This window comes from Mycobacterium sp. Root265 (genome assembly GCF_001428895.1).
Lineage (GTDB): Bacteria > Actinomycetota > Actinomycetes > Mycobacteriales > Mycobacteriaceae > Mycobacterium.
The window spans coordinates 57,038-161,528 of record NZ_LMJA01000005.1 but is presented as its reverse complement, the minus strand read 5'-3'; the positions used below and the strand labels follow the sequence as shown (position 1 = coordinate 161,528).

The following is a 104,491-nucleotide window of genomic DNA, read 5'->3' as shown; positions in this document are numbered from 1 at the left end:
GATCGAGGCCGGCATGGTCTTCGTCAACGCCGTCGGCGCCGAAGGCGCCGAGCTGCCCTTCGGCGGAGTCAAACGCTCCGGGTTCGGCCGCGAACTCGGACGCTTCGGCATCGACGAATTCGTCAACAAAAAACTCATCCGCATCGCCAAATAATCACCGCACCAGGGCGGCGGCGCCGACCAGTCCGGCGTCGCCTCCCAGGTCGGCGGGCACCACCCGCAGATCGCGGATGAAGGTCAACCCGGTGTAGCGGGTCAACGTCTCGCGCAGCGGGCCGAACAGCACCTCACCGGCCTTGGCCACCCCACCACCGATCACCACCAGATCCAGGTCGCAGACCGCGGCGGTCGACGCGACCATCGAGGCCAACGCCGCGGTCCCCCGCCGGAACGCGGCCAGCGCGACCGCGTCGCCCGCTTCGGCCGCGGCCGCCAGTTCCTTGGCGTCCGCACCCACCCAGCCCTGCTGCTGCGCCCACCGTGTCATCCGCGGACCGGAGGCGATCGTCTCCACACAGCCATGACCGCCGCACACGCAGAGCTCCCCGTCGATATCGGCGACCATGTGGCCGACGTGCCCGGCGTTCCCGGTGCGCCCGTCGTAGGGAGCGCCGTCGAGCACCAGGCCGCCGCCGATTCCGGTGGACACCACCATCCCGAGCAGGAACTGCGCGCCCCGCCCGGCCCCGCGCCAATGCTCGCCGAGCGCCATGCACAGTCCGTCACCGCCGAGCCGCACCGGCAGCCCGGTCAGCTCCTCGACCCGCGCGACGATCGGAAATTCCTGCCACACAGCAATATTCACCGGGCTGATGGTGCCCGCGCCGAGCGCCACCGGTCCGGCGGATGCGATACCCACCGCCTGCACCGGTGTCATCGAGGTTGCCTGCCGGATCAGATCCGCGGTCACCTGCCAGGCGGCGTCGGCGGAGTCGCGGGGGGTGGGCTGCTGGAAGCGCTGCAGCACGGTGCCCTCATCGTCGACGATGCCTGCGGCGATCTTGGTGCCCCCGATGTCGAGAGCCAGCGTGACAGCCATCAGTGCTTGTGGGTGTTGTCGGGTTGGCGCGGATCGCCGGGATGTTCATAGCCCGGTGACAGGGCGACGAGTTCGGCGCACTGCGCGTCGAGCCACAGCCGGAAGGCCCGGCGCCGCGCCGCGGCCCCCAGGTGCGCGGCGATCAGCGGCCGGGCCCGGGCGAAGTCCACGACGTCGGTGCGGCGGGCGGCGAACCTGCCGGGGTTGCGCCGGTGGTAGGCCACGATCTCGATATCGGAGACGCCGACCTGCGCGGTGACGCGGGCGAACGCGGCCCGGCCGCTCTCGGTGGTCAGCACCGCGGCCGCGATGCTGCCGATCTCCAGTCGCGCGGCCATGTCCGGCAACACGTCCTCCAGGTCCGGAATCTGTTCGGCCCCGGTATTTTCCAGTGCCACCACTCGTTCGGCCGTCACCAGCTGGGTCAGCCAGCGCCGCAATTGACGTCCCTCGCTGGTGCCCGGGCGCGGCAGTGCGGCGGCCATGTTGCCCGCCCGCAGCGCTCTTTCCCGTTCGTCGATCTCGGCGATGGTGACGATGTGGCCGGCGACCCGCGCCGCGGTCATGTGACCACCACCGCCACCGCAGGCGAGTAGACCAGCTTGCCTGCGCACGCCACCCGGATCAGCACCCACCAGGTTCCCGGCCGCACCCACGGCGGCGGTGCGACATCGAACTCGATCCGAGCGGTACCGCCGGCGGGCAGTTCGGCCCCGGTTGCCGCCGGGCCCAACCATTCCCAGGTCCCCCACGGGCTGATCAGATGGGCCTCGGCCGACAGGTCGGCACGGGCATCGGTACCGACGGTGACACCAAGCCGGGCGGTCTGGCCGGCGCGCACCCGCACCTCGGACGGACCGGCCACCAGGCGCAGCAGTTCGGCATCGTCCACTCCCCCGGTGGCTGCGCCCACTCGGACCACGCAGACGTCCTCGACGACCTGACGCCAGGACGGCGGCAGACCGCCGCGCCCATTGAGCGCCAGTTCGACGCGGATCGGATACAGCCCGGGCGGTTGCCCGGCCGGTATCGTGACGGTGGCGTCGGTGTCCAGGTAGTCCCCGGGTGGCAGCACGAATGGCAGCTCCGGGGTCTCGGCGTTCCAGCCGGCCGGGCAGATCAGCTTGACCCGCCCGTGGACCGCCGCGTCGGTGCAGTCGCTGGCCACGGTCAGCCGCAGACGCACCTGCTCACCGGTTTCTGCCTGCAGCTGGTGCGGGTGCAGGTGGGCGACGGCGGGCAGCCCGCCCAGCGGCGCGGGGCCCCGGTTGTGCAACCAGTACCGGGCGTAGAGCGGCTGTGCCGCTTCGGCTTCCGGCGCGAGCTGCTCGTTGTCGGCGTTGAGGATCTTCACCGCGTCCAGGTGGGTCAGCATGGTGGCGATCTGATAGCCGTGCAAGGTGAATCCGGCGCTGCGGTCCAGGCGGCGTTCCAGCAGATCGGCCGGAACCAGCGGAGACACCGCGCTCAGACCCGAGCGGACCACGAATTGTGTGGTGCGGCCGTGCGTTTCGACGATACGTAGGGCCACTGAGGCAGGGTCGACGGTGTCGACACTGCCCGCCGCGATGGGATTGCCCGCGGCTTTGAGCGCACCCAGTTGCACTCCCCCACCGGCGGCGTCGACGTCGAGCAGCGCGCCGTGCGAGGGCAACCCGTCGGTTCCCGCCCGCCGGTTGGGCACCGCGAGCAGCGGATGGGAGAACGCAGCACTGCGGCTGGGGATTTCGCTGTCGCGCCAGTCGCCCTCGTCGGCGACGATGGCGTAGTCGAAGGTGTGCGTCCAGTGCTGGAGCTGAAAGTTGGAGCCGTCGGGTGCGGTACGCCGCGGCGGGTCGATCCAGGTGCCCGACGGCCAGCCGGTACAGGACCGCATCAGCGACGTGTGCAGCGTGCCGTCGGGTTCGACCGCGAAGCCGGGCACGCCCCGGTTCAGCAGCGCCACGGTGGCCGGCTCGAACGGTTCCACGCCGCCGTCGGGATGCTGACGCACCGAGATCTCCGCGTCGCCGATCTCGTCGATGAGTGCCTCGACACCGCCGACGACGATGAGCACCGGCAGCGCCCGGGCCCCCTTGAGGTCGGCGCCCGGCGCCCATTCCTGGGCCAGTGCGGCCTGCGCGGGCACCCATACCCGCGCGGCCCCGGTGACGCCGACCTGGCGGTCCAGCTCGGCACGGTAGTCGGGCGCGCTGTCCAACACCGCTGCGGCGAAAGCGTTCTCGTCCGGGTGGCCGATGACGATGCGCGCATCGGGCAGGTTCGAATCCACCGCGAGGTCGCCGTAGCGCGGGCGCCCGGCGACGCTGCAGGTGGCGGTGACCCCGGCGCGCACCAGCGCCACCATCAGCGCGCGCTCGTCGAATGACGCGTCGGGGGTGACCACCTCGGCGACCGAGACCGCGCGCACCCCGGCACCGATCCGTATCCGCAGCATCGAGGACAGCCCGAACCAGCCGTAGGCCGGGTTGTCCAGGGTGTACGGGTGCTCCGCAGAGTCCACCGCGTCCGGGGCCCCGTGGTGGTGCAGCAGCCCGAAACCGCGGCCGATGACGGCGTCACCGACCTCGCTGACCGGCATGGCACCGGGGACCGGACACGGCCAGCGCAGCCGCAGCAGTTTGTCGGTACCGGTGAATTCGTCGATGGTGGTGCGGCATTCGACGCGGTCGATACCGTCCCACAGGGTCACGGTCTGGGTGTAGCGCAGCTCGCCGGCGATCTGACCGGAGATGACCAGCCGCTCCCCCAGCGCGCTGCGATAGGCCTGCACCGTCGCGGGGAATTCCGACGAGCCGATCACCGGGCCCTTGGGCAGCAGATGCCATGGCCCCTCGCCGGCCTGCGGGTGCGCCGGATACTCGTCGTAGACGGCCAGTTCGTTGCCGACCCGCCCGTCGGCGATCAGTTCGCGGCCATCGGCGACCAGTGAGCTCACCCCACCGCCGCGGGCCGAGTCGACGGTCAGCGTGTAGTGCGCGTTGGCGACGGTGGCACCGTCCATCTGCTGCCAGCGTGACCCGTCGATATCGTCGTCCCACTGGTAGCCCTGCCAGCCCAGCGAGCCGATGTCGTCGACCCGCCAGGTGACGGTGTGGTCCTCGATCAGCGTGGGCAGGGCCCGCCCGTTCATGTCGCGGACCACCCCCGAGAACGGTTCGTCCAGATGCGCGGTCACCAGGTCGGTGCGGCCGTGCGCCAACGGATTCCACACCACGACAGCGGAATCGACGGCTCCGGTGAGCAGTCGCAGCGCATTGTCGCGGGCGGTGCGGCCGATCTCCCAGGCGTCCCGCCAGCCGGTGAGCAGGTCGAGGTACACCTGATCGGATTCCGAGCCGGTGATGGCGTCGTGGTGGGCGCCGTAGGCCAGCTGCACCCAGGCCTTGGCCAGCGCCGCCTGCGGATAGGTTGCGCCGCCCAGCAATCCGGCGAACACGGCGAACCGTTCGGCTTCCAGCACCGCGTTCTCGGCGGCCCGGTTGGCCTGCTTGGTGTCGATGTAGGAGACGTCCTTGCCGGTGTAGATCGGGTTCATGTCCCGGGTCTGTACCGACGCCCGCGCGCCGCGGGTGTCCAGTTCGGTGCGCACCGCGGCGAAGAACTCCTTGGGCAGCGCGCAGACGAACCGGGGCCAGGTGTAGCGGCTGTTCCAGTCGCGGTGAATGTCGGTGACCCACTTGTTGGGTGGGGTGTAGTCGGTACCGACGGGCAGCAGCACGTTGCGGGTCAGCGCCACCTGCTTCAGCCCGGCGAACAGCTTGTAGGTCTGGGCTTCCGCGTCGGCCAGCGAGGCCGCCGAATCCATCCACCAGCCACCCGCGTAGTGCGCGGGCATGTAGTGCGTCAGCAGTCCGCGCCCCGACGGTGCCGTCCACTCGAACTCGCTGGCGAACTGCATCCGGGTGGGGTCACCGTCACCGGCCATCGGGCCCCACTGGTGGTGCGGCCCGCGCGCCCACGAGCTGGAGGTCAGCCCGGCGTCCGCGGCCATCCCCGGGAACTGTGGGTCGTGCCCGAACACGTCGAGCTGCCAGGCGGTGGCCGGGTCACCGCCCAGCACATCACGCTGAAAACCGATGCCGTGCACGAAGTTCCGGATCGCAGTCTCGGGACTGGTGAGGTTGGTGTTGGGCTCGTTGTAGGTGCCGCCCATGATCTCGACGCGGCCCTCGCCGATCAGCCGGCGCAGGTCGGTGCGTTCCTCGGGGTGGGTGTCCCAGAACGGTTTGAGGTAGTCGACCTCGGCGAGCACGAACTTGTAGTCGGGGTCGCGGCGCGCCATTTCCAGGTGGGCGGTGACGAGTTCGAACGCGTTGGTCTGGCGGCAGGCGCCGGGCGGGTCCTCGGTCCAGACGCTGGTGTAGGCGGCCTGGGTGTTCCACCACACGGGGTCGTAGTGGAAGTGGCTGATCATGTACATCGTCCAGCCGGGTTCGGCGTCGGTGAACGTGAAGGCCGTATTGCCGATGCTGGCCTCGCGCCGGCGGCCGGGCTCGGGATCGGTGACGCTCATCGGCACTTCGACCGTGGTCGCGTCCGGCTGCGCGACGGCCTCGCCCTCGATGCCGGTGCCCGTCACCCGCACCGGGGTGGGCGCCGCGCAATCGGCGTAGCTGATACGGACCAGTTGCACCGGTGCGTCCGGTGGCCCGACGAACAGGTCCGTCGACTCCGCTCCCGTGACGCGCATCCTGGCACCCTACGTTCGGGCGCCCGCAGTTCTCGGCGAAACTCGCGTACCCGCCGTCCGCGGGTGCTCTACAGCGACGGGTACGCGAGTTTCGCCAGTCATCGGGCGCCCGCCCTCCGGAGCCGTTCGGCGGCGGTTCGCACCGCGTCGGCCACCTCGACCGGTTCGAGCACCTCGAACTCGCAGCCCGGCATGGCCAGGTAGAGCGCCATCACATCGGGGTCGTCGGCGCCGGTGGTGAGGATGCAGGTGTCTGGCCCGTCCGCCTCGATCTGCACCGAGGCCGACGAGAAAGTCTGCGCCACAACATCGTGGGCGGCGTAGTAGCGCACCTTCGCCACATACCGGTACGGCGAGCTGGTGATGGCGCGCTGCACGTACTGCGCCGCGTCCGGAGCCTCCCGGGGTGTGAAGATGCTGCCCAGCGCCCTGACGTCGGCCATCCGGTCCAGGCGCAGGCTGCGCCAATCCTGCTTGTCGCGGTCATAGGACAGCAGGTACCAGCGACGGCCGGTGGTCACCAGCTGATAGGGCTCCAGCCGGCGCGCGGTGACGTTGCCGCGGATGTCGGTGTAGCCGGTGTTGACGTGCTCATGGTCGCGGCAGGCCCGCGCCAGCGTCATCAGCACCTCGGGGTCCACCGGCACGTCCCTGCTGGTCGGGGTCAGCGTCACCGTGGTCTCGTGCACGGCGGCGACCTGGGATCGCAACCGCGCCGGCATCACCTGGTCCAGCTTCGACAGTGCACGCAACGCCGACTCGCCCACCCCGGCGACGCTGCCGCCGGCGGCCAGCCGCAGACAGACCGCCATCGCGACGGCCTCCTCCGGGTCCAGTAGCAGCGGGGGCAGCGCCGCGCCGGCGCCCAGCTGGTAGCCGCCGCCGTGCCCCGTGCTGGCGTGCACCGGATACCCGAGGTCACGCAGGCGTTCGACATCGCGGCGGACGCTGCGGGTGGTGACCGCCAGGCGCTCGGCCAGTTCCTCGGAGGTCCATACCCGCCGGGATTGCAGCAGTCCGAGGAGTTGCAGCACCCGGGCGGTCGTTTCTGACATATCTCGATACTGCCGCACTTATAGGACAGAACCTGTCCGCTATAGCTGTCAGAGTGAAGCCATGAACACCGACCTACTCGCCGACCAACTGGAATTCCACTGGTCCCACCAGCTGCGGCCCCGGCTGGACGGCCTCACCGATGACGAGTACTTCTGGCAGCCGGTGCCGGACTGCTGGACCGTGCACCCCGACGGTGGCGTCGACTTCGTCTACCCCGAGCCGGAGCCCACGCCGTTCACCACCATCGCCTGGCGACTGGCCCACGTGATCATCGGCGTCTTCGCAATGCGCAACCACTCGCATTTCGGCGGCCCGGCCGCGGACTACGAGAGCTGGCCCTATGCCACCGACGCCGCGACCGCACTGGCACAGCTGGACACCGAATACCGGCGGTGGACGGCAGGGGTGCGTGCGCTGTCCGACGACGATCTGAACCGCCCGTGCGGACCGGCCGAGGGCCCGTACGCCGACGAACCGATGTCCGTGCTGGTGCTCCACATCAACCGTGAGGTCATCCACCACGGCGCCGAAATCGCTTTGCTCCGAGATCTCTACACCCACATGAAGGAGAACTGATATGTCCGCAATGCCCCCTCCGATCGCTGATGAGCGCGCCGGCCTCAAGGAATACGTCGCCGCCCAGCAGTACGCCTTTCACGCGATCGCGTTCGGGCTCACCGATGAGCAGGCGCGCTCGGCGCCGTCGGTCAGCTCGTTATCGATCGGCGGTCTGATCAAGCACGTCACCAATTGTCAGGCCGGCTGGATGGAGCGGGTCGCGGCTGCGCCGGACATGACCGAGGGCGACAAGCGTCCTATGGAGGAGCAGGCCGCCGACTATCAGGACGAGTTCGTGATGCGTAAGGACGAGACGCTGGCGCAGATCCTGGAGAAGTTCGAGGCGCAGAACGCCGAGACCATCCGGCTCATCGAGACCTCGGATCTGTCTGCGGCCGTGCCGATTCCGCAGCATGTGCCGTGGTTCCCGAAGGACGTGGCGGCGTGGTCGGTGCGCTGGGTGATCTTCCACATGATCGAGGAGCTGGCCCGGCACGCCGGTCAGGGCGACATCATCCGGGAGAGCATCGACGGCGCGACGCTGTACGAACTGCTGGCCGGTATCGAGGACTGGCCGGCGACGGAGTGGCTGACGCCGTGGGGCAAGGAGGCCGTTTCCTAGACTTTTTGGGGCGAAACTCGCGTACCTGTCGCTGTCGCGGCATGCGGAGCAACGGGTACGCGAGTTTCGCCGCTACGGACGGCCATCCCATCCGCGGGCGAGCAACACCGCGCGGGCGTGCGCGACGAGATCGTCGCCGCGGTCTTCCTTGACCGCTCTCATGAGGTGCCATCGCATCCTCTGCAGTTCCCGACCGACCCACACATCGCGGGCATACACCGTGCGGTCGGTCAGATGCTGTTCCCCGTCGTACTCGGCGCCGACTTTGTATTCCTCCCAGACCATGTCGAGCCGCTTGATGTACCGCCCGTCGGCCGCGCACACGACGAACTGCGTTGTCGGCCTGGGCAATCCGGCGTCGACGAAAAGCATGCGCAGCCAGCTCTCCTGGGGAGACTCAGCGCCTCCATCGACATGAGGCAGAGCTTCTCGAAGGTTGACCAGACCGCGCGCACGCGGGTGCACCTTGGTCAACAGCAGGACGTCTTCGACCGCAAACGGTGACGCATTCATCAGCGCGTCCATCCGCTTGATGGCCGGGATCCGGGTGAGTCGCCGGCCGAGATCGAATGCTGTGCGGGCGGGGGTAGTCACCGGGATTCCGCGCACAGTCATCGCCTCACCCACGCGCAGTGTTTCCTCCCGCCCCTTCAGCCCGGGCTGCGGCCGGCAACGTCCGATCAGGTCGATGGTCACGTCGTCATCCACCCACTTCGCCCCGTGCAGCGCCGATGCCGCGGTGCCCGCGATCACGGCGTGCGGCACGGCCAGCCTGGCAGCAACAATCCTGTCGAGCAGGGTCGGCCGGTGGCCCTTCGGAAGGTAGATCCCGCGGAACACCGGGGCGAAGCGGTGACGCAGTTGCCCCACAGTCAGCGATCCGTCTGCCAGCGCATCGGCGCCGCGGATGGGAATGGCCATGTCTTGTTGGACGCAACAGCGTCGTCTGCGGATCCCCTCAAGTTGGCGAAACTCGCGTACCCGTAGTTCGAAGGGTCAGTTGACGACGGGTACGCGAGTTTCGCCGCAGCAAAGAGGGGGTCAGCGGAAGAAGGCCAGCGCGGAATCCACCACGACGTCGAGGTCGTCGCCGAGAGTGCCGGAGAGCCATTGCTGGGCCAGCTCCGCCATCGCCCCGGTGTACATCGCGGCGCCGATGCGGGTCGCGACCGGATTCGAGCCGGGGTGCAGTCGTGAACCCTCTTCCAGCACCGCGGCGAGCAGCTGATCCTGCATTGCCGCCCGGCGGGCGGTCAGCACCGGGTTCGCGCGGGCATCGGTGAACAGCACGCGCCCGCGTCGCGGGTCGGCGGAGCTGAAGCCGAGCACCGCGGCCATCCCGGCGCGGGTGCGTTCGGCCGGTGACTCCCCCACCGCCGCGATCGCCACGTCCACCGCGGCTGCGAGTTCCGCGGACACCTTGTCGAACATCGCACCCAGCAGCTCGTCGGTGTCGGCGAAGCTCTCGTAGAAATACCGGGTGTTCAGTCCGCAGGCGCGGCAGACCGAACGCACCGTCAGCGCGGCCTCACCGCCGTCGCCGAACAATGCATATGCGGCGTCGATCAGCAGCCCACGACGCTCGGCGCGACGGTCATCCAGCGGCACGCCCGCCCAGCGGGTCGGAGTGGACATCCAGGCAGCCTACGTCTGGTCACACCCGTATCCAAAAGGTAGTCTGGCTACAGACGTGACCAGAAAGGGGTTTCGGCGTGGACATGCCGCACCAGGTTCTTGAGCAGATGCTGCAGCGCAAGTTCGACAAGGACATTCGCAAGCACTACTTCCGCGGCATGGAGTTCGCCGAACCGACGGGCGATCCGGGCTGGTTCGGGCCCGGCAGCGCCGTCTGGCACGTCCATTCCCATACCGAGGCGCTGATCTTCGGGCTGCAGTGCGCCGCCTACATCGAGCGCCTCGACCCGTCGATCTACTGGATGGGCATGCACCACTCACGCCTGGTCAAACGCGATGACCAGGGCAATGCAGTCCCGGTCATCGACCCGAAGGGCGCCGCGGTGCGACTCGGGCATTCCATCGCGTTCTTCATCGGTACCGCCTACGGCAACACCGAGACCGCCGAGCGGATGGCCAAGATCGTGCGCTCCATGCACCACACCATCAAGGGCACCCGCCCCGACGGCGCGGTGTATGACGCCGACGATCCCGATTGGCTGCGCTGGAACTACGCCACCGTGGTCTGGGGGCTGGCGACGGCGCACGAGATCTATCACCCGAACCCGCTGCGCGGCAAGAAGCTCGACCGCTACTACGGCGAGTTCATCCGCGTCGGGCACGCCCTGGGCGGGACCGATCTGCCCACCACCAAGGCCGAGACGCTGGAGTGCCTGCACTCCTATCTGCCGCGCCTGGCACTGACCCACGGCGCGGCGATGGCCACCGGCTCCAACCTGCCGATGCCGCAGGCCGCGGTGGACTGGGCCATCCGCGACACCATGCCCAAATGGGCCAAACAGCTGATCGGCCATACCGACCCCAATCCCGTCGAGCGGGCGGCCCGGCGGGCGACGGTCTGGTCGATCATCAACGGCCTGCACACCGCCGCGGGACCCACGCCCGAGTTCCGCCAGGCCCAGGCCCGGGTGGCCGACGGCACCACCTGCGACCACACCGAACCGGAATACGTGCTGGGTAGCGACCCGCAACTGAGCCGCGACGCGGTCGAGCACAGCTTCGCATGAGTGTGACCCCTGACACATTCTTGGGTGCTACCGCGGGTTTTGAGACACTGCAGGGATGAGTTCTTCGCCGAAAACCAAGCACCGCGAGCCCGCCAGGCTGGATCGGGTGCCGTTGCCGGTCGAGGCCGCCCGCGTCGGCGCGACGGGCTGGCAGATCACCCGCACCGGTGCCCGAGTGGCCGCAAATCTCATGGGCAAGGGTTCACTGCAGCAGAAGATCGCCAAGCAGATCCCGCAGACCTTCGCCGATCTGGGCCCCACCTACGTCAAGTTCGGGCAGATCATCGCGTCCAGTCCGGGCGCCTTCGGTGAGCCGCTGAGCCGGGAGTTCCGCAGCTTGCTGGACCGGGTACCGCCGGCCGACCTGCAGGAGGTGCACAAACTCTTCAAAGAGGACCTCGGCGACACACCGCAGAACCTGTTCAAGTCGTTCGACGAGAAGCCTTTCGCATCGGCCTCGATCGCCCAGGTGCACTACGCGACACTGCATTCGGGCGAGGAGGTCGTGGTCAAGATCCAGCGGCCGGGCATCCGTCGACGGGTGGCCGCGGATCTGCAGATCCTCAAGCGCGGCGCGCGTCTGGTCGAGTTCGCGAAGCTCGGACAGCGCCTCTCCGCCCAGGATGTGGTCGCCGACTTCGCCGATAACTTGGCCGAGGAACTGGACTTCCGGCTGGAGGCCCAGTCCATGGACGCCTGGGTGGCCCATATGCACGCCTCTCCTCTCGGCGCCGATATCCGTGTGCCCCAGGTGTATTGGGACCTCACCAGCGAGCGCGTACTGACGATGGAGCGCATCCAGGGGGTGCGGGTCGACGATGTCGCCGCCATCCGCAAGAAGGGCTTCGACGGCGAGCAACTGGTGAAGGCCTTGCTGTTCAGTGTGTTCGAGGGCGGGCTGCGCCACGGCCTGTTCCACGGCGACCTGCACGCCGGCAACCTGTACGTCGACGACGACGGCAAGATCGTGTTCTTCGACTTCGGCATCATGGGCCGCATCGATCCGCGGACCCGTTGGCTGCTGCGTGAACTCGTGCACGCGCTGCTGGTCAAGAAGGACCATGCGGCGGCCGGGAAGATCGTGGTGATGATGGGCGCGGTGGGGACGGTGAAGCCCGAGGCCCAGGCCGCCAAGGATCTGGAGAAGTTCACCACCCCGCTGACCGTGTCGTCGCTGGGCGAGATGAGCTATGCCGACATCGGCAAGCAGCTCTCCACGCTGGCCGATGCCTACGACGTCAAACTGCCCCGCGAGCTGGTGCTGATCGGCAAGCAGTTCCTCTACGTCGAGCGGTACATGAAGCTGCTGGCCCCGCGCTGGCAGATGATGAGCGACCCACAACTCACCGGGTACTTCGCCAACTTCATGGTGGAAGTCAGCCGGGAACACAAGGCGGGCCAGGAGTGAAGGTCCGCACCGGCACCGCCAAGTCCGGCGATCTGGACATCGTCTACGAGGATTTCGGCGACGAGGATGATCCGGCCGTCCTGCTGATCATGGGCCTGGGCGCGCAACTCCTGTTGTGGCGCAAGGAGTTCTGCGAGAAACTGGTCAACCAGGGCCTGCGCGTCATCCGCTATGACAACCGCGACGTCGGATTGTCCTCGAAGCTGCCCGGCGCGCGCAGCGGCGCTCCGCTGGTCCCGCGGATGGCGCGCTCGCTGGTCGGTGTCAAGAGCCCGGCCGCCTACACGTTAGAAGACATGGCCGATGACGCCGCCGCGCTGCTCGATCATCTGGGCATCGACCGCGCCCATGTGGTCGGGGGCTCGATGGGCGGCATGATCGCCCAGGTGTTCGCCGCCCGCCATGCCGTCCGCACCCGTTCTCTCGGGGTGATCTTCTCCAGCAACAATCGCGCGTTGTTGCCACCGCCGGGGCCCAAGCAGCTGCTGACGCTGTTGCAGAAGCCCGCCGACACCACCCGCGAGGGGGTGATCGCGAACTCGATCCGGGTGACACGGACCATCGGCAGCCCGGGGTTCCCGGTCGCCGAGGACAAGGCGTACGCCGACGCGTTGGAGAGCTACGAGCGGTCCTACTACCCGGCCGGGGTCGGCCGGCAGTTCGCCGCCATCCTGGGCAGCGGCAGCCTGCTGCACTACAACCGTCAGACCACCGCGCCGACCGTGGTCATCCACGGCAAGGCAGACAAGCTCATGCGCCCTTCCGGCGGCCGCTCGATCGCCCGGGCCATCCCCGGAGCGAGGCTGGTGCTGTTCGACGGAATGGGCCATGAGCTGCCCGAACCGCTCTGGGACGACATCGTCGGCGAGCTGAAGTCGAACTTCTCGGCCTGACCCCGGCCGCGTACGGCTCGACGGCTTCACCATTACGCGGCGCCAGTCCCTGCGGTTCCCCTATGCGCGCACGCTGGACCTTAGGGCGCAGGCCCTGGAATCCCACAAGGACGAGGCGATCGCCGTGCAATCCGAAGAGGTGTACGAGCGCTACATGCACTATCTGACCGGTTGCGCCAACGGCTTCCGGGTGGGCTACATCGACGTCAACCAGTTCACGATGACGAAAGAGTCGATCCCCCTGCCCGACAACCGAACTGACATAGGGCATCCTAAGACCGCACCTTCTGGTTAACTCAGGCATCAGTCGAATCGTGCACCCAGCCAGCGAACTTCTGACGACCGGTTGATATCGGCTACGAATGAGCCGTTTCTGGCTTCCCTCGTGATTCGCCCCTGCCCCGCGCCTGCCGAAGGACGCGGTGCGGGCATTGTCGACGCGACCAACTCCAACCACTACGCGGTGAGGCCGTGCCCGCTACCGTTGCAGGCACATCGTTTTCGCTCAGGGGAGACAGCCGATGGCAGCCATGACGCATCTGCGAAAAAAGGCCATCTGGCACGTCAAGGATCTGCTGGCACTGGGGCTGCCCTACCAGACGCGTCACCTCCACCGGCGAGCCAAGTCCGAGTTTCAGGTACACATCAAGGATGTCGGCGCGCTGACGCTGCGACCGCGGTCCACCGACGCCGCCGTGGTCAGCCAGGTGTTCAGTTGGCAGCAATACGATCTGAGCCGCTTCCCGCAGCAGACGCAGATCGACGACGCCTATCGGGACATCATCCGGCGCGGCCGTCGTCCACTGATTCTCGACCTGGGTGCCAACAACGGTGCCTCGGCCCGATGGTTCGCTCGCGAGTATTCGCAGGCCGATATCGTTGCGGTGGAACCAGATCCCGACAACGCCCGGATCTGCCGGTTGAACAACGAGGGTTATCCCGTGCACGTCGTCAATGCGGCGATCGGCAGCACACCTGGCAGCGTGTCATTGGACAAGCCCGCCGGCACCATCGCCTGCACCACCACGCGAGCCCCCGACGGCGGTGTGCCCGTCGTGACGGTCAATCAGATCCTCGCGGTGCGGCCCGGCCACGAGCTGTTCATCGCCAAGATCGACATCGAGGGTTTCGAGAACGACTTGTTCGCGTCCCACACCGAATGGGCGGAACAAGCGAGCGTCATCATCGTCGAACCGCACGACTGGAAGTTCCCGGACCGCAATACCAGCCGTAATCTCCAACAGACGATGGGCCGGCTGCCGTTCCAGCTGCTGCTGTCAGGCAAGAATCTGGTCTACGTCCGCATTCCCGGTCGCCGATGGGGCTGAACCGCCCCGGGTGATGGTGCAGGCTCAGCACTGTCACGTCGGGGACGGTCTCGCTCGCCCAGGCCCCGGCTGCCGACCGACCTGTTTCACCGCACCGACGGGCTTTCAGATGTGTCGAGCCCGCAGTCCGCAATAGTTGGACTTTGCACTTGTGTCGCTCCCGACGATTTGCGTACGCATTTGCCGTCGCAGCGCACGGACCCATTCGTACAGGACGCGACGACCGTGCCTTGACGTCGTCCGCGATGCGTTTCCCGTTCGGCGAGTGGCAGTTTTCGCTATTCGGTGACACTCCGGTTTGGGCTGTTCAGCCGCCTGCTGCTGGCAACATTCTATTCCGAGGTGCGCCCAACGGGGGTAACCGAGAACCGACGGCAATGACCACACGGTGAAGGACGCATGCGATCTTCGACATTCGTCAAGGCGAAAGAGAATGAACATTTGCCAGCGGCCATACGGTCGGCCGGTTAGCCGCCACCTCGGCAGCACACGGCTTTTCGACCGCTGAGGAGGAACGTTTGCCAACATTCACGCACCAGGAAAACAGGTTCTTTCCATATCCAGTAAAGCCAGGTCACGGATCGGTCGGCAACAGTGACGGTGCTGGCGGACAGAAGCGCTACAGTCTTTGAAGGGCGAAGCCTGGCAACGGGCTTCGGGGGCTGCATCGACGTCGATCAGTTCACAGAGCTAAGTAATTGAAGAGACAACGCACAATCTGTAGTGCGCATGGTCAAGACAACGGCCTGCGCTGGACTAAGGACACGCTGTAGGCGTCCCGAGTGACCTGGCTCACTGCGGGTAGGGTCTCCACCGAGTGGACACCCGAACCCGGTGGACGCCGCAGTGCACCATCGAGAAGGGCAATCGCTTTCATGTCTGACAACTCAACCAGCACTGCGGATATGCGGCCTCACTTCGAGGACATCCAGGCTCATTACGATTTGTCGGACGACTTCTTCGGCGTGTTCCAGGATCCGACCCGCAAGTACAGCTGCGCCTACTTCACCGGGCCCAACGTGACGCTGTCCGAGGCTCAGGTCGCCAACGTCGACCAGCACCTCGACCAGCTGAACCTCAAGCCCGGCATGACGCTGCTGGAAGTCGGCTGCGGCTGGGGACTCACCTTGCAGCGCGCGATGGAGAAGTACGACGTCAACGTCATCGGATTGACGCTGAGCAAGAACCAGCAGGCGTACTGCGAGCAGCTCCTGAGCAAGATCGACACCGACCGCAAGTTCGACGTGCGTCTGGAGGGCTGGGAGCAGTTCGTAGGCTCCGTCGACGCGATCGTCTCCATCGAGGCGTTCGAACACTTCGGCTTCGAGCGCTACGACGCCTTCTTCGAGACCTGCTTCAACAGCCTGCCGTCCGGCGGCCGGATGACCATTCAGAGCAGCTGTGGCTACCACCCCAACGAGATGGCGGCCCGCGGGAAGAAACTGACTTTCGAGCTGGCACGGTTCGCCAAGTTCATGATCGACACGATCTTCCCCGGCGGACGCATCCCCAGCACCCAGATGATGGTGGATCACGGGGTCAAGGCCGGCTTCACCGTTCCCGAGGTGATCTCGCTGCGCAACCACTACATCAAGACCCTCGGCATCTGGGCCGCCCGCCTGGAGCACAACAAGGACCAGGCGATCGCCGCCGCCGGCGAGCAGCACTACAACGACTACATGCGTTACCTGACCGGCTGCCAGTACTACTTCGTCGACGAGTCGATCGATGTCAGCCTGGTCACCTACGCCAAGCCGTAGCTTTTCCGTTGCGCGGCAGCGGCATTCGCATTCGTTGTGAAATGCGCTGATGCGCATCGTCGGCTTGCTGCTGCTCCTGCTCGCGGCCAGTGCCCTGATGGCGCGGTACGTGCCGGCCACCAACCGCGCGTTGTTGGTGGTGGCCGCACTGTCGCCCTATCTCATGCTCGGTGCGCCACTGGCCGTGCTGGTGTTCGCACTGTCGCGGCATTGGACGCTGGTGTCGATCGCGGCGGTCCTGACCGTCGCGGTCCTGGCGATCCAGTTGCCCTGGTACATCGGCAGTCCCGATCCCGATTCCGGGACGACGCTGCGGTTCGTCTCGGCCAACCTGCTGCTCGGCGAGGCCGATCCCGAGGCGGTCGTGCGGCTGGCCTCCGAGCACGCCGACGTCCTGGCCGTCCAGGAGCTCACTCCCGAACTCTCCGCGACGCTGTCCCCCTCTTTGGCGAGGGAGTTTCCCTACTCCGCGCTGCGCCCCCGGGAGCGGGCCGCGGGCGTCGGCCTGTGGAGCCGGTATCCGATTGTCAGCTCCGGAAGCGACGAGAGTTTCAGCCGGGGGTTGATCCACGCACGGGTCCAGGTACCCGACACCGACTTCGAGACGACGGTGGTTTCTACGCATATGCCGCCGCCTCGTTCGGCTTTCGCGTCCTGGCGCAACGACATCGCCCGGCTGGGAACGGCACTGCGCAGGTTCCCACCCGGTGGCCCGGTCATCGTCGGTGGCGATCTCAATGCCACGCCTGATGTCCGTGAGTTCCGCCAACTCCTGCAGGACGGCTACCGCGACGGCGCCGCGCAGGCCGGGGCCGGGCTGACCCGCACCCACCCGAGCAACGAGATCATCCCGCCGCTGTTGGCGGTCGATCACGTCATGACGCGCGACGCGACCGTGACGTCGCTGCAGACGGTGTCGGTGGCCGGGTCCGACCACCTCGCGTTGGCCGCGACTGTGGTGCTGCACTGAGTTCAGCGAATGTGGTTGGCCTACAGGGGTAGTCGGCGCCCCGTGCCGGAACAGGCAAGCGCAAGTATCTACAGCAACGTCAATATGCGCTCGCGTAGCGGGTTGACCACAACACTTCCAGCGCCTCGGCCTTTCGCGCCAGGTTGCTGATGGCCGGTTCTGGCGGAGCCATCCAGTCGCAATGCAATCTTCGTACCTGCATCAATAGTCAAATGCGTCAATTCCGGCAAAGTTCTGATCGCCCATCGAAGCCGAGCTGATCCCCAGCGAACATCTGCAGGCGTGTGGCAAACACGTCACGCGGCGTCGTTTACAGCGAATCGAAACACTTTCGAGGTTGCAATTGTGCCGCCAACAGTGTGCTGGCGACGCATATCAACAAGCCGCGGCAACTCTAAGAATATCGCCCTGTACAGCACAAATGCGTTGACAGCGGACGCACAGCCTGTAATGCTCTTCCCATCTTTCGGTGCATACAGGGGGAACAATGTCGGCCATCGCTCTGAAAATCAATTCCGGTATAGCTGCAGGACTCTTGTGTGGTGCAGCAACTCTTTCGCCGGTTACCACCGCCAATGCGGACACCACCATTGCGAGCGCCGGCACACTGGGTTCGCGCGTGGGGTCCGCCCAGTGCGAGCCCACTGCGACCACGTCCTGCGATCCGATCGGACTACCCACGGCCGCTGCAGTGGCGGCCGCCGATCCGACCTTCCCCGACAGCCTCATCCAGAACGAATTCTGGTGGCTGGGCCCCGCGAATGACCACCCTCGGTCCACCATTCTTGAGTTCACCCCACTGAGCCTGGTTCCCGGGTTCCTCAAGCCGGCCTTCAGCTGGTTCACCGCCAAGTGGGATGTCGAGCTGTGCATCTTCGGCCTGACGGCAACCCTTGGGCCCTACGCCACCACGAAACTCTCTGTCGGCCGCGGCTGCAACTAGGCGCCGGTCCCGTTGGCGGGCGCCAGCCCGCCAAACCTGTTGTCCTATCCCTGGACTCAATCCCGCCGAACGGCTGCAGTCAGCCCTCGGTATTGCGCGGCTTACTCCAGCCTGAGATCAAAGCCCGCCACCATGATGCGCGCGGCCCCGCGTATGCGCCGCACTCCCCTGGCGCGCACAGTGCGCAATCGGTTCCCGGGCGATAGTGCTCGTGCGCGGCTCGGTCATGGCCGCACTGACATCTCTCGCTAGACACGTGCTGAATCTACGCCGTGCTCATGGGAACTCGCCGCAACCCTCGCCACACGTTGCGGAATGCACCCTGGCAGCGCACTTTCCGATCAATGACGTTCGCGCCGGTCAATCTACAGCAACGTCAATATCGCCACAGCTCCGTGGACCGTCGCGAGACTGGACGCTAATTTTGGGCTGGCGACCCGAGCGATCGCCCCAGAGCGACTATGGGCGTCACCACCTCGCATGATGGGACAAACTCATGCGCGTGTTGCGCGACGTCGAACAGTTACAGCTACTAACGCAGCTATCCACTCCGCGAACTCATGTCGCCCTCCAGCAAACTCTGGCAAACGCTACCTACCAGCGCCGCCGACACTTTGGTTCGCATCGATCTCGGCCGCGACATTTGCGTGAATCCGTTGCCCGTACGTGAACACGAAGTTACCGAAATGACGGCACCAACATGCCTTTCTAGCTGCGGCGATGTTATTGACAGCGTCGTCACAGCATGCGATGCTTCTCGCAACTTCAGGTCGTACTAAGGGGAAAAATGTCAGCGATCGCTCGCAAGATAAGTGTTGGTATCGCCACAGGCGCGATGGCCGCCGCAGCAACTCTTTCTCCCGTGACAGTGGCGAATGCAGATAATTCGATAGCCATCAGTTCTCTCGGTTCCAAGATCGGGTCAGCGGAGTGCGAACCGACCGCTACGACTCCATGCGCGCCGGCGTCGAAGCTGCCCACGGCGGCCGCACTCCAGTCGGCCAACGGTCCCGGAGGGATCATCCAGAGCGTCTTCCAAAACGATCTGTGGTGGATCGGCAAGGCCAACCCGAACCCGCCGGCGCGGTCCGAGGTGTTGGTGTTCACCCCGATGAGCCTGGTCCCCGGATTCCTCAAGCCCGCCTACGGCTGGTTCACCCAGAACCTCAACTTCGAGGTCTGCCTGTTGGGCGGTTCAGTGAAGGTCGGCCCGTACGGCACCACGACCGTGGCATTCGGACGAGGCTGCAACTAGGTTGTATGCGGTACCGATTGTGATGTCGACGGTGCAGTCATGGGAACCCTGCCTGCACCGGGTGCGGAAAGCCTGCTGAGTGCAGAAATCACAACCAAACGGCGAGGAAAGCACTGCTCTACCAAACGACGCCGACGGTCGACGCTCATCGCTGAGCTCGAACGTCAGGCGTCATCGGCGCGAGTTAGTGATTGGCTCCTCGGTGCTGGTACTGGCTGCCGCTGCATTCGGTGGTTGGTTGGCCGTCCGCGGATTTGACGCGAAATCCAGCCTCGAGCACGCGCGGGAGAACGCGCAGCTCGCCAAAGCTGCTCTCCAACAGGGAGAATCCGAAGACGCTACGCGCTTTGCCGATCAAGCACAGTTCCACGCCCAAAAGGCGCGCGAGGCGACGCACTCGCTGCCGTGGAATGTCGCGTCGGTAGTCCCGTGGTTGGGCAGTCCGTTCGAGACCGGTCAGCAGATCTCGGATGTCGTTCTCGGCCTGGCGACCGACGTCCTAAAGCCTGCGGCCGAGGCCGGCACAGCGCTGTCGCCGGACCGGTTGGTGGATGGCAGCAAGGTCGATGTGCGACTGCTTCGCTCCGAGGAGCCGAAGCTGACCGAAATCTCCAGCGCAGCAACTCGACTCAATGCCGATGCGCAGGCGATATCGGATCCGCGGTACGTCTCGGTGCTCGGCGATGCTCGAACACAGCTTCAGCAGCAGACCGCCGACCTCTCCGGCCTTCTTGAGAACACTGGACTGGCGGCCCGCCTCGCACCGAGCATGATGGGTGCCGACGGACCTCGCAGCTATTTCATGGCATTCCAGACCAACGCCGAGGCCCGCGGAACGGGTGGGCTTCTCGGCGGGTTCGGAGTGCTCCGCTTCGACAACGGCACCGCCACGGTGGACACTCTTGGTGCCAACACCGAGCTCGGCAGGCCCTCTGCGCCAATTGATCTGGGAACCGAGTTCGAGGAGAATTACGGCTACACCAACCCGTTCAGCGATTTTCGGAACAGCAATATGAGCGCGCACTTCCCCTATGCCGCCCAAATCTGGAGGTCCATGTGGGCGCAGCAGACCGGGATCAACGTCGACGGCGTGATCGCTCTGGATCCGTTGGCCCTCAGCGACATTCTGGGTGCAGTGGGTCCAATCACCATGCCCGACGGTGAACGGGTGACCAACGACAATGTAGTTGAGCTGACCGAGTCCACCGCATACACACGGTTTCCCACCGATCAACCAGCGCGCAAACAATATCTCCAGGATATCGCCGCAGAAGTCGTCAAGAAGGTGACCACCTCGACTGGTTCGCCCCGGGCGCTGTTGGAGGCGCTCGGCCACGCCGTAGGCGAGCGCCGGATCGCCATCTGGAGTGCGCTGCCGGCCGAACAGGCGATGCTGGAACAGACTCCTCTCGCCCACATCATCCCCGACGATCCCGCACCCTACGCCGCGGTGGTGGTCAACAATCTCGGTGGCAACAAGATGGACTACTACCTGGAGCGCGAGATCGAGTACGTAGCCGACGGATGTGATGGTGAGACCAGAAACTCGACGGTGACCGTCAGATTGAAGAACACCGCGCCGCCCGGAGCACTGCCGGATTATGTTGCGAGCGCCAACGGGGTGAATCGGGATCTACCGATCGATGTGCCTAGCGGATCGATGTTGACTTCCGTGCGACTGCTGGGCACGCAAGGTGCGACTCTCGAGAGCGCGCTGGCCAATGGACAACGCACACAGGTCTTCGTCGGCACGGAGCGAAACCACCCCACGTTCGAAATTCAGGTAGTAATCCCACCGGGCACTTCGGGGGAACTGAGCTTTCGGCTGTCCGAGCCGATCGCTCCCGGCGCGGCACGAGTACCTGTTCAACCGCTGGTAGATACGGTTGCCCCTAAGGTCGCGGTACCCACGTGCTCCTAGTGATCACGGGGACCAACGAGGCGAGCGACTCGACGAGACAACTGCGGCACATACCAAAGGTGGCGAGGCAATGACGCTGGCGAGTTCTCTGAAGCTCCTACGTAAACAGTGGATCATCGTCTGCGGAGTCATCGTTCTTGCGGTAGCCGTAGCTGCCGTGATCACAGCGCTCACACCGTCGAAGTACCAAGCCGCAACACGACTCTTCGTGTCAACGTCGTCGGGATCGACACTTTCGGACGCCTACCAGGGCAGCCGATTCTCGCAGGAACGGGTCGTGTCTTATACCGACCTGCTAATGGGCGAAACACTCGCCCAGCGAACAATCGACAAACTCGGGCTCGACACCACAGCCAAAGATCTACAAGCGAACGTCACTGCGAAGGCCAAGGCCGGCACGGTTCTGATCACTGTCGAGGTTCTCGATGAATCGCCAGTGCGGGCACGAGACGTCGCCAACGCTCTGTCTGACGAGTTCGTAGTCATGATCCACCAGTTGGAGGCCCCGGAAGACGGGTCCCGACCCGATTCGCGTGTGGTCGTCGAGCAGAGGGCATCAATTCCACAGGAACCTGTCATCCCCAATACGCTCCGTAACCTTGGCCTAGGGTTACTCCTCGGTATTGGCTTGGGCATTGGCACCGCGGTACTTCACGACATTCTTGACAACTCGGTCAAGGATCGCGAGGAGGTCGACAGGATCACTGGTAAAGGAATCGTCGGCACAATCCCCCTCTCGAAAGAGCTCCGGGAGCAGCCCACCATTTCCTTCGAGGGCGACATGTCGCACGTAGCCGAATCATTCCGAAAATTGCGCACCAACCTACAGTTTCTATCGGTCGATAATCCTCCGCGTGTCATAACCGTCACCAGTTCTCTTCCTGGCGAGGGTAAGTCGACTACCTCGCTGAACATCGCACTCGCGTTAGCTGAGGCAGACCACAGCGTCGTACTAGTCGATGGTGACCTTCGCCGCCCTACTGTGCACACCAAGCTCGATCTTGTGGGTCAGGTCGGGTTCAGCACGGTTCTCAGTAGCCGATCGTCCCTGTCTGAGTCGCTTCAGAACACCCGTTTTCCCAACTTGACGGTTCTGACTGCGGGCGCCATCCCGCCGAATCCCAGCGAGCTCCTGGGCTCTCAGGCCGCCAAAAAACTCCTCGAAGAGCTGCGCACGAAATTCGACTACGTGATCATCGATTCGACACCGCTCCTTGCGGTAACAGATGCAGCGATTCTCGGAGCCGCAGCGGACGGGGTACTGATCGTAGTCCGCTACGGCCGTACCAGTTTTGAACAACTCCAGCAGGCCGTCGATGCGTTGAATGATGTAGAAGCGCCGCTCCTAGGCACCGTCATTACACAGCGACCGACGACCCGCAACTCGTCGGGTTACTATGGGTATTCCGGCTATTACGGTTCTGACCAGCCCAATCAGATCGAAGCCAACAACACTCCGGAGCAGTCGGCGCTGCCTTCTCTTCCACCAGTAAAAGCTGATCCAGCGGCCACCACGACTAGGTCGAAAGCACCGGACCTAGCACGCGAAAAGCCTGCCGAATAACGCAGCTCGAGTGAACGAATCGCCTGAGGCACCACCTCAGAATCTGGGCAGAAGCGCTGCACGTGGCGCGAGTATCACCGCTGCCGGGTTGGTGATCCGGATCCTGGTCCAAGCGGTCGGGCTGGTCGTACTGGCACGAATTCTCTCGCCGATCGACTTCGGACTGGTGGCGATGGTTGTCGCAGTAGTCAGTGTGGGCGACATCTTGAGGGACTTCGGTCTGAGTTACGCCGCCGTCCAAGCGCCCACGTTTTCTACGAAGCAACGAAGCAACCTGTTTTGGTTGAACACCGCGTTCGGCGCCGCCATCGGAGCTGCAGTATTCGGCCTCGCATGGCCGATCGCCGACTTGTACAACGATCCACGACTAGTACCCATTACGCAGGTCATCGCAATCACATTCGTGATCAATGGAATTGGGTCGCAGTATCGCGCCAGTCTGCAGCGCTCGCTGTCCTTCGGAGCCTTGGCTCTGGCCGAAACCGCGGGACAGATAATCAGCGTGTCCGCTGGGATCATCGCCGCGATGAACGGCTTATCCTACTGGTCCATTGTCATCCAGGTCGTGGTGCATCCGGCAGTAGTGGTCACCATACTGGTGTTGGTATCGAGGTGGTTACCAAGCGGGTTCTACCGTCACCAGGGAACAAAACACTTCGTGATCTTCGGGTGGCGCGTGATGGCTGTACAGACGCTGACCTACGTCAGCGCCAATGTCGACACAGTCGCGGTGGGTCTCAACTTCGGTCCGACGGCTTTGGGCTACTACAACCGAGCCTTCCAACTGATGGCCGTCCCCGTGATTCAACTGGCCAACGGCATGATCCGCGTCGCGGTTCCCGTGCTCGCCAAGCTACAAAGCGACGCCAACCGCATGAACGACTATCTGGCTCGCGCGCAGACGGCACTGCTTGCATTCATGCTCTTCATTCTTGTAGCGCTCGCCAGTTTGACCGAGCCAATCGTAATGATCGTGCTCGGCGCCAACTGGGTCGAGAGTGTCCCTATTCTCCGGATCTTGGCCGTGGCCGGAATCTTTCAGACGTTGACGTACCCACTGGACTGGGCGTTCATGGCGCTCGGGTTAACGCGCGTTCAGCTCATTCAAGCCCTGGTAAGCCGCCCGCTCCTGATCATTTCTGTCATAGTCGGCGCGCAGTTCAACGTCGACGCTGTCGCCTGGGGGTACGCGGTGGGCGCAGGGCTGGGCTGGCCTATTGCGCTCATCGCGCTCTCGCGGGCATCGTCGATCCGCGTCGTCCACCTAATTGTAAATGCCAGCCGAATGGTCGCCGTCAATCTGTGGGCAGGTGTCGGCGCATGGTTGGTCACCATCGTGCGCCCTTTTGAGAGCTCTTTCGGTTCCATGACGCTCGGGATGGCCCTGATGCTGGCGATCATCGTGCTCGCGGTATGGCTAATACCCTCAGTCCGGCAGGATTACGCAATTGTCGGGCAGTTCTGGGCATTGATGTCGGCCAAGATCCGCGGGGCTGTTGGGTCCCGGTAGCGCTTTGTCGCTGACGATTCCGCGAGCCTGTCAAGTTTTCTGTGTAAGTCGCCCATCTGATATTTCCTGAGTTGCTGTTGCTGTTGCTGTTGCTGTAGTTACAGATACCGCTCGATACGGTCTGGGTAGACCAGGCTGAGTTGTTCGAGTGCCTTCTTCCAGTTGGTGACGACCTGCCCTTCCACGAGGCGCCCGGGCGCTGTTCGGCAGAGCTTCTTGCCGCGTTCTTTGGCCCGTTCAGCGGCCCGTTTGTCCTCGATGTTGCAGATCGCCAGCCACAGCAGTTTCACGACGGAGGCGTCGTTGGGGAACTGACCGCGGTTCTTGATGACCTTGCGCATCTGGTAGTTCAGCGATTCGATCGAGTTGGTCGTGTAGATCACCCGACGCAACTCCGGCGGGAACGCCAGGAACGGGATGAACTGCTCCCAGGCCCGTTCGAAAGCCTTTGTCACCGTGGGGTTCTTCTTCCCCAACTCCGAGGTCGTGAACGCCTGCAATTCGGCGTGGGCGGCATCGGCACTGGGCGCGGTGTAGATCGACTTGAGTGCTGCGGCCACGGCCTTGCGGTCGCCGTAGGACACGAACCGCAAGGCGTTGCGGATCAGATGCACCACACACGTCTGCACCGCCGCTTGCGACCAGGTCGCCGCGATCGCCTCCGGGAACCCGGTCAGCCCGTCGCAGCACACGATGAGCACATCCTTGATGCCGCGATTGGCTAGATCCGCGCACACCGACGCCCAGAACGACGCTCCCTCGTTGGGCTGGACCCAGATCCCCAGGACATGCTTGACGCCGTCCATATCCACGCCCACGGCGATATGGGCGGCCTTGTTGCGGGTGTGGCCGCCGTCTTTGACCTTCACAATCATCGCGTCGAGGTAGATCACCGGGTATAGCGGTTCCAGCGGCCGGCGCTGCCAGCTGAGCACCTCATCAGAGATCTCGTCGATGATCTTGGACATCGTCTCATGTGACACCTCGGTGCCGATCGTAGAGGCGAGATGAAATTGGATGTCCCGCAACGTCATTCCACCGGCGTAGAGGGAGATGATCATGTCATCGAGCCCGCCGATCCGGCGGGTGCCCTTTGGAACCAGCGTCGGGCTGAACGAGCCGTCGCGGTCTCGTGGCACCTCCAGTGGCACCGGCCCGGCTTCAGACTGCACCGTCTTGGGTGAGCTGCCGTTACGGGCGTTGGGCATCGCCCGCCCGATGGGATCGCCTTTCTCAAAGCCCAGGTGCTCGGTGAGCTCGGCGGCCAATCCGCGCTCCAGGGCGAGCTTGATCAACCCGGGTAGCAGCCCTCCTTCACCGGTCAGGGCCACCTCGCCGGTGTCGACCTGAGCCAGCAGATCATCAACAGCACCTGAGGCCCGAAGCGCCTCGGCCATTTCCACTGTGGACCCCGCCTCAACCAGCGATGAATTCACGTCCTTGCCTGTCGCCACGTCCTGCGATCCTTCCGTTAACAGGACTTACACAGACCATTTGACACGCCCGACGATTCCGCTAGAAGTCCGAAATTGCCAAGTAGGCCCGTCCGAGCCCTAACGACCCGGCGCTCACTACCAGGAACCACCAAATCGGTCGCTTCTAGCCATGCTCTGAGCTCCATAGCAGGCCACCAAGCACAACAAGAACCAACCGATATTTGCGAACGCACGGGTTTCAGTGAAGTCTCCGATAATGAGAACAACGACAACCTGAAGCGCCCAAATAGCTTGGGGCCCTGGAGATACAACAACCATCTTTAGTGTTCTCACCAAGACCACTGCAAGGAACAGCACCGCCACAGATAAGCCCAACGCACCCACTTGAAGTGCCGTCGATAGATAGCCGTTGTGCGTACTGGTCACCATCCATCCCGACGATCGACTGATCACACTGGCAGCGTCATCTTCCGAACCTAGAATGGAGCCCCACCCGTATCCGAGCCAGAAATGCTCCTGCCATGCTTGAATCGCTCCCCGCCAGATCCCAACTCGGTTCGTGAACGTCAAATCCCGACCGAGAAGTCCAAGAATATTCGGAACTAGCGGTACGGCAACGAGAGCCGCGAACGCGGCCAGGCAAGTCGCGCTAACAAGAAGCAGCCCGCGATCAGCCGACCTAACACTAGCCAACCAGCGCACCAGCCCGTATAGGCAGATGCTCGTCAGTACGAGCACCACAGCACCGGCAGAGCCAGTCCAGATAAGCGCCAAAACATAGACCGCCATCCAGGCAAACGTCCTGAACCGCACCTTCCGGAGGTTCCAGTTGAGCGCCAACAACACAATCACCGCCAGGATAATCACGTAGCCCATATGGTTCCGGTGGACAAAGACTCCGCGTAGCGTTCCGTAGAGAACCGCGCTCTGCGTCAAGGCAATCGTAGGAACGAGCAGGGCTGTGGCCAGACTGACTACGACGATCGTCTTCAGGGTTCTGTCTGCAATTACAAGAAACCGCTCGAATGGGACATTGCTAGCAATAATTCCGGCGAGTATCAACGGCACAGCCAGAGCCGCCGCACGCGTCAACACTGTCCAGCTGTGGTCGCTCCACAACGCAGATATAAACGCGAAACCGACGAAGACCCACGGAATGAGCAACGGGCGCGGATGAGTGAGACCTCGCCATAGAGACAGCAGCACCAAAGTTGAGCCGACGATCAGTATGACTTGGCCAGAGACTTCTTGAGGGCGCGCGTATACGACCAGGGAGACCACGATCGCGACGGAACCCACCACCGCTCCAGCCTGGCGGCGCTCGCCCAATTCTCGGGTTTGAACTCCAGGTTCGGTCAAACTCCCGGGTCTCTCACCCTCAGTGCCGGCCAATCGATCTCTTCTTTCTAATCACCGTCTTCCACGCATCCTGCACCCAGGTGCGCACTTCCGCAGCCTGTTGGATCCAGGCAGCCGCGGGAAGCAGGAAGAATCCCATGTACACGAAAACGTACTGGTGAAAGTCGATTCCCAGCAGCGCCCACACTCCCACATGAAACAGTCCCATGATTAACAAGCCAGCGCGGAAGACTACAGGGACGAGTACGGCCAGCACGAGGCCTCCCTCGACTAACAAAGTTGTGTAGTCGAGGAATTTCCAGAAGACGACGTTGTCAATCTTCAGCAACGAGTCTGCAAGCGGACCCGATCGCGGTCCCAGAGTAGCCTCAACGACAAAGAATCGGGTGGCCTGACGGGCCGGGTCGAGCCATCCAGTGGCAGATTTGGCGACTGCCGCGGTGAGCATTCCAAAGGCAATCATCGTTCCGTAGAGGAACATTGCGTAGCCATTGGTCTGGCCAGCCTTGCACCGCCAGCTATCCACTGACCAGGTGGAGCCCCAGCCTGCGAGTCCCAGCATCAACGGAGCCAGCTCGTACAGAATCACGTGGTCGACCTTGCCGTACGAGTAGGCGAGACCGCTGCAAACTACGAGCACGAGTGATAGCAGACCTGATGTTGCCCGTGTGTTCCAGCCCACCAGTACACACACAGCAAGAATTGCCCGCAATATCTCGAGCGCGATGATGACGCTGCCCGGTGCGGGTCCGGAGATTAGCGCAAAGGGTCCGGGCGGCGGTGCGTAGGCTAGCGCCGACATGCTGCTTATCCAAGAGATGTCCCTTGGCCAGATCAGCACATAGATTGCGAAGAGGACGCGCAAAATTGCCAACGGTCGGTCCGCCGGACGGTATCGGTCGCTGATCCATTCGACGCCTGAGTTCGAGCGGTCGAGTAGCGGCGTCACCAACGCACCTCGCGAATGCTCGGATCCGCGGCGACGGTAGTCTTGGAGGAACGAAGGTCAAGAATCCCGGGCAACCATTCGACGCGTAGGCCAACGGGCTGATCCGTAACCGCAAGTTGCTCAGTCCGATTGCGTAACCAGTTGAGGGCCTCATCCGACAGGCCAGGCGCCACACCTTGGGTCGGTTTCAGAAGACGGTCCAAGGTCAATCCAGCCGGCACGGAGTAGAGCGGTGAGAGAAGGTCGGCTGCCTCGACCTGATGGACAGACCCGTCGCTGCCGATCACCGCGATGGTTCTGGTCGTTATGCGGGCAGTCCCATCGCGGTCAATTCTCTCAGCACTGAAAGCCGGCATGGTAATGGTCGGAAAGGGCTCGCTACTGACCAACGTCGATACCGTGTCGACCGCAAATTGCACGACCAGAAAGGTCCACAGCCCGACAACGATCCAGACCCGCATGTACTTGGCTTTCGAAATGAAACGGGGTTCCGCCGATGATATGTTACTGATTTCCACTGCCATCAACCAGCTTTCGCAGCGATACCTCAGGTTGGTTGATAATCCACAGTCGATTTGAAGATCCACACGCGCTATGCGTACGCACGTCGTCTCCTCTCATCGACGCGTCGCTTCGCCTCGCGAAATGCGGCTCCATACGCCTCACCGATAAAGCTCCAGTCTCGGTTCTGCAGACGCGGGCCCTCAACCGGCTTCTTTGTTCGCACCGCGCGCAAGACAAGTTCAAGGTCAGTCGATGTCAGCTCACCAGTGAACAGATGCACCCAACCGGGACCCACTTCCTCTGCCAGGGCGCGTGTCGTCGGTGTATCACGCACGAGCGTCGGACGGTTCAGCGAAAGTGCCGCCAGTAGCGCTCCGGAATTGTGAATGTTGTCGTACGGCAGGCAGACCAGCTCGGCACGAGACACTTCTTCCACGAACTCCTGATCAGGCACATAGCCAAACTTGATTGATATCCGCGAGTCAGCAGTGGCTGCTTCAGTTACTTCCTTCTCCAACTCAGGCGTCGGCTTTCCCACAATCCGCAATGTCACCGACGGCGACGTGGTCCGACGGAACGCCGCGATCAGCGCCTCGACACCTTTATATGGGCGGATGAGACCCGCGAAGAGAATTCGTCCAGAAATTGAAGGAGGCTTGGAGTACTTCTCGTACGCTTCCCGATAGTGACCGTGCGGTATCAACGGACCCTGGTCAGCCGGTAACGGGGTCGCCGAATTGATGCGGACGTACAGATCGGTCCGCGCATCCAACCTGGCAAGAGCCCAACGCTCGATCGCATCGCCAGATTCGTGGGGCTCAATATTGTGAAGGGTACGGACGATCGCGGTGCCGCGCCGACGCATGAGCGCCAGTACAACCTGCAGACCGAGACAGCGCGCGTAGGTTTCGATTCGGCCGCCCCCGCGGACAATGAGTTCCGGCCAATGAACATGGAAGACATCGGCGCGCAGCACCGCGGTGCGGGGGTTCAGGTACCTGAAGTTCATTGCTGGGTCGGCGTACCGCACAACCTGATCCACGTACTCGGTGGTTGCCTTCGGTGGTGCCGTTGCCTCAAGTACGACAAACTTCGATGCCATCTTTATGTCGAGATTCACAGCTGCGCAACATCAGTGGGAATCAAAAAGCGAACACGCATCACATTGGCACCGGTTGCCCGGTCCGCCGTCCCCCGCCCGACGCCACAATGGCTCGTTCAAATGTCTTTCGCGGCAGGACACCGGCGGCACCCACGACAGTGGGGCCGACAGCCGGCAAGCGTCCCGTTTTCAGTATCGAGGCAGTGATCTTCCGAACGCCTTCCCCCGACCTCGCAGTCAGCGCGTACCGGAGAGCCTGACCGGCGAGAAAATCGACATACACCTTGGGGTCACGTCGAAGTGCACGGTCCGCCCAATCCAACGAGCTCCGCCAATCAGTTCCCGCCGAAATCGATAGAGCGGAACCAAGCTGGATCCGCACAACGGGTTCCGCAGTCTGCGCAAACGACGAGCCTGGAATGCGACCCAGCCGAATCAGCCAGTCCCAATCTTGGTGGCGAGGCAGCGACTCATCCCAGGGAACCTTCACCGCGAGCTGCCTCGAGCAGAGCAACGACGATGTATACATGCTCGGCCTGGCCAGGCTCGGCGGTCGACGACGGAACAGGTAGTGCTCGACCTTCTCTCCCGGGGCTATCAATCTCCTCGGACCGGGATCAGACACCTCGCCGGTGCTCGGATTCACATATAGCTGTCGCCCCGCGACCACAGCCCGTGCTGGATCGACCAACGACTGCAACAAGGCGACTTGCAACGAGAGCTTGCGCGGCAGCCACTCGTCATCGTCGTCAAGCAACGCAACATACGTACCTGTGGCCGACTTGATGCCAAGATTTCGTGCCCGTGAACCGCCTACCTTGCCCGGGGTTCGAAGTACGTGATCTGCGAGGTCGAAAACCTCAGCACTGAGCTCGATGCCCGGTGGAGCGTCATTCACCACAATGATCTCGATCGTGCCCACGGAACTTTGAGCTCGCACACTCCGCAGGGCTCGAATCAGCTCTGGTCGACCAATTGTTGGTATCACGACAGAGATCTTCGGAAAGACTTCGCAGCGGGCTTTCGGGATCGATTCGTGTTTCATACCTGTCTCCCCGACTTCTCGTACCGTGGATACGCCAGTTGAGCCTGAAAATCGCCGGATCCAGCCAACCCAAGCATTGCGAATTTGACCTCGCTCATACTCGCTGTGCGGCAAGCGTGTTGGCCTCTGAGTCTCGCAGGTCCCGTATGCGCCCATAGGCGCGCCTCAGAGTCTTGTTCCGACGGAGGATCAGTCTGGGCGTGCGCCTTACCCTCGCCACCACCGACACAGGGTTGCCGAAGAACTCTGATGCTTTCACAGACGTCAGGTACCGGTCGGAGAATGCGAAATCGACCGCTGCTCGGTAATCCTCGACAGACTCTGGCGTGGTGAGGAAAACCTTGTTAAAGCCGATCGCGAAGGGCACGAGTCTCGGATCCTGGTTGAGGTATCGGATGAGGCCCGTCATCACCCCTGGCCATTCCTGATGGAATACGTCGTCAGCAACGATGATTCCGCCTGGCACAAGTACGGTCTCAGCGAGTTGCAGATCGCTGAACACCACTGGCTCATCGTGACCGCCATCAACACTAAACAGCCGAATCTTCCCGTTCGCGAGCTCCGAAAGAGCTTGAGAAGACAGCTTCGTGGAGTCGCCAGCGTGAACTGCCAGGGAGTCAACTTTCGACCAACGTGCCAGATTTCTCCGGAAGACAGATAGGTCACCCTTGCCGGACTTGTCCACATTCTGCGTCTGGTCATCGAACAGATCGATGGCTACCGATGTCTCGCCGTCGTTGCGTAGCAAGTCCAGCGCGATCAGGAGTTTTCCGTGATGCACTCCGATCTCTGCCACCGACCCTCGAACTCCCCGCGCCGCTTGGGCGTTATCAAGCACCGCAAGGACTTCTAGAACCTCGGGCGCGAGCCATCCACCAACCAGTCGCCGGCCGAAGCGTCGATAGACTGAGTACTTACTGCTGCTCATCAACTTGCTCCCGATGTGCCGCTGGACGAAATCCGCTGTTGGACATTACGGTTCTGTTGTTTCACGATGATTCTGGCACTGTGGAAGCCCATTGGTGGTTGGATGAGTTGGCATAGATCACGCTCAGCCGGCCGGCAGATTCAAACTCACGCACCGCTTGACATACGCCGTAGTGGCGATGACTCGGGTCCGGCTGCCAATCATCTCCGGCAATTATGCCGCCTGACTTGACCTTGCGTAGGAGGAGTTCCAACTCTTTCACGGTGTGGTCGTACATGTGTGAAGAGTCGAGATAGACCCAGTCAAGTGCGCCATCGGCCAGATCCGACAGAAACACCAAGTCGTCCCGGACGATCACTTCCACCTGGCCGACCTCTATGGAGGGCCGAAGCCTTCGGATGGTGCGCGCCAATGCATTTACTGTGGACTTGTCGCCAGCAGCCCATTCCCATGTCGGTCCCAAGAGATACCAGGGGTCAACGGCGTAGAGCTTCTTCGGCGTGAGCCAATTCACCAGGAACGGTGTCAGATGCCCCTTGTGCACCCCGAGTTCGGCCCCGACACCACCCACCGGTATCAGCGATTTCAGAACTTCTTGCCGTCGAGAGTTCTTGTAGCGTTCGTAGGCATCTTGAATCCTCTCCGAACGGCGAAGTGTCTTTCGAGCCGCGCCTTTGAATTTCGTTAAACCCACAGATACAAACCTGACGCTCTCGGGGCCAGCAATGGACCGGTACTCATCTTCATTATTCAGCTCTTACCTTCCTGAGCATCAGATTGCATCTGGCCGCGACCGCCAAGCACTGCGTCAACGTTCGCGGTACAACACCACTGCACGGAAAGTCCGGATGATGATCTTGATATCTAGCCAGAGCGACCAGTTCTCGATATAGAAGTTGTCGTACCGACAGCGGTCGGCGATAGAAGTATCGCCTTTGAGCCCACTCACCTGGGCAAATCCCGTGAGCCCCACTTGAACTCGGTGCCGGTGTGCGTATCGGTCGAACTGCGTCGAGAACTGCTCCACGAAGTGGGGCCGCTCAGGCCGAGGCCCGACCACCGTCATATCGCCCCGGAAGATATTCCACAACTGCGGAAGCTCATCGATCGACGTACAACGAAGAACCCGGCCGACCGCACCAATCCGATTGTCCGCCGCTACATTCCATCGCGTCTGAGACTCCGCCTCGTTGGCCGGCCGCATGGACCTGAACTTCAGCAGTTCGAACTCCTGGCCGTCGCGGCCCACCCTAATCTGGCGGAAGATGACGCCCGGGCCACCTTCAATACGCACCGCGGCCGCCGCGACCAACAGCAGCGGTGACAGCAGGACAAGTGCAGCAGATGACGAGACGATGTCAAACATGCGCTTTATCAGTCGCGCCGGACCCCTGAGGTTGGGATTTCTGATCCGCATAATCGGGGTGGAACCGACGTGGTCAGCCATCCCGGTCAGCGTGTGGAAGTGGTGCATGCGCGGGACAACCAGTAACTCCGCCGTCAAACACACCTCCGTGCGGACAGCTTGCTCCAGCTCCTGCTCGTCGAAGCTGCCGTCTGCCACCAGTACGGTGTCTGCGCCCATGGTCACGACCGCCATATCCAGATCGGCGATACGCCCCAGCTTGGCGGCAAATTCTGCAGCCGGGCAGTCGTCGTCGCCATCGTCGACGAAGCCTTCGACCTGCAGACCGTATTCACGGTGCTCCGCCAAGGTCCTGATGATCTCGGCCGCTACCGGGCCACCGCCGATCAGAATCGTTCGGTGCTTCGCAATCCCTCGCCTGCGTCCCCACGCGCAGAGCCGTGTTGTCAGTACGCGGCCGACAACCACCAGAGCCACGGCCTGACAGGCAGTTTCGAGGAAGATCTGCACCTGCGCCTTCTGATGAAGGAACAGCACCACGGCGGCAACCGCCGCGACCGCAGCGAGCAGTCGGGTGATGATCGTCGGGAGCTCATCGAGCACGCTCAGATGCAGCGGGGCTGCATACCTCCCGCCACCGGTGAGAAGCAGGACCCCCAGAACGGCCATGGTCACGATGGTGATGGGCTGCGGTGGCCGCCATGCGAGCGGAGCCAGCATCATTACGAAGTCGACTACCGGCACGACCATCCAAGCCCGGACACGCCCGAGATAACGCCTGACAGACTTTTCGCGTTCAGCCGACGAGTTAACGGCCTCGGAGCGCAGACCAATACGGCTGCTCTGATCGGCAGAGCCGTTCATAAGTCTGTCCGCGACGCTCTTGGCATCGGCGGTGAAGCCGTCGACCTTTGGTCCTGCGGTCTTCGCGTCGTGGCGATCGGCATCGACACGTCGAAGCGCCGTGACGGGACTGGGATCTACGACTGTCATGACTTGCGAGCCATCGGACGTGTTGTATTATTTACGGTCCCGTCACCGGGCAAACACTCAAAATTGGACGGCGCCGCCATGTGATAAACGGCGCAAGCACCATGTCCGCAAGGTGCAAAGTTGTACGCTCGTGCCATTCGTGGACCCACCGCTCCTCCTGTGACTGTCCGTCGATGGTTTGCCAGTTAGAACAGAGCCACGACTTCACCGGGTACCGCCGGTTCGACCCCGATGTGGAACTCGCACTCTGCCCAGATATCCATTGATCAGCATGTTAGTGCCAAATTGACGCAGGAGACAGTTGGATTTCAGATTTTTCTCAGTGTTAACCACGATATCCGTCGCCACAGGACAACGCCGCCAGCATTTACGCAGGTAATAGCCATATTGCGCAGGAACTTTTGGCTGGTGGCGGGTCTTTCCCCGCCATCTACAGCTTTGGCTGGACTGAGGCGAACTTTTGTTTGCTGCAATTGCCAAGACTGTGCACGCTTTTCGATCGGTACCAGTTCTTCAGCGTCGGTGACCCGGCGCCAAACCGACGACCGTCCCGCCCACTTTGTGCGCGCCAATGCGCTATTCCAGCAAATCGAGCGTGTTCGCCGTTTAGGACAGAGCTGACGCCTACAGAGGTCATCGAGGCGGCGGGGGTTCGCGCCGATGGCACCGTTGCCAAATCTGCAGGCTCCGATATTTGCGGCCAAGTATCGCTCGCCATCGGCCCGAACCCTGCGCTCGCGAGGGGGTTTGCCACGTCCGTCAGCAACGGGTCAGGTGGCGGCGGCGAGGGTCGAACGCCGATACTGAATGCGGTTCGGACACACAGATGATGCACGTCCCATCACCGATTCCGGCATCGACGCAAGGAGCCTGCCCTGCACGTCTTATTCGTGTGTACTGGGAACATCTGCCGGTCACCGTCCGCCGAACGCCTGGCCGTGGCTTATTCCAGCCAAGCCAGTATCACCGATTTTTCCGCCTCCAGCGCGGGCACTCACGCCGTCATTGGCCATCCCGTTCACCCCGACGCGGAGCGAGTACTGCGGACGCTCGGGGGCGACGCCTCGAACTTCGCTGCGAGGCAGCTGACGCCGAAGATCGCGTCGGGCGCCGACCTGATACTCACGATGACCCGCGTGCACCGCGACAGAGTGCTTGAGCTTGCTCCGAATAAGCTCAGGACAACATTCATCCTGCCCGAAGCCGCACAGCTCGTCGGTGCACTTGGCGCGCAGAACGTTGCAGATCTCGCTAATTTGAGACACAGATTGATCACGGGCGAAGTGCCGGACATCGTCGACCCCATCGGCCAGAATCATGAGGTCTTCGCGGCGGTTGGCAGGCAGATCGCCGAACTACTGCCGCCAGTGCTCGAACTTTGCCGCCCTTGATGGGGTCACGCCAGCCCCAACAGCATCCCGGCGTAACACGACGACGGACTGTCTCCTTTTCGGCCACTCTGGTGGTCCTTGCGCTGCTCTATGTCCTCGCCGCGCTGATCGCGCGCACCGTTCTACTGGCCAACCTGCCGGCCCTGGTCCTCGCAGCGAGCTTCGCCTATGTCCCGCTGGTCGCTCTTTGCGCGCTCCTTCTTGCTGCGGTCTGCCGCAAGAAGCTGCTCGCCCTGGCAGGCATCGTCCTGCTGACAATCTCCGTGGCAATCCAGGTGCCCTGGCACAACCTCGGGCAGACGTCCGACCTCGGCCCTAGCACCGCCGAACTACGGGTGCTTTCCTCGAATATCCAGAAGGGTGAGGCTCATGCGGCAGCCTTCATCGACCTGGCCGTCGACAGCGCCGACATCATCACGATGTCCGAGCTGACGGCCGAGGCCGCGGCGCGATTCCGGGACGGCGGACTTCGCAAGACCTTTCCCTACTCGATCCTGATCCCCCGACCCGGCGCCGGCGGTATGGGCCTGTGGAGTCGATACCCGCTCATCGCACTTCCGCCGTCAAGGTACGGAAGCAATTTCATCGCCGCGCGCGTGCGCGTGCCCGGCGTACCGAATGATCCCTTGGTCGCCAGCGTGCACCTGATGTCACCACTCGCAGCCGGCGCCAACACGTTCGATGAGTGGAACCACCGGATCACCGCCGCCAAGTCCGAATTCGCGGACTACGCCGAGACCGCCGGCCCGGCCGCGGTGATCATCGCCGGCGACTTCAATGCCACGCCCGATATGCGCCAGTTCCGCGACCTCCTGGACGTCGGTTACCGCGATGCGGTCAACCAGACCGGGGCGGGCTTCTCACCCACCTATTCACCGCACCCCGCGATCCCGCCGCTGATCACCATCGACCACGTGCTGACCCGCAACTCAGCGGCGCAGTCGATCCACACGGTCGACATCCCGGGGTCCGACCATCGGGCGCTGCTGGCCACCGTCGCGATACCGGTGGAGCCAGAGTGAAGCTCACCGACCGATTGCTCAGCCCGACTTCCCCGCCGCCTCGCAGTATCGCTTCAGTCTCAGATCGACATCGTCGGGCGAATACCCCGTCGCCTCGATCTTCGTCAGATCCAGCGCACTGTTACTCGGCCTCGGCGCAGTCGGTCCTGCAGCATCGGCGAAATAATTCGAAGTGCTGACTCCGGTGATGCGATTTGGGTCGTGCCCGGCGAGCTCAAAGGTTCGTCGGGCGATATCGGCCCACGACATGGTCGGCCCGGACCCGGTGACGTTGTACACGCCGTAGGGCGCATCCGATTCCAACAAATGCCTGATGGATCCGGCGATCTCGTTGGTGAATGTCAGGCGGCCACACTGATCGTTCACCACCGAGGGATTGATGCCGCGTTCAGCCAACGACAGCATGGTGCGCACGAAGTTACGCCCGTCGCCGATCACCCACGATGTTCGCACGATGTAGTGGCGCGGCACCGTCGCCACGATCTGATCCCCCGAAGCCTTGGTCTGCCCGTAAACACCGAGCGGGGCAACAGGATCATCCTCTCGGTACGGCCCGTCCGCGCTGCCGTCGAACACATAGTCACTGGAGATGTGCACGAGGGTCAGAGCGTAGGTGGTGGCGACCCGGGCCAACTCGGCGACGCCGGTCACATTGGTGGCCCACGCCGCAGCTCGGCCATCTGATGTCTCGGCAGCATCGACAGCGGTATACGCCGCAGCGTTGATCACCGTGTCGTAGTCGCGCCACCGGCGAGCACCGCCCACATCGCCGGCGAGATCCAGATCGGAACGCTCCGCGAACTCGACATATGATGCATCCGAATACAATTCGCGCAGGGCACGACCTAGTTGACCACCCGCCCCCAGCACCAAGGTCTTGCGTGCTGAGACCGGTGTGACATCTCCCAGCGCTGGGTGAGCCCGATCCTTTGCCGACAACTCAGCGTCTGCCAGTGGAATCGGCCAGTCGATGGCAAGTGTCCCGTCAGCGAGGTTCACGGCCGCATACTGCGCATCCGCCGTCCAGTGATCATTCACCAGATAGACGTAACCGGTTTTCGGCTCCAGTGTCTGAAATGCATTGCCTACCCCGCGGGGTACGAATACCGCGCGAGATGCGTCGACCTCGGCCGTAAACACGGTGCCGAAGGTCGGACCGGCACGCAGATCCACCCACGCTCCGAAGATCCGGCCTGTGGCCACCGAGACATACTTGTCCCACGGTTCGGCGTGGATACCGCGCGTCGTTCCTACGGCGTCATTAAACGACACGTTGTTCTGGACCGGGCCGAAGTCCGGGAGTCCAGCGGCAACCATCTTCTCGCGCTGCCAGTTCTCCTTGAACCAGCCACGGTTGTCCCCATGCACTGGTAGATCGACGACCATCAGACCAGGAATCGGAGTTGCGCTGACCTGCAAGGCTTTACCGTACTCGACCATTATCTGGGCCTCTGGTTACTGGCCGAGTTTGGCGTAGAACGCCTCGGTATCGGCTTTGGCGGGCGTCCACCAGTCTTCATGGTCGCGGTACCACTCGATCGTGGCCGCGAGCCCCGCTTCGAAGTCGCTGTAACGCGGTTGCCAACCGAGTTCGGCACGAAGTTTGGTGGAGTCGATGGCGTATCGCAGGTCATGCCCCGACCGATCCGTGACATGGTCGTACGCATCCGCGGGCTGACCCATGAGAGTCAGGATCAACTCGACCACACTCTTGTTGTCTTTCTCACCGTCGGCCCCGATCAGATACGTCTCACCGATCCGACCCTGCCCGAGGATTGTGAGGACTGCCGAGGAATGGTCATCGGCGTGGATCCAGTCGCGCACATTGTGTCCCGCGCCGTACAGTTTGGGGCGCACGCCTCGCAGGATATTCGTGATCTGGCGTGGAATGAACTTCTCGACATGCTGGTAGGGCCCATAGTTGTTGGAACAGTTCGAGATCGTCGCCGCTACACCGAACGACCGAACCCAGGCGCGCACCAGCAGATCACTGCCTGCCTTGGTCGACGAATACGGCGACGAAGGGTTGTAGGGCGTTGTTTCGGTGAACTTGGCCGGGTCTTCGAGCGCGAGGTCTCCATAAACCTCGTCGGTCGATATGTGGTGGAACCGCGTACCGTGCTTCCGGGCCGCCTCCAACAATGTGAAGGTACCGATCAGGTTCGTGTGCAGGAACGGTTGCGGGTCGTGCAACGAGTTGTCGTTGTGTGATTCGGCCGCGTAGTGCACGATCGCATCCGCGGATCTCACCAACTCATCCACAACCGACCCGTCGCAGATATCGCCTTGTACGAACAGCACTCGGCGTTCGGATATCCCCGCCAGCGACGCCCGGTTGCCGGCATACGTGAGTTTGTCCAACACCGTGACGTCATAGTCGGTGTGGTTGATGACGTGGTGGACGAAGTTCGAACCGATGAACCCCGCGCCTCCGGTAACGAGCAACCGTGCCACTACCGCCCCTTGTCCAGCAGATCGAGCAGATACGTTCCGTAACCCGACTTCACCAACTTTTCAGCACGGCAACGTAATTCATCATCGGTGAGGTAACCCTGTCGCCATGCCACCTCTTCTGGGGCGCCGATTTTCAACCCCGTTCTTCGCTCCATGGTGCGTACAAAGTCGGCGGCATCGGTCATGGCATCGAACGTCCCGGTATCGAGCCACGCCGTTCCGCGCGGCAACACCTCGGCGCGCAGTCGGCCCTGCTTCAAATAAGCGAGGTTCACATCGGTGATTTCGTACTCGCCGCGGTCGCTCGGGGTCAGATCCTGCGCGATCGACACGACATCGTTGTCGTAGAAGTATAAGCCTGTCACCGCGTAATTGCTTTTCGGGTATCTCGGCTTTTCCTCCAGCGACACTGCATGTCCGTCGTTGTCGAACTCGATGACCCCGTATGCGGCGGGCTCGGCGACCCAGTAGGCGAAGACCGCACCGCCGTCGATATCGCCGAATCGGATGAGCTGAGCACCCAATCCTGGTCCGTAGAGGAGGTTATCGCCGAGGACCAGCGCCACCTTCTCGCCGCCGATGAATTCGGCGCCAATCGTAAACGCCTGGGCAAGCCCATCCGGTGACTGCTGTTGCGCGTAGGTGATCGACACCCCGAACTGCGAACCATCGCCCAGAAGGCGGGCGAAGTGCTCGGCATCGTGCGGGGTGGTAATCACCAAGATGTCGCGAATCCCGGCCAGCATCAGCGTGGACAGCGGGTAGTACACCATCGGCTTGTCGTAGACCGGAACCAGCTGTTTGGATACGCCCAACGTGATCGGATGAAGTCGCGAACCCGAACCGCCCGCCAGAATGATGCCCCGCACAGGCATATCGTGACACATGCCTGTCCCAATGGCTGACTACACGTCCCTCCGGCATACTCGGTTGTTTGCACCGGAAACCAAAATGCGGTCCGCATACTGACCCAACCCCAGAAACACCGAAGCCCCGCCAATGGCGGGGCTTCGGGACGAGCTGCGGGTCACTCTCAGACCTGATCCTCCGTGAAGTTACGGGTGACCGCCGGGTCGACGGGGATGCCCGGGCCGGTGGTGGTGGAGACGGTGACCTTCTTGACGTAACGCCCCTTGGACGACGACGGCTTGGCGCGCAGGATCTCGTCGAGCGCGGCACCGTAGTTCTCGGCGAGGGCCTTCTCGTCGAAGGACGCCTTGCCGATCACGAAGTGCAGGTTGGCCTGCTTGTCGACGCGGAAGTTGATCTTGCCGCCCTTGATGTCGTTGACGGCCTTGGCGACGTCAGCGGTCACGGTGCCGGTCTTGGGGTTCGGCATCAGACCACGCGGGCCCAGGACGCGCGCGATGCGACCGACCTTGGCCATCTGGTCAGGGGTGGCGATCGCGGCGTCGAAGTCCAGGAAACCGCCCTGGATCTTCTCGATCAGGTCATCGCTGCCGACGATATCGGCGCCGGCTGCGACAGCCTGCTCAGCCTTCTCACCCACGGCGAACACCGCGACACGGGCCGTCTTACCGGTGCCGTGCGGCAGGTTGACGGTGCCACGCACCATCTGGTCCGCCTTGCGGGGGTCGACACCCAAGCGGACCGCAACCTCGACGGTGGCGTCCTGCTTCTTCGAGGAGGTCTCCTTGGCCAGCCGTGCGGCCTCAAGAGGGGTGTAGAGATTGTCGCGGTCCACCTTCTCGGCGGCTTCGCGGTATGCCTTGCTGTTCTTGCTCATTCATATCTCCAGTTCAGAGGATGTGGTTGGCGAGCCGAAGCGGGCTCTCCCACAAATTTTTCCGGTGCCTTGGGGCGACTTACTTGACCGTGATGCCCATCGACCGTGCGGTGCCGGCGATGATCTTCGCGGCGGCGTCGATGTCGTTGGCGTTGAGGTCTTCCTTCTTGGTCTCGGCGATCTCGCGCACCTGATCCCAGGTCACCGTGGCGACCTTGGTGGTGTGCGGGGTGCCCGAACCCTTCTGCACGCCTGCGGCCTTGAGCAGCAGCTTGGCGGCGGGCGGGGTCTTCAGCGCGAACGTGAAGCTGCGGTCCTCGTAGACGGTGATCTCCACGGGGATGACGTTGCCGCGCTGCGACTCCGTCGCGGCGTTGTACGCCTTGCAGAATTCCATGATGTTGACGCCGTGCTGGCCGAGCGCCGGACCCACGGGCGGCGCAGGGTTGGCCTGCCCGGCCTGGATCTGGAGCTTGATCAGCCCGGTGACCTTCTTCTTGGGGGCCATGCTCTGGTTTTTCCTTCTCTCGATGGGCCCAGCCGATATCCGGGCCCGAAAACTTAAATCTTGGCGACCTGCGTGAACGTCAGCTCGACCGGCGTCTCACGACCGAAGATCGACACCAGCACCTTGAGCTTCTGCTGCTCGGCGTTGACCTCGCTGATCGAGGCCGGCAGCGTCGCGAACGGGCCGTCCATGACGGTGACGGACTCGCCCACCTCGAAGTCGACCAGGATCTCGGGACGCTCCAGGGTTGCCTCGGACGACGCCGCGGCACCTGCAGTGCTCTTGGCGGGCTTCTTGGCAGCGGCCGGCGGCAGCAGGAACTTCACCACGTCGTCCAGCGACAGCGGGGACGGCTTGGACGTCGCACCGACGAAGCCGGTGACACCCGGGGTGTTACGCACCGCGCCCCACGACTCGTCGTTGAGCTCCATGCGCACCAGGATGTAGCCCGGCAGCACCTTGCGGTTGACCTGCTTGCGCTGGCCGTTCTTGATCTCGGTGACCTCTTCGGTGGGCACCTCGACCTGGAAGATGTAGTCGCCGACGTCGAGGTTCTGCACGCGGGTCTCGAGGTTGGCCTTCACCTTGTTCTCGTAACCGGCGTACGAGTGGATGACGTACCAGTTGCCCGGACGGGTGCGCAGGTCCTTCTTGAGCGCGACCGCAGGATCCTCGTCCTCAGCCTCGACCTCCACCTCGGCAGCCTCAGCCGCGGGAGCCTCGTCGGCTTCCGGAGTTGCGGCGGTTTCGTCGATAACGTCGACGACGGCTTCACCCTCAGGCGTGTCGGCGTCGAAGTTCTCGTCGCCGTCGAAGCTAGTCACGGTTGTCAGTCCTCTCTCATACTTCCCGGGTCAGCCGAAGATGATCGCCACGAGCTTTGCAAGCCCGAGGTCGACACCACCGATCAGCGCGACCATGAAGGCCAGGAACACCAAGACCACGGTGGTGTAGGTGACCATCTGCTTGCGGTTCGGCCAGATGACCTTGCGCAGTTCTCCGATGACCTGCTTCAGGTAGGTCCAGACGAACTGGAACGGATTGACCCGTTCCTCGCCCGTCTTCGCAGCCTTGGCCGGCTTCGTGCGCTTGGCCGGCTTGTCATCGGATCCGGCGTCATCCGCGTCCTCGGCGTCGGACACCGCGACGGCGCCTCCGGCCGGTTCGGCTGCCGTGCGTCGCGACCGCTTTCCGGTGGGGCGCAGCGGTCCGGCGGGAACGGCGGCGGCACCGCTCGTCTGGCCGTCCTCTGGCCCTTCGCCTGCCGAAGGCCCCAGAGGCGGTTGATCGTCGCTCACCGCATGCCTTTCGTCTGTGTACGTGTGGTCACCTTCCAGTGTCCACACTTGTCGAGTATTCAGTTGAGCAGGGGCGACAGGACTTGAACCTGCAACCTGCGGTTTTGGAGACCGCTGCTCTGCCAGTTGAGCTACGCCCCTTCGTTCGAGGCTTCACATAACTGCGCGCTCTCCGATCGGCCGATTTCCGAACCGACGGACAGCGCGCTGTAGTGGGAAAACCCCGAGGACCGAGTGTACATCGGCCCACATGCGAGTTACTAATCCCCTAGGTCGCTACTCCCCTACCGCGGCCCGGAGCACCTGTCCGGTCTCACGGTCGTAGCGCACCGACACCGAGTTGTCGCCTTCGTGGCCCATCAACGTGGTGAACGCCTCCATGATGATCCCGCCGTCATCGTCGGTCAGGACGTTGCGGGTCACCACGATGTCGGCGTTGAAGCGGTTCTCCACCGACTTGATCTCCAGCTCGGCGTGCAGCCGGTCGCCCACCTTGATCGGGCGGTGGTACACGAAGCGCTGGTCGACCTGGATGATCTGCATGGTCTCCATGCCGACGTCGACGTTGCGGAAGAAGTCCTGCTGGACGAGCAGTGCCACGATGGAGACGAACGTCGGACCGGCGACCAGGGTGTCATGGCCCAACTCGGCGGCGGCCTCTTCGTGCAGCGACGCCGGATCGGGCGACTTCACCGCGAGCGCGAACTGCTTGACCTGCTCGCGGCCCACCACGAAGACCTCGGGGTACTTGTAGACCATCCCGAGGATGTCTGTGCGTAAGGCCATGTCAGGCCAGCTTCGCGGTCGCGATGGCGCGGCCGAAGATCTTCTTGCCACCGGTGGTGGCGGAGATCGCGATCGTCACCGACTTGTCCTCGGGCTCAACCGATTTCACGCGGCCGTTGAACACGATCTCGGCGCCGACGCCGTCGTTGGGCACCGGCACAACCGCGGTGAAGCGGACGTTGTACTCGGTCACGGCGGCCGGGTCGCCGACCCAGGAGGTGACGTAGCCGCCACCGAGACCCATGGTGAGCATGCCGTGCGCGATCGCGGTGTCGAGGCCGACCTGCTTGGCGATCTCGTCGTCCCAGTGGATCGGGTTCAGGTCGCCAGAAACGCCGGCGTAGTTGACCAGATCCTGACGGGTCAACGGGATGACCTTCTCGGGAAGGGTGTCGCCGACGCTTACCGAACTGAACTCACGCAGTGCCATCTGAAAAGCCCTCTTCTCCGTCGCCTGAACGCCCCGCGAGGGTCGTGAAGGCCTCCTGGACGACGTCACCGCTGTCGTTGGTGATGATGTTCTTGGTGACGATGATGTCGGTGCCGTGTGCCTTCCGGACCGATTCCACGTAGACGTCGCAATACAGTTTGTCCCCGGCCCGGATCGGCCGCTGGAACTTCAGCTCCTGATCGACCTGCACGATCTGAGCGTCGTGGATGCCGATGTTCGCATCGTCGAAGAATGCCAACTGCGCCGTCAACCCGAAGATGCAAATGAACGTCAGCGGCGCCGGCAGCGAGTCATGCCCGAGCTCGGCGGCGACAGCCTCATCGAAGTAGAAAGCATCATCGTTCTTGACGGCGATGGCGTGCTCACGGATCTTCTCGCGGCCAACCTCGTAGGCGTCGGGATAGCGGTAATGCATCCCGACGATTTTCTCCGACAGTGTCACGACGAAGGGCTACCGCGACTCTTTATGGGGCTGGTGGTGACCACAGTTCGGGCAGAACTTCTTGATCTCCAGGCGATCGGGATCGTTCCGCCGGTTCTTCTTGGTGATGTAGTTACGGTGCTTGCACACCTCGCAGGCCAAAGTGATCTTCGGCCGTACGTCGGTACTCGACGCCACGTCTCTTGCCTCTCGTTGTTCTACCTGTAGCGGTGGGGAGGCTCGATCTCCCGACCTCACGATTATGAGTCGTGCGCTCTAACCAGCTGAGCTACACCGCCCCGATCGACGCGGCGGAGCTCCGCCGAGCGTCTACCGAGCCCCCTAACGGAATCGAACCGTTGACCTTTTCCTTACCATGGAAACGCTCTACCGACTGAGCTAAGGGGGCCTTGCACTACCTGCGGCCGTAGGGCCTTAAAGAGGGTACATTCTCCCTGTTCCCGGCTCCAAAACGGCTGGTCTGTGGCTCATTTTTGGGGCTCTCACGGGCCTCGCCGCCACGATACTCAAGCCGGGTCGACGAATTGGCCTTCTCCCCTGCCTCGCTTCGGCCGCGTGAGCGTCGGCGCATCCATGCTGAACTCACGTTACTCACGCGGCCCGCCACCCGCGGCTGTACAACGCGGCGGCGACGCGGCCGACCACGTCGGCGTCGGAATCCTCGGCGATGGCCCGGACGACGATCCAGCCCAGTGCCGTCAGCGCCCGGTTGACCTTCTGGTCGCGGACGTAGGTCACGCGGTCGGTCTGGTGGTGGCGGCCGTCGTACTGCACGGCGATCTTGAGGGATGGGTGTTGCGCCACAGCATCTCGATCGGCACGTCATCGTCGATCCGCTTCGCGTAATGCAACGCCGAGGCCGCGACTACTGCGATCACTCCTCGGCGCCGCGACCACAGCCACGCCCCGCGGGCCCTGTCCCGCACCGACGGTTCGATCGGTCCGTAGATGTCGGGGAACATGCGGCGATAGCGCGTCCGTAGCTCGTGACGGGTCACCGTGCCCGCCGCCAACGCTTCACTGCCGATCACGACCCCCATGGCCAGATGCTGGCACCTTTCGCCGACAGATCCGATGCCAGGTTTCGGGCCCCTGTGGATAAGTTCCGGCCGACATCCCAGGCATCAGTTTCGTGTGGAGAAACCGGCCGCGGCTGAACCCAGGTACGGAATTCGGCGCCCGGACGTACGTGGCTTCAGTTCCGCGACAAGCATGGTCACGAAGCTGAAGCCACGTAACTCAGGACAACAGCCAGTCGTTGGGGCTGAACAGCTCGCAGTGCACCCGGGTCACGCCACGGCCGACCAGCTGCTCGCGCACCGCGCGCACGAATCCGTCGTTGCCGCAGAGGTAGACCTCGGCGTCGGCGGGCAACTCCACCCCATCCAAGGACAGCAGGTCCTCGTACCAGAGCTGCAGCGTCGCGTTGGGCAGCTTCTCGACGAGTTCGCGCTGACGCTCCCGCAGCGGGTGGGTCTGCTCGCTGCGGTCGGCATGCAACACCTGCACGCGGGCATCGGCCGGCAGTGCTTCCAGGATGCCGAGCATCGGCGTGATGCCGATGCCCGCGGAGATGAGCACCAGCGGGGCGCCCGGCTGCGGGGTCGGCAGATCACCGAACGGGACGGTGATGTCGATCAGGTCGCCGACCCGCAGGTTGTCCCGGATCCAGCCCGACACCTCGCCGGCCGGCTTGACCGCGAACGTCAGCTCACCACTACCGGACGCATTGACCAGGCTGTACTGCCGCAGCTGGCGCGCGCCGTCGGGCAGCGTCACCCCGACCGACACGTACTGCCCCGGCTCGAACGTCGCGTCCAGGCCGTCCACGGTCACCAGAATCGCCCCGGACGGGTCGTCCACCCGGCCCGCGACCCGCCCGCGCCGGTAGACGTCACCGGCGGCCACCCCGGCCTCTTCATAGAGCGCACGCTCCATGTCGATCAGGGTGTCGGCCATGATCCAGTAGACGCTGTCCCAGGCCTCGGCGACCTCGGCGGTGACGGTGTCGGCGCCCAGCACCTCGACGATCGCGGCGAACAGATGCTCGTGCACGATCGGGTACTGGTCGGCGGTGATGCCCAGCGACGCGTGTTTGTGCCCGATCCGCGACAGCAGTTCGGCCGGGTGCGGCAGGTCGGGGTTCACCAGGTGGGTCGCGAAGGTCGCGATGGACGCGGCCAGTGCGCGCTGCTGGGCGCCCTGGGCCTGATTGCCCCGGTTGAACAGGTTGCGCAGCAGCGACGGGTGCGCCTCGAACAGTCGTTGATAGAAGGACCGGGTGATCGCGTCGATATTGGCCCCGACCAAGGGCAGCGTGGCCGTGATCATGTCGGCGTGCGCGGGCTCCAGGTCCTGTGCGGGGGTGGTGACGGTCATCGGGTGATCCTTTCCAGCGGGAGAGTCACGACCGGCAGCAAGCCGCCACCGGTCAAGTCTTCGAGGGTGTGCTTGTCGAGTTCGCGATAGAAGGCCTCTTTGGCTTCGCCCAGCACGCGGCGCAATCGACACCCGGCGATCAGCGGGCAGGGGGTGGCACCGCCGTCGCAGTCGATGACCTCGGCGTCACCTTCGAGTCGGCGCACCAGCCAGCCCACCGACGCGGTGCGGCCGGCTTCGGTCAGCGAGAGCCCGCCCACCCGTCCGCGCCGGGCGTTCACCATGCCGAGTTCCACCAGGCGCGCGACGGCCTTGGCGATGTGATGCTCGGAGGCATCGGCACCGACGGCGATGCTGCGGGTGGTGATGCGGCGTTCGGCCGCGTCGCCCGCGGCCAGCAGCATCATGGTGCGCAGCCCCAGATCGGTGAACCGGGTGAGTTGCATGGGACTGACGCTACAAATCCTGCATGTCAAATACGAGATTTAACGGCTGTGCCCTTAAACACCCGATTTCGTGCGGTTTTTGCACCAGCGGGTATTGCGCAGTTGGCCAGATTCCGACCCAAGGTGGCCATCGCCTCGACGGCGACCACCTCTCCGAGCATTCCCGTGCCGGGCGGCTGCCCCGCTCGGCGGTGCACGGCGCGCGCCGCACGTAACTGGGATTTTCGACGCCCAGGCACGTCCCCCTAGAGTGTCGCCATGGCTTCCGACGCAGATCGCCTGTACTTCCGCCAGCTGCTCTCGGGTCGCGATTTCGCGGCCGCCGACCCGATTGCCCAGCAGATGCGCAACTTCGCCTACCTGATCGGCGACCGGGAAACCGGTGACGCCATGGTGGTGGACCCCGCGTACTCGGCAGGCGAGCTCGTCGACGCACTCGAGGCCGACGGCATGCACCTCTCCGGTGTGCTGGTGAGCCACCACCACCCCGACCACGTCGGCGGCACCATGATGGGCTTCACGCTGGCCGGCGTGGCCGAGCTGCTGGAGCGCGTCAGCGTGCCGGTGCACGTGAATGCGCTTGAGGCCGAATGGGTTTCACAGGTCACCGGGATCGCCATGAGTGATCTGACCGCTCACGAGCACGGCGACAAGGTCAACGTCGGCGATATCGACATCGAACTGCTGCACACTCCCGGGCACACCCCGGGCAGCCAGTGCTTCCTGCTGGACGGACGACTGGTCGCCGGGGACACGCTGTTCCTGGAGGGCTGCGGGCGCACCGATTTCCCGGGCGGCAACGTCGACGACATGTTCCGCAGTCTGCAGGCGCTGTCCACACTGACGGGCGATCCGACCGTCTTCCCAGGCCACTGGTACTCGACGGAACCGAGTGCCCCGCTTTCGGATGTGAAGCGGTCCAATTACGTCTACCGCGCCAGCAATCTGGACCAGTGGCGCATGCTGATGGGCGGCTGACAGCGCCGCCCGACCCGCAATACTCTCGCGGCGTACCTCCGCCTGGACTATTCTGCGAGGTCACAGCGCCCCGGTGGCGCGCATAGGGAGGAAACCCCGCATGACGACACCGCCGACCACGGCCGGCTGGTACCCCGATCCCGACGGATCCGGGGGTCAACGCTATTGGGACGGTGCCACGTGGAGTGATCACGGCCCCGAGGCTTCCGATGCGTCTGCGTCCACCGAAGAGACTTCCGCATGGCCCTCGGAGCTGCCGCCGTGGCCCGAGGACATGACGATGCCGTCCTGGGAAGAGGCCGGTAAGGCCGAGCCGGTCAGCGAGGTCGAAGCCCCCGAGCCGGACGCCGCGTCCGAGCCCGAGGCGGTCGAGGAGCCCGCCGAAGCGGGCGAGCAGATCGAGCCAGAGGTCGAGCCCGCCGCCGTCGACGAGCCGGAAACGGCCGAAGATCAGACGACCACCGTCGTCGGACTCGTCGATCAGGATCAGCCCACCGCCGTGGTGAAGCTGCCCGAACCGCCCGCCGCGGCGGTCCCGACGGCTCCGCCGCCGCCCGAAGCCCTCGCGTTCGCGGCCACCGCACCGCCGGCCGAGCCTGCGTCCGGCCCGTCCGGTCCGCTCAAGGGCTACCTCATCGGCGTCGGCGGACTGCTCATCGTGCTGGTGGCGGTGCTGGTGTGGGCGTTCGCCTTCGCCGATCCCGGCACCGGCGCGACTGAGGCCACCGGGGCTGACGGGACCACCGAGACTGCTGGGACGACCGCCCCCGCAACGGATTCCACCGACCCCACCGAGACCACCGCCGGCGAGGTCACCGGCGCAGGCGGACAGGTCGCCGACGGCGAAGTCACCATCACCAGCAACGGTGTGGAGGTCACCCCGACCGTGTCGGCCGTCGACAACGAGATGCTCACCAAGACGGCCTCCGGCGAGTTCGTCGTCGTGCGCCTGACACTGCTCAACAACGGTGCACTGCCGGCCACGTTCCTCGCCGACCAGCAGGTACTCAACGCCGGCGGGCAAACCTACAACACCGAAACCGAGAGCACGTTCTACCTCGGTGGCATCTCGGCGGTGCTGTACCCGGGCCAACCTGTCGACGTCGCCTTCGCCTACGACGTTCCGCCCGGTACGGCTCCGGAGTCCCTGCAGGTCCACGGCGACCTGGCCAGCGCGGGCGCGGTTCTGCCGCTTTCCTGACCCGAAGTTGCCTGCAAACAATTGACGGTGTACGTCATTTGGTGGACAGACAACCGATTCCGCGGCAAGTTAGCCTTCTGACGCTGAAATTCGTTGAATACTGACGACTCTTCAGCGAGATTACGCCTTGGTAGCTGGGAGGCGTGTTGGCAGAATTGTTCGCTAGAGATCGTTTGCGTTGCATCGCCGGGGGTGGCCATGAAGAACATCGTGTTGTGTTTCGACCACTCCGGGGAAAGCAATGCCACGGCCCTCTTCCGGCTCGTCGACCACGCCGGACAGGTCGGCTGGCGGCAATACACCAACCGGCGTCCCGAGGACGCCCGCGCATCGGTCGCCTCGGCCTACACGCACCTCGTCGATCACTGGCATCCCGGTGACAACGTCTACGTCTTCGGCGCCGGTAGCGGCGCGGCCTGCGCCCAGGCGCTGACCCGCCTGCTGGGCACCATCGGTGTGCTCGACGGCGAACTGCGCAGCTACATGCTGTCCACCTACGCGCTGCCGCGCACCACCCGCACCGCACAGGAGTGGCGTCACGTCACCGAGGTCGCGGCCGGCCTGGCCGAGCACGACGACATCACGCTGCCGGTCCGCTTCCTGGGCCTGTGGGATTCCACCCGCATCCGCGGGACCGCCGGGCCGGTCAACGTGATCGCGGGCCGCCACGCGGTGGCCATCGACGGCGCACCGAACCTGCAGCGCGTCGAGGGTGTGGACGAGGTGTGGTTCCGCGGCTCGCACCGCGACATCGTCTCCAGCCCACTGACGCTCGACTGGATGCTCGACGGCGCCGAGCAGGCCGGGTTGCGGGTGGACCGCGCACCTTCTGCGCATGCCGAGTCGGAAAGCTCGGCACTGAACATGGGGCTACGCCGGCTGCCCCAGGACGCCGTCGTGCACGCCAGCGTCCAGATGCACGTGCGGGCGCATCCGCGGTACTGGCGCCGGCTGCCCGCCCAGGTCGAATGGGCCGATCAGGACTGGCTGGACCGCGGCGAGCGGTTGATGGCGAGCGCACCGGCCACACCGTTGCGGCCACGGGCACTCGCCACCGCATCCTGAACCCCGCCAGCTAAACCGCGCGCTGCGGTTTACGCGATCATCAGCGAAGCGCTAATGTCCGAGGCGCAATCGGATGATCAGGTGAGGTCGCGGTGGAATGGTTTAGGGATCGGTGGGCCGATCTGAGCGGCCTGGGGTCGGCCGGATGGCTGACGATCGCAGCGTGGGCCGGACTGGCGCTCGGGCTGAGTGCGCTGCTGTTCACCGCGCGTGCGCTCAAACGGAATCGCCTGATCAAGAGTGATGAGCTGCGGCCGCACGTGGTGGTCTACATGGAACCGCACCCCTCGGACTGGCATGTCATCGAACTCGTGGTGCGCAACTTCGGGCAGTCCGCGGCGCACAACATCAGGTTCGAATTCGCGCATCCGCTGACGGTCGGCCGCTACGAGGACGCCCGCGCGGACGGACTGCCCGAGGTGGCCGAACTCCGGTTGCCCAGCGAACTCACCCAACTCGCGCCCGGGCAGGAATGGCGAACTGTGTGGGATTCGGCGATCAGCCGTGAGGAGTTCGGCGGTCAGATCCGGGCCCGCTTCGAGGGCACGGTGTACTACGGAGATCGGCCCGCCGGTGGTAAACGCCGCGAGTTCGACGCCGCGGTGGTGCTGGACTGGGCGACCCTGCAGCCGGTGCAGCGGCTGGAACTGATGACCACCCACGACCTGGCCAAGCGGGAGAAGCGGAAGCTGGAACTGCTGCGCAGTGTGCTCACGTATTTCCACTACGCCTCCAAGGAGACCCAGCCCGAGGTGTTCCGCGCCGAGATCGATCGGATGAACCGGGCGGTGCGCGAGACCCAGGACCGTTGGCGCACCCGGCAGTCCGACGAGACCACCGAGCTGGAGTTCCCCTGGATCTCGCCCGAGACGTCGAACGGACGGCACCACTCCAGCCCCGCCATCGGAATTAAGCACCGCGCTCCGTAAAGTCCGGGCATATGACCGCCACTTACGCTGTTCACGAAGCCGTCGCGACCATCACGCTCGACGATGGCAAGGTCAACGCCCTGTCGCCGGCCATGCAGGCCGCCATCAACGCCGCCCTGGATCAGGCCGAGACCGATATCGCCGCGGGCACGGTCAAGGCCGTGGTGCTGGCCGGCAACGATCGGGTGTTCAGCGGCGGATTCGATTTGAGCGTGTTCGCCTCCGGTGACGCGGACGCCGGGCACGGGATGCTCGCCGGCGGTTTCGAATTGGCGATCCGGACACTGGCCTTCCCGGCGCCGGTGGTGATGGCCGCGACGGGACCCGCGATCGCGATGGGGTCCTTCCTGCTGCTGAGCGGTGACCATCGAGTGGGCTCGGAGCGGTCGCGCTGCCAGGCCAACGAGGTCGCGATCGGGATGACGCTGCCGGTGGCGGCGCTGGAGATCATGCGGGCACGACTGACGGCGCCGGCCTTCTCGCGTGCGGTGTCGGTGGCCGCGGTGTTCGCCGGGGACGCGGCGATCGCCGGTGGCTGGCTCGACGAGATCGTGGAGCGCGAGGCAGTGTTGGCGCGAGCTCAGGAAGTAGCGGCGGAGTATGCGGCGACGCTGCACCTGAAGTCGCACGTGGCCAGCAAGCTGAAGGCGCGGTCGTCGGCTCTGGCGGCGATCCAGGCCGGGATCGACGGTCTGGCGGCCGAGTTCAAGATGTCGCTGAGCTGATTTTCGGGATCGGCGGGCGCGCTGTGGCCGCGCCGGTCGCGCCTGCAGCCCTGTTGGCGCCGAAAAAGTCGGCACTCGAGTTGCCCGCCTATGAGCGACAACCCAGCGACAACGCTCAGAGGTAGCCGGAGATCACTGCCCGCTCGCTCGCCAGTGTTCCGGCCTGCACGCGCAGCCGAATGATCCGCTGATGTATTCGGTACTCGGTGGCGCGCGGAGTCGGCCCCGGCCCATACAGGCCCCGACCGTGCTGCCGCACCCGCCCGTGCCGCACCTCCCACCGCAAGGCATCCGATACCGTCTTGGACGGTCGGCCGTCGACGTCGAATCCGTACATCGCGAGCCGATCCACCAATTCCGGCACGGTCGCGGACCCGGAATCGGCCAACAACCAGCTCAGCAGGTAGCGCAGATCTAGCCCCTTCACCCGCATCAAGGCTTCCGCTTTCATGCCGACACGATGCCGGAGGAGTCCGACAACCGCTTCGCAGGCTGCTCGCTGCAACTGGCGCACCCGGGTTGTCGCTCGGTTGTCGCGCATAGGCGGGCAACTCGAGTGCCGCCTTTTTTCGACGCGGCGCCAGCACGCCGGTCGCGACCAACTTTCCTCGGCGCTACGCACGGCCGATACCGCCCGAGGCTGTCGCACCCGCGCACTACGCTGACCTCGATGGCTCTGCACCTGCACCGCGCCGAGCGGACCGATCAGCTCGCCGATGGACTGGGTGCCATGCTGGCCCAGCCGCTCACCGACCCGTTCGCCACCGAACTGGTGCTGGTGCCCGCCAAGGGCGTCGAGCGCTGGCTCAGCCAACGGCTGTCCAACCACCTCGGCATCTGTGCCGGCGTGCAGTTCCGCAACCCTCGCTCCCTGATCGCCGAGCTGACCGGCACCACGACCACCGACCCGTGGGCCGCCGATGCCATGGTGTGGCCGCTGCTCGACGTCATCGACGACAGCCTCGACGAACCCTGGTGCACCACACTCGCCGCCCACCTCGGCCATCACACCGCCGCGGAGGAACGGGAACTCCGCCAGGGCCGTCGCTACGCCGTCGCCCGACGGCTCGCCGGCCTCTACGCCTCCTACGCGCGGCAACGTCCCCAGCTGCTCACCGACTGGGACGACCTGCCCGCCGACCTGTCCTGGCAACAGCCCTTGTGGGACAGGCTGATCCAGCGCATCGACGCCCCCGCGCCGCACATCCGGCACGCCGAGACACTGGCCCGGCTCCGCGCCGGACGCAGCGACCTGCCCGAGCGCATCTCGCTGTTCGGGCACACCCGGCTGCCCTCCACCGAGATCGAACTGCTGGGCGCGCTGGCCGTCCACCACGACCTGCACCTGTGGCTGCCACACCCCAGTGACAACCTGTGGCGCGCACTGTCCGGCCGCCGCGGCGCCATTCCCCGCCGCGACGACACCAGCCACCGCGATGTCGGGCATCCACTGCTGGCCACCCTGGGCCGGGACCTGCGCGAACTCCAGCGCGCCCTGCCCGAGCCGACAACCGACGAATACCTATCCACCGCAACCTATCCCGACACCCTGCTGGGCTGGCTGCAATCCGACATCGCCGCCGACGCGGTACGTCCCGACGGCCGGACCCACCAAGAATCCGACCGCTCCGTCCAGGTGCACGCCTGCCACGGCCCGGCCCGACAGATCGACGTCCTCCGCGAGGTGCTGCTCGGCCTGCTCGCCGACGACCCCACGTTGGAACCCCGCGACATTCTGGTCATGTGCCCGGACATCGAGACCTACGCACCCCTGATCACCGCCGGGTTCGGGCTCGGCGAGGTGGTCCGCAACGCGCACCCGGCGCACCGGCTGCGGGTGCGGCTGGCCGATCGTGCTCTGGTGCAGACGAATCCGTTGCTGTCGGTGGCCGCGCAACTTCTGGTGCTTGCCGGTGGCCGGGCCGGGGCCAGCGAGGTGCTCAACATCGCCTCGGCCGCCCCGGTGCGGGCCCGGTTCTCCTTCACCGATGACGATCTGGACGCCGTCACCGGGTGGGTGCGCGAGGCGAACATCCGGTGGGGCTTCGACCAGCCGCACCGGACACCCTACGGCGTCGAATTCCTGCACAACACCTGGCGATTCGGCGTCGACCGGGTACTCGCCGGGGTCGCCATGTCCGACGATTCCCGCGCCTGGCTGGGCACCACGCTGCCGCTCGACGATGTCAGCAGCAACCGGGTGGAACTGGCCGGCCGCTTCGCCGACTTCGTGCAGAAGCTCACGGACACCATCCACGCCATGAGCGGTACCCGCACCCTTGCCGACTGGCTGCAGACACTCACCGACGGTATCGAGGCGCTGGCCTTCGACGACGAGGAATGGCCGGCCGCCCAGGTGCAACGCGAGTTCGCCGATATCGCCGAGAGCTCGGGCGCAGGCTCCGTCTTGCTGCGCCTCAGCGATATTCGCGCGCTGCTGGACCGGCACCTGGCCGGGCGCCCCACCCGCGCCAACTTCCGGACCGGCACGCTGACGGTGTGCACGATGGTGCCTATGCGCTCGGTGCCGCACCGGGTGGTGTGCCTGGTCGGCCTGGACGATGGAGTCTTCCCACGCCTCGGCGCCGTCGACGGTGACGATGCGCTGGCCCGCGACCCGATGACCGGTGAGCGCGATATCCGCTCCGAGGACCGCCAACTCCTGCTCGACGCGATCGGCGCCGCCACCCAGACCCTGGTGATCACCTATACCGGCGCCAACGAGTACAGCGGGCAGCCGCGGCCCCCCGCGGTGCCGATCGCCGAACTCCTCGACACCCTGCAAGCCACCGCCGCCGGCCCCGTCGACCAACTGGTGACCCGGCATCCCTTGCAGCCCTTCGACGTCCAGAACGTGCAGCCGGGCCGGCTGATCCCGGATTCGCCGTTCACCTTCGACCCGACGGTGCTCGACACCGCCCGCGCGATGGCGGGCACGCGCGGCCCGCAACCGGACTTCATCTCCGGTCCACTGCCCGAACACCCGACCGGCGACGTGTCGCTGGCCGATCTGATCGCGTTCTTCAAGAACCCGGTCAAGGGCTTCTTCCGGGCGCTGGACTACACCCTGCCGTGGGATGTGGACGGAGTGTCCGATGTGATGCCCGTCGAGATCGACGCGTTGCAGGAATGGACGGTCGGCGACCGGATGCTCGGCGACATCATGCGCGGGATGACCCCGCAGGACGCGCAACAGGCCGAATGGCGGCGCGGCACGCTACCGCCGGGAAAGCTGGGCTGGCGGCTGTCGGTGCGGCTGCGCGATCAGGCCGCCCTGCTGGCGGCCGAGGCACTGCGCTACCGTCGCGCCGACGGCCAGGCATTCGACGTGGACATCGACCTCGGGGCGGGGCGACGGCTCACCGGGACGGTGAACTCTGTCTTCGCCGATCGGCTGGTCAGCGTCACCTACTCCAAGCTCGGCGGTCAACACCTGCTGGCCTCCTGGATTCCGTTGCTGGCGTTGACAGCTCAGCGCGGGCAGCAGTGGTCGGCGGTGTGCATCGGCAGGCCGCCGCGCGGCACCACTCCGCGCATCCAGGGCCTGGACGGCCCGAACGACTCCGTGGTCCTGCTGCGCGATCTCGTCGCCATGTACGACGAGGGCCGGCGGCGCCCGCTCCCGCTGCCGATCAAGACCTCCTATGCGTGGGCCGGGGCCCGCCACGTCGGCGACGACCCGACGCAAGCGGCAAACTACCGCTGGCGCAACGATCGTGACGACCCGGCAATCGCACGAGTGTGGGGCCGCGACCCCGGCCTGGACGAACTGGTGGGCCTCGACGAGTACGCGCAGCGGCTGTGGCTGCCGCTGCTGCAGGCCGAAGGGGTGGCGCCGTGAACGACGCTTGCGGAGTGAACCGCATGAGCGATGAGGTGCGCACCTTCGACCTCACCGGGCCCCTGCCCGCGCCGGGATCGACCACGGTGCTGGAGGCCAGCGCCGGCACCGGCAAGACCTTCGCGCTGGCCGGTTTGGTGACCCGGATGGTCGCCGAGGGCCGGGCCACCCTCGACGAGATGCTGCTCATCACCTTCGGCCGGGCCGCCAGCCAGGAACTACGCGAACGGGTGCGCGGCCAGATCGTGGGCGCGCTCGCCGCTTTCGCGGATCCATCGGCGGCGGACAACGATCTGCTGCGCCACCTGATCGCCGAGGACCGCGGCGCGCGGCATCAGCGGCTGCGCGACGCATTGGCCGGATTCGATGCCGCCACCATTGCGACCACGCATCAGTTCTGCCACATCGTGCTGAAATCCCTTGGTGTGGCCGGTGACAGCGACAGCGGCGTCACCCTGGTGGAGAGCCTCGACGAACTGGTGTCCGAGATCGTCGACGACCTGTACCTGGCCCGGTTCGGCAATGACTCCGACGCACCCCGGCTGAGTTACCGTGACGCCCAGAAGCTCGCGTCCCAGGTGGTGCGCAACCCGGCGACCGAACTGCGGCCGCTGGAGGCCGACCCGGACTCGCTCACCGCGGAGTGCCTGAGCTTCGCCCGGGATGTGCTGGCGGAGTTGGAGATCCGCAAACGGCGCCGCGGCGTACTGGGCTACGACGATCTGCTGACCCGACTGGCCGACGCGCTGGCCGACCCCGATTCGGCGGCCCGGGTGCGAATGCCACAACGCTGGCCGGTGGTCATGGTCGACGAGTTCCAGGACACCGATCCGGTGCAGTGGCAGGTCATCGAGCGGGCCTTCGCCGGGCAGTCGACGCTGATCCTGATCGGCGACCCGAAACAGGCCATCTACGCCTTCCGCGGCGGTGATATCGACACCTACCTGCGGGCCGCGGAAACCGCCGGGGACAAGCAGACCCTCGGCATCAACTGGCGCAGCGACGCCGCCCTGGTGAACCGGCTGCAGGTGGTGCTCGGCGGCGCACAACTCGGCGGTCCCGGAATCGTCGTACACGAGGTGTCCGCGCATCATCGGGGCCACCGCCTGTCCGGTGCACCGCGCAACGATCCGTTCCGGTTGCGGGTGGTGACCCGCAGCGGCAAGGGCACCCGAACCATCGGGATCGACCGTCTCCGTGAGCACATCGGCCGAGACCTGGCCGCCGATATCGGCGCGCTGCTGGCCGGCGGCGCCACCTTCGCGGGACGGCCGCTGGAGGCCCGCGATATCGCCGTCATCGTGGAAACCCACAAGGACGCCCGGGCCTGCGACACCGCGCTCGCCGAGGCCGGTATCCCCGCGGTGTACACCGGGGATTCGAATGTGTTCGCCTCGGCCGCCGCGCAGGATTGGCTGTGCCTGCTGGAGGCGTTCGAGCAGCCGCACCGCCCCGGCCTGGTCCGGGCGGCGGCGTCGACGGTGTTCTTCCGCGAAACCGCGGAAAGCCTTGCCGCCGGAGGTGACCCGCTGACCGACCGGGTCGCCGAGGAGCTGCGGAGCTGGGCTGGGCACGCCAGGGAACGCGGGGTGGCCGCGGTGCTGGAGGCCGCGCAGCTGGGCGGTATGGGCAAGCAGGTGCTGTCCTGGCAGGGCGGCGAGCGGTTGATGACCGACCTGGCCCACGTCACCCAATTGCTGCAGAACGCCGCGCACCGTGAAGGTTTCGGTTTGCCCGCGCTACGCGACTGGCTGCGCACCCAGACAATCGAGGAGGCCGGGTCGGCCGAACGCAACCGTCGCCTCGACAGTGACGCCGCCGCGGTGCAGATCATGACGGTGTGGGTCTCCAAGGGCCTGCAGTACCCGATCGTGTATCTGCCGTTCGCGTTCAACCGATACTCGCCGGACCCGAATCCGGTTCTGTACCACGACGAAGGCGTCCGCTGCCTCTACGTGGGCGACCCCGATCCGGTGGTGCTGCGCACCGGCAAGGCCGAGGCCGCCGCCAATGACAGCCGACTGACCTACGTGGCGATGACGCGCGCCTGCTCGCAGGTGGTGGCGTGGTGGGCGCCGTCCTGGGACGAACCCAACGGCGGGCTGTCGCGGCTGATGCGGGGCCGCTCGCCCGGCGAGGCCGAGGTGCCGGCCGTCTGCAGCCCCGCCAAGGTCTCCGACCTCGATGCGCTGGCCCGGCTGCGCGCGTGGGAGGAAGCCGGCGGCCCGGTGCTGGAGGAATCGCTGATCGAGCCGATCACCCCGGCACCGACGCCACCGGCGCCCACCGAACTCGCGGTGCGCCATTTTCACCGCGCCATCGACACCTCGTGGCGGCGCACCTCGTACTCCGGTCTGCTGCGGGCCGCCGAAGAGTCCCCGGTGTCCAGTGAGCCGGAGGTGGCCGAACTCGACGATGAGGTGGCCGATATCCCGCTGGTGGCACCGGCTTCCGGCGCGGATGTGCCCTCGCCGATGGCCGAGCTTCCCAGCGGGGCGGCCTTCGGCTCGCTGGTGCACGCGGTGCTGGAGACCGCCGACCCGTTCGCAGCCGATCTGGCCACCGAATTGGCCGAGCACGTGCGCAAGCACGCCGCGCGCTGGCCGGTGACGGTGGCTGCCGAGGAGCTGGCCGCAGCACTCGTCCCGATGCACGACACCGACCTGGGCCCGCTGGCGCCCGGGGTCACGCTGCGCCAGATCGGCCTGCCGGACCGGTTGCGGGAGTTGGACTTCGAGTTCCCACTGGCCGGCGGCGACATCGCGGCCGGGACGTTCGCGCGGTTGTCCGACGTCGGCGCACTGCTGGCCGAGCATCTGAGCACCGACGACCCGCTGGCGTCCTACGCGGGCCGATTGTCGGCGGGTGCGCTGGGCCGGCAACCGCTGCGGGGATATCTGTCGGGCTCGGTGGACGCGGTGCTGCGGATCGGTGAGCGGTTCGTGATCGTCGACTACAAGACCAACTGGCTGGGCATCGCCGATACGCCGCTCACCGCCGCCGACTACGGCCGCGAACGCATGGTCGAGGCCATGCTGCACTCCGACTATCCGCTGCAGGCGCTGCTGTACAGCGTGGTGCTGCACCGCTATCTGTCGTGGCGGTTGCCCGGCTACGACCCGCAGCGCCACCTCGGTGGGGTGATGTATCTGTTCGTGCGCGGCATGTGTGGTGCGCTCACCCCCGTGCAGGACGGCCATCCCGCCGGTGTCTTCAGCTGGGACCCCCCGGCCGCGCTGACCATCGCACTGTCCGACCTTCTGGGGCGTCCATGATCATCGACGACTTCGAATCCGCCGATATCCAGGTGGCACAACGGTTGACGGCACTGGCCGGGGAGACCTCGGAGGACGTGGCGCTGGCCGTGCGGCTGGTCGTGCGAGCGCTGCGCGGCGGCTCGGTGTGCGTGGATCTGCGTGCGGCCGCAGCGTCGGTGGACCTGGTGGCCGATGACTGGCTGGCAGCGGTGGCGGCGAGCCCGCTGGCCCAGACACCGCCGGTGCTGCGACTGTTCGGCGACCTGCTCTATCTGGACCGGTATTGGCTGGAGGAGCAGCAGGTGTGCGCCGATGTGCTGGCACTGGCCGGGACCGTTCCCCCCGGGCAGGCTCCGGACGTACTGCGGCTGTTCGACGACGACTACGCAGAGCAGCGCGAAGCGGCCAACATGGCGCTCTCCCAGGGACTCACGGTGCTCACCGGTGGGCCGGGCACCGGCAAGACCACGACGGTGGCGCGGCTGCTGGCCCTGCTCGCCGAGCAGGCGGCGCTGGAGAACAGGCCTTCCCCGCGGATCGCGCTGGCCGCGCCCACCGGCAAGGCAGCCGCCCGGTTGCAGGAGGCGGTGCAGACCGCTGTCGACGAACTCGACGAGGCGGACCGGTCCCGGCTGACCGGTCTGCAGGCCACCACGTTGCACCGGCTGCTCGGGTCGCGGCCGGACACCTCCTCGCGCTTCCGCCATCACCGCGGCAACCGGCTTCCGCATGATGTCATCGTCGTCGACGAGACCTCGATGGTGTCGCTGACCATGATGGCCCGATTGTTGGAGGCCGTGCGCCCGGACACCCGGCTGCTGCTGGTGGGTGATCCGGATCAGCTGGCATCGGTGGAAGCCGGTGCGGTGCTGGCGGATCTGGTGCAGGGGCTGGGCGCGTCACGGGTGGCGTCGTTGCGGACCTCGCATCGGTTCGGGGCCGACATCGGTGATCTGGCCGCCGCGGTGCGCGACGGCGATGCCGACGCCGCGCTGCAGGTGCTGCGTTCCGGTGGGGAGCACATCGAGTGGCTGCGCTCGGCCCAGTCGTTGCGCGATGTGCTGTTGCCGCAGGCACTTCGGTTGCGGGAGGCGTGCGTGCTCGGCGACACGGCGACCGCGCTGCAAACGCTGGAGGAGCACCGGTTGCTGTGCGCGCACCGGCGCGGCCCGTTCGGGGTGGCGCACTGGAACCGTCAGGTGGAACGGTGGCTGACCGAGGCGACCGGCGAGCCGCTGTGGTCCACGTGGTACGCCGGACGGCCGATCCTGGTGACCGCCAACGACTATGGACTCAAGTTGTACAACGGGGACACCGGAGTGACGGTGGCATCACCGGACGGCTTGCGGGTGGCGGTCGGCGCCTTGTCGTTCACCCCGGGCCGGCTGGCGGAGGTGGAGACCATGCACGCGATGACGATCCACAAGTCGCAGGGCAGCCAGGCCGCCGAGGTGACGGTGCTGCTGCCTCCGGAGGATTCCCGGCTGCTGACCAGGGAGTTGTTCTACACCGCGGTGACACGGGCCCAGCGCCGCGTGCGGGTGGTGGGATCCGAAGCCGAGGTGCGCGCAGCGATCGACCGGCAGGCCGTACGGGCCACCGGGCTCGGGTTGCGGTTGCGGGTTTAGCAGGGTGTTCAATCGTAAGCCGATCCACTTTCGGTATCAATCGATGCTCAACGAGTGTTGGATCGTCGGCGCCGGTGTGATCTACCCTTCACCCACCGCAGAAATTGAAACGTTTCACATTGCGGAAGCGGGCGGTTAACTCGATGAGGAGCTGACAATGAGACCGGAAACAACTGCCCGATCCATATGGTGGACAGCATTTGTCGCGGGGATGGCGTCCTATATCGACGCTGCCGCCATCGTCACCAGCGGGACCGCCGTCGTCATGCTCAGCGACAGCATGGGCTTGAGCGCCGGGCAGATCGGCGCCGCCTCGGCCTCCCTCACCGTGGCCATCGCCATCGGCTCCGTGATCGGCGGACGCCTCGGCGACCGGTTCGGGCGCCGCTCGGTCTTCCTGGTGACCATGGCGGTGATCCTGCTGGGCGCAGTGGTGGTCATTCTCGCGCCGACATACGGCTATCTCGTGTCGGGCCTGGTGCTGATCGGCCTGGGCGCCGGGGCCGACCTGCCCGTCTCGTTGGCGACGATCGCCGAGGCCGCCAAGGCCGGCCAGCGCGGCAGTCTGGTGACCTTCTCGCACCTGCTCTGGAAACTCGGCACCATCGCCAGCCTGGCGCTCGGCTCGGTGTTCGGCGACTCGGGCCGCAGCGGCGCGCAGATCATGTACGCCCACATCGGACTGGTCACACTGCTGACCCTGCTCGCCCGGATCAGCCTGCCCGAATCCGATCGTTGGCAGACCGCCCGCGCCGTCGCGCTCGATGACGCCACCGGGACGCGGTCGAAGGGCGCGCTGCGCGAACTGATGAAACCGCCCTACGTGCTGTCGTTCACGGCCCTGATCATCTTCTACGCACTCATGAACCTGGGCAGTAACACCAACGGCCAGTTCGGCGCCTACATGTTCGTCAAGGTCGCCGGGTCCACCGTGAGTCACTTCTCGACGGTCAAGCTGATCGCCACCGCGGTGGGCTTCTTCCTGGTGTTCGTGCTGATGAAGGTCGTCGACGGCCCCAACCGGATGAAGTGGTTCGTGTTCGGCGCGTTGTGCTCGGTGGCGGGCTCTGCGCTACCCGCGATCGCCGGACCGACGACCTTCACGCTCTCGACGATGCTGGTCCTCTGGGCCATCGGCACCGTGTTCGCCAGCGAGGCCATGATGAAACTCTGGACCCAGGAATCGTTTCCGACCTTGCTGCGCTCCACGGCCCAGGGCGCGATCATCGCGGCGGCCCGCGGCCTGGCCGCGGCGTTCGCCTTGCTGACTCCGACCATCCTGCTGGCTGGGCCGCGCGCGCTGTTCGCCTTTCTCGCGGTGGTGGTCGTCGTGGCAACGTCTACCGCCTTCTTCACCTTCCACAATCGAACAACCACCGAACTCGACGAAGACGAAGCTGCACAACAGGTTTCGGACTCCGACATCGAAAGGATCCACAAGTGACCGCCCACAGCTCGCCGGTGATCGAAACCGTCAGCGTTCAACTGTTCCAGAGCGCCAAGATGACAGTCCTCGACTCGGACGGCCATGACCATCCCGGGCCACGCACCGAGATCACGCTGGCGCTGCTGCGGGTGCGCGACACCGACGGCGCCGAAGGCGTGGTCGTCGGGAAACCGGCCTACCTTCGGGCCGACCAGGTGGAACAACACCTGCGGCCCGTGCTCACGAACACCGATCCGTTGATGCGGGAACACATCGGCGAGGATCTCTTCCGACGTTCACGCTCGCGCGCGGCGGAACTGCCGGACCACACCCTGAGCTATGTGGATCAGGCGTTGTGGGACCTGGCCGGAAAGCGCTTCGGCACACCCGTGTGGAAGCTTCTGGGTGGCTTCAAGGAACGAGTGCTCGCCTATGGGAGCGTCATGTGCGGCGACGACATACCGGGCGGGTTGGCCACCCCGGAGGACTACGCACACTTTGCCGTCGAGTTGGTGGAGCGCGGCTACCGCGGGATCAAGCTGCACACCTGGATGCCGCCCATCGAGGGTGCGCCGAGTGTCGAACGGGATATCGCGGCGTGCGCCGCGGTCAGGGAGGCGGTCGGCCCGGGTATCGATCTGATGCTCGACGGATATCACTGGTATTCGCGGACCCAGGCGTTGCAGATCGGCAGGGCCCTCGACGAATTGAAGTTCGCGTGGTTCGAGGAACCGATGGACGAGTACTCGACGCAGTCCTACCGGTGGTTGTCCGAGCAGGTGGCAACACCCGTGGTGGGCCCGGAGACCGTCGCGGGACGGCACCGGTCCCGGGCCGACTGGGTGCTCGGCACCTGCGACATCTTGCGTGCCGGCGCCATGAACACCGGCGGAATCACTCCGGCGCTCAAAGCTGCACACCTCGCTGATGCGTTCGGCATGACGTGCGAGATCCACGGGCACGGCGCGGCCAACCTGGCGCTGGTCGGCGCCTCACCCAATGCACCCTGGTACGAGCGCGGACTGCTTCACCCTCATGTGGACTATGACTGGGTGCCGCCGCATCAACTCGCGAACGTGGATCCGCTGGCCAAGGACGGTCACGTGGACATGCCGTCACTACCCGGCCTGGGTGAGCAGTTCGATTTCGAGTACATCGACGCCCATACGACCGTGAGGTACTGACCCGGCAACCGCCGGGGAGTCAGATCCGGGCGTTCAGACCGTCTTGGCGGCGAAGGCCGCGCTGGAGACGATGCCGATCGCGAGGGCGATCGTGCCGTATCCGAGGACGGCGGCGGCCACGACGGCGGCGATGGAACCGGCGCCCAGCAAGACCAACACTATGCCCAGAAGTACACCGCTCATGATCGCGCCCTTTCGTATGACTGCCGTCACAATGTAGCGCATAGCGTGCCGTGAATCACAGTCATACGGGCGGCAGTTCGGACACGATCGCTTACGCGCATTTGCGCAGCGCGCAGCGGTGTTTGCGGCGATCCGGAACCGAATTTTTGTTAGGCAGGCGTAGTACCGATCACTGCCTGGCTCAGTTAGATGAACTAGCCATTACGCTTGCGCCGAAATCGACGATTTGGCTGCTTCGCATGTCTATGAAGCAGCCATTTCGTCCATCCCGGCACAAGGGAGGACGGCGCACGCCTACGCGCCCAACCGTCCCGACAACCGGTTGAGCCGGTCCAGACTGATCGGGTCCAACCCGGTGAAGCGCACAGCCTTCCCCCGGGACGCGTATTTGCTCCGGATGGCATCCAGCGTGGCGACCGAGGAGGCGTCCCACACCGACGTTCCGGACAGGTCGACCACCACGTCGTCCGGGTCGTTGCCGTAGTCGAACTGGTGCACGAGGTCGTTGCTGGACACGAAGAAAAGGTCACCGCGCACCTGATAGGTGCGGGTGCCGTCGGGACCCTCCATCGCCTGAACCGAGGTGAAGTGCGCCACGCGCCGCGCGAAGGCCAGCGTCGCGGCAAGCACACCGAGACCCACGCCGACGGCGAGATTCCCGGTCGCGACCGTGCCCGAGACCGTCACCAGCATCACCAGGGTCTCGCTGCGCGGCAAGATCTTCAGCGTGCGGGGCGCCACACTGTGCCAATCGAACGTCGCCGCCGACACCACGATCATCACCGCGACGAGCGCAGCCATCGGGATGCGTCCGACGAGATCGCCGAGCGCCACCACGAGGATCAGCACGAACACCCCACTCATCAAGGTGGACAGCCGGGTTCGCGCGCCGGCGACCTTGACGTTCATCATCGTCTGCCCCACCACGGCACACCCGCCCATGCCGCCGAACAACGCGGTCACCACGTTCGCGAAGCCCTGTCCGCCCGCCTCTCGGGTCTTGTTGGACGGGGTGTCGGTGATTTCGTCCACGAGTTTGGCGGTCATCAACGATTCCAGCAGCCCGACCGCGGCCGCCCCCAACGCGTACGGCGCGATGACCTGCAGCGTGTGCAGGGTGAGCGGCACATCCGGCAGACCGGGGATCGGCAGCGAATCCGGCAAGGCCCCTTGATCTCCCACGTCGGGCACCTGCCATCCGAACACCACCACCGCGGCGGTGAGCACCAGCACCACCAGCAGCGGTGGCGGCACCGCTGTGGTCAGCTTCGGCAGTGCCACCATCAGCAGCAGGCCGACGGCGACCAACAGATAGACCAGCCACGGCACACCGATCAGATGCGGCAGTTGGGAGGCGAACACCAGGACTGCCAGCGCGTTGACGAAACCCACCATCACGCTGCGCGGGATGAACCGCATCAGCCGGGCCACCCCGAGCGACGCCAGCACCAGTTGGATGACGCCGGCCAGCAGGATGGTGGCGACCAGATACCCCACGCCGTACTCCCGCGACACCGGCGCGACCACCAGCGCCACCGCCGCGGTCGCGGCCGTGATCATCGCGGGCCGTCCCCCGGTGAAGGCGATCGCGATGGCCATGGTGACCGTCGAGAACAGACCCACCCGGGGGTCGACGCCGGCGATCACCGAGAACGCGATGGCCTCGGGGATCAGCGCCAGCGCGACGACCAGACCCGCGAGCACCTCGGTGCGCAGCACCGCCGGTGAACGCAGCGACGGACCGGTCGCGGCCGCACGGAACCCAGGGACGGTGATACTCATTGAATCTCCTTGAACGACTGCAGAAAAGCTAGGCGGCCGGACGGTGGCCGAGGAACTCCAGGATGGCGCGACGGCGACGCTGGTAGGACTCCTCGAACTGGGCTTCGGGCGTGCGGGGTTTCTCGATCGTGATGACCTCGGCGACCGTGGCGGGCCGGTGGCTCAACAGCACGATCCGGTCGGCGAGCAACAGTGCCTCGTCGACATCGTGGGTGACGAACAGCAGCGTCATCTTTTGGGTCTCCCAGACCGACATCAGCAGCTGCTGCATTTCCAGGCGCGTCTGGGCATCCAACGCGCCGAACGGCTCGTCCATCAGCATCACGTGGGGTTCACACGCCAGGGTGCGGGCAAGCTGAACGCGCTGACGCATCCCGCCGGACAGCTGGCTGGGCAGGTGGTCCAGATAGTCGCCCAGTCCGACCTGTTCCAGCCGGGTGGTGGCCTTCTCCTTGAGTTCCCGGCCGCGCACACCGCGCAGTTTCAGCGGGAACTGCACGTTCTTTAGGGCGGTGCGCCACGGCAGCAGTGCGTCTTCCTGGAACACCATGGCGCACTGAGCGGCGTTGCCGGCCACGGGCGCACCGTCGACGGTGGCGGTTCCGCCCATCGGGGTGAGCAGCCCGGCCAGGGCGCGCAGGATGGTCGACTTGCCGCAGCCGGACGGGCCGAGGAACACGACGACCTCGCCGGGATCGATGGTCAGAGTGATGTCCGCCGCCACCACACCGTCGAAACCGAGTTGCAGCTGTTGGAGGTTGACGGCGCCGGTGCTCATCGGGACGCCCTCGGCAGCCAGCGGTTGACGCGACGGCCGACGCGTTCGACCAGCCAGGCGGTGCCCAGCCCCAGCGCGCCGATGGAGATCATGCCGACCACCACGCCCGCGTAGTCGAGCAGACCGTAGGCCTGCCAGGTGTAGTACCCGATACCGAACTGGCCCGAGATCATCTCCGCGCTCACCACGCAGATCCAGGCCACGCCCATCGCCACCGACAGTCCGGCGAAGATGCCGGGCAGTGCACCCGGGATCACCACATGGAACAGCAGCGACATCCGGCCCGCACCCATGGTCTGCGCGGCCTCCTCCCACACCTTGGGCATCGAGTCCATGGCGTGGATGGTGCTGACCACCACCGGGAAGAACGCGGCGAAGAACGTGATGAAGACGATGCCCTGCTCGCTCGACGGGAACAGCAGGATGGTGAGCGGCACCAACGCGATCGCGGGGATCGGCCGGATCAGTTCGATGAACGGCCGGAGGGTCATCCGGGCGACCTCGGAGCGGCCCACGAGCACGCCTACCCCGATCCCGATCACCGCGGCAAGCCCGAATCCGAGCAGAATCCGCTGCAGGCTGGCCAGCAGATCGTCGTAGTAGGTGCCAGTGCTGACCCGGGCGAGCAGCGTGCTCAGCACCGCGTCCGGCGACGGCATCCGATTGAACCGCAACCAGGCGACGACGTTGTTGGCGGTCAACAGGTGCCAGAGCACCAGGAACGCGACGATCGGGATGAGCGGTAGCACCAGCGCCGGGGCGCGCCGCGCGACGGAGGCCGGTAGCAGGCCGACCAGCCTGCGGCGCAGGGATGTACCCGTCCCGCGCGGCGGGGACAGTGTCGGCGGCGGTGCCGCCAGGGGCCGGTTCATGATCTGGGTCATCGGTGTGTCCTCTCCTGGGTGGGGTGGATCAGCCCGCGGTGCGGGACTGGCCGACTGCGGCGCTGTAGTCGACGTCGCGAGCCTGCGGATGTCGGGCACGGTAGGTGTCCGCCCCGACAGCGGTGGCGAACGGTTTGTAGCGCTGGGCGGGTACAGCGGACGGATCGTGAAGCCAGACAGCGTGATCGGCGAAGATCCGCAGTCCGGTGAGGGTGTCGGGCACGTAGGCGGCGCGCACCTGTTCTTGTTCGGCGACACGGCGCAGCAGGCAGGTCGGGGTCGCAGCGACCTCGGCGGCACTCCCCGATGCCCAGACCTCGGAGGCCTGCGCCGGATCGTCGACCGGCATGTCACACACGTCGTCGAAACCGGCCAGCGTCATCGGATTGGTGATGTCGGCGCGGCGCTGCGGGTACTGCTGTCCGAATAAATCGCGCAGATAGCCGTCGTCCAGGAACCCGGCGATGTCGAAATCCGGGGTCACCGAACCGCGCCCGACCAGATAATCCTTGACCTTGGCGAAGGCGCCCAGGAACTGCTCCTTGAGCGTCATGTCGAAGCTGACCAAACCGTTGGGGCCGTTGTAGAGGTAGATGACCTCGGGTTCGATACCGGTCAACTCGCCCACCCGCAGCGCGGCCTGCAGTGGCCGCGCGACGATCTCGTCGGTCGTCGCTTTCATGGCCCGCATGAACGCCGCCATCACCTCGGGGCGCCCCTCGGCGAACTGCTTGCGGACCACCACCCCGTGGAAGGTGGGCACGTTGTTGTCGCCGCCGTCATAGAGCAGCCGGCCCTGATCGCGGTAGACCACCAGCTGTGGCCACGGGACGAACTGGGCCAGGGCATCGACCTGCCGGCCGTCGATCGCCGAGGCGCCCACCGAGGGGTCCTGGTTGACGATGTGCACGGCGTCCTTGGCGATATCGCCGCCGGCAAGCGCCGAGGAGAACATTCCGTCACCCGCCGAACCGAGACTGGTCGACACCTTCTTGCCCACCAGGTCCTCGAGTGAGCGCGCCGACGAATCAACCGGTACCACAACCTGGTTCAGCGACCCGCGCATGTTGTAGCCGGTGGTGGCGATCATCTCGGTGGCCGCGTCGTCGTACTTGCGGGTCTTGGACCCGTTGGTGAGCAGCGGGTAGTCACCCATCGAGCCGATGTCGACGTGGCTGGCGATCATCTGCGCGGTCAGCGGAGCCCCGGACGCGAAGTCCTGCCACACCACCCGGTATTTGGCGCCGGTGGCCGCACCCACTTCCTTCAGCGCGTTCTCGAAGTCACCGCGGTCACGCAGCAGGGTGCCGGCGTTGATGGTGTTGATGGTCTTGGATTGGTAGCCGACATTGACCACGACGGTCGGTTCGGACAGCACGCCGCACCCCGTCAGCAGCGGTCCCCCGCCCACCGCGAGTGCGCTCAGCAGTGCTGCCGACCGGGCCCGCCACCGGCCGCCAATGCGATGTTGATCGTCGTCCATGGGCACAAGCCTCGACCGCTTCTGTTACCTCGCTGTCATCTGAGGTTGCGCATCAGTTACGCCATCTGTACGCCGGCGACATCGGAGTTACGCCACCACACCGACGCTGGCCGTATCTCGCGCCATCGGAAAGGCTTGCAGCCGTGGATATTCAGGACACCGAGATCGAACCCGACTACCGGTTCACGCTGGCCAACGAACGCACCTTCCTGGCTTGGCAGCGCACATCGCTCGGGCTGCTGGCCGCCGCGGTCGCGGTGGTGCAATTCATGCCCGAGGTCGCGGTTCCCGGTCTGCGCCAGCTGCTGGGCGTCTCGGTCGGTGCGCTGGCGATCCTGACCGCGGTCGCCGGGCTGCACCGATGGGTTCAGGTCGACCGCGCGATGAGGTACGACAAGCCGCTGCCGCGCGCCGCCGCGGTGACCTACCTGACCGCGGGCCTGGCGATGCTGGGTGTGGTCACAATCGGTCTCGCGATCACCGGCACCCTGCGATGACGCGCGAAGCACTCGAGCAGGACCGCGGCCTGCAGGCCGAGCGGACGGCTCTGGCGTGGACCCGTACCGCGCTTGCGATCGCCGCGTCCGGCGTGCTGGTGCTGCTGCGGGACGGCACGATCGACGTCGGCGGGAACCCGGCACGCCTCGCGGTGGTGGCCGCGGCGGCCGTGCTCGCCGCGGGAGTGTTCGCCGTCGGGGCGCTCCGCCGCCATCAGCTGCGGCGAAACCCCCGCGGCGCGGCCCCGCGGTACCTACCGGGGATGGGGGTCGCCGTGATCGTCCAGGCCGCTCTGGTGGTGACGTACCTGGCGCTGCCCGTCGGCTGATCACACGTCCAGGAAACGGATGTCCTTGGCATTGCGGGTGATGAAGATGCGGCGCGCCTCGACGTCGTCGCCCATCAGAATCGAGAACAGCTCATCGGCGGCGGCGGCATCATCGAGGGTCACCTGCCGCAGCACCCGGACCGAGGGATCCATGGTGGTCTCCCACAGTTCCTTCGCGTCCATCTCGCCGAGGCCCTTGTAGCGCTGGATACCGTCCTCGGTGTTGATCCGCCGGCCTGCCGCGCGCCCGGCATGCAGCAGGACGTCGCGCTCCCGGTCGGAATACGCGAACTCCGGTTCGGAGCGTTGCCATTTCAGCTTGTACAGCGGCGGCTGGGCCAGGAAAACGTGCCCGTTCTCGATGAGCGGTTTCATGAAGCGGAACAGCAGGGTCAGCAGCAGCGTCGAGATGTGCTGCCCGTCCACGTCGGCGTCGGCCATCAGCACGATCTTGTGATACCGCAGCTTGGACAGCTCGAATTCGTCGTGGATACCGGTACCCAGCGCGGTGATGATGGCCTGGACTTCGGTGTTCTTGAGCACCCGGTCGATGCGGGCCTTCTCCACGTTGATGATCTTGCCGCGCAGCGGCAGGATCGCCTGGAACATCGAATCCCGTCCACTCTTGGCCGAGCCGCCGGCCGAATCACCCTCCACCACATATAGTTCGGACTTGCTCGGGTCGGTGGAGCGGCAGTCGGCGAGCTTGCCCGGCAATCCGCCGATATCGGTGACGCTCTTGCGACGCACCAACTCGCGCGCCTTGCGCGCCGCCAACCGGGCCTGCGCCGAGGACGAGACCTTGGTGATGATGATTTTGGCTTCGGCCGGGTTGGCCTCGAACCAGTGCGCCAGCCGCTCGTGGCAGACCTTCTGCACAAACGAGCGAACGGCGGCATTGCCGAGCTTGGTCTTGGTCTGGCCCTCGAACTGCGGCTCGGCGACCTTCACCGAGACGACCGCGGCCAGACCCTCGCGGATATCGTCGCCGGTGAGGTTGGGATCCTTGTCCTTGATCAGCTTCTTGTCCTTGGCGTACTTGTTGACCACCGTGGTCAACGCCGCACGGAAACCCTCTTCGTGGGTGCCGCCCTCGCGGGTGTTGATGGTGTTGGCGAAGGTGTGCACCGACTCCGAATAACCCGCGTTCCACTGCATCGCGATCTCGACCTCATGGCCGGTCTCGGCACCGTCGAACGCGATGACGCTGGGCTGGATCGGGTCTTTCACGCGGTTGATGTGCGCGACATAGTCGATCAGACCGCCGGGATGGTGGAAGGTTCGGGTGCCCCCGTCACCGCGGTTGTCGGTGAGCGTGAGCACCAGCCCCTTGTTGAGAAAGGCCATCTCCTGCAGGCGGCGGGCGACGGTGTCGGCGTCGTAGGTGGTCGTCTCGAAAATCTGCGGGTCGGACCAGAATCTGACGGTGGTGCCGGTGCGGGTGCAGGGCGTTCCCCTGCGCAGCGTGCCCGGCTCCGACCGGTCGTAGTGCTGGAACCATTCGTAGCCGTCGCGGCGGATGAGCACCTCCAGTCGCGTGGAGAGCGCATTGACGACCGACACTCCCACCCCGTGCAGACCGCCGGACACCTGGTAGGAGTCGCTGTCGAACTTACCGCCCGCGTGCAGTTGGGTCATCACGACATCGACGGTCGGTATCCCGGTCTCGTGGACGGCTACCGGGATACCGCGCCCGTCGTCGGTGACCTCGACGCCGCCGTCGGGAAGCAAGGTGACCTCGACGCGGGTGGCATGGCCGGCCATCGCCTCGTCGACTCCGTTGTCCACGACCTCCCACACCATGTGGTGGAGTCCGCGCTCACTCGTCGACCCGATGTACATTCCCGGGCGTTTACGAACGACGTCGAGGCCTTCCAGGATCGTGATCGATTGGGCGCCATAGGCGGGACTGGTCACTGGTAATCCCCTCTCAAGGGCGATGCCCCGCCCTCACATCGGTGCGGGCAGGGCATCGGTACTAGTGCTACTGGTTGCGGGCCGGGACAAAATCGATCGGTGCGCCGGCGGGGATCAGTTCTTCCTGCTCGACGGTGGCATCGAATTCCTGGATGAAGCGGTAGGCGTGCTGCATGACCCACCACCGCACCCAGGTCTGGTTGACGGCTTCGCGCTCCTTCGGGTCCTCCAGCAGGTTGGTGATGCGCGCGAAGCCCAGCGGGATCTCCGGGTCGTGGAAATGCTGCTGGCGTTTGAAGTTGATCTTGAACTGTGACCACTTCACCGCGTGGAGTTCCTCGTTGAGCCACACCATGCAGCCGTCCCGCTTGGATTCTTCTGCACCGCCGAAGAATTCGCGCTGGTCGATTCCGTCGATGATGCGGTCGTCGGGGACCTCGCAGCCCGCCCAGCGCAACAGGGTGGGGAACATGTCGGTGACGTGCACCATCTCGTTGCTCTCACGCGGGGCGACCTGGTCCGGCCAGCGGATCAGGCACGGTGTACGGATGCCGCCTTCTGCCGAGCTGAAGTAGGAGCCGTCGAAGAACCCGGCGGTGCCGCGGCCCGCCAGGTGGTCCTCGGCGCCGTTGTCCCCGGCCATGATGACGATGGTGTTGTCCTCGATGCCCAGTTCCTTGAGCGTGTCCAGGATGCTCCCGAAGTCGTGATCGAGCATCAGCAGTGAATCACCCCACGCGCCGTTGGTGCTCTTACCCTTGAACTCCGGGCGCACCTCCATCGGGAAGTGCATCAGCGAGTGGTTGTGGTAGAGGTAGAACGGCTTGTCGGCCGCCACGCTACGCTTCATGAACTCCTTTGCCCGACGGTCGTACTCGCCGTCAACCTCGCCCTTGAGCTTGACCGTCAGCTGCTCGTCGGTGGTGCGCACACCGTCGGCCTTGGTGCCGTCGTACATGTAGGAGTAGCCGTCGCGATCGCCGTTGTACCAGGGATCGTCGGGCCACAGGCACTCGTCGTAGGTGCGGGCCGGCCCATACCACTCGTCGAATCCGTGGTCAGTAGGCCACCGGCCGTCCTCGGCGCCGATATGCCACTTCCCGTAACACGCTGTGGCGTAACCGGCTTCGGACAGGATGTCCCCCATGGTGCGCTCCCACGCCACGATGCCGCCGCCGTTACCACCGAGCGCGATGGTGTGGTTGCCCGACCTGATCGGGTAGCGCCCGGTCATCAGGGCCGATCGGGTCGGCGTGCACTGCGGTTCGACGACGAAGTGCGACAGCTTGAGCGACTCGGCCGCAAAGGCGTCCATCCGGGCAGTGTCCGCGCCCCGCAGAATGCCGCCGCCGTAGCAGCCGAGCTCACCCATACCTAGGTTGTCGACGTGAAAGTAGACGATATTGGGTTTTTTGGGCATGGTTGAGCGACCTCTCTCGATATGGGTGAAGGGTGAAGCGGAAAGGGGGTGCCGGCTACTTTGGCGGCGGGGACTGCTGATCGGGTTCCCGCGCTGCGGTGGTCACCAAGGAGCACCTGTCGCCCCGGTAGCGCACAGATTCGAAGTCGAAGGGCGTGCCGTCTTCGAGGAACGTGAGTCGGTGCAGGAGCAGTAGGGGTGCACCGGCGCGGATTTGCAGCAGCCCCGCCGTGTTCGCGTCGGCTGCGACAGATTCCACAGTGACCTCGGCCCAGCCCAGGCGCACGCCGAGTTCCCGCTCGATCATCGCGAACACATCTTGACGATCGAGATTGGCGTCCACGGGAATCGCACCGACGCGCAGCGATGTGGTGTCCAGTGACAACGGCACCCCACCCACCGACCGCAGCCGTTCGATGAAGATGATCGGCGAGTTCTCGGGTAGTTGCAGTTTGGCGGCCACGAACGGTGAGGCCACCGACTCGCGCACGGAGAGCACCGTATTGTCCACCGGCAGTTGATGACCGGCGAGAGATTCGGCGAGACCTTCGAGGCGGTCGAGACGCTGGCTCAATTTGGCGCCCGTGACGAACGTTCCCGCACCCTGCACCCGGGTGATCAGACCTTCGCCGCGCAGCAGTTCCAGCGCCTCGCGGATCGCGTTGCGGCTGACATCGAACTCGGCCGCGAGTTCGGCCTCCGACGGCAGCATCGGGCGTGCCGCGGCAAGCCCTCCGTAGACACCATCGAGGATCTTTCCGCGCAGGACATCGCGTGCCCATCGGGCGGCATCCGCTCGGGTTCCCGCGTAATCCCGGTTCGCAGGACGTGGAAAGTCCTTTGGTGGAATGTGCGGACGCCGGGTCATGTCAAGAACTGTGCCACCGATCTCAGCTGGTGGCGATACTGTGCGTGTTACGCCACCTGCTGCCAGGTAAAGCCCTAGGCCAGTGGCTATGGATCAGCGTTTCGTCGCCGATTACGCCGCCTGAACGGTGTCGGCGACGCAGCGAAAACCGATGTGGGTGGTCGAACTGTCCTGTGATTGTGATGACCTGGCCGCCGGCCGGTAGCGGTGGCAGTACTCGGGTGCGCACAGGTGTGAGCCACCCTTGAGTACCTGATTGACCGTCGGGTCGCCGCCCGGCGCCGGGCAGCATCCGGACACCTCGGGACGTGCGCCGTGCCGCGGAGCGTAGCGGGTGGAAGTCCACTCCCACACGTTGCCGATCATGTCGAGCAGTCCGAATCCGTTCGCGGGGAAGGTACCGACCGGTGAGGTGCCGGCCCAGCCGAGGGCACCGTCGTTGCGATACGGAAAGTCTCCCTGCCAGGTGTTGGCCATCAGCGTGCCACCGGGACGGACGTCGTCGCCCCACGCATAGGCCGATACCGCACCCGCGCGGGCGGCGTACTCCCACTGTTCCTCCGTCGGCAATCGCCGTCCCGCCCATGCCGCGTAGGCGGCAGCGTCGGGGTAGGCAACCTGTACCACCGGATGGTCGGGCCGATCCTCGACCGTCGAAGCCGGGCCCTTCGGGTGCTTCCATGACGCCCCCGGCACCCACGTCCACCACTGCCGCCAGTCCCGCAAGTTCACCGGCCCGGATGTCGGCTGGAACACCAGCGCACCCGGTACCAGCTCGTCGGCGGGCGCACCGGGAAATGCCGCGGGGTCGAGTTGTTGCTCGGCGACGGTGACATGTCCGGTGGCGGCCACGAACTCGGCGAACTGGGCATTGGTCACCGGGTGCCGCTCGATCGCGAACGGTGAGACGGTGACGTCGTGCGCCGGCGCTTCCTCGGGATAGAAGTCCGGTGATCCCATGCGGTAGGTGCCGCCGGGGAGCGCGGCAAGTTCGGTGAGCATGCGGACAGACTATGCAGACAGCTCACATCGGGTCGGCTACGAGGACGTCAGAAGTGCCAGCAGATCGGGCATCGGCACGGTCGCGATACCGATCTGGGCATCCCCGATCCCGTACGGCAGAACCAGGGTGTCGGCGTGCACGAGGGCGCCGCAGGAGTAGACGACATTGGGCACGTAGCCGTCCTGCTCGTCGGGAGTCGGAGTCAGCAACGGTCGGCGAAGCCGGCCGATCATCCGGGTGGGGTCATCCAGATCGAGCAGAATCGCCCCGATCCGGTAGGTCCGCATCGGCCCGACCCCGTGGGTGAGGACCAGCCAGCCCTCCTCGGTTTCCAGCGGCGGGCCGCAATTGCCCAACTGCAACGTCTCCCACGCCTGCAGCGGCCGCTGACACGGCAACGTCGTGGTCCACACCGAGAGGTCATCACTGAAGGCGACGCTGTTCGATTCCCGATCCGACCGTGACATGGCGGCGAAACGGCCGTTCACTCGGCGCGGGAACAACGCCAGCCCTTTGTTCGCCGCCGCGTCGCCCACCAGGGGCCCGGAGGTGAAGGACAGGAAATCGTCGGTGGTCAACAGCTGCTGGCTGATCCGCGATCCGCTGTAGGCGGTGTAGGTGGCGTGGTAGACCACCGAACCGTCGTCGTCGACGAAGCGCACCAAACGCGCGTCCTCCATGCCGACGGCTTCCGCCTCGGTCGCCGGCCACAGCACGCGCTCGGAAAGATCGGTGTCCGAAGCGAATTCGATGGCGTAAGCGCGGTCAGCTATCGACCGGATCAGGTCGATCGTCTCCGGTGCGTGCCTGCGGGTGACGCGATGGCGGTGCAGCCAGTCCAACTGGCCCTCAAGGTCGGTCCGGGTGAATCGTTCCCCCAGCCCCGCGAGCACGTACTCCGCGGCCTCCGCCTCGTGCGCGCGTGCCAACTCGTGGCGGAAAACCGACGCGTCGAGCAGCGTCGGTGTCGTCAACCCGGCTGCGGCGAACGGCACCGGCTTGTCGATGACGGCGACACCCGTGTCGTCGATGGTTCCGGTGCGGAACCCTATCGAGGACCGATGTCCCTCGCCGATGCCGCGCACACTCATCACGAATCGCAGGCTGCCCGGCGCGGTGGCCCCCTGATCGGGGTGCGCAACGATGCTCGGATTGCACAGGGCGGCACCCTCGATCGCCACTTCGTTGGTGAACGTCGCTCCCAGCAGCAGCATGCGATCCGGTGACAACTCCATATCGGGATCCAGCCGGTCGGTGAGCTCACGGGCATGTTTGCCGAAGGTCACCACCAGATCGCGGTGTCGCCCGCCGAAGCGCGTCATCACATCGTTCATCGACACCTGCACGTCGTCCTCGCTCAGCGCGAGCACCCGCCGCAGCGCCGCTCCGGCCCGGGATTCATGCGCCTCGAATCCCTCCTGCCCCGGCACGAACAGGGTGGTGATGACGCGGGACCGGTCGGCGATCAGCCGTTGTGGGCTCCGGGTGACCAACGCATCCCGCACCGCCGTCACTGGGTCACGCCGACGAACCGCCGGGCTTGCTGAAAGGTCGACAGCAGCGCCAGTGTCGATTCCGCGCCCTGATTGAGGTTCACACCGTCGGCGTGCAGACCGTCGAATCCCCCACCGGTCTCGGCATTCCACATCACCGCCCCGGCATCGTTGTCGCCCTGGAACCAGGCGGCCGCGGCGCGCACGGTGTCCGGCCAGATCGCCGCGGCATCCACCGTCGACGCGCGCGCACAGGCGTCGGCCAGCGAGGACACCTCGATCGGCTGTTGGTCGAAGCCCGGCCGCGGCTCACCCGCGGCCCAGCCACCGGCCGGTGTCGGCGACAGGTGACCGCCGGACGTCTCCTGCCCGATCAGCCAGCCCAGTAGGTCCAGCCCGCGCTGGCACAGCGCGGCGTCGTCGAGCGCGCCACCGGCGGCGATCATCGCCTCCGCGAGTACCGCGTTGGCGTAGCTCAGGCGGGCCTCCGGCCACGGCCAGTCGGTGTCACCGTTCGCTTCGGACAGACCGGCGGCGTAATCGCCGACCAGCTTGCGTGCGGCGGCATTGGCGGGGTCGACGCTGAGCAGCTCGGCCGCCCCGATGGCCGCGAAGGCCATGGCCCGCGGCCACGTCGAACGGCCGTGGGCGGCCCGCTCGAACTGGATCACCGCGAGCCTGCGAATCAACCCGTTGTCACTGTGCGCGGCAGCGGAGCCCAGTCCCCACAGGCATCTGCCCCAGCAGTCGTCGAACGCGTACGCATCGGTCCATCGCCCGGTGTGGTCCATGCGATTTCGGCAACCGCCGAGGTAGGCCTGCGCCTCATCGAGGAACCTGACCGCGACCTTGGCCAAACCGCGTACCGCATCACCGGCGTCGGGTTCCCGGGTGGTGACCACCAGCACCCTGGCCATATCGTCGGTGCAGTAGCCGTGCTCGCGCCGCGGCTGCGCACCGCAGGCGTGCTCAAAGGTGCCGTGGTGATCCGACAACGCGAGCAGATGTTCGAATCCGGGTTCTAGAACGCCCATGTGCGTTCCCGCGGCTTCGAGATCTGCTGCGCCACAGCCTGATAAGACTTTGCGACCAGGGACCAGGCCATGGTGGGCGCGAGCCGCCGCGCTTCGGCAGCCATGCCGCCGGCCAGCCGAGGATCGGACAGGACCGACCGCAGCGCTGCCGTCATCGCGTCGGGATCATCGTGGGCGACGATGAGTCCGGCGCCGCTGCCGAGCAGCTCCACCGCGTGCGGGAAGGCGGTCGCGACCACCGGACGTCCGCTGGCGATCGCGTCCACCAGGACCCCGGAGGTGACCTGTTCGGTGGAGTCATACGGCAGCACCACCAAAGCCGCGCTCTGCGCCAGCGCCGCCAGCGAGGCCGTGCTGCGGTAGGTGGCGTCGAAGGAAACCGAGCCCGTCACCCCGAGTCGCTGCGCCTGTTCGGCACGAGCCTCGCGATAGGCCTCACCTTCATGCGCCAGCACCTTCGGATGGGTCCGGCCGGCGATCAGGTAGCGCGGGTTGCCCCGCAGCCCCTGCAGCGCCCCCATCGAATCGATGACCCGCTCGACGCCCTTGCCGGGACCGAGCAATCCCCAGGTCAGCATCGTCGGCCTACCGGCACGCTTGGTGGGCAGGCCGGTCGGGGCGGTCGACCCGTGCGGGATCGTGGAGACCTTCCGGCGTTCGACGTCGAACCCGGAGCGCAGCAACGCCCCGGCCGAGTCGGACATCACGACCACATGATGGGCCAGGCTCATCACCGCTTCGAGCACCGAGCGCTGATGCGGGGTGGGGTGACCGGGCACGGTGTGTAGCACGACGATGGACGGAATGCTCAGTCCGCCAAGGATATCGACCACTTCGTCACCGTCGGTGCCGCCGTAGATGCCGAACTCGTGCTGGATGACGGCGACATCACTGTCGTTGAGCAGCTCCGCGCAGGCGGCCACCGACGTCGAGGAGCCATTGACGAGTTCGCCGACGACGCGCCCGCTGAGGCTCGGCGGCCCATCGGCCACCCGCACGACGTTGACGCGCGAACCGTTGGCGGACAGTCCGTCGGCCAGTGCTGCGCTGAAATTCGCCAGCCCGCAGGGAGTGGGCGGATAGGTGCTGAGCAGGCCGACGGACGGGGTGCGGCCGCGCGGGCGCTCCAGCACCGGGGTGCCCGAGAAGTGGAAGGAGGGTGCGTTGGATACAGCAGTCAAGGGTGATCCCTAAAAGGCGGATGTCACCTGAGTGTCCGGCGCGAGCTGACGCTCGGCGAGTGCAACGGCGGACGGCTGACTCATCCCGGACCGGCTGGGTTCCCAACTTCCCCCACGTTACACCCCGTGACCTGTACCCGAGGGGTCAACGTCGGCGGGCTGGAGCGCAGCGACCGGGGAATCAACGACGCCGGGCAGAGCGCAGCGACCGGGGAATCAACGACGCCGGGCACGCGCCCGGCGCACCGCCTCCTCGACGACGCGTTCGGCCACCGCGGCCAGTTTGCGGTGCTCGGCCTGGCTCATCGCCCGCAGCTGATCGAACGACTCGGCGGCGCTGCGGCCGGTGCGCGACCGGATGATGCCGATCGCCTGATCGATGACCGGTCGGGTCAACAACGCCGTCTGCAACTGATCCGTCAGCGCCAACGCGTCGGCGAGGATGCGCGCGTTGTGCGCCGCGACCGCAGCCGGCTTGGCGAACAATTCCCCGAACTGCGCGGCGTGCTCGTCGAAACTGTTCTTGCCGTAGGCGTAGACGGTGATCGCGCCGACCACGCGATCGGAGACGATCAGCGGCAACGCCAGTGCGCTGTGCACCCCCAGGCGCCCGGCCCGCGGGCCGAACCGCGGCCAGGACTGGTCGCCGCCCAGCGAACCCGACCACACGGTGCGTCCCGCCTCGGCCGCGGTGACGCCCGGCCCCTCCTGCAGCAGCCCGTACTGGATCTCGTCGAGTTCGGTGACGAACGGCGCGCTGGCCGCCGACGCCACGACGGTCCTGTCCCCGTGTTCCCCGTGCATCAGCGTGACCCCGACACCATCGGCGCCCGGCACCGCGCGGACGGCCGACGCGGCGACCTCGGCGAGCACCTGCGCCAGTCCGAGGCTGTCGGCCACCAGTCCGGCCAGCCGGGTCAGCCCGGCCTGCAGGTCGGCGGCGGCCGAGTTGCCCTCGTCCCGTGTGGGGGACTCCGCCGTCGACATCTACACCCGGGCCGCGTCGGGGCGGTCGGGCAGCGCCAGCCGGAAGATGGTCCGCAGCGTCTGCAGATACTGCCGCGGCAGCGAACCGGTGGTGTAGGCGAGATCGTATTTCTCGCACAGCTCGCGTACCCGCTCGCCGATCTGCGGGTAGTGGTTGCTCGGCAGATCGGGGAACAGGTGGTGCTCGATCTGGTAGCAGAGGTTGCCGCTGGAGAACGCCAGCACCGGTCCGGCCTTGAAGTTCGCCGCGCCCAGCATCTGGCGCAGATACCACTCCGCCCTGGTCTCGTTCTCGATGGACTCCGGGGTGAACTGCTGTACGCCGTCGGGGAAATGCCCGCAGAAGATCACCACGTAGGTCCACAGGTTGCGCAACAGGTTGGCGCTGAGGTTGGCGCCCAGCGCGCGCCGCCACCGCCTGCCGCTGAGGGCCGGCCACACCAGGTAGTCCTTGGTCACCTGCCTGCGGATCTTGGCGAGCATCTTCTGCGTCACCGCATCCTTGGCTTCCTCGGAATCGGCGCGTTCACGATCCGAGTGGTAGCCGTGCCGGGCGATCCCCCACTCGAAGATGAGCGCCAGCAGGAAGTTTCGCAGCGGTTGGAACAGGTGCTCCCGCTTCCATGGCTGGTCGCGGGTCACCCGCAGCACACCGAACCCGAGATCGTCGTCGACCCCGAGCACGTTGCTGAACACGTGGTGGCGGTAGTTGTGCGAGTACTGCCACTGCGACGAGGGCCCCACCATGTCCCACTCCCAGCTGGTGGAATGGATCTCCGGATCGTTCATCCAATCCCACTGGCCATGGCTGACGTTGTGCCCGATCTCCATGTTCTCAACGGATTTGGCGTACGCCAGCGCGGACGTGCCGATGATCCAGCCGGTCTTGGAGCGGGTCCCGGCAATGGTCAGCCGGGCCGCCAGGTCCAGGGTGCGCTGGAACACAATGGTCCGCCGGATGTAGGACGCGTCCTTGGCACCCAGGCTCTCCTCCACATCGCTGCGGATGCGGTCCAGTTCTGCCCCGAATGCCTCGACGTCGGCACTACTCATGTTCGCGTATTCCGCGATATCGCTGATTGCCACCTGAGTTCCTGGTCCGATGTGCGGCGGCGAGGGTCCGGACCACCTGCGGTGTGCCCTCAAGCCTATGCCCCGACCGCGATGTGCGCCAAGTCGGTGCGCGGATGCGCAAGACTGGAGTCATGACAGAAACCGCCGCCACCCGCGTCGCGGTCTACCTCGACTTCGACAACATCGTGATATCGAGATACGACCAGGTCAACGGCCGCAACTCGTTTCAGCGCGACAAGGCGAAGGGCTTGGAAACCGAGAAGCTGAACCGCGCGACCGTCGACGTCGGCGCGATTCTGGACTTCACGTCGTCATTCGGGACGCTCGTTCTCACCCGGGCGTACGCCGACTGGTCGGCAGACGTCAATGCCGGATACCGCCAGCAGGTGGTGGGCCGTGCGGTCGATCTGGTGCAACTCTTCCCCGCCGCCGCGTACGGCAAGAACGGCGCCGACATCCGGCTGGCGGTCGACGCCGTCGAGGACATGTTCCGGCTGCCCGACCTGACCCATGTGGTGATCGTGGCCGGAGACTCTGATTACATCGCCCTGGCGCAGCGCTGCAAACGGCTGGGCCGCTACGTGGTGGGTATCGGGGTCGCCGGCTCCTCCAGTCGCGCGCTGGCCGCCGCCTGCGACGAGTTCGTCGTCTACGACGCGCTGCCCGGGGTGCCGGTGTTCGAACCCGAACCGGTCACCGAACCGCAGAAGAACACCCGGCGCAAGAAGTCCGAGCCCGAGGAACCCGACCCGCAGACCGCGGCGACCGCGCTGCTGACGCGCGCACTGCAGATCGGGCTGGAGAAGGACGACGTCGACTGGCTGCACAACTCGGCGCTGAAGGCGCAGATGAAGCGGATGGATCCGTCGTTCAGCGAAAAGTCGCTGGGATTCCGGTCTTTCAGTGATTTTCTGCGATCCCGCACGGATGTCGTTGAGCTCGACGAGAGTTCGACGACCCGGATGGTGCGGCTGCGCAGCGCGGACTGAGACACGAAAATCGAAAATTCCCAATAAAATTCGCGCCGCCAGATCGGTCGCACCGAGGTGTATGGTCGAGGAACAGGGACCACCTCAGGCCCCCTCATCGAAGGGGCCACCATGGCCGACAAGTCTCCGCGTCAAAGCATGACGAAGAAAACCGGCAAGTCTCTCAAGGAGAAACGCGCGGCCAAGCGCGGAGATTCGTCCGGCAACACGACCGACGACGTCTTCAACAACAAGAAGCGCTGACCACCGCTCCCCGAGCGTGCACACAGATCGCGATATGGGGTCCGATCACGCTCTGAGCGCACCGCCACCCCGGCAACGAGCGACAAAGACGATTTGTCGCTGAGATGTCGCTCCGAGGTGGGCACTTGCCACCCCCGATTTTCAGCGCGCAGTGAGCATGGCGCCCGGCACGGGATTACCGCGCGGCCCCGTTGAGTTGCGGCGCGTCGATGAGCCCGCGCTCCACGCCCCACATGGTCGCGATGGTCTTGTACTCGCCCGTTTTGATCAGGTGTTCCAACGCCCGCGACAACGGCCCCGACAGCGCAGAGCCCTTGGCGACCGGCCAGCCGTACGGCGCCGAATCGAACACCTCACCCGCGGGCACCAGTGCCCCGCCGCTGAGCTTGATCGCGAACCCGGTGACCGGTGAATCCGCGGACATGGCATCGATCTCCCCGGCGATCAGCGCGGCGGTCACGTCGTCCTGCCGGGTGAACACCACCTTCTCGATCGGCGCCAGCCCGGCCGCCACGCACGCGTCGCTCTTGGCCGGAATCTCCACCGTTTCCTGAAGTACGCTGTGCGCCACGCCAACCCGTAGCCCACACGCCGCCGCCGGGTCGATCGAGGAGTCCCGCTGCTGGGCCCACAGCGTGCCCGCCTCGAAATAGGTGACGAAGTCGACCAGCTTCTGGCGATCCAGCGTGTCGGTGAACGACGACATCCCGACGTCCAGCGAGCCGTCCTGCACCGCGGGGATGATGTCGTCGAATTCGCTCTCGCGGTACTGCGTGGTCAGCCCCATCGTGCGGGCGACCGCGTCCATCAGATCCACGTCGAAGCCCACGATCTCGCCCTCGGAGTTGGTGAACTCGTTGGGGGCGTAGGGCACGTTGACCCCGATGACCAGCGTGCCGTCCGCGCGTAGATCCGCGGGCACGGCGGCCGCGATGGCGGGTACCGCGCCTTCTGGGAAGTCCTGCGTCGGGCGTGCGTCCCACCACTTCCACGCGCCGACCGCCCCGGCGCCGACGAGCACCAGCACCCCGGCCACCACCAGCGCACGCTGCGGCAACCGTCGCCCACCGCCGGCAGCGGAGCGCGCCGCGGTGTGCCGTCCCGAACCGGTGACCCGCACCGGCGCGGCCAGGGCCCGCCTGGCGGCCGCCGCCAGCTCGGCGCCGGTCTGATAGCGCTTCTCCGGCTTCTTGGACATGCCCTTCGCGATGACCTCGTCGAAGGCGCCGAGGCGCGGATTGGCGTCCGACGGCTTGGGCGCCGGGGACACCATGTGCCCGGCGATCTGCTGCTCGAGGCTGTCCGCCGGGTAGGGCCGAGCCCCGGTCAGGCATTCGTAGAGCACACACGTCAGCGCATAGGTGTCGGCCCGGGCATCGGCGAACCCACCGTCGAAACGCTCGGGTGCCATATAGGCCAACGTGCCCAGCGTGCTGCCTGCCGTGGTCATCCCGGACTCGCCGGCGGTGCGGGCCAACCCGAAGTCGATCAGATACGCAAAGTTCTGCTGCTTGGTCAGCAGGATGTTCGACGGCTTCACATCGCGGTGGATCAGACCCAGCTGATGGGCCGCGTCCAGCGCGGAGGCCACCTGCTCGATGATCTGCACGGCGAACGCCGGATCAAGCGCCTTGTCGGTCTCGGAGAGCATCGCGCCGAGCGTGCGGCCTTCGATGAGCCGCATGTCCAGATACAACCGGCCGTCGATCTCGCCGTAACCGTGGATCGGCACCACATGCGGATCGTTGACGCCGGCGGCCGCCTGAGACTCCCGGCGGAACCGTTGTTGGAAGACGCTGTCCTGCGCCAGCTGCGGCGGCAGCACCTTGAGGGCGACGACGCGATCGGTCTTGGTGTCGTAGGCCCGGTAAACCTCGCCCATCCCGCCCCGGCCGATCAGCTCCTGGAGCTGATAGTGGCCGAAAGGTGTCGCGTCCACCGGTTTCCTCTCGGCGAAGGCCCCCGGGGCCTCGATCTGTCGATCGAAGTTACATCACACCTGGCAAAAATGTCATGACGAGACAGTTACGCCGGCGGCAACTCACGTGGGCCGTCCCCGGCATCGATCTCCCGGCGATCGTCGGATCCGTCGAGCACGACACCCCGGCGCGACTCGATCCGCGGTCGGGATACGTCCACCCATTCGCGTTCCGTCGTCAACTGCTGGGCTTGCTCGCCACCCTCGGATTCCACCGTGACCCGGTGCGTGCGCCGCATCGTGAAGTGGAATTCCTCGGTCTCTTCGAACACCTGCCGTATCGGCTTGGTCGCGTTATCTATGGCACCGGCGACGATCTGCGGCACGAACGGCCGGATGAACCGGACCGCGGCCCGCGTGACATCGGGAATGATCGGCACCCCGCCGCCCCGGTGCGGCTCCAGTTCCTTGGACGTTTCCGGTTCTCTACTGGACGCAACGGGCAGCGCAGTCGGTGCCGTCTCCTCGTCGCGCGCCGGACCGAGGGCCTCGGCGACCCGGCGGCGTTGCCGCTCGGCGTCTATCGCGTTCTGCGCCTCCACCGCCATCCGGGCGCTGTTCAACTCCTGCTCGGCCCACAGCTGATCGACCTGCGCCCGCACCTCGGCGCGCTTCACCGCGATCGCGGTTTCGGCCGCGGTCTCGGCGTCCTGCGTCGTGGTCCCCCGCCACCGCGTCAACAACATCGGTAGCAGCGTCAAGAGCGCGAACAACGCCGCGATCAGCGACCGCAGCACCAGCGGGCCGGGATGGTCCAGCGTGTAGGCGTTCATCGCCTGCCAGCGGGCCCCGATACCTCCGGTCAGCTGCGCGTCGCGGGCCGAGGTCAGGGCCTGTCCCCGCACCTCCACCTCGGAGTCCAATGCGGCGGCCCGGCTGTCCCGCTCGGCCATCGCCGCGTCGAGCGCACGGTCGGCATCGCCCAGGAAGTCGTCGGCGGTGCGCGCGCCGGGGCCGCTGCCGGGTCGGCCGGTGATCCGGCTCTGCGGGCAGTCCGCAGCGGGATTGACCTCGCAGCGCGCCACCACGAGCGCTTCGTCGCGGCGCTGCTCGGCCCGGACGACCGCGTCGTCGAGTCCGGTGCGCGCCTGGCGGGCCTGCTCCAGTGCGGTTGCCGCCAGCTCGGTGCGCGGCGACGCCTGCCTGGTCAACTCGGCGTCGATGGCTCCGCCGAACACCACCATGGCGGCCAGTTCCCCGAGCAGCGCCCCGACCGCGACACCGACGACCACCCGGCCCGGCAAGGCTGAGCGTCCCGACGCGATGGCCCTGCCGACCGCGCCGGCCAACACCCCGACAACCAGTCCGCCGGCGATCACCGCCGCCGTCGGCCACGTCGTCGCGGCGGCCAGCGCCAGCGCGGAAACCACCGCGGCTATCGCCGCCAGCAGGACTTCTACGATTCGATCGGCACGCATTGAGGCTCCACATTGTTGGGTTCGGTGCTGTGCGCCATGCGGAATCCCTCACGCCGGCTGCGAATACCGGGATCATCTCACAGCGCCGAACGTCGCGCTTCGCGCGTACAGCGTCCCGGCATGGTTACGTTGTTCACCGTGCGCGTAGACGGTCGTGACATCAGCGTCACCGGCAGCCTGCTGCAACCGCTGACCCGGCGCACCAACGAGATCCTGCGAGTGGTGCTGTCGGCGGCGTTCCTCGGCGTCGTCATCACCAGTTCACTGATCACCCGCAATGACTGGGTGGCCCTGGAACGGTCGGTGTCCGAGATCATCGGCGTGCTCACCCCGACCCAGTCCAACCTGGTCTATCTGGCCTACGGCGTGGCCATCCTCGCGCTGCCGTTCGTCATCCTTGTCCAGCTGGTCATCGGCAGGCACTGGACGCTGCTGGCCGCCTACGCCGCGGCCGGCGTGCTGGCCGTGCTGGCGCTGTCGATCAGCGGCCGGGGTATCGCGGCGCCGCAGTGGCATTTCGATCTGGGCGATCGCCTGGACACCCAGCTGTCCCAGTTCCTGGACGACCCCCGCTGGATCGCGCTGCTGGCCGCGGTGCTCACCGTGTCCGGGCCCTGGCTGTCGCGGCGGCTGCGCCGGTACTGGTGGGCGCTGCTGCTGGCGTTCGTGCCGATCCATCTGTTCGTCAGCGCCGTCGTCCCGGCCCGCTCACTGCTGGGCCTGGCCGTCGGCTGGTTCGTCGGCGCACTGGTGGTGTGGGTGGTCGGCACACCCGCCCTGGAGGTCCCGCTCGACGGGGCGGTGCGGGCGCTGACCCGGCGCGGTTTCGTGGTCTCGGCGCTCGCGGTCATCCGGCCACCCGGACCCGGCCCGCTGGTGCTGGCCGCAACCGGCCCGGACAGCACCGCAGTCGTCGAGCTGTACGGACCGAACCAGCGCAGCGGCGGCGCGCTGAGCCAGCTGTGGCGCAAGTTCCGGTTGCGCACCGATGAGACGGCTCCGCTGCAGGCCTCGATGCGCCGCGCCGTCGAGCACCGAGCCCTGATGGCCATCGCCATCGACGATCTGGGGCTGTCCAACATCTCGTCGGTGACGGTGAGCGCGCTGGACCGCGGCTGGACGCTCTACGCGCGCAAGCCCGCCCGCGGGACCCCGCTGAGCGCGGATGCCGCCGCGGTGGCCGACGTCTGGCAAGCCCTGCACACCCTGCACCAGAGCCAGATCTCGCACGGCGACCTGTGCTGCGGGGAAATCACCGTGCACGACGGGCGGGTGCAGTTCGGCGGATTCGACAACGCCGAATACGGCGCCACCGACGCGCAGCTGCAATCCGATATCGCTCAGCTGTTGGTGACCACCTCTTCGATGTACGACCCGGCCTCGGCGGTGTCCGCGGCGATCGACGCCTTCGGCCGCGACACCGTGTTGACGGCGTCGCGACGACTCACCAAAACGGCTGTGCCCGCCCGCATCCGCGACTCGGTGACCGATGCCAAGGCCGTCATCGCCGCGGCCCGCGAACAGGTGCAGCACCAGACCGGCGCCGACAAGATCAGCACCGAGACGATCACCCGGTTCACCCGGGTACAGCTCGTCCAGCTGGTGCTGTTGGTGGCGCTGGTCTATGTGGCCTATCCGTTCATCAGCACGGTGCCGGCGTTCTTCGATGAGTTGGGCAATGCCAACTGGTGGTGGGCGCTGCTCGGCCTGGCGGTCTCGGCGCTGCGCTACCTCGGCGCCGCGGGCGCGCTGTGGGCGTGCGCCGACGGCTTGGTGCGCTTCCGCCACCTGGCGATCATGCAGGTGGCCAACACCTTTGCCGCGACCACCACCCCGGCCGGGGTGGGCGGGCTCGCGCTGAGCACCCGGGTGCTGCAGAAGGGCGGGCTGAGCACCATGCGCGCCACCGCCGCCGTCGCCCTGCAGCAGAGCGTGCAGGTGATGGTGCACGTGGCGCTGCTCATCCTGTTCACCGCCGTCGCGGGCACCTCGGCGAACCTTCAGCATTTCGTGCCGAGCGCCACCGTGCTGTACCTGGTGGCCGGCGTCGCGCTCGGCCTGGTCGGCGTTTTCCTGGCGGTACCGAACCTGCGTCGCTGGCTGGCGTCGGCCGTGCGGCCCAGACTGCAGGAGGTCAAGACCGACCTATGGGAGCTGTCCCGGGAGCCCAAGCGGCTGGGGCTGATCGTATTGGGCGCCGCCGGAACGACTCTGGGATCCGCACTGGCACTGTGGGCGAGCATCGAAGCATTCGGCGGCGATACGTCGTTCGTCACGGTCACGGTGGTCACCATGATCGGCGGCACCCTGGCCTCGGCGGCGCCGACCCCCGGCGGTGTCGGCGCGGTGGAGGCGGCGCTGATCGGTGGCCTCGCCGCGTTCGGTGTGCCCGCCGCGGTCGCGGTGCCGTCGGTGCTGCTGTACCGGGTGCTGACCTGCTGGTTGCCGGTGTTCGTGGGCTGGCCGGTGATGCGCTGGCTGACCCGCAACGACATGATCTGAGGTTTGCCGACAGCGGTTTGTGGATATCTGACCAGCACCGAACCACATCGATCCTGGAGCGTCTCCTTGCAGATCCGCACGCTTGCCCCGACCGCACTGGCCGTCGCCGCCACGGCGGTGGCCGGCACGCTGGCCACCCGACCCGCCGTGGAATCGGCCTGGTACGCCACCTTGCGCAAGCCGCCGTATCAGCCCCCGCGTCAGGCGTTCCCGATCGCCTGGACATCGCTGTACACCGATATCGCCGTGGTCTCGGCGCAGACCCTGGATGACTCACCCCCGGAGGTGCGCCGCACCTACATCGGCTCACTGGTCATCAACCTGATCCTCAACGGCGGCTGGTCCTGGCTGTTCTTCAACCAGCGCAAGCTCGGTGCCGCGGCCATCACCTCCGGCCTGCTCACCGCCAGCAGCGCCGACCTCACGCGGCGGGCCGCCGCGGTGCGCGGGGTCAAGGCGGCACCGCTGGCGCTGTACCCGCTGTGGTGCGCATTCGCCACCGCGCTGTCCACCCATATCTGGGTGCTCAACCGGCGCTGAACTGCCCGCCGGCCGTCCCACTTCGATCGGCCCGAGAGACAGACATGACCAACTCGAGCCATCGTCCGAGCACGCTCGCGCATTGGTGGAACGACCCCGTCGACCACTACTGGTTGCTGAACTTCCTGCGCCCCCGCGGACATCTGGTCCCGCTACGGGTGCTCATCGGCTCGGGCGGCGTCGTGATGGGCATCGCGCTGGTGCTCGTCCAGTTCACCCAGCTCACCGAACCGGCGGCGGTGTCGCGCGCCGTGATGGGCCTTCTCACGGTCGCCGCTTTCGGTTGGCCCGTCTACTGGTGGTTCTTCCCGTGGCCTTCGCCGCGGACGTCGATCACCCTGTTCATCCTCACCGACATCGGCATCGCGATGGCCTGCGCGGCGCACGGCTCCCCGATGGCCGCGATGGCGACCACTCCGTTGTTCGCGGTCACCGGCATCTACCTGGTGTACTTCCACGGACCGCGCGCCACCGCGGTGCATCTGCTGATCGCCACCGTGACCGTCCTGGGTGTCGCGGTGTGGCTGGGCCTGTCCGCCGAACCGGACGCCGTTTTCCTCGCCATCTGCAAGGCCCTGGTGTCGCTGCTGGTGACGGTCGGCATCCTGCCCTTCGCCCAGTTCGGCTTCTGGCTCATCCGCAACAGTTCGGTCGAGTCGCTCGTGGACGAACTGACCTCGCTGGCCAACCGGCGCGGGCTGCTGGACTACGTCTCGCGCCTGACCACGTCGGCCGACCAGCCAAATCCCATGTGCGTGTTCGTCATCGATCTCGACAAGTTCAAGGGGATCAACGACCGGCACGGTCACGTCGTCGGCGATTTGGTCCTGGTGCGGACCGCCCATCGCCTTCGCGACGCGCTGCGCAGGCAAGCGTTCATCGCGCGGACCGGCGGCGAGGAATTCGTGGTGATCGACTACCTGCCCGCCGAGGAGGCATCCAGCGTCGGCGAACGCCTGCGTGCCGCCATCGCCGCGGCGGGACCGCCGGCGGTGACCGCCAGCGTCGGCGTGGTCTGCGGGCAACTGCACGGCGCCGACGACTTCGACCGGTTGCTGCATCTGGCGGACACCGCGATGTACGCGGCCAAACGCGACGGCGGGGATCGGCTGGCCATCGCGCAGCCGTAACAAATCGGCGATACCCGCCGATCCACTGAGATAGGTCGTCTATCGTGGCACGACACAACCCAGGGGGTTCCAATGGTGAAAACGCTTGTAGTGGCCGGTGCCGCAACACTTCTGATGTCCGTGGTCGCCGCTCCGACGGCGATGGCCGCGACGACGTGGCAGATGCCGGACCTGGTGGGCATGAATCTGGAGGACGCCCAGAGCCTCTACACCGAGACGGTGGGCCCGGAAGGGCCGTGGCTGGACCTCATCAACAAGGCGCCCGCGGCGGCCGGCGGGATCAATGCCCCGGTCATGTGGGAGGTCTGCGAGCAGGCACCCAAGGCCGGCGCCAAGATCGCCGCCAAGTCGTACACGGCGGTCGCGGTCAACCGCCCCGGTAAGTGCTAGGACAGCCCCGCTCGTAGTTCCTGCCGCACCGGGCCCGGTTATGCTCGGTGCGGCGATACGCGCGTGCCTGGGTTCGGGCCGGCGACAGTCCAGGACCCTCGAACTTGCAGACAACACACCACACCCCAGTCACCGTCGCGCCGGTCGCACGGCAGACGCGGCGCGACCTGGACGTGGTCGCGACGGTCGCGGTCACCCTCGTCGTCATTGGTCACTTCTGGCTCGGACGGGTCACCGGCGGCGTCGACGTGCTGCTGGTGCTGGCCGGCTACTTCGTCGGTATCCGCGCGCTGCGCGGTACCTCTGTTCCGGCAGAGATCTGGTGGTGGGCCCGGCGGGTGATCCCGGCGCTGGTCCTGACGCTGACGGTGGGTGCCGGGCTGACGCTGGTGGTGCAGCCGCAGACCCGCTGGGAATCGTTCGCCGAGCAGACCCTGGCCAACCTGGGCTTCTATCAGAACTGGCTGCTGGCGACGACCGCAGGCGACTACGTGCAGGCCGGCGAGACCGTCACCCCGCTGCAACACCTGTGGGCGCTCTCGGTGGCCGCCCAGGTACTGCTGGCCGTCCTGCTGGTGGCCTGGCTGATCCGTCGGCGGGCCGCGCTGATCGCGATCTTCGCCGCGGCCGCCATCGCCTCACTGGTCTGGGCGATCGTGCAGAACGCCGGCGACCAGACCGTCGCCTACTACAGCAGCTTCACCCGGGCCTGGGAACTGCTGGCGGGTGTGCTCGCGGCCTTCGCGGTCGGGCGTGTGCAGTGGCCGGGGTGGCTGAGCCAAATGGCCGTGGCCGCGGGGTTGCTCGCCATCGTGGCCTCAGGATTCCTGGCAGACGGGTTGGCCGACTACCCGGGGCCGTGGGCCCTGGTGCCGGTGCTGGCCACGGTGCTCGTCATCGTCGGCGGCTCCGGGACCGGGACCGTGCCCTTCGCCGGGTGGGCGTTCGCGTTCTACCTGTGGCACTGGCCGCTGCTCATCTTCTGGATGGCGCACACCAACGACGACACCGTCGGCGCCGGCGAGTCCACCGCGATCCTGGCCGTGGCCGTCGTCGCGGCGCTCGCGACATGGCGCTGCGTGGACACCCGGTGGTGGCCGTCCTGGCACCCGCTGCTGACCGGCAGCGTCACCGCCTGTCTGGTGGCCGCGCTGGCGGTGGGCTCGGTCGGGTGGCGTGACCACGTCGAGCGGGTACGGGACAGCGGCTCCGAGCTGACCGCACTGTCGCTGCGCGACTACCCCGGTGCCCGCGCGGTCATCGAGAACCGCAAGACCGCCCGGCTGCCGGTCCGCCCGACCGGGCTGGAAGCCCCCGACGACGTCCCGCCGACCACCATCGACAGATGCCTGGCCGACTTCGGCGGCGAGGAGGTGGTCACCTGCGTCTACGGCGACCCACACGCCGACAGGACGATCGCGCTGGCCGGCGGCTCGCATTCCGAGCACTGGCTGACCGCGCTACACGCGCTGGGCCGCGAACACGGTTTCCGGGTGACCACCTACCTGAAGATGGGCTGCCCGCTGACCACCGCGGAGGTGCCGATCATCGCGGGACCGTTCACGCCGTATCCGTCATGCCGCACCTGGTCGGACAACGCGCTGGCGCAGATCATCGCCGACCGCCCCGACTTCGTGTTCTTCACCACGACGCGGCCGGTGCTCGACGGGCCCGGTGACTACGTGCCGGATTACTACCTGGGCATCTGGGAAGAGTTGTCGGACAACGGCATTGCGATGCTCGGGATCCGGGACACCCCGTGGATGCTGCGCGAGGGGCGGTTCTTCTCCCCCGTCGACTGTCTGGCCGCCGGCGATGACGCCGACACCTGCGGACTGGCCCGCGAGGAGGCGCTGCAGGAGCGCAATCCGACGCTGGACTACGCGGCCGACTACCCGATGATGCAGCTGCTCGATCTCAGTGACGCGGTGTGTCGGCCCAACATCTGCCGGGCCGTCGAGGGCAACGTGCTGATCTACCACGACGCCCACCATTTGTCGGGCACGTATGTGCGCTCGATGGCCGGTGAGCTGGGCCGGCAACTGGCCGGCGCCACCGGGTGGTGGTGAACTCCGCGCGCGCCGAGCGTGGGTGTCGTGCACAGTTTTTCGGGGGAAGCCGGGCACAGCCCCCACACTCGGCGGCGGCTTCGGGTCAGCTGCAGGCCTTGGAGACCATGTCGTCCCAGGTGTTGCGGGCGGCGTCGAACTCGCGCACCACGCCGAAGTTCACGTCGGTCGCGCTGGTGATCTTCTCGCCGGCCGCGGGCACCTGATCGCACACCAGCCAGTCGGCCAGGCTCAGCTGCTTCTGCTTGATGCCCTTGAGGTTGTGTGAATGCATCTCCAGCGGCACGCTGTTGGAGGCGGCGTTCACCGCGTCCTCGGCTTCCTGCAGGTTCATCCCGTCGATACTGGGCATGACGAATCCGTTGGCGGCCTGCGCCGGCCCGGCAAAGCCGATGGCGGCCGGCAGCAGCAAAGTTGCGGCACCGATGGCGAGGAAGTGTTTCTTCAACATGGCATGTCCCTAGATGTCATTGCCCGCGGTAACCGGGTCATGGCGGTGGTGTCGAAATAATCTGGAGCTGAGCGACGTTCACCGTTATAGGCTTGGTCTGTCGCGGCTACCGCGCTGTAGGGCCGACGATTCGCACAGAGTCACACCCCGGACCTGTGCATACCAGTGCTACGCACTGTGAGGATTCTGGCTAACTGCTGTCACGGGGGTACAGCGACCTCGCAGCGGGCTCACAGGATCTACTGCGATCCGTACTCCAGCGCTCTTTCCGCCGAGTCGACGTGCCCGTTGCTCAGGATGGTCAGCTTGTCCGGACGCACCTCATAGCGGGCGCCGTCGGCCGGGTTCACCGCGTCGAATCCGTCCTCGGACGGCACGGCGTTCGCCAACCGCACGTTGGCTCCGTCGCGCAGTCGCTCGCCGTGGTAGTAGTAGCCGCCCGACGACTCATCGCAGATCACCGCCAACGACGATGCGGTCCTGATCGCGGCCACCAGCGAATCCCCCGCATCGCAGCGCGCCGCCTGCCCGACGAAGCCCAGCGCGTCGGTGCCCGACAATCCGGCCAGGGCGGTCGCGCTGGTGGTCGTCGTGGTCGAGGGCGGCGCGGAGTCGGTGGACGACGGCGGCACCGTGAGCCGGCTCTGCGCTGGTGAGTCGTTGCTGCCGCCGGTGAACACGATCGCCGCGGCCAGCCCGGCGGCCACCACGAGCGTGCCGATCGCGCCCAGCAGCAGTCCCGTCTGTGAGCGGCCGAGTCGGGCCTTAGTGGCGGGCGCCACCGCCGGGCGCGGAACGTACGGGTTCGGCGGCGCCGCCTGAAGCGGCCTGGTCGGCGGCGGCACCGGGCGCGGGGTGGGCGCGGGTGCGCCGTGTAACGCAGCGGCCGCAGCCCGGGCGAGAGCGCCCGCCGAGCCGTACCGATCGGCGGGGTTCTTCGCCATCCCCTTGGCGACGACGTCGTCGAAGGCGGGACTGATCCCGTGTCGCTCCGCGCTGGGCCGCGGCGGCGCCGCGAACATGTGCGCGCTCATCACCTGCCTGATGTCGTCAGCCTCGAACGGGGCGCGGCCGGTCAGACATTCGAAGAGCAGACAGGTCAGCGAGTACACGTCCGAGGGCGGGCCACCGGGCGTCCCGTTGAGGCGTTCGGGAGACATGTAGGCGCACGAACCGATGACCAGCCCGGTCTTCGTCACGGTCGCCTCCCCGCCGCCGTAGGCGATGCCGAAGTCGACCAGGTAGGCGAAGTCGTCGCCTGCGAGCAGCACGTTCTCCGGTTTGATATCGCGATGCACCAGACCCGCGCCGTGCGCGGCGTCCAGTGCCGCGGCAACCTGCGCGATGATCGCGACCGCACGCGCCGGCGGGAGCACCCCGTTGACCCGCACCTGCTCCCTGAGGCTGGGGCCCTCGACCAGGCGCATGTCGATGTAGAGCACGCCGCCGATGTCTCCGTAGTCGTGCACCGGGATGACATGCGGGTCCTGCAAGCGGGCAGCGATGCGCGACTCCCGCCGGAAGCGGGCCTGAAAGCTCGGGTCCGCTGCGACGTCGGTCCGCAGCACCTTGAGCGCCACCATCCGCTCGCGGCGGGTGTCGTAGGCGCGGTAGACCTCGCCCATCCCGCCGATGCCGATCACCGACTGCAGCTCATACGGCCCGAACCGGGTGCCCACACTCGGGTAGCCCATGTTTGCCGTCTCACCCCTTCGCGGCCCGCCCCGGCATGACCGAAGTCACACCGGTACAAGCCAATTGCTTCCCGTGAAGGCTACACGCCGACGCGCACCGACATCCCGGGTGACATCACACTCATCGAACGTGTGTTCTAATGGCTGCGACCGCGATCCGCCTTGATGCGGACCATGTTCAGAAGGAGTTCGCCATGACCATGACTGTAGACACTCCGGTCGCCGAGACGTTGCCGGCCGCCTCCCCCGAGGCTCCGGAGGCCCGCGTCGACGAGGCACCCAAGAAGCCTGCGGCCAGGAAGACGCCCGGCAAGAAGGCGAAGACCATCGAACTGGTGCTCACCGTGACCGGCACCGCCGACGGAGAGTGGCGCGCCGAACTCAAGCAGGGCAGCAGCTACCTGGCCCGCGACCTCGCCGTCGCCGCCGCTGCCGTGTCGCGCGCCGCCAAGGAACTGCACCAGGATCTCGCCACCCCGATCGACTCGATCATCGAGGAAGCCCGAGTTCAGCAGGCCGCCAAGGTTTCTGCGCTCGAGGCCGAGCTTGAGGCCGCCCGCAGAGTACTCGCCGACCTGGACTGAGCCCGGGCGGTCCGACTGAAACTCCGGATCCCGTCCGGCCATTCCACAGCCTGCGGTGAGATGGATCACTCCGCGTAACCGGAATCCAGCCTGGCGATCTTGGCTTGTAGCAGGTAGCTGCCACCTCTACACCGAAGCGATGGCACAGCGGATTCCAGAACGGGGAACCTCATGAGTACATCGCCACAGACCTGGGGCGTCAATGCCGCGCGATCGGCGATGTTCGCCGCACTGGCGGTATTCGCCGTCGTCGCCGGAATGTTTGCCGGTCCGGCCGCGACCGCCAACGCCGCGGACGACTCCTGTGCGGACGTCGCCGTGGTCTTCGCCCGCGGCACCTTCGAAGGACCCGGCGTCGGCGCCACCGGCCAGTCGTTTGTGGATGCGCTCAATGCGCGCCTGCCGGGCCAGTCGGTCAGCGTGTACGGGGTGAACTACCCGGCGTCGCTGGACTTCGGACGCGCCGTCGACGGTATTACCGACGCCACCAACAAGATTCAGCAGATCGCGGCCGACTGCCCCGACACCAAGATCGTGCTGGGTGGCTACTCGCAGGGCGCCGCAGTCGCCGGCTACAGCACCAGCAGCAGCGTCCCGGCCGGTTTCGTGTTGCCCGCCGGCCTGTCCGGTCCGATGCCCGCCTCCGTGGCATCCCATGTGTCGGCCGTCGTCCTGTTCGGCACCCCCAACAACTGGGTCCTCAATGTCGCCGACCGCGGCGCTCCTCCGATCGCCATCGGCGACCTGTACGCCGCAAAGACCCTGCAGCTGTGCGCCGTCGGCGACCCGATCTGCTACCCGGGTGGACTGGACCGGTCCGCACACAGCTCCTACAAGAGCAACGGAATGGCCGTCCAGGCAGCGGACTTCGTGGCCGGCCGACTGGGAGTCGCAGCCCCGGCGGCGCCCATCGTGCAGGCGGCCGCGCAGGTCGGCTGACACGGACGACATGAATCAGGCCCCCTCATTTCGAGGGGGCCTGATTTCTGCGTGGACTACTGGGTGTCGCCGCCGTTGTCAGCGGCCGGCTTCGCATCGGGGGCATCCTTGGGCGTCTCGTCCTTGGGCTCCGGCGCGGTCGACTCTTCGTCCTTCGCCGGTTCGGTCTCTTCTTCGGACTCGGTGGTCGTGTCGTCCTCCGACTCCGACTCACTCAGGTCGTCACCGATATCCGACAACGGCTTGTCGTCCTTGTCGTCGTCCTGCTCGTCGACGATCTCGTCTTCGACAGCCTCTTCCTGCACCTTCACCGGGACGATCGATCGCTGCGGCCGCGCCGCGGCGACGCGTGCGGTCTTCAGGGTCGGTCCGTTGAGTTCCTCGTCGCGATCCTCCATGGCGTCGATGATCTCGGTGGTCGTATCAGGCACGGTGATGACCGGCGGCTCGCCGGGCTCCTCGGGCTCGGGGTAGTTCCCGGCAAGGATCTGGCTGGCCTTCTCGAAGCCGGCGGCGACGGCCTGCAGCTGTTGGAACAGCTTCTGGGGGGTCGGGAGGAATCCGACCTTGCCCGTCTCGTACATGCCGGTGCTCTCCACCATCGGCTGCAGGATCGCCTGAAACGCGTCGATGATCCGCTTCGGCACGCCGAGGATCTTGAGCGGCATGAGCAGCGGCATCACCGGGCTGTTCACCCGCACCGTGACGACATTGCCGTCGACGGTGACGACGTTCTCGGGATCGTCGAAGTCGAAATCCTGCAGCCGGGAGTGCTCGAAGACGAACCCGGCCGCCAGCTGGATCCAGCTCATCGGGTTGAACAGGTACTTCGGGAAGTACGCGATGGGGTCGTACTCACGGTTGATCCGCAGGTAGGTCCCATCGGGTAGCTGGATGGCACCGCCTGGAACGTCGGATCCGAAGGTCGTCTCGTCCGGCCCGTACCGGGCGAAGATGCCGGTGCCGGGAGTGTTGGAGTCACCGTAGAAGACGCCGAACACACTGGACATGTCGTAGCCGGTCGCCGCCACCCGGTTCAGCGCCTCGGCGGCGACCCGGCCGCCGAAGGACCCGGTGTTGATGCCGCTGACCGTGGTGGACGGATCACGCGCCAAGATCAGCTCGGTCAGCCAGGTGGCACCGGCATTGACGGAGGCCGCCGTGACGGTACCGGGGTAGCGCGTCGGGTCGTTGAGGACGGTGACGTCCTGGATGCGGCGCCAGATGCCGCCGTCCTGGGTGTCGAGCGCGCCCGGCGGGAACTGGACCCCGGCGCCCGGTACGGCGAAGAGCGCCAGCGCGGCCAATGCGACGTCCTGGGCGGTGACGACGCGGTGCTGCTGGTGCACCGCGATCGGTACCGGTGGGCTCACCGGCTGATCGACGATTCCCGCGGCGAGCAGTGCCGCTACGGCGGGCACCACCACGACGCTGGCGGCACGGCTGCGCTTCTTGACTCGGTGACGTGCGCTCACGGCGCCTCCTCTATGGGTTCTTCCACGATCTGCCGTAGCTGAAATGGGCCCGCCGGGAGCGTTATTCAGATGCCCGCGGCACCACGACCCGTTCAGCCTGGCATTTTCGGTGTGACCCTACGTCAGGTATTGCTGTTGTTCTCGGCGAGAAAATTTGCCCGGATCGCGGCGATGAGTTCGCTGCCGCGGCATGGTGATCCGCCGTTCGCGGCAACGCCACGGCGCGCGAGCCACGGCAGTTCCGGTAGCGGGCTCGCCGAGCAGTTGAGTTCGAGAAGTGTTCGCTCGCAATGTTGATCAGTTCCGGGCAGGACGGGGTAGATGCCGAGCTCACCGCGGTGCGCCTGGCAAGCCCGGCGTGGACAGCGCCGTTGCCAGACACCGCTGCGCGACCTCCACAGCCGCCGACGAAATTGACGGCCGAGTTAGCGGGGTGCCACCGACCGTCCTGCCGACGTCAGGATCTCACGATGCCCCGAACCGCCGGGCTGCCGTTGCTGTGCCGGGATGCCAGTGATGCCGGGCCCGGAAAATTCACCCGAACGACGGACGGTTCTCGACTGCTCCACCATCAGTCGCGTCAGCGACCGAGGCGAGTCGGCCGTGAGCGGAGAAGCAATCGGGTGTCCGATCGCTGCCGCAGCAACGGACCGCAGAGTCGCTGCGCGCGCCTTCGGTGTGCGCCTGGGCGCCGGCGCCGCAACGCGCTCCTCGACGACGCGCAACGAACGATCGACATCATCGAACGTCCCGTCGCGGCCGGTGACCGACCGGGATCGGCGGGTCAATGACAATTGCTGTCAACGTCAAGTCAGCTGATCAAGATCATCACCATGATTGCCCTGCTCGCACCCAGCCCCCGCGGAGATCGGGCCGCACGCCGCCCGGGATGCACCGAACAGCGACGAGATTTACCCCCGCGATAATTAGTTGAGCCATTAGCGCCACGAATGCCGTCGCCATGCCACACAATCAGCGGGCGGTGACACCAGCAATCCCACCGCCTCAACGGATGGGATTCGCATGGATCATGCACGGTACGTCGGACGAGTCGGGGCCCTGGCAGTCGCCCTCGGCGTGGGGGCGAGCGTCCTGTGGGCACCCGGCATCGCCCTTGCCGATCCCTCCGACAGCGGCGGCTCGACCAGCACGAGCGCAGGCACGGACGGCGGTAGCACCGAAGATTCCGGTCACGACCGGTCCGGCACACCGAACTCCGAACCACCGGACTCATCGGCGGCCGGCGACGATGTTGCCGGCGACGATGCGACCGGTGACGACGTGTCGGACGACAAAAAGCCGCCGTCGGTCCTGACGGCAAGATCCGTTGCGGGCGCGGCGCGTTCGCACACGACCGCGTGGACGCCGGGAACGTTTCGGGCGCCGAAGAAGAAGGCCGCCGACGCTTCGGGCGTCGCGTCCACTCGCCAGGGCGTCGTATCTGCGCTGACCGCGCCGGACCTGCAGGACGTCCCGGCGGTCACCACCCCGGAGGCCGCGCCGGTCGCGCCCACCCTGCGGAGCACCCAGAGCGTCACCACCGTTCAGTCCGGTGCAGCCCCCCGACCGCTGCAGGTGCTGCTGGCCGCTCCGGTGCGCATCTTCGATTCCATCGTCAGCGCACTACTGGGCCCTGCCGGTCCGCGCACGCCCGCGCCCACCACACTGTTTGCGATGCTCACGTGGGCACGCCAGGAGCTGCACCGGACCTTCTTCAACCGTGCGCCACGTCTGGCGGCCGCACCAGTCGACGTCGAGCAGATCGACGACACCGTCACCGGCACCGTGGTCGGCACCGATCCCGACGGCGACCCGATCAAGTTCTGGGTGACACCGTCCACCGTGAAGGGCGGCACCGTCACCATCGACGCCGCCGGCACGTTCACCTACGTCGCACCGGCCGGCTGGAACGGCACCGATCCACTGACCGACAGCTTCACGATGTCGGCAGCCGACAAGGGATTCCACACCCACGGGCTGGCCGGGTTCTTGTTCGGATCGGGACACAGGGCCACGCGAGTTGTCACGGTCCAACTCATCGGTGGTGTCGCCGGGGTCACCGAGACCATTCCCGTCGCCGTACCGCAAGGATGGACGAGCCCGCGCACCATCGTCGGCCCCGGCGGGACGGTGGCGATCACCCAACGCTTCGGGACGGGGACGGCAGAAGATCCCTTCACGACCAAGATCCTGGTGCAAGGCCCCGGTCGGGCTCCGGGGACCGCGACGGCGGCAGGTCTCGTGTACGGCGGCGCACCACTCATCAACGACGATGGCACCGTGCACCTGACCACGGTGGTGTACAACCCAGCCGATTTCACCATCATTGAGTTCACCGTCACCACACTGCAGCCGGGTAAGACCCCGGTGCAGTGGACGGTGCCGGGCGGCACTCCCGTCGGCGGACCGATGCTGACCGCCGCCGGTGATTTCATGTTGACCGCGGCGACCGGTGGAGGCGCCCCCGAAGACACACAGACCACCGTCACGATCATCAGTGACGGCGAGCGGCGCGAAGTGCTGCGCATCGCGGGTGCCACCCAGGACCAGGCGAACGTGGGGGCCAACGGGACCATCGCTCTGACGGCGACCAACGCGTCCGGGGGTACCACCATCGGCGTGCTGCGACCGGGCGCCGACGCCGAGTACCTCGAACTGTCCGGAACCCCGCAGGGGCCCGTCACGGTCGCCGATGACGGCACCCTCGTCTTCACGACGGTCGGTGCGGCGGGCTTCGCTGCCCGAGCGGCATCGACGACGACATTGTGGGTCTGGCGCGCCGGCGAAGAGGCCGTGGCCAACACCCCCGCCGGCTCGCTGCTTCAGGTGGTCACCGGCGCAGGCGGCACCGTGGCCTACGTGACGACCACGGGCTCCGGCACGGTCGACGCCCCCACGACGACGACCGTGACCGTACTGCGTCCAGGATTGCCGGATCAGGCCTCGACCGTGGTCGGCACGCTGGTCGCCTTCGTGGTGGCCGGCCCCGACGGCACGGTGGCCTTCCACACCTACACGGGGCCGGCGTACGAGTTCGTCGCCGACATGACGGTGACGATCATGCGGCGGAGCGGCACCGTCGACACGATGACCAAGACGACCAACGCGTCCTACCGCGTCTCGCCCGCCGTCGGGCCCGACGGCACCGTGGCCTCGATGTGGGGCAACAACGGAATGACCATCGCCGTATTCCGGCCGGGCCAACCGCCGATCGTCGTCACCTATCCCGGCGGAATCAGCATCGCACCCACGATCGGTAGCGACGGCACGGTCGCGTTCATCGTCGGCAGCATCTACGAACCCACAGGAGAGGTATCCACCCAGATCGTCGTGATGCGCCCGGGAAAGAGCACCTTGACCGCAGGGACGATCGGCAGCGGGTGGGGAGGACTCACGGTCACCGGTGACGGCACGGTGGTCGCCACCACGCGCGTCGACAGATTCCTCAGCTACATCACGGTGCTGCGGGCCGATGGTGCTTACCTGATCGTTCCGGCGCCCGGTCTAGTGAGCAACCCCGCGCAGGTCGGACCGGATGGAGTGATCTACCTGCCGACCGATGTGGACGGCACCAGCGTCAACCTCACCATCGTGAACACCGCCAATCGCTCCGTGACGGTGAATCTTCCGGGACGGGCATCGGGCTTCTCGATCAATGCGAACGGTGGCGGAACGGATTTCGTCACGGTGTCCCTCGACGCCACGGGATCGGTGAGGTACGTCATCAATCGCGTGTTCGTGGCCACGGCCAATCCCACCTGATCGGCATCGGATAGATCCCTACCGCTCACACACGTCAGGCCCCCTCGATGAGGGGGCCTGACTGGTGTGGCAGGTACAGGATTCGAACCTGTGTAGGCGTAAGCCGACGGATTTACAGTCCGCTCCCATTGGCCGCTCGGGCAACCTGCCGGAATTTGGTGCGAGTAGCAGGGTACAACGAGGATGTACTGAAGACGAAAACGGCCAGCACCATGAGGAGGCTCCAGTGGCGGATTCAAGCTTTGACGTCGTCAGCAAGGCAGATCGACAAGAGGTCGACAACGCGCTCAACCAGGCAGCCAAGGAGCTGTCCACCCGGTTCGACTTCCGCGGCACCGACACCACCATCGAGTGGCAGGGTGAGGAAGGCATCATTCTCGTCTCCTCCACCGAGGAGCGCGTCAAGGCCGCCGTCGACGTGTTCAAGGAGAAGTTGATCCGCCGCGACATCTCGATGAAGGCGTTCGACGCCGGCGAGCCGCAGCCCTCGGGCAAGACCTACAAGGTGATCGGCAGCATCAAGCAGGGCATCGACAGCGAGAACGCCAAGAAGATCACCAAGCTGATCCGCGATGAGGGCCCCAAGGGCGTCAAGGCGCAGATCCAGGGCGAGGAGATCCGGGTGAGTTCGAAGAAGCGGGACGACCTGCAGGCGGTGCAGGCCCTGTTGCGCGGCGCCGACCTCGAGGTGGCGCTGCAGTTCGTCAACTACCGGTAGCGGACTCCGGCAGGGGACCCGTGTGGTCCTACTAGGGACGAGATCGACCTCAGCGCTGTGGAATGACGTCATGGACGCCGAATCACGACCCTGAGGTCGATCTCGCTCCTAGGGGCCAGGAGCGCTCCCCCGAGTCAGCTCCCGCCGTATTCGGGCCGCAGGATCGGGCTCAGCACCGACAGCGGGATACGCGCCTGCACGGTGCCGCCGTCCATCGACCACTGCATGACACCGGGTGTGAAATCGGTCGGAGTGTCCCGCGCGACCGGGTAATCCGGCATGTAGAGGATGAGCTCATCGGGTGTCAGCGCCCACGCCTTATAGCCGCCGGAGTACACCTTGTCCGGTGTCCAGCGCTCGGGCTGGAACGGGTAGCTGCCCGGCTGATGTTGCGGCGGTGCCTGATTCAGCGCCTGCTCGACGAAGGGCCGCGCCAACGGTTCGATGGCCGTGAGCGGTTCCACTCCGGGCCTGGTGAGATCCGCCAGCTGTAGTTGCCTGCCACCGCCGAAAGTGAAGGTGCGGTAGGCATTGTTGAAATCCGGTCCGTCGGCGTGATAGGTCTCCCGGAACACCGCAGACGTGGTGTCACCGTGCCGGAACACCTGATAGTTGGCCTCGCCGAAGCTGTTTGCCGCCATGCCACGACCCACCCGGGTCCAGTTGTCGACCAGGGTGCTCAGGTAGTTGCGCAGCACCGGCCCGGCGACCGGATCATCGATGAGCTCTCCCGGCACGGCGATCTTGATATCGCGCACCGCATTACGCTCCGAGGCCACCGAGGTCTGGCAGTACTGACCGTTCCAGCTGCCGGCGAGCTCATCGCAGAATGTCACCGGGGATGCCGCCGCGGGAGGCGCCGTCAGCATCCCGGCGGACACCATGAATGCTCCGCAAACCTTGCCCAGGTGCATGTCTAGGGCAGCTCGACTTTGGCTGCGCGCCAATGACCGTCGACCTTCTCCATCGTCATCTTGATACGGCTGCGATCCAGCCGCGGGTCCGGCACACTCGCGTTCGCCACCGACTGGTCGACGAACAGCAGCACCACCACGTTGTCCTTGGTCGCCGACTGCACGGCCGACTCCACCACGACACCGTGCGCGGTGGCCTTGTTGTCGATCAGCAACTGCCGCAACTGCACGCTGGACTCCGAGTACATGTCCTTGAATTCACCGGTGGCGCCCGCCAGCACCTGATCGAAGTTCTCGTCGACCTTGTTGGAGTCGATGCTCGTGAGCACCTGCGCATAGGACACCGCCGCATCGCGCGCCTGCTGTTCGGCCTGGGTCACCTGATGGCTCTGCCAGAGCAGCCACCCCAGCACACCCGAGACCGCCACCAGGGCAACGAATACCGCGATCACGGCCGCGACGAGAACGCGTCGGCGCCGGGTCGGCGCGGGCTGTTCCGGGGACTCGGGTTCGCCGGCCTCGGGTTCGGTGGTCCCGGTATCGGTGGTCTCGGCATCGTCGATGGTGTCCTGCGCCGTGAGCTGATCGTCTTCGGTCTTCTTGTCGGTCGTCACTGTCACATCTACTCCTATCTCAGCGGGGCGGCTCGATGGGCAGCACCGGGCCCCCGTATGGCGTGGGAATGGTGAACCGGCCCTTGGGCGTCGGATCCGTCATGCGGCCGAGGTCCGCGCCGGGCGGCGGGCCTGCGGTGTCGTCCCCGGCTGGGCGGGGTGCATTCTTGGCTCCCCGGACCAGCACCCCGGGATGGTCGTCGCGGCAGTAGGTGTACATGTAGGGCTCGGGATAGTCCGCCGATGACGGTGGGCGGCGCGGTGTTCCGTAGTCGCAGGCATACCGCGGGTAGATCTCGCCGGTGGCCCACAGCCCGTTGTCGTGCATGATGCTGCCCAGCGCGTCCAGCACCGAGGTGCGGTAGTCCGGGAACAACGCGTTGAGCGCCGGCACGCGCAGGTACAGCAGCCTCGATGTGGTGGTGAGGTTGCCGAGCAGTTGCACCATCGTGTCGGAGTTGTCGGCGAACAGGTTGTCGATATCGGTGAGCGCGCCCGGCGCCTGATCGGTGAGCCGACGGTAGCCTTCCCGCATCCGGCTGACACCGTCCAGGGTGGACCCCAGATTGTCTGCCGCCACGTCGATTCCGGCGTTCTTGTCGGCGACCAGGGTGAACACCGACTGACTTGTCCGCAGCAGGCTGGTGGTCTCCGGGAGCACCGAGTCCAGGGTGGACAGCAGGAACGTCCCGCCGTCGATGATGTCGGCGAGCTTCTGCGGGCCCTCCTCGCTGAGGCTCAACTCGCGCCGGATGATGTCCAGCTTTGCGGTGTCCACCTGGGCCAGTGCGCCGTCGGCATGGGCCAGCAGATCGGCCAGGCTCACCGGCACCGTCGCACGCCCCTGCTCGACGATGCTGCCGTCCCCCAGGAATGGTCCGTCGTTGGAGGATGCCACGAAGTCGATGTACTGCTCACCGGCCGGCGACAGCCCGGACACCCGGACATCGCTCGACATCGGGATGGGCGCCGAGGATTTCACCGCGATGACCGCGTCGACCCCGGCCGGGGTGATGTCGAGCCGCTCGACCTTGCCCACCGGCACCCCGCGCAGCGTCACGTCCTGGTGGGGCAGCAGGCCCGCCGATTCGGGTAGTTGCACGGTGACCCGGTAGTCCGAGTCGAACGGATTGACCTGCAGTGCACCGATCAGCAGGTACCCGGTGGCGATGACGAACGTCATCGCCAGCGCCCCCGCGGACAGCCACGCCCGCTTGCGGTGCCCGGCGCGTACCACGCCGACCAGGGCATCGGCCAGACCGGCGATCATCGGGGGGCCTCCGGTGCGGGTGCCGGAATGATCTGCCCCGGTTCGGTCGGACTCGGTATCACCGGGACCTGCGGTACCCCGGGTCCGCGCCCGACGACGCGTTCCTGCAACCGCAGCAGGGTGTACTGCAACGAGCCGACCAGTTGATGCCAGTTGTAGCGCTTGGGACCGTGCAGACCGGCGTCACCGGCGAACCCGATGTCCGGTATCGAACCCAGTACCAGCCGGTCGATGCTCGCCCTGGTCGAGATCGCGTTACTGGCAGTCGCTTTGACCAGGGCCGGCATCAGCCGGTTCAGCGAGTACAGGCTGGCATCGGGCGCCAGCGCGACATCGTTCCAGGCGCCGGCCACGCTGTTGATATCGGCGATGGCGCTGCGGCCACTGGTGTCGGTGCCCGCGATCGACGGGAACTTCTGCAGCTGCACGGACGTGTCGCCGATCAGTTGGACGAGATCGGTGATCTGGGTGGTGTGCGCGGCCAGTGTCTCGGTGGCCGGGCCCGCCGCGTCCATCAGTTCGCCGATGGTGTCGTTCTTGGCCTCGATCTCACCCAGCAACCCCGATGTCTCGGTCAGTGCCGTGGAGATCTGGTCCGAGCGGGCGTTCAGCGTGCCCAGCGTGTGGTTGGTCTTGGCGATCAGATCCCCGAAGGCCTTGCCTTGATCGCCGGTCGCCTTGCCCGCGCCGTTGATGATGTTGGTGAGGTTACGCACCGCGCCGCCGTTGACCATGACGGCGGCCGAGCTCAGCAGCGACTCCACCGTCGCGGCCGCGGTGGTGGAATCCAGATCGATGGTGTCACCGTCACGCAGCAGCACCGCGTCCGCCGCGAT

At 65.9% G+C, this 104,491-nt stretch carries 93 protein-coding genes, 4 tRNA genes and 2 pseudogenes (1 of these 99 only partly in view); 41 read left to right on the top strand and 58 right to left on the bottom strand.

Annotation, left to right across the window (positions count from 1 at the left end; all coding sequences use genetic code 11):
- Positions 1-154: aldehyde dehydrogenase family protein (locus ASE48_RS32625; protein WP_156409107.1), on the top strand; the 154-nt coding region annotated here is incomplete at its 5' end.
- Here ASE48_RS32625 and ASE48_RS08160 read toward each other — a convergent pair.
- The 4 genes from ASE48_RS08160 to ASE48_RS08145 form a co-directional block, all read right to left on the bottom strand.
- Complete coding sequence (locus ASE48_RS08160; RefSeq protein ID WP_057166559.1) at positions 155-1,039, bottom strand: ROK family protein; 885 nt, start codon at positions 1,037-1,039, stop codon at positions 155-157.
- Positions 1,039-1,605, bottom strand: a complete 567-nt coding sequence (locus tag ASE48_RS08155) for a DUF7158 domain-containing protein (protein WP_057166558.1) — start codon at positions 1,603-1,605, stop codon at positions 1,039-1,041. The genes ASE48_RS08160 and ASE48_RS08155 overlap by 1 nt, the downstream gene beginning before the upstream one ends.
- A complete protein-coding gene (locus ASE48_RS08150) occupies positions 1,602-5,732 on the bottom strand; it encodes an NEW3 domain-containing protein (RefSeq protein ID WP_057166557.1) in 4,131 nt (1,376 codons plus the stop codon). The genes ASE48_RS08155 and ASE48_RS08150 overlap by 4 nt, the downstream gene beginning before the upstream one ends.
- Before the next feature lie 98 nt (positions 5,733-5,830).
- On the bottom strand, positions 5,831-6,787 hold the full coding sequence (locus ASE48_RS08145; RefSeq protein WP_057166556.1) for a helix-turn-helix transcriptional regulator: 957 nt from the start codon (positions 6,785-6,787) through the stop codon (positions 5,831-5,833).
- A gap of 61 nt (positions 6,788-6,848) precedes the next feature.
- Between ASE48_RS08145 and ASE48_RS08140 the strand changes: the two genes are divergently transcribed.
- Both ASE48_RS08140 and ASE48_RS08135 read left to right on the top strand, forming a co-directional pair.
- Complete coding sequence (locus ASE48_RS08140) at positions 6,849-7,364, top strand: DinB family protein (protein ID WP_057166555.1); 516 nt, start codon at positions 6,849-6,851, stop codon at positions 7,362-7,364.
- A gap of 1 nt (position 7,365) precedes the next feature.
- Positions 7,366-7,968, top strand: coding sequence for a DinB family protein (locus tag ASE48_RS08135; RefSeq protein ID WP_057166554.1), 603 nt, complete (start codon positions 7,366-7,368; stop codon positions 7,966-7,968).
- Between the two features lie 72 nt (positions 7,969-8,040).
- Here the strand turns inward: ASE48_RS08135 and ASE48_RS08130 are convergent, their stop codons facing one another.
- The gene (locus tag ASE48_RS08130; RefSeq protein ID WP_057166553.1) at positions 8,041-8,889 is read right to left on the bottom strand and encodes a hypothetical protein; all 849 of its coding nucleotides are present in this window, start codon (positions 8,887-8,889) and stop codon (positions 8,041-8,043) included.
- A 120-nt stretch (positions 8,890-9,009) separates the two neighbouring features.
- Positions 9,010-9,603 carry a TetR/AcrR family transcriptional regulator gene (locus ASE48_RS08125; protein WP_057166552.1) on the bottom strand — a complete coding sequence of 198 codons (594 nt, stop codon included), beginning with the start codon at positions 9,601-9,603 and terminating at the stop codon, positions 9,010-9,012.
- 77 nt (positions 9,604-9,680) lie between these two features.
- Between ASE48_RS08125 and ASE48_RS08120 the strand changes: the two genes are divergently transcribed.
- From ASE48_RS08120 to ASE48_RS08070, 12 genes and pseudogenes are all read left to right on the top strand, one after another.
- Entirely contained in the window at positions 9,681-10,670 is a 990-nt protein-coding gene (locus ASE48_RS08120; protein ID WP_057166551.1) for an oxygenase MpaB family protein, read from the top strand.
- 55 nt (positions 10,671-10,725) lie between these two features.
- A complete protein-coding gene (locus tag ASE48_RS08115; protein ID WP_057166550.1) occupies positions 10,726-12,078 on the top strand; it encodes an ABC1 kinase family protein in 1,353 nt (450 codons plus the stop codon).
- Positions 12,075-12,971, top strand: a complete 897-nt coding sequence (locus ASE48_RS08110) for an alpha/beta fold hydrolase (protein ID WP_057166549.1) — start codon at positions 12,075-12,077, stop codon at positions 12,969-12,971. The genes ASE48_RS08115 and ASE48_RS08110 overlap by 4 nt, the downstream gene beginning before the upstream one ends.
- A 22-nt stretch (positions 12,972-12,993) precedes the next feature.
- Positions 12,994-13,266 (top strand): annotated as a pseudogene (locus ASE48_RS32120) (class I SAM-dependent methyltransferase); the annotation flags it as partial.
- Between the two features lie 226 nt (positions 13,267-13,492).
- Entirely contained in the window at positions 13,493-14,299 is an 807-nt protein-coding gene (locus tag ASE48_RS08105; protein ID WP_082614058.1) for an FkbM family methyltransferase, read from the top strand.
- An 875-nt stretch (positions 14,300-15,174) separates the two neighbouring features.
- Positions 15,175-16,059 (top strand): cyclopropane mycolic acid synthase family methyltransferase, encoded by an 885-nt coding sequence (locus ASE48_RS08100; RefSeq protein ID WP_057166547.1) that lies wholly within the window; start codon positions 15,175-15,177, stop codon positions 16,057-16,059.
- A 49-nt stretch (positions 16,060-16,108) separates the two neighbouring features.
- Complete coding sequence (locus ASE48_RS08095; RefSeq protein WP_057166546.1) at positions 16,109-17,029, top strand: endonuclease/exonuclease/phosphatase family protein; 921 nt, start codon at positions 16,109-16,111, stop codon at positions 17,027-17,029.
- 619 nt (positions 17,030-17,648) lie between these two features.
- Positions 17,649-17,972 (top strand): hypothetical protein, encoded by a 324-nt coding sequence (locus ASE48_RS08090; protein ID WP_156409106.1) that lies wholly within the window; start codon positions 17,649-17,651, stop codon positions 17,970-17,972.
- An 862-nt stretch (positions 17,973-18,834) separates the two neighbouring features.
- The gene (locus ASE48_RS08085; RefSeq protein WP_156409105.1) at positions 18,835-19,227 is read left to right on the top strand and encodes a hypothetical protein; all 393 of its coding nucleotides are present in this window, start codon (positions 18,835-18,837) and stop codon (positions 19,225-19,227) included.
- 79 nt (positions 19,228-19,306) lie between these two features.
- Positions 19,307-21,148: a DUF4012 domain-containing protein gene (locus tag ASE48_RS08080; RefSeq protein ID WP_082614057.1), complete on the top strand. Its 1,842-nt coding sequence runs from the start codon at positions 19,307-19,309 to the stop codon at positions 21,146-21,148.
- 70 nt (positions 21,149-21,218) lie between these two features.
- On the top strand, positions 21,219-22,712 hold the full coding sequence (locus tag ASE48_RS08075; RefSeq protein ID WP_057166543.1) for a polysaccharide biosynthesis tyrosine autokinase: 1,494 nt from the start codon (positions 21,219-21,221) through the stop codon (positions 22,710-22,712).
- A gap of 10 nt (positions 22,713-22,722) precedes the next feature.
- A complete protein-coding gene (locus ASE48_RS08070; protein WP_162264200.1) occupies positions 22,723-24,222 on the top strand; it encodes a lipopolysaccharide biosynthesis protein in 1,500 nt (499 codons plus the stop codon).
- A gap of 98 nt (positions 24,223-24,320) precedes the next feature.
- Here ASE48_RS08070 and ASE48_RS08065 read toward each other — a convergent pair whose 3' ends face one another.
- The 9 genes from ASE48_RS08065 to ASE48_RS08030 all read right to left on the bottom strand — a co-directional run bounded on the left by ASE48_RS08065 (position 24,321) and on the right by ASE48_RS08030 (position 33,904).
- A complete protein-coding gene (locus ASE48_RS08065) occupies positions 24,321-25,676 on the bottom strand; it encodes an IS256 family transposase (RefSeq protein WP_057166541.1) in 1,356 nt (451 codons plus the stop codon).
- Positions 25,677-25,793: 117 nt separating this feature from the next.
- Positions 25,794-27,017, bottom strand: a complete 1,224-nt coding sequence (locus tag ASE48_RS08060) for an O-antigen ligase family protein (protein WP_156409104.1) — start codon at positions 27,015-27,017, stop codon at positions 25,794-25,796.
- A 19-nt stretch (positions 27,018-27,036) separates the two neighbouring features.
- Positions 27,037-27,966 (bottom strand): HTTM domain-containing protein, encoded by a 930-nt coding sequence (locus ASE48_RS08055; protein ID WP_156409103.1) that lies wholly within the window; start codon positions 27,964-27,966, stop codon positions 27,037-27,039.
- Entirely contained in the window at positions 27,963-28,490 is a 528-nt protein-coding gene (locus ASE48_RS08050) for a hypothetical protein (RefSeq protein WP_057166538.1), read from the bottom strand. The genes ASE48_RS08055 and ASE48_RS08050 overlap by 4 nt, the downstream gene beginning before the upstream one ends.
- 68 nt (positions 28,491-28,558) lie before the next feature.
- The gene (locus tag ASE48_RS08045) at positions 28,559-29,590 is read right to left on the bottom strand and encodes a glycosyltransferase (RefSeq protein ID WP_057166537.1); all 1,032 of its coding nucleotides are present in this window, start codon (positions 29,588-29,590) and stop codon (positions 28,559-28,561) included.
- Positions 29,591-29,630: 40 nt separating this feature from the next.
- Complete coding sequence (locus ASE48_RS32115) at positions 29,631-30,617, bottom strand: glycosyltransferase family 2 protein (protein WP_162264199.1); 987 nt, start codon at positions 30,615-30,617, stop codon at positions 29,631-29,633.
- Between the two features lie 94 nt (positions 30,618-30,711).
- On the bottom strand, positions 30,712-31,545 hold the full coding sequence (locus ASE48_RS08040; RefSeq protein WP_057166536.1) for a class I SAM-dependent methyltransferase: 834 nt from the start codon (positions 31,543-31,545) through the stop codon (positions 30,712-30,714).
- Positions 31,546-31,606: 61 nt separating this feature from the next.
- Positions 31,607-32,239, bottom strand: coding sequence for a class I SAM-dependent methyltransferase (locus ASE48_RS08035; protein WP_162264198.1), 633 nt, complete (start codon positions 32,237-32,239; stop codon positions 31,607-31,609).
- A 114-nt stretch (positions 32,240-32,353) separates the two neighbouring features.
- On the bottom strand, positions 32,354-33,904 hold the full coding sequence (locus ASE48_RS08030) for a sugar transferase (RefSeq protein ID WP_235570912.1): 1,551 nt from the start codon (positions 33,902-33,904) through the stop codon (positions 32,354-32,356).
- A gap of 875 nt (positions 33,905-34,779) precedes the next feature.
- Between ASE48_RS08030 and ASE48_RS08025 the strand changes: the two genes are divergently transcribed.
- Both ASE48_RS08025 and ASE48_RS08020 read left to right on the top strand, forming a co-directional pair.
- Entirely contained in the window at positions 34,780-35,295 is a 516-nt protein-coding gene (locus ASE48_RS08025) for an arsenate reductase/protein-tyrosine-phosphatase family protein (protein WP_057166534.1), read from the top strand.
- Between the two features lie 71 nt (positions 35,296-35,366).
- A complete protein-coding gene (locus ASE48_RS08020; protein WP_235570910.1) occupies positions 35,367-36,317 on the top strand; it encodes an endonuclease/exonuclease/phosphatase family protein in 951 nt (316 codons plus the stop codon).
- A gap of 18 nt (positions 36,318-36,335) precedes the next feature.
- Here ASE48_RS08020 and ASE48_RS08015 read toward each other — a convergent pair whose 3' ends face one another.
- The 18 genes from ASE48_RS08015 to ASE48_RS07935 form a co-directional block, all read right to left on the bottom strand.
- Positions 36,336-37,757 (bottom strand): sugar nucleotide-binding protein, encoded by a 1,422-nt coding sequence (locus ASE48_RS08015; RefSeq protein ID WP_057166533.1) that lies wholly within the window; start codon positions 37,755-37,757, stop codon positions 36,336-36,338.
- A gap of 15 nt (positions 37,758-37,772) precedes the next feature.
- Positions 37,773-38,771 (bottom strand): dTDP-glucose 4,6-dehydratase, encoded by a 999-nt coding sequence (gene rfbB / locus ASE48_RS08010; RefSeq protein WP_057166532.1) that lies wholly within the window; start codon positions 38,769-38,771, stop codon positions 37,773-37,775.
- Positions 38,771-39,640 (bottom strand): glucose-1-phosphate thymidylyltransferase RfbA, encoded by an 870-nt coding sequence (gene rfbA / locus ASE48_RS08005; RefSeq protein ID WP_057166531.1) that lies wholly within the window; start codon positions 39,638-39,640, stop codon positions 38,771-38,773. Before rfbA ends, rfbB begins: the two co-directional genes overlap by 1 nt.
- Positions 39,641-39,804: 164 nt before the next feature.
- The gene (rplA, locus tag ASE48_RS08000; RefSeq protein WP_057166530.1) at positions 39,805-40,518 is read right to left on the bottom strand and encodes a 50S ribosomal protein L1; all 714 of its coding nucleotides are present in this window, start codon (positions 40,516-40,518) and stop codon (positions 39,805-39,807) included.
- A gap of 79 nt (positions 40,519-40,597) precedes the next feature.
- Entirely contained in the window at positions 40,598-41,026 is a 429-nt protein-coding gene (gene rplK, locus ASE48_RS07995; RefSeq protein ID WP_057166529.1) for a 50S ribosomal protein L11, read from the bottom strand.
- A 53-nt stretch (positions 41,027-41,079) separates the two neighbouring features.
- Positions 41,080-41,850, bottom strand: a complete 771-nt coding sequence (gene nusG / locus ASE48_RS07990; protein ID WP_057166528.1) for a transcription termination/antitermination protein NusG — start codon at positions 41,848-41,850, stop codon at positions 41,080-41,082.
- Positions 41,851-41,880: 30 nt separating this feature from the next.
- Positions 41,881-42,324, bottom strand: coding sequence for a preprotein translocase subunit SecE (secE, locus tag ASE48_RS07985; RefSeq protein WP_057166569.1), 444 nt, complete (start codon positions 42,322-42,324; stop codon positions 41,881-41,883).
- Positions 42,325-42,392: 68 nt separating this feature from the next.
- A tRNA-Trp gene (locus tag ASE48_RS07980) sits at positions 42,393-42,465 on the bottom strand.
- Positions 42,466-42,600: 135 nt separating this feature from the next.
- Positions 42,601-43,110, bottom strand: a complete 510-nt coding sequence (gene hadC / locus ASE48_RS07975) for a (3R)-hydroxyacyl-ACP dehydratase subunit HadC (protein ID WP_057166527.1) — start codon at positions 43,108-43,110, stop codon at positions 42,601-42,603.
- Between the two features lies 1 nt (position 43,111).
- Positions 43,112-43,540 (bottom strand): (3R)-hydroxyacyl-ACP dehydratase subunit HadB, encoded by a 429-nt coding sequence (hadB, locus tag ASE48_RS07970; protein ID WP_057166526.1) that lies wholly within the window; start codon positions 43,538-43,540, stop codon positions 43,112-43,114.
- On the bottom strand, positions 43,527-44,003 hold the full coding sequence (gene hadA, locus ASE48_RS07965; RefSeq protein WP_057166525.1) for a (3R)-hydroxyacyl-ACP dehydratase subunit HadA: 477 nt from the start codon (positions 44,001-44,003) through the stop codon (positions 43,527-43,529). The genes hadB and hadA overlap by 14 nt, the downstream gene beginning before the upstream one ends.
- A gap of 9 nt (positions 44,004-44,012) precedes the next feature.
- Complete coding sequence (gene rpmG, locus ASE48_RS07960; RefSeq protein ID WP_023985310.1) at positions 44,013-44,180, bottom strand: 50S ribosomal protein L33; 168 nt, start codon at positions 44,178-44,180, stop codon at positions 44,013-44,015.
- A 27-nt stretch (positions 44,181-44,207) separates the two neighbouring features.
- Positions 44,208-44,281 (bottom strand) — tRNA-Met (locus ASE48_RS07955).
- Between the two features lie 37 nt (positions 44,282-44,318).
- Positions 44,319-44,391 (bottom strand) — tRNA-Thr (locus ASE48_RS07950).
- Between the two features lie 203 nt (positions 44,392-44,594).
- Complete coding sequence (locus ASE48_RS33795; RefSeq protein WP_442928709.1) at positions 44,595-44,741, bottom strand: hypothetical protein; 147 nt, start codon at positions 44,739-44,741, stop codon at positions 44,595-44,597.
- Positions 44,738-45,043, bottom strand: a complete 306-nt coding sequence (locus ASE48_RS07945; protein ID WP_057166524.1) for a hypothetical protein — start codon at positions 45,041-45,043, stop codon at positions 44,738-44,740. Before ASE48_RS07945 ends, ASE48_RS33795 begins: the two co-directional genes overlap by 4 nt.
- 199 nt (positions 45,044-45,242) lie before the next feature.
- Positions 45,243-46,382 (bottom strand): globin domain-containing protein, encoded by a 1,140-nt coding sequence (locus ASE48_RS07940; protein WP_057166523.1) that lies wholly within the window; start codon positions 46,380-46,382, stop codon positions 45,243-45,245.
- A complete protein-coding gene (locus tag ASE48_RS07935; protein WP_057166522.1) occupies positions 46,379-46,828 on the bottom strand; it encodes an RrF2 family transcriptional regulator in 450 nt (149 codons plus the stop codon). Before ASE48_RS07935 ends, ASE48_RS07940 begins: the two co-directional genes overlap by 4 nt.
- A gap of 258 nt (positions 46,829-47,086) precedes the next feature.
- Here ASE48_RS07935 and ASE48_RS07930 point away from each other — a divergent pair, with 258 nt between their 5' ends.
- From ASE48_RS07930 to ASE48_RS07910, 6 genes and pseudogenes are all read left to right on the top strand, one after another.
- Positions 47,087-47,806, top strand: a complete 720-nt coding sequence (locus tag ASE48_RS07930; RefSeq protein WP_057166521.1) for an MBL fold metallo-hydrolase — start codon at positions 47,087-47,089, stop codon at positions 47,804-47,806.
- 100 nt (positions 47,807-47,906) lie between these two features.
- Positions 47,907-47,999 (top strand): annotated as a pseudogene (locus ASE48_RS33750) (DUF2510 domain-containing protein); the annotation flags it as partial.
- 81 nt (positions 48,000-48,080) lie between these two features.
- Positions 48,081-49,007 (top strand): DUF4352 domain-containing protein, encoded by a 927-nt coding sequence (locus ASE48_RS07925; RefSeq protein ID WP_327049645.1) that lies wholly within the window; start codon positions 48,081-48,083, stop codon positions 49,005-49,007.
- A gap of 198 nt (positions 49,008-49,205) precedes the next feature.
- Positions 49,206-50,072: a phospholipase effector Tle1 domain-containing protein gene (locus ASE48_RS07920; RefSeq protein ID WP_057166519.1), complete on the top strand. Its 867-nt coding sequence runs from the start codon at positions 49,206-49,208 to the stop codon at positions 50,070-50,072.
- A 92-nt stretch (positions 50,073-50,164) separates the two neighbouring features.
- A complete protein-coding gene (locus ASE48_RS07915; RefSeq protein WP_057166518.1) occupies positions 50,165-51,001 on the top strand; it encodes a hypothetical protein in 837 nt (278 codons plus the stop codon).
- An 11-nt stretch (positions 51,002-51,012) separates the two neighbouring features.
- Positions 51,013-51,726, top strand: coding sequence for a crotonase/enoyl-CoA hydratase family protein (locus ASE48_RS07910; protein WP_057166517.1), 714 nt, complete (start codon positions 51,013-51,015; stop codon positions 51,724-51,726).
- 115 nt (positions 51,727-51,841) lie between these two features.
- Here ASE48_RS07910 and ASE48_RS07905 read toward each other — a convergent pair whose 3' ends face one another.
- Positions 51,842-52,177 carry a hypothetical protein gene (locus tag ASE48_RS07905; RefSeq protein WP_057166516.1) on the bottom strand — a complete coding sequence of 112 codons (336 nt, stop codon included), beginning with the start codon at positions 52,175-52,177 and terminating at the stop codon, positions 51,842-51,844.
- Between the two features lie 219 nt (positions 52,178-52,396).
- Between ASE48_RS07905 and recC the strand changes: the two genes are divergently transcribed.
- The 5 genes from recC to ASE48_RS07880 all read left to right on the top strand — a co-directional run bounded on the left by recC (position 52,397) and on the right by ASE48_RS07880 (position 63,062).
- On the top strand, positions 52,397-55,567 hold the full coding sequence (recC, locus tag ASE48_RS07900) for an exodeoxyribonuclease V subunit gamma (protein WP_057166515.1): 3,171 nt from the start codon (positions 52,397-52,399) through the stop codon (positions 55,565-55,567).
- Between the two features lie 35 nt (positions 55,568-55,602).
- Entirely contained in the window at positions 55,603-58,842 is a 3,240-nt protein-coding gene (gene recB / locus ASE48_RS07895; protein ID WP_057166568.1) for an exodeoxyribonuclease V subunit beta, read from the top strand.
- Positions 58,839-60,452, top strand: coding sequence for an exodeoxyribonuclease V subunit alpha (gene recD, locus ASE48_RS07890; RefSeq protein WP_057166514.1), 1,614 nt, complete (start codon positions 58,839-58,841; stop codon positions 60,450-60,452). The genes recB and recD overlap by 4 nt, the downstream gene beginning before the upstream one ends.
- Positions 60,453-60,609: 157 nt before the next feature.
- Positions 60,610-61,896 (top strand): MFS transporter, encoded by a 1,287-nt coding sequence (locus ASE48_RS07885; protein WP_082614051.1) that lies wholly within the window; start codon positions 60,610-60,612, stop codon positions 61,894-61,896.
- A complete protein-coding gene (locus ASE48_RS07880) occupies positions 61,893-63,062 on the top strand; it encodes an enolase C-terminal domain-like protein (RefSeq protein WP_235570890.1) in 1,170 nt (389 codons plus the stop codon). The genes ASE48_RS07885 and ASE48_RS07880 overlap by 4 nt, the downstream gene beginning before the upstream one ends.
- Before the next feature lie 33 nt (positions 63,063-63,095).
- On the opposite strand, the gene ASE48_RS33090 is transcribed toward ASE48_RS07880, so the two are convergent.
- The 5 genes from ASE48_RS33090 to ASE48_RS07855 all read right to left on the bottom strand — a co-directional run bounded on the left by ASE48_RS33090 (position 63,096) and on the right by ASE48_RS07855 (position 68,172).
- The gene (locus ASE48_RS33090) at positions 63,096-63,245 is read right to left on the bottom strand and encodes a hypothetical protein (RefSeq protein ID WP_200962105.1); all 150 of its coding nucleotides are present in this window, start codon (positions 63,243-63,245) and stop codon (positions 63,096-63,098) included.
- A 294-nt stretch (positions 63,246-63,539) separates the two neighbouring features.
- The gene (locus ASE48_RS07870) at positions 63,540-65,027 is read right to left on the bottom strand and encodes a SulP family inorganic anion transporter (protein ID WP_057166511.1); all 1,488 of its coding nucleotides are present in this window, start codon (positions 65,025-65,027) and stop codon (positions 63,540-63,542) included.
- Between the two features lie 28 nt (positions 65,028-65,055).
- Positions 65,056-65,805: an ABC transporter ATP-binding protein gene (locus ASE48_RS07865; protein ID WP_057166510.1), complete on the bottom strand. Its 750-nt coding sequence runs from the start codon at positions 65,803-65,805 to the stop codon at positions 65,056-65,058.
- Positions 65,802-66,689 (bottom strand): ABC transporter permease, encoded by an 888-nt coding sequence (locus tag ASE48_RS07860; protein ID WP_057166509.1) that lies wholly within the window; start codon positions 66,687-66,689, stop codon positions 65,802-65,804. The genes ASE48_RS07865 and ASE48_RS07860 overlap by 4 nt, the downstream gene beginning before the upstream one ends.
- 28 nt (positions 66,690-66,717) lie before the next feature.
- On the bottom strand, positions 66,718-68,172 hold the full coding sequence (locus ASE48_RS07855; RefSeq protein ID WP_057166508.1) for an ABC transporter substrate-binding protein: 1,455 nt from the start codon (positions 68,170-68,172) through the stop codon (positions 66,718-66,720).
- Positions 68,173-68,315: 143 nt separating this feature from the next.
- Between ASE48_RS07855 and ASE48_RS07850 the strand changes: the two genes are divergently transcribed.
- Positions 68,316-68,669: a YidH family protein gene (locus ASE48_RS07850; protein ID WP_057166507.1), complete on the top strand. Its 354-nt coding sequence runs from the start codon at positions 68,316-68,318 to the stop codon at positions 68,667-68,669.
- On the top strand, positions 68,666-68,998 hold the full coding sequence (locus ASE48_RS33665) for a DUF202 domain-containing protein (protein WP_057166505.1): 333 nt from the start codon (positions 68,666-68,668) through the stop codon (positions 68,996-68,998). Before ASE48_RS07850 ends, ASE48_RS33665 begins: the two co-directional genes overlap by 4 nt.
- Here the strand turns inward: ASE48_RS33665 and gyrB are convergent, their stop codons facing one another.
- From gyrB to ASE48_RS07800, 9 genes are all read right to left on the bottom strand, one after another.
- Positions 68,999-70,915: a DNA topoisomerase (ATP-hydrolyzing) subunit B gene (gene gyrB, locus ASE48_RS07840; RefSeq protein WP_057166503.1), complete on the bottom strand. Its 1,917-nt coding sequence runs from the start codon at positions 70,913-70,915 to the stop codon at positions 68,999-69,001.
- A 67-nt stretch (positions 70,916-70,982) separates the two neighbouring features.
- On the bottom strand, positions 70,983-72,335 hold the full coding sequence (locus tag ASE48_RS07835) for an arylsulfatase (protein WP_057166502.1): 1,353 nt from the start codon (positions 72,333-72,335) through the stop codon (positions 70,983-70,985).
- Positions 72,336-72,390: 55 nt separating this feature from the next.
- Positions 72,391-73,203, bottom strand: a complete 813-nt coding sequence (locus ASE48_RS07830; protein WP_057166501.1) for a GntR family transcriptional regulator — start codon at positions 73,201-73,203, stop codon at positions 72,391-72,393.
- Positions 73,204-73,314: 111 nt separating this feature from the next.
- Positions 73,315-74,205: a formylglycine-generating enzyme family protein gene (locus tag ASE48_RS07825; protein WP_057166500.1), complete on the bottom strand. Its 891-nt coding sequence runs from the start codon at positions 74,203-74,205 to the stop codon at positions 73,315-73,317.
- Positions 74,206-74,241: 36 nt separating this feature from the next.
- Positions 74,242-75,720, bottom strand: a complete 1,479-nt coding sequence (locus ASE48_RS07820; protein ID WP_057166498.1) for a glycoside hydrolase family 130 protein — start codon at positions 75,718-75,720, stop codon at positions 74,242-74,244.
- Positions 75,717-76,733, bottom strand: coding sequence for a hypothetical protein (locus ASE48_RS07815; RefSeq protein WP_057166497.1), 1,017 nt, complete (start codon positions 76,731-76,733; stop codon positions 75,717-75,719). The genes ASE48_RS07820 and ASE48_RS07815 overlap by 4 nt, the downstream gene beginning before the upstream one ends.
- Positions 76,721-77,863, bottom strand: a complete 1,143-nt coding sequence (locus ASE48_RS07810; RefSeq protein WP_082614062.1) for a glycosyltransferase — start codon at positions 77,861-77,863, stop codon at positions 76,721-76,723. Before ASE48_RS07810 ends, ASE48_RS07815 begins: the two co-directional genes overlap by 13 nt.
- 267 nt (positions 77,864-78,130) lie before the next feature.
- Positions 78,131-78,901 carry a GAF and ANTAR domain-containing protein gene (locus ASE48_RS07805; RefSeq protein WP_057166494.1) on the bottom strand — a complete coding sequence of 257 codons (771 nt, stop codon included), beginning with the start codon at positions 78,899-78,901 and terminating at the stop codon, positions 78,131-78,133.
- On the bottom strand, positions 78,902-79,987 hold the full coding sequence (locus ASE48_RS07800) for a fatty acid desaturase family protein (protein ID WP_057166493.1): 1,086 nt from the start codon (positions 79,985-79,987) through the stop codon (positions 78,902-78,904).
- Between the two features lie 119 nt (positions 79,988-80,106).
- On the opposite strand from ASE48_RS07800, the gene ASE48_RS07795 reads away from it, so the two are divergent.
- Both ASE48_RS07795 and ASE48_RS33660 read left to right on the top strand, forming a co-directional pair.
- A complete protein-coding gene (locus ASE48_RS07795) occupies positions 80,107-80,964 on the top strand; it encodes an NYN domain-containing protein (protein ID WP_057166491.1) in 858 nt (285 codons plus the stop codon).
- A 111-nt stretch (positions 80,965-81,075) separates the two neighbouring features.
- On the top strand, positions 81,076-81,207 hold the full coding sequence (locus ASE48_RS33660) for a hypothetical protein (protein WP_268766284.1): 132 nt from the start codon (positions 81,076-81,078) through the stop codon (positions 81,205-81,207).
- Between the two features lie 175 nt (positions 81,208-81,382).
- On the opposite strand, the gene ASE48_RS07790 is transcribed toward ASE48_RS33660, so the two are convergent.
- Positions 81,383-83,146: a bifunctional serine/threonine-protein kinase/transporter substrate-binding domain-containing protein gene (locus ASE48_RS07790; RefSeq protein WP_057166490.1), complete on the bottom strand. Its 1,764-nt coding sequence runs from the start codon at positions 83,144-83,146 to the stop codon at positions 81,383-81,385.
- A gap of 86 nt (positions 83,147-83,232) precedes the next feature.
- Positions 83,233-84,603, bottom strand: coding sequence for a DUF4407 domain-containing protein (locus ASE48_RS07785; protein WP_082614050.1), 1,371 nt, complete (start codon positions 84,601-84,603; stop codon positions 83,233-83,235).
- Between the two features lie 138 nt (positions 84,604-84,741).
- Between ASE48_RS07785 and ASE48_RS07780 the strand changes: the two genes are divergently transcribed.
- The 5 genes from ASE48_RS07780 (at position 84,742) to ASE48_RS07760 (ending at position 91,234) form a co-directional block, all read left to right on the top strand.
- On the top strand, positions 84,742-87,105 hold the full coding sequence (locus tag ASE48_RS07780) for a lysylphosphatidylglycerol synthase transmembrane domain-containing protein (protein WP_057166566.1): 2,364 nt from the start codon (positions 84,742-84,744) through the stop codon (positions 87,103-87,105).
- Positions 87,106-87,171: 66 nt separating this feature from the next.
- Positions 87,172-87,645: a TspO/MBR family protein gene (locus ASE48_RS07775; RefSeq protein WP_057166488.1), complete on the top strand. Its 474-nt coding sequence runs from the start codon at positions 87,172-87,174 to the stop codon at positions 87,643-87,645.
- A gap of 44 nt (positions 87,646-87,689) precedes the next feature.
- Positions 87,690-88,775, top strand: a complete 1,086-nt coding sequence (locus tag ASE48_RS07770; protein ID WP_057166487.1) for a sensor domain-containing diguanylate cyclase — start codon at positions 87,690-87,692, stop codon at positions 88,773-88,775.
- Between the two features lie 75 nt (positions 88,776-88,850).
- Positions 88,851-89,165: a hypothetical protein gene (locus ASE48_RS07765; RefSeq protein WP_235570888.1), complete on the top strand. Its 315-nt coding sequence runs from the start codon at positions 88,851-88,853 to the stop codon at positions 89,163-89,165.
- 104 nt (positions 89,166-89,269) lie between these two features.
- Positions 89,270-91,234: an acyltransferase family protein gene (locus ASE48_RS07760; protein ID WP_057166485.1), complete on the top strand. Its 1,965-nt coding sequence runs from the start codon at positions 89,270-89,272 to the stop codon at positions 91,232-91,234.
- 85 nt (positions 91,235-91,319) lie between these two features.
- Here ASE48_RS07760 and ASE48_RS07755 read toward each other — a convergent pair whose 3' ends face one another.
- Positions 91,320-91,685, bottom strand: coding sequence for a hypothetical protein (locus ASE48_RS07755; protein ID WP_057166484.1), 366 nt, complete (start codon positions 91,683-91,685; stop codon positions 91,320-91,322).
- A 239-nt stretch (positions 91,686-91,924) separates the two neighbouring features.
- On the bottom strand, positions 91,925-93,379 hold the full coding sequence (locus ASE48_RS07750; protein ID WP_057166483.1) for a serine/threonine-protein kinase: 1,455 nt from the start codon (positions 93,377-93,379) through the stop codon (positions 91,925-91,927).
- 200 nt (positions 93,380-93,579) lie between these two features.
- On the opposite strand from ASE48_RS07750, the gene ASE48_RS07745 reads away from it, so the two are divergent.
- Together ASE48_RS07745 and ASE48_RS07740 are read left to right on the top strand one after the other, a co-directional pair.
- Positions 93,580-93,963: a DUF6319 family protein gene (locus ASE48_RS07745; protein ID WP_442928711.1), complete on the top strand. Its 384-nt coding sequence runs from the start codon at positions 93,580-93,582 to the stop codon at positions 93,961-93,963.
- Between the two features lie 171 nt (positions 93,964-94,134).
- The gene (locus ASE48_RS07740) at positions 94,135-94,902 is read left to right on the top strand and encodes a cutinase family protein (protein WP_057166482.1); all 768 of its coding nucleotides are present in this window, start codon (positions 94,135-94,137) and stop codon (positions 94,900-94,902) included.
- 56 nt (positions 94,903-94,958) lie between these two features.
- Here ASE48_RS07740 and ASE48_RS07735 read toward each other — a convergent pair whose 3' ends face one another.
- Positions 94,959-96,377 carry a PE-PPE domain-containing protein gene (locus ASE48_RS07735; protein WP_057166481.1) on the bottom strand — a complete coding sequence of 473 codons (1,419 nt, stop codon included), beginning with the start codon at positions 96,375-96,377 and terminating at the stop codon, positions 94,959-94,961.
- A 1,023-nt stretch (positions 96,378-97,400) separates the two neighbouring features.
- Between ASE48_RS07735 and ASE48_RS07730 the strand changes: the two genes are divergently transcribed.
- Positions 97,401-100,139, top strand: a complete 2,739-nt coding sequence (locus tag ASE48_RS07730) for an Ig-like domain-containing protein (RefSeq protein WP_057166480.1) — start codon at positions 97,401-97,403, stop codon at positions 100,137-100,139.
- Positions 100,140-100,206: 67 nt separating this feature from the next.
- Here the strand turns inward: ASE48_RS07730 and ASE48_RS07725 are convergent.
- Positions 100,207-100,289 (bottom strand) — tRNA-Tyr (locus ASE48_RS07725).
- A gap of 76 nt (positions 100,290-100,365) precedes the next feature.
- On the opposite strand from ASE48_RS07725, the gene ASE48_RS07720 reads away from it, so the two are divergent.
- On the top strand, positions 100,366-100,857 hold the full coding sequence (locus tag ASE48_RS07720; protein ID WP_057166479.1) for a YajQ family cyclic di-GMP-binding protein: 492 nt from the start codon (positions 100,366-100,368) through the stop codon (positions 100,855-100,857).
- Between the two features lie 134 nt (positions 100,858-100,991).
- Here the strand turns inward: ASE48_RS07720 and ASE48_RS07715 are convergent, their stop codons facing one another.
- The 4 genes in view from ASE48_RS07715 to ASE48_RS07700 are tightly spaced (at most 13 nt apart) and all read right to left on the bottom strand, a layout consistent with a single transcriptional unit that may run on beyond the window.
- Positions 100,992-101,771: a mannan-binding family protein gene (locus ASE48_RS07715; protein WP_057166478.1), complete on the bottom strand. Its 780-nt coding sequence runs from the start codon at positions 101,769-101,771 to the stop codon at positions 100,992-100,994.
- Positions 101,772-101,773: 2 nt separating this feature from the next.
- Entirely contained in the window at positions 101,774-102,391 is a 618-nt protein-coding gene (locus ASE48_RS07710) for a hypothetical protein (protein ID WP_057166477.1), read from the bottom strand.
- A 13-nt stretch (positions 102,392-102,404) separates the two neighbouring features.
- On the bottom strand, positions 102,405-103,655 hold the full coding sequence (locus tag ASE48_RS07705; protein WP_057166476.1) for an MlaD family protein: 1,251 nt from the start codon (positions 103,653-103,655) through the stop codon (positions 102,405-102,407).
- Positions 103,652-104,491, bottom strand: partial view of an MlaD family protein gene (locus tag ASE48_RS07700; RefSeq protein WP_057166475.1) — the 3' portion only. 357 nt of this gene lie beyond the right edge of the window; only the last 840 of its 1,197 coding nucleotides appear in the window; its start codon lies beyond the right edge, outside the window; it ends in the stop codon at positions 103,652-103,654. The genes ASE48_RS07705 and ASE48_RS07700 overlap by 4 nt, the downstream gene beginning before the upstream one ends.

Coding starts and splice junctions, on each gene's coding strand:
- ASE48_RS08160 (WP_057166559.1), bottom strand. CDS start 1,039: ATGGCTGTCACGCTGGCTCTCGACATCGGGGGCACCAAGATCGCCGCA.
- ASE48_RS08155 (WP_057166558.1), bottom strand. CDS start 1,605: ATGACCGCGGCGCGGGTCGCCGGCCACATCGTCACCATCGCCGAGATC.
- ASE48_RS08150 (WP_057166557.1), bottom strand. CDS start 5,732: ATGCGCGTCACGGGAGCGGAGTCGACGGACCTGTTCGTCGGGCCACCG.
- ASE48_RS08145 (WP_057166556.1), bottom strand. CDS start 6,787: ATGTCAGAAACGACCGCCCGGGTGCTGCAACTCCTCGGACTGCTGCAA.
- ASE48_RS08140 (WP_057166555.1), top strand. CDS start 6,849: ATGAACACCGACCTACTCGCCGACCAACTGGAATTCCACTGGTCCCAC.
- ASE48_RS08135 (WP_057166554.1), top strand. CDS start 7,366: ATGTCCGCAATGCCCCCTCCGATCGCTGATGAGCGCGCCGGCCTCAAG.
- ASE48_RS08130 (WP_057166553.1), bottom strand. CDS start 8,889: ATGGCCATTCCCATCCGCGGCGCCGATGCGCTGGCAGACGGATCGCTG.
- ASE48_RS08125 (WP_057166552.1), bottom strand. CDS start 9,603: ATGTCCACTCCGACCCGCTGGGCGGGCGTGCCGCTGGATGACCGTCGC.
- ASE48_RS08115 (WP_057166550.1), top strand. CDS start 10,726: ATGAGTTCTTCGCCGAAAACCAAGCACCGCGAGCCCGCCAGGCTGGAT.
- ASE48_RS08105 (WP_082614058.1), top strand. CDS start 13,493: ATGGCAGCCATGACGCATCTGCGAAAAAAGGCCATCTGGCACGTCAAG.
- ASE48_RS08100 (WP_057166547.1), top strand. CDS start 15,175: ATGTCTGACAACTCAACCAGCACTGCGGATATGCGGCCTCACTTCGAG.
- ASE48_RS08095 (WP_057166546.1), top strand. CDS start 16,109: ATGCGCATCGTCGGCTTGCTGCTGCTCCTGCTCGCGGCCAGTGCCCTG.
- ASE48_RS08075 (WP_057166543.1), top strand. CDS start 21,219: ATGACGCTGGCGAGTTCTCTGAAGCTCCTACGTAAACAGTGGATCATC.
- ASE48_RS08050 (WP_057166538.1), bottom strand. CDS start 28,490: ATGGCAGTGGAAATCAGTAACATATCATCGGCGGAACCCCGTTTCATT.
- ASE48_RS32115 (WP_162264199.1), bottom strand. CDS start 30,617: ATGAAACACGAATCGATCCCGAAAGCCCGCTGCGAAGTCTTTCCGAAG.
- ASE48_RS08040 (WP_057166536.1), bottom strand. CDS start 31,545: ATGAGCAGCAGTAAGTACTCAGTCTATCGACGCTTCGGCCGGCGACTG.
- ASE48_RS08030 (WP_235570912.1), bottom strand. CDS start 33,904: ATGACAGTCGTAGATCCCAGTCCCGTCACGGCGCTTCGACGTGTCGAT.
- ASE48_RS08015 (WP_057166533.1), bottom strand. CDS start 37,757: ATGGTCGAGTACGGTAAAGCCTTGCAGGTCAGCGCAACTCCGATTCCT.
- rplA (WP_057166530.1), bottom strand. CDS start 40,518: ATGAGCAAGAACAGCAAGGCATACCGCGAAGCCGCCGAGAAGGTGGAC.
- rplK (WP_057166529.1), bottom strand. CDS start 41,026: ATGGCCCCCAAGAAGAAGGTCACCGGGCTGATCAAGCTCCAGATCCAG.
- hadC (WP_057166527.1), bottom strand. CDS start 43,110: ATGGCCTTACGCACAGACATCCTCGGGATGGTCTACAAGTACCCCGAG.
- hadB (WP_057166526.1), bottom strand. CDS start 43,540: ATGGCACTGCGTGAGTTCAGTTCGGTAAGCGTCGGCGACACCCTTCCC.
- ASE48_RS07945 (WP_057166524.1), bottom strand. CDS start 45,043: ATGGGGGTCGTGATCGGCAGTGAAGCGTTGGCGGCGGGCACGGTGACC.
- ASE48_RS07940 (WP_057166523.1), bottom strand. CDS start 46,382: ATGACCGTCACCACCCCCGCACAGGACCTGGAGCCCGCGCACGCCGAC.
- ASE48_RS07935 (WP_057166522.1), bottom strand. CDS start 46,828: ATGCAACTCACCCGGTTCACCGATCTGGGGCTGCGCACCATGATGCTG.
- ASE48_RS07930 (WP_057166521.1), top strand. CDS start 47,087: ATGGCTTCCGACGCAGATCGCCTGTACTTCCGCCAGCTGCTCTCGGGT.
- ASE48_RS07925 (WP_327049645.1), top strand. CDS start 48,081: ATGACGATGCCGTCCTGGGAAGAGGCCGGTAAGGCCGAGCCGGTCAGC.
- ASE48_RS07920 (WP_057166519.1), top strand. CDS start 49,206: ATGAAGAACATCGTGTTGTGTTTCGACCACTCCGGGGAAAGCAATGCC.
- ASE48_RS07910 (WP_057166517.1), top strand. CDS start 51,013: ATGACCGCCACTTACGCTGTTCACGAAGCCGTCGCGACCATCACGCTC.
- ASE48_RS07905 (WP_057166516.1), bottom strand. CDS start 52,177: ATGAAAGCGGAAGCCTTGATGCGGGTGAAGGGGCTAGATCTGCGCTAC.
- recC (WP_057166515.1), top strand. CDS start 52,397: ATGGCTCTGCACCTGCACCGCGCCGAGCGGACCGATCAGCTCGCCGAT.
- recD (WP_057166514.1), top strand. CDS start 58,839: ATGATCATCGACGACTTCGAATCCGCCGATATCCAGGTGGCACAACGG.
- ASE48_RS07885 (WP_082614051.1), top strand. CDS start 60,610: ATGAGACCGGAAACAACTGCCCGATCCATATGGTGGACAGCATTTGTC.
- ASE48_RS33090 (WP_200962105.1), bottom strand. CDS start 63,245: ATGAGCGGTGTACTTCTGGGCATAGTGTTGGTCTTGCTGGGCGCCGGT.
- ASE48_RS07870 (WP_057166511.1), bottom strand. CDS start 65,027: ATGAGTATCACCGTCCCTGGGTTCCGTGCGGCCGCGACCGGTCCGTCG.
- ASE48_RS07865 (WP_057166510.1), bottom strand. CDS start 65,805: ATGAGCACCGGCGCCGTCAACCTCCAACAGCTGCAACTCGGTTTCGAC.
- ASE48_RS07860 (WP_057166509.1), bottom strand. CDS start 66,689: ATGACCCAGATCATGAACCGGCCCCTGGCGGCACCGCCGCCGACACTG.
- ASE48_RS07855 (WP_057166508.1), bottom strand. CDS start 68,172: ATGGACGACGATCAACATCGCATTGGCGGCCGGTGGCGGGCCCGGTCG.
- ASE48_RS33665 (WP_057166505.1), top strand. CDS start 68,666: ATGACGCGCGAAGCACTCGAGCAGGACCGCGGCCTGCAGGCCGAGCGG.
- ASE48_RS07835 (WP_057166502.1), bottom strand. CDS start 72,335: ATGCCCAAAAAACCCAATATCGTCTACTTTCACGTCGACAACCTAGGT.
- ASE48_RS07830 (WP_057166501.1), bottom strand. CDS start 73,203: ATGACCCGGCGTCCGCACATTCCACCAAAGGACTTTCCACGTCCTGCG.
- ASE48_RS07825 (WP_057166500.1), bottom strand. CDS start 74,205: ATGCTCACCGAACTTGCCGCGCTCCCCGGCGGCACCTACCGCATGGGA.
- ASE48_RS07815 (WP_057166497.1), bottom strand. CDS start 76,733: ATGGGCGTTCTAGAACCCGGATTCGAACATCTGCTCGCGTTGTCGGAT.
- ASE48_RS07805 (WP_057166494.1), bottom strand. CDS start 78,901: ATGTCGACGGCGGAGTCCCCCACACGGGACGAGGGCAACTCGGCCGCC.
- ASE48_RS07795 (WP_057166491.1), top strand. CDS start 80,107: ATGACAGAAACCGCCGCCACCCGCGTCGCGGTCTACCTCGACTTCGAC.
- ASE48_RS33660 (WP_268766284.1), top strand. CDS start 81,076: ATGGCCGACAAGTCTCCGCGTCAAAGCATGACGAAGAAAACCGGCAAG.
- ASE48_RS07785 (WP_082614050.1), bottom strand. CDS start 84,603: ATGCGTGCCGATCGAATCGTAGAAGTCCTGCTGGCGGCGATAGCCGCG.
- ASE48_RS07770 (WP_057166487.1), top strand. CDS start 87,690: ATGACCAACTCGAGCCATCGTCCGAGCACGCTCGCGCATTGGTGGAAC.
- ASE48_RS07755 (WP_057166484.1), bottom strand. CDS start 91,685: ATGTTGAAGAAACACTTCCTCGCCATCGGTGCCGCAACTTTGCTGCTG.
- ASE48_RS07750 (WP_057166483.1), bottom strand. CDS start 93,379: ATGGGCTACCCGAGTGTGGGCACCCGGTTCGGGCCGTATGAGCTGCAG.
- ASE48_RS07745 (WP_442928711.1), top strand. CDS start 93,580: ATGACTGTAGACACTCCGGTCGCCGAGACGTTGCCGGCCGCCTCCCCC.
- ASE48_RS07740 (WP_057166482.1), top strand. CDS start 94,135: ATGAGTACATCGCCACAGACCTGGGGCGTCAATGCCGCGCGATCGGCG.
- ASE48_RS07730 (WP_057166480.1), top strand. CDS start 97,401: ATGGATCATGCACGGTACGTCGGACGAGTCGGGGCCCTGGCAGTCGCC.
- ASE48_RS07715 (WP_057166478.1), bottom strand. CDS start 101,771: ATGCACCTGGGCAAGGTTTGCGGAGCATTCATGGTGTCCGCCGGGATG.
- ASE48_RS07705 (WP_057166476.1), bottom strand. CDS start 103,655: ATGATCGCCGGTCTGGCCGATGCCCTGGTCGGCGTGGTACGCGCCGGG.